Here is a 114,222-nt window from a genome sequence, read left to right on the forward strand (position 1 = left end):
GGCCTGGGCGCGCCGATCCCGCCCCGGCGCGAGGCTTTTCACGGGGGCGTCCCATGCGTGACTTTTTCATCCGAGGCTTTGAGATCATCCTCACCGTTGTTCTGGTCATGGCTGCAGTGGGCGTCGCCGTTCTTGCCATCGGCGTACTGATGGATCCGATTGAGGTTGCGCCGGACCTCCCCCCGCTCGAAGGACCGTTGATGGCGGTGGTGATCCTGCTCGCCGGATGGTTGGGGCTCCTGGCCGTTGGCGGCGCCTTGTTTCTGGGCCTCGGTATTTACCACAACACCCAGCGGACAGCCGACGCGCTTGAATTGCTGATTACCCTTCGGCGATGACCGACAGGTCGTCGATGAACGCCGCAACCTTGGCGGCGGGCATTTCACAGGGCTTCAGCAGCGGCCCCTGCTCCAGTCGGTAGAGGTTCAGGCTCACATAGTCCGACCCATCCAGCGCCCTGGCGACGAGCTTGTCTGATGCTCCGCCCGCATGGACTGTGCGAACCACCAACCAATCCCGCCCCTGGCTGCGACCCCGGAACGCCCCAAGGGGCAGACGCAGCAGCGCCGCCGCCACCCGCTCCGCCCGCGTGGGCTCCGTCATCGGGGCCTCCTGTGGGGCAAGTGTGGCACCACCAGCACTCACATAGACACTCGCGACGAGACGGGACGCTTAGGGCCTCGACCGCGTGACGGGACGAGATCTCTGACGAAAACACCCGCATGGCGGAGCCAACACTTGGCTAGGCTCCACCGTTGGAAGCGCACCAAGAGTGTGACCGACCCAACGACCAGCATCAGTTCAGCCTTTCGAGTCCGCTGGGGCAACACCGAGATCGACTGAATAGCATCACGAGGCAACTGAACGCGAAAACGGCGGCCTTGGTCAAACGACAGAGAGACGTGAACCAAAGCGGCCTACGATTTACAGTCCCGACCCACACCATCGACGCGATCGCCATCACGCCGGACACCAAAGGTCGCCGCTCATTTCGCGCCGATCCGAGGCTCCTCCCCGGCGAGAAGGCGCCGGATGTTTGCGCCGTGGCGGATAAAGATGAGCACCGCAAGAACAGCAGAGACCGCAACGGCCTGGGGCACAAGCCACAGCGCCCAAATCGGGGCGCTCGCCGCCGCCACCAATGCCGACAGGGACGAAATCCGCCCTAACCCAGCGGTGACGAGCCAGGTGAGGCACGCGACAGCCCCGAGGGGCAGCGATATCGCAAGCAGTGTGCCGAGGAACGTGGCCACGCCCTTCCCGCCCTTGAAGCCAAGGTAGATGGGAAAGCAATGCCCCAGAAACGCGGCAAAACCGGCCACCTGCGCAGCATCGTCCCCGACGGTCAAACGGGCCACAACGACCGCAAGCGCGCCCTTCCCCGCATCCCCAAGCAGGGTCAGCGCAGCCGCCGGTTTGGACCCCGTGCGCAGGACGTTCGTGGCGCCGATGTTGCCCGACCCAATCTGTCGCAAATCCCCAAGACCAAAGAGCCTGGCCATGACGATCCCGAACGGCACGGACCCGAGCAGATAGCCGATTACGGCGACAAACCCTAAGATCGCAAGCGACGTCATCAACTCTGGCATGGTGCCCCCAAGCTTGTCAGATGGGCGTGATAGCCCAGCGTCCCGTTCCTGACTAGGCTGCGAGGGGCTCAGGGTGCCAGCGAACTGGGGACCGAGTGTCTCGACTATGTACCGCAGAGCGACAGAGCCGAAATCCGCCACTTTGACGGAGACAAAGTGTCGGGACGTGTCCGAAGACGTCTGAGTTCCTCCGTCCAGCGGACGGTGCTTGCGTCAGAGGCTCAGGGTAAGGGACTCTCCGTCAGCGCGAAACGCAGACTTAGGCGTCGCACTGGGGCGGATCGAACCGGCTTAGCTTGGCGCCAAGGCTTTACCCCCCACGGCAGTCCGCGCGACGAGAGATCCCCGTCTCACGGGTTGAGGGGCAACCGGTGCTCTCGCACCGGTTCGTCGGGGGATCCCCCCGACGCTGTCCGGATCTTGGATCAAGATCGCGCGAAAACCTGGGTCCCGGCGACCCAAGTGCCTTCGACGCGGCCTTGCAGGCGCGCGCCGTCAAAGGGCGTGTTCTTGGACTTCGATGCCAATTGGAAACGGTCCAGCAGGAAGGGCGCATCGGGATCAAAAAGCACAAGGTCTGCGGGCGCGCCGGGGGCCAGACTGCCACCGGGCAACCCAAGACGGTTGGCCGGGTTCGTCGAGAGGGCCTTCCAAAGGGTCGGTAAATCCAAGTGTCCCGCGTGAACCAACCGGAGGGCGGCTGGCAATATCGTCTCTAGGCCAACGGCGCCTGGCGCGGCCTCTTCAAAGGGCAGGCGCTTCGATTCCTCATCCTGCGGCGTATGCATGGAGCTGATGATGTCGATCTCGCCTGAGGCCAGGGCCTCGACGATGGCCAATCTGTCGTCTTCGCTGCGCAAGGGCGGGGTCACCTTGAAGAAGGTGCGGTAGTCTGCAACATCCAGCACGTTCAGCGTGAGATGGTGGATTGAGACCCCTGCCGTGACGTCCAATCCGGCCGCCTTGGCGCGGGCCAACGCGGGCAAGGCGGCAGCCGTGGTGATCTGATCGGCGTGATAGCGCGCCCCCGTTGCCTCGACCAAGGCGAGATCGCGTTCCAACCCCATGCGCTCCGCCATGGGCGCAACGCCGGGCAGCCCCCGCAGCGAGGCAAACTTGCCACTGGTGACACAGGCGCCCGCAGACAGGCCGGGGTCTTGGGGGTGCCCGATGACCAAGGCGCCCAGGCTCCGGGCATATCTCAAACACCGGGACAGAACTTTGGTGTCCGCCGTGACGCGAACTCCATCGCTAAAGGCGACCGCGCCCGCGTCTTGAAGAAAGCCAATCTCGACCATCTCGGACCCGGCGCGCGCACGGGTCAAAGCCGCCATGTGATAAACATGGACGGGTGCAGCCGCAGCCCGTGCCCGCGCCTGTTCCAGCATTTCAGGGCTGTCGATCGGGGGGCGCGTGTCCGGACGGCAGACCATTGTGGTCACGCCCCCAGCCGCTGCGGCGCGGCCTGCGGTCCGAAAGCTTTCCTTGTGGCGCTCCCCAGGCTCGCCAACTTTGACGCCCACATCCACGATCCCCGGCGCAAGGCAGAGACCACGGCAATCAACCACCGTACCCGAAGGCCCCGGCGGCGCGATACGTCCGTTCTCGATCCGAAGATCGCCCGTGCGCACCTCGCCGGCGACGGGGTCCACAAGGCGGGCGTTTGAAAAAAGTGTCGCTGACATGGGTGGCGAGTTATCGGGCCTGACCTGGCATGGCAATCGGCGATGGCCTGCGGAGCGCCTTCGCGTGGTTAGGTTACACTGATCCGGCAGTGCGCCCGACGGCCGGTGTCCTTGAAGAGAGACGGCCCATCTGCATATTTTTGGAACATCGATAGACAGGCTAGTGGGAACGCGCGCGCCGTTAACCTTAACCGGCGTTAGCCTCAATCAGACCTGCACGACGGGATCAAAGACCGCGCTGGTAGCCACTACAGCACGAGCAGCAGAGCCGCGGCTAAGAGGAGGGAAGCCGCCACGATCCACAGGATGATCCGACGTGGGATCCCGTCTCGGCCCGACGATGGACGCGGTTCTACCGCGCTCGGGTCCTTGGCGGCTGGTGGTAAGTCACGGGGAGCATTGTCGGCCTCTGCCAAGGGCAGCCGCGCGATATGGGTCAACTCCGACCGTGGGGTCAAATCGCCGCCAGCCTCCAGCGCGCCCGGGGCCAGGATCACCACATCCCCCGACAAAGCGTCCAGCCGTGCAGCATGGGCCGAGAGAGGCGCGGGGGCGACGTCATGGGCCTGGGCCAGGTAGTCGGTCAACGACATGGGGGCGATGTCGGAGAGGGCGAAGACCTCGACGTAGGTGGCATCGACCGGGGCGCCGAAGGCTTCCGCCAAAGGAGTGGCCTCGGCGGGAAGGCTGGACAGCCTGGAGAGGTACGTCTGATGGGCCAGTGTCAGCGGCCCGTCGCTGACAGAGAACACGTGGATATGGGTGTCTCGGGGGGGCAAGGTCAGGATCACGGGCGGTGCGCTCCGGTATCGTTGTGGTCAGGCGACAGGTAGGGCCTCCGGGGGGAATGATAAGGTGTCAGCGGCACCTAGGCCGCCCGCGGCCTGTTGCGGGCCAACAGGTCCATGGCCGCCATGCGAACCGCGACGCCCATTTCCACCTGTTCTTGGATCACCGATCGGTTGATGTCGTCGGCCAGGGTTCCGTCGATTTCGACGCCACGGTTCATGGGGCCCGGGTGCATGACGATGGCATCGGGCTTGGCATAGGCCAGCTTTTCGGCGTCCAGGCCGAACCGGTGGTAGTATTCCCGCTCCGACGGAATGAAGCCGCCGTCCATGCGCTCCTTCTGGAGGCGCAGCATCATGACCACATCCGCGTCGCGCAGCCCTTCGGCCATGTTGTCGGTGACTTCGACCCCGAGGGCATCAACCTCCGAGGGCATCAAGGTGGGCGGGCCGACCAAACGCACCCGGTTTTCCATCTTGCCGAGCAAGATCAGGTTCGACCGGGCCACGCGGCTGTGGGCGATATCACCGCAGATGGCCACCGTCAGGCGGTGAAGACGCCCCTTGGCCCGCCGAATCGTCAGCGCATCCAGCAGCGCTTGGGTCGGATGTTCGTGGCGCCCGTCTCCCGCGTTCAAGACGGCGCAGTTCACCTTGTCCGCCAAAAGGTTGACGGCCCCCGAATGGGGATGCCGCACAACGATCAGGTCCGGGCGCATGGCGTTCAGCGTCAACGCCGTATCGATAAGCGTCTCGCCCTTCTTTAGGCTGGAGGCCTGCATCGCCATGTTCATCACATCCGCACCAAGACGTTTGCCTGCGATCTCAAAGCTGGCCTGGGTCCGCGTGGAGTTCTCGAAGAACATGTTGATCTGCGTCAGCCCGGCCAAGGCGTCGCCGTGCTTGTCCCCCTTCCGCGTGGCCTCCGCGTAGTGGTCGGCACGGTCCAGAAGGGTCGTGATCTCTAGGGGATGGAGCGGCTCGATCCCGAGCAGGTGGCGTTGGGTGAAGGTCATGGCCGCGTGATGGGGCGCGGCGGCCCGGCGATCAAGCCCCTTCGGGCCACTTGTCCCCGATTGCAGGCGGCTTTCGCCTGGGGTCCGGCGGGGCTAAGGTCGCGCAATGGTCGATCAGATGTCACACGCCGAATTGCGCGCGGCCCTCGAATGGCAGCTGGAGATGGGCTGTGACGAGGCCCTGGCGGCGCACCCCATCGACCGCTTTGCCCTGCCCGACCGGATGCCCGCGCCAGCAGCGCCCGCACAGGCCGGTGCCGCTGGACCGCCTCCCACCCCAACGCCCATGGCGCCCGGCGCTGCGTCCCTCGATCCTGACCCTGTGACAGAGGCGGAGCGTCTGGCCGCCGCCGCCCCAACCCTAGAGGCCCTGCGCGAGGCTTTGGCGGGATATCCCTGGTGCGATCTGAGGCTCGGGGCAAAGTCCCTGGTGTTTTCCGACGGGCGACCGGGGGCACGGGTGATGATCATAGGTGAGGCGCCTGGTCGGGACGAGGACCGCCAGGGCAAGCCCTTCGTCGGTCAGGCAGGTCAGCTTCTGGATAAGATGCTCGGGGCGGTCGACCTGGCGCGCGACCATGTGGATGCGGATCGCGCCGTGTATATCACCAACGTCCTGCCCTGGCGGCCGCCGTCGAACCGTGACCCCGAACCGGCGGAGGTGGCGATGATGCTGCCTTTCCTGCGTCGCCATGTGGACCTGGCCGACCCGGATGTGCTCATCTGTATGGGCAACCACGCCTGTGGCGCTGTCTTGAACAAGCGCGGCATCACCAAACTGCGCGGGCACTGGGCCGAGGGCTTTGGCAAACCGGTCCTGCCGATGTTGCATCCCGCCTATCTGCTGCGGCGGCCCGAGGCAAAGCGGCACGCCTGGACCGACTTGTTGGCATTGGCCAAGCGGCTCAAACCCTAGCCTTTCCGGACCTGCGACATATTTGCTCATGCAAGGCCAGGAGACGCCGGTCACGACACCATCGAAAGGGACATGCCGCCAATGACATACGAGCCGCCCAGAGTCTGGCAGAACACCTCGTCGGGGGGCAAATTCGCCTCCACCAACCGGCCAGTTGCTGGGCCAACCCACGATAAAGACCTGCCGGTTGGCAAACATCCCTACCAGCTCTATTCCTTGGCGACGCCCAATGGCGTCAAGGTCACCGTTCTGTTCGAAGAACTGATCGAAGCCGGGTTCGATGTGGAATACGACGCCTGGCTTATCGACATTGGCGAAGGGGATCAGTTCTCGTCGGGCTTCGTGGACGTGAACCCGAATTCCAAGATCCCTGCCCTGTTCGACCGGACCAATGGCGCCAATGCCCGCGTCTTTGAGAGCGCGGCGATCATGCTGCACTTGGCCGAACGGTACCAAGCTTTCCTGGGCCATGACCGGCCAGAGATGCTGTCCTGGTTGTTCTGGCAGATGGGCAGCGCCCCGTTCCTGGGCGGCGGTTTCGGCCATTTCTACGCCTATGCCCCGGAAAAGTTCGAGTATCCCATCAACCGCTACGCCATGGAGTCCAAGCGGCAATTGGACGTCCTGAACCAGCGCCTGGAAGATGTGGACTGGGTCGCAGGCGACGACTATACCATCGCCGATATGGCGATTTGGTCGTGGTACGGTCAATTGGTCCTGGGGCGTCTCTACGGCGCGGCGGAGTTCTTGGACGTGGACAGCTACGAACACGTGGTCGCCTGGGCCAAAAAGATCGACGCCCGTCCTGCGGTGCGCCGGGGCCGCATGGTCAACCGCACCTTCGGCGATGACGAGAGCCTCAAGCTGCCCGAACGCCATTCCCGCGCGGATTTCGACAGGTGATCGCCTTCCCCGTCGACGCGGCGACCCTTTTGGCCTTTGTACCCGCCACGCTCGCACTGATCCTGACGCCCGGGGCGGACATGATGTTCGCCTTGGCCCAAGGTCTGCGGGGCGGCGGGCGGGCCGGGGTTGCCGCAGCGGCGGGGGTGGCCACCGGTGGTATGATCACCGTGACACTGGCCGGGCTGGGCCTCGGCGCCGTGGTCGCGGCCTTTCCGGGGGCGTTTGGTGCGATCCGATGGATCGGGGCGGCATACCTTTTGTGGCTTGCGTGGAAGACACTGCGGACCCCGCTGACCGGGGTGCCGGGGGGCGGCGCGGCCTCGCGTAAGGCGTTTCGCGACGGAATGATCGTCAACCTCTCGAACCCAGCCGTCATTCTGTTCGTGCTGGCCTATATCCCCCAATTCGTTGACCCAAGCCGCGCAATCCTGCCCCAGTTTCTCGTTCTCGGGGGAATGATTGCCATCGGGGGGTTCCTGGTGAAATCCGCCGTTGGTATCGGCGCGGGGCGGCTGAGCGTCCTACTCACCACCGCGCCCGCGCTGGAACGGGGGCTGCGCTGGGCCTCGGCCTCGATCTTTGGGTTCTTGGCGCTTAGGGTGGCCCGACCATGACAGACCGACAGTTCCTTCCCTGCCGCATCGCGGTGCTGACCGTCTCCGACACCCGAACCCTGGATGAGGACCGCTCCGGCGATACGCTGGTGGAGCGGCTCACGGGTGCGGGCCATACCCTGGCCGACCGCGCCATCACGCCCGACGACCGTGTGGGGATTGGCGAGCATTTGACGGCCTGGATCGCCCAGCCCGACATCGACGTCATCATCAGCACCGGGGGCACCGGACTGACCGGTCGCGACGTGACCGTCGAGGCCCACCGCGACGTCTACGAAAAGGAAATCGACGCCTTCGGCACGATGTTCACCGTCATCTCAATGCAGAAGATCCGCACCTCAGCCGTGCAGTCGCGGGCCTGCGCGGGCGTGGCAGGTGGCACCTATCTGTTTGCGCTGCCAGGCTCTCCCTCGGCCTGTCGGGATGCCTGGGACGAAATCCTCGTGCATCAGCTCGATTATCGGCACATGCCCTGCAACTTCGTCGAAATAATGCCCCGGTTGGATGAACATCTGCGACGGAAGTAGCACACACCTGCGTGTGACCTTTGGATCGGCCGCCAATCGTCTTATCTAACCGGTAGCCACGTCCCCAGGAGTTTGCATGCGTTTCCTTGGTCGCAGCCTTGTTGCCCTGTTCCTGACCGCCCTGACGGCGGGCCTCTTGGTTTGGGCCGGTCAGATCACCTACGCCGCCTTGGAAGACCGCCGCGCCCGCGAAGGCGGTGGCCCCCCGGCACGCGAACGCGTGCTGGCCGCCAATGTCGTGCTGGCCACCCCGGAACGCGTTACCCCGACCCTAACGGCCTTTGGCGAGGTTCAGGCCCGCCGCGTGCTAGAAGTTCGGGCGCCAGTCGCGGGGCGTATCGTGGACCTGGCCGACGGGTTCGAAGAGGGTGGCACGGTCATCGAAGGCCAACTCCTGCTGCGGATCGATCCCGCTGAGGCGGAGGCCGCCTTGGCCGTGGCCCGTGCCGACTTGGCTGGCGCAGAGGCGGAGGCCCGGGACGCGGTGCGCGGCCTCGAACTGGCCCAGGCGGAGCTTTCGGGCGCGCAGGCGCAACGCGATCTCCAGGCCCGCGCCCTCCAACGCCAGCAGGACCTGACCGACCGAGGCGTCGGCGCCGCCATCAACCTAGAGGCGGCAGAGCTTGCGCTGGCCAATGCCGAGCAGACGATCCTAACCCGGCGCGGGGCCCTGGCCCAAGCCGAAACCCGTGTGGACAGCGCAGCCCTCGCCATCGACCGCGCGCGGATCTCCCTGTCAGAGGCCGAGCGGGACGTCAGCGACCGCGCCCTCCTGGCCGAATTCGACGGGCAGCTTTCCGACGTTGGTGTCCTGCGCGGCGGCCTTGTGGCCACCAATGAACAGGTCGCGATCCTCATAGACCCGTCCGAGCTAGAGGTGGCGTTTCGCCTGTCTGCCGCGGAGCATGTCCGCCTGCTGGATGGCAGCGGGGATCTGGTCGGCGCCGAGGTGGTCGCGGTCCTCGACGTCCTGGGCCTCGACCTACAAGCCCCCGGCCGCATCACCCGAGAGGCGCCCGCCGTTGGCGAAGGCCAAACCGGACGACTGGTCTTCGCGCGGCTCGATGGCGCCGAAGGGTTCCGCCCGGGCGATTTCGTCCGCGTGACCGTACAAGAGCCGCCCCTCGATCGCGCGATCCGTCTGCCCGCGACGGCGCTGTCGGCCCAGAACCAAGTGCTCGTGCTCGGGGAAGAGGACCGCCTGGAAGAGCGGCCCGTGACGCTGCTGCGCCGTCAAGGCGACGACGTGCTCGTCCGGGGCGATATCGCTGGGCGAGAGATCGTGGCCGGACGGACCCCGGCCCTTGGCGCGGGTATCAAGGTCCGCCCCCTGCGCCCCGCCGCCGCCGATGAGATCCCCGCCGCGCCCGAAACCGTCGCCCTGGACCCCGACCGGCGCGCCCGGATCGTCGCCTTCATCGAGGGCAACACCCGCATGCCCGCACCGGTTAAGGCCCGCCTGCTCAGCCAATTGGAGCAAGAGGAAGTCCCCGTCTCCGTCGTCGCCCGGATCGAAGGTCGGATGGGCGGCTGATGGGCATCCTCGGCTATTTCACCCGCCACAAAACCGTCGCCAACTTGCTGCTCCTGCTCATGTTGGCCGCTGGCGCCTTGGCCATTCCCAACATGCGGGCGCAGTTTTTTCCCGACGTGGTGGTCGAGAACGTCTCGGTCCGCGTATCCTGGGACGGGGCGGGTGCGGAAGATGTGGACCAAGGCGTGGTGCAACTGCTGGAACCGGCTCTGCTGGCCGTGGACGGCGTGCTGGACAGTGAGGCGGTCGCCCGCGAAGGCAGCGCGGAAATCACCCTGGAGTTTGAGCCGGGCCGCGACATGGCCGCCGCCGCCAACGACGTGCAATCGGCAGTCGACTCAATCACCGGCCTGCCCGAGGGGATCGACGACCCGACCGTGCGCCAAGGCGGCTGGCGGGATCGGGTGACAGATGTGATCGTCACCGGCCCCGTCGGCGTGGACCAATTGGCGCGTATTACAGATGAATTCGTCACCCGCCTGTTCGCCGCTGGCGTGACGCGCACCACCATTCGGGGCGTTGCAGCCCCTGAAACCGTCGTCGAGGTCACCAGCGCAAGCCTGCTGCGCAACTCCGTCACCATGGCGGAAATCGCGTCCGCCATCGCGGCCCAAGCCGAGGCCGATCCGGCGGGAGACGTCACAGGCGCCAACGCCCGCGTGCGCACCGGCAGCGCCCGGCGCGGTGTGGCTGAGATCGAGGGCGTCGTGATACGCCGAGACGCCGCCGGCGCCGCACTGACCGTCGGCGACGTGGGCCGCGTTCTCTCAGCCGGCGTCGACCGGGAACGCGCCTATTTCGTCGGCGCCAACCCCGCGATGTCGATCCGCGTGGACCGCACCGCCGAAGGCGATGCCATCGCGCTCCAATCCCAGGTCGAGGACGTCGCGCAGGCCGTTCTGCAAGACACGCCCGAGGGCGTCACCATCGAGTTGATCCGCACCCGGACCGAGGCGATCACCGGGCGGATTGATGTCCTGGTGGACAATGCACTCATGGGCCTAGGCCTGGTTGTCGTGCTTCTGTTCCTGTTCCTCAACGCCCGCACGGCCTTTTGGGTGGCAGCAGGGATCCCGGTCGCCCTGACGGCGGCCATCGCGCTCATGTGGGCGGCGGGGCTGACGATCAATATGATCTCACTCTTTGCGCTGATCATCACACTGGGCATCGTGGTAGATGACGCCATCGTCGTGGGGGAACACGCCGATTTCCGGGCCCGGCGACTGGGCGAGGCGCCCTACGACGCCGCCGAAAACGCAGCGCGGCGCATGTTTTTGCCGGTCTTCTCGGCCACTCTGACGACGGTCATCGCCTTCTTCGGCCTGGTCGCCATTGGCGGGCGGTTCGGCGAGTTGATCGCCGATATCCCCTTTACCGTGGTTGTCGTCCTTATCGCCTCGCTGGTGGAATGCTTCCTGATCCTGCCCCATCACATGGCGGGCGCGCTGACCCACGTGGGGCGGGAGAAGTGGTACGACTGGCCCTCCCGCCAGATGAACCGGGGTCTCGATTGGGTGCGAGAACGCCTGTTCCGCCCGCTGATCGGCATCGCAATCTGGGCGCGTTACCCCGTCGCGGCGGCGGCGGTTGTCCTACTGTCCACGCAGGCGGCCCTGTTCATCCGGGGCGACGTCCAGTGGCGCTTTTTCAACGCGCCGGAGCGAGGTTCCGTGACGGGCAACTTTGCCATGGTGGACGGCGCGACCCGCGCTGACGCCATCGCTCAAATGCAAGAGTTGCAACGGGCGGCCACCGCGCTCGGCGAAGACTACGCCGAACGCTACGGCGCCAATCCCCTGGCCTATGTGATCGCGGAAATCGGCGGCAACACGGGCCGTCCCTTGCCATCGGCCGATGACAAAGATGCCGATCAGTTGGGCGCCATCTCCATCGAGTTGATCGACGCCGACTTGCGCCCCTACTCGTCGTTCCAATTCGTGGCTGACCTGCAAGACACGGCGCGCCAACTGCCCTTGACCGAAGAGATCAGCTTTCGGGGCTGGCGCTCCGGCCCGGGCGGCGATTCCTTGTCGGTGGAGTTCTATGGGGCCGACAGCGCGACCCTCAAGGCCGCTGCCGAAGCGCTCAAATCAGCAGTGGCCCGCATCCCCGAGGTATCGGGCGTCGAAGACAGCCTGCCTTATGACAAGGACGAATTGATCCTGGAGCTTACGCCCCAAGGCGAAGCGCTGGGCTTCGACATTGACGCCCTGGGCGGTCTGCTCCGAGACCGCCTGAATGGGATCGAGGCGGCCACCTTCCCCGTCGGACCTCGCACTGGCGCGATCCGGGTGGAACTGCCGCCCAATGAGATCCGCGCCGACTTCCTGGAGGGGCTGCGCCTTGCTGCGCCGTCTGGTGGGAACGTGGCCCTGGCTGACATCGTCACCGTGCGCGTGCAGTCTGGCTTCGGCACGATCCGTCGCGAAAACGGCGTCCAAGTGGTCACCGTCTCGGGCGATATCTCCCAGGACGACGCCGCCCGCGCCAACGAGATCCGCACCCAATTGGCCGAAGAGATCCTGCCGGATATCGCCGCCGTCCATCAGGTGGCCTATCAGCAAGGCGGCCTGGCCGAGCAAGAGCGGGCGTTCCTGACCGACGCAACGGTTGGCCTCATCGCCTGTCTGCTGGGCATCTATCTGGTTTTGGCCTGGATCTTCTCCTCCTGGACGCGGCCCGCGGTGATAATGGTTGTGATCCCTTTCGGTCTGATCGGGGCCGTCTGGGGTCATTGGTGGTGGGACGTGCCGCTCAGCATGTTCTCGGTTGTGGGCCTAATCGGGATGACGGGAATTATCATCAACGACTCCATCGTCCTGGTCACCACCGTGGACGAATACTCCAAGGACCGCGCGCTGTTGCCAGCGATCACCGATGCCGTCTCCGACCGCCTGCGGCCGATTTTGCTCACCACGTTGACGACGGTCCTCGGGCTCACCCCGCTTCTCTATGAGACCTCAAGCCAGGCGCAGTTCCTGAGGCCCACGGTCATCACGCTCAGCTACGGGCTCGGGTTCGGCATGATCCTGGTGCTGGTGCTTGTCCCCGCCGTGCTGGCCATGGGGCACGACATCGGGCGCGCGGGGACGGCGCTGCGGCGGCTCGGCGGCCTGGCGGGTCGGGCCCGGGGCCGCCCGGTTGGGATCCTTGGGGTCGCCCTGGGGTGCGCGATCTTGACCTGGGGCGCGGTCACTCTGGGCTTCACCACTGTGACGGGCGCGCCATGGGGGCCGTTGGCCACTCTGCTGCCTGTGGCCGGGATGGCCCAGGCCTTCCTGGCATTTTTGGCAGGAACGGTGGTGCTGCTTCTGGTCACTTGGGTGAGCGCCGGTTTGGCCATGGGCAGAAAGGCACGCGCCTAACGCACCCGCCGCGGGTCCAGCGGGCTAGAGCTTACCGGGCCGGGCCTCGCGCGCCATGTGATCCAGAACGCCATTGACGAAACCGCCTTCTTTGCCCTCGGGAAAGAAGGCCCGCGCCACTTCGACGTATTCCGTGATGATCACCTTCGGCGGCACATCGGACGACATCAACTCCGCCCCTGCCGCACGAAAGACAGCCCGCAGCGTCGGATCAATTCGCCCCAGGGGCCAGCGCGCAACCAAGGCGCGGTCCGTCATTTGATCAACCGCGACCTGATGATCGACCGCCGCGTCGAGGATGGCCCGAAACGTGTCGACATCCGCCTCGGACAGGGCGCCGATCTCGGTCTCCATACCGAAGCGATGGTCCTCGAACTCGGCGCGAACACGGTCCACGCCTTGGTCGGCTGCCTCCATCTGGAAGAGGGCCTGCACAGCATTTAGGCGCGCGGCAGACCGCATCCGCTGCCGCAACAAACGCTTCTCATCTCGGGTCATCTCAGCCATGGCGCGGCCCTAGAGCAGGCGCGCCCAACACGCAATGGCGCGCGTGCCGGGGTGCGGCGAAATTCTTCAACGAAGAATTTTGAAAAAGTCTTGGGACAAGACTTTTTTCGCCAACCGTCACGGGGCGCCAGGCTTAAACCCGATCCCGGTGTCGGCCTTCTTCATCGACCGTTGCAGGGCGATCAGATGGAGCGCCGCCTGGGCTGCCCCCCCAGCGGTGTCCAGACGGTCCACATCGGCGCGCTCTTCGGCCTGTTCCATGTTCTCGACGGTGATAATCCCATTGCCGATGCACGCACCGGCCAAACCCAGCGTCGCGATGGCCCGCGCACTTTCGTTCACCACCACGTCATAGTGGGACGTCCGCCCCCGGATCACACAGCCCAAAGCCACATACCCGTCGTAGTCCGCTTGGCGATGCGCGATACCAATGGCCGTCGGCACCTCCAACGAGCCGGGCACCTCCACCGTCTCATGGGTCGCCCCAGCGGCTTCGATCACCGCCCGGGTCGACGCCAGCTGAGCCGCCGAGATCGCCCCGTAGTAGGGTGCAATGACGATCAAGACCTTTGTCGGTTCATCAAAGGACGGCAGCGGCAAAACGTTATCGGAATGTCCGGCCATGGCTTAGCCCTCGTTCGGAATGGGGCGCGTGCCCGTAATCGTCAGGCCATAGGCCTCCAGCCCCACAACGCGGGGCGCGCCGGAATTCGTCACCAGCTCCATCTCACCAATGCCAAGCGCCGCAAGGATCTGCGCGCCCAGTCCATATTGCCGCAGCTTTTGGGGCGACACCCCGCCCGGATCCATCTTCATTTCTGTGTCGCGGAGCAGAACAACGACGCCGCGCCCTTCGTCCGCGATCACCTGCATCGCCCCAGCCAAATCGCTGTCCCCGATCCCCAACGCGTCCTGCAACGGATTCATGGCATGCATCCGCACCAGAACCGGCCCGTCCGAGATGTCGCCCTTGGTCAATACGATATGCTCAGACCCTTGGGTTTCATCGGTGAACACCCGCATCAGCCACTCACCACCAACCTTTGCGGTCACCGGTTGAGAGGCCGTTTGGTTGACGAGGTTATCGTGCCGCCGACGGTAGGAGATCAGATCGCTGATCGTCCCAATCTTGAGACCATGCAGCTGCGCGAAGGCGATCAGGTCAGGCAGCCGCGCCATGCTGCCATCGTCGTTCATGATCTCACAAATCACGCCCGAGGGGTTCAGCCCCGCGAGGCGAGAAATATCACAGGCCGCCTCCGTATGGCCCGCCCGTACGAGAACGCCGCCATCCCGCGCCCGCAGCGGAAACACATGGCCGGGTGTGGCGATATCCGCCGCCCCCTTGCTCGCGTCGATGGCGACGGACACCGTCCGCGCGCGGTCATGGGCACTAATGCCGGTGGACACGCCCTCGCGCGCCTCGATGGAGACGGTGAAGGCGGTCTCGTGGCGCGACGAATTATGGGACGCCATCAACGGCAGGCCCAGCGCGTCGATCCGCTCCCCCGGCAGTGTCAAACAAATCAACCCGCGCCCGTGGGCCGCCATGAAGTTAATCGCATCGGGCGTCGCCATTTGCGCCGGGATCACCAGATCCCCCTCGTTCTCGCGGTCCTCATGATCGACCAGAATGAACATCCGGCCATTGCGCGCGTCTTCGATGATGTCCTCAATCGAAGAAATCACGTCCGCATTGGCCCGCTCCACTGGACCGGGCGCTTCGAATGGAATTGGGTCGGCCATGGCAGCACCTCCGCTTTGTGTCTGGATGTAGCCGCCACACGCCCAATGTGCCAGTGCGGGGGCGCAGAGGAGGGTCGGTATGACGCAACATCCAAAGTTGGGCGCCTTGGCGGTCGTGGCGCGCGGTGACCGCGTGCTCTTGGTTGCCCGGGGAAAGGCCCCGAACCGGGGCCGCTGGGGGTTTCCCGGCGGACATGTGGAATTGGGCGAGACGGCACTGGCCGCAGCCGCCCGGGAATTGGCGGAGGAGACCGGTGTGATCGCCACGCCCCGCCGCTACCTCGGCAACATCGATTTGATTGAACGGGAGGGCGACCAGATTACCCACCATTACCTCCTGGCGGCGGTCCTCTGCGATGATGCAACTGGTGAGCCGATTGCCGCGGATGATGCCGAAGCCGCGGCCTGGGTGTCTGAGGCGGAGATGGCGGCCCTGCCCCTGTCCCCAAACGTGGGCCGCGTGCTGACATGGCTCCGCGCGGCGCAGGCCCAACCGGCGGAGCAAGAGGATCCCCTGTGAGGGCTTCGCCCCCCCCCCGGGCCGCGTGCCACGCGTTCAAACCACAGTCGGTGCGGGCCGGCCCAAGCGTTACTAAGTCGTTCAAACGCCGCTCGCGAAGCCTCCCCGCAATGGCAAAGCGAGCGCAAAGTACAGGGCGCACTCCCATCGCTGAACGTCGACGGCGTTGAGGCACGGTATCATCACACATCTACCAGGACGCCTGTAGGGTCGTCGCCCTCCGTCGTCGGCCTCACTCACCCCATCACGGGTGACACCCCCAGCGCCTGGAATTCCAGCCGTTGTCGCCTCTACTCACAAGTCCGTCAGTCAGCCGATAATGCCGTCATGTCGACCAGCGCCCCAGCCTCTGTAGACGGGTGCGAGACTTCAGGCTCATCTAACGCTCCTCCCACCTGACAGGCGGCTTCTTAAAACGCCCCAGCCAAATCATCCCTATCTTGAGCGTAGCCCTTCAGATCAATACCCTGAGCGGCACTCACTCCTAGCCGCACCTCCCCCAACCGAAGCGTAGCCCTCTCGGGCACAAGACACTAGACGCCCCTTCACTCGAGGACCCCTTCACATAAGCTCCACTCGCTCACGACTGGCCGATCAATCCAACGTATCACCACCTCCGACCCTCACGATCCCTCGCCAGAACAGCGGCGCGCGGCTTTTCTTTTCAGGAACCGCCCCCCCGACAGCCCGACACCAGACCAAGCGCCCCGGCCGAAGCTCCAAAACCGACGCGCACGCCCCGTCACCAACACCTCCAGGACCGGGCTATCGCCTCATTTCCACGCTCGTGGGACACACGATCTCCCCCGCCTCGACAGACCAAACACACCGCGACGGAGCGCAAGCCCCCGCCGTACAGCGCCCAAATCACCGTTTCGATGTTCCACAAATATGCCGACACCACGTCCAGCCCCGGGGGCCTAACTTCAGAAACAAGGCCCCGACATCAGCCCTTCTCCTGCATCCGTCGCACCATTTTCAGAACGACGCGGCGAGGCAACAGCGGTATAATCCAATCGACCAAGACCGATAGCATCGGCTCATTCACCGCCACCAACTGCCCCGTCATCATCGCATCATAGCCCACCCGCGCCGCCGAGGCCGCGCTCTGGCCCCGCCGGGTCAACAGGGTCCCCTCCAGGTCCGCACGCGCGGCAAAATCCGTCTCCACGTAGCCGGGGGCCAGAACTGTCACCGTCACACCCTGTGGTCGCAACTCCTCATCGAGCGCCTGGCTGAAACTGTTCACATAGGCCTTGCTCGCGAAATAAGTCGCCTGCAACGGCCCCGGCATCATTCCAGCTGTGGACCCCACATTCAGGATCCGGCCCTTGCCGCGCGCGACCATGCCAGGCGCGATCCCATGGCACAGCGCCATCAGCGCGCGCACATTGACGTCCAACATAGCGAAGTCATCGGCCAAGGCGCGATCCAGAAACGCCCCACTTCCCCCGAAGCCCGCATTGTTGATAAGCATCTCGACGGGCGCATCCCGCGCCGCCTCCAGAAGCGTCTCAACACCCTCCGCCGTGCCCAAATCACAGGCCACCGGGGTGACCGAGACACCAAACTCCCCTTCCAACTCCGCCTTCACCGACTGGAGCGCCTCCAACCGACGCGCCGCAACGATCAAATCGCCGCCCTTGCGGGCATGGTGCCGGGCCAAGGCGCGACCGATCCCGCCCGAGGCGCCGGTGACAACCGCCAAACGGCTCATGACTGACCTCCAAAATAGGCGTCCGCAGTCACATACCCGCCCGCTCGCATGGCGGGGCACCAACTCGCCTCAAAGCTCGTGTCACCCACCAACACGACCGCATCCGCGGGCACGCCACCCGCGCGCAAGGCCTCGCTCAGCGAGGCCCGAAGCTCTGGCCAACGATCCGTGAACTGCGGCGCACGCGATGCCCACTCCAGCGGGGGCGGCGCCTCAACGGGCAATGGCGCATGGACAAGCACCCCCCGGGCAGCCGCCACCTCGGCCACCTTGGCGGCACGGCTTTGCTCAATCTCTGCCGTGCGGATCATGCGCAGCGCATTGGACGAAAACAAAAGCGCCGCGATGTCCCGCCCAGTGCCCGCGCGGATACTGGCATAGGTGCCATAGTCCAAACCCAACGCCGCCGCCCGGCGCACGCGCAGACGGACCACTTCCACGGGGACCGCCCCTTTGATCAGGTCCCGCCGCGCCCGACGCCATTGGTGCAGTCGCGCGGTATATCCGGTGTAATCGCGACCAGAGTTATGTCCGATCCCTGGGGTCTCTGCCATGCGCTTGGCCCTCCTGCTGTTCCAGCAGGGGGCCACGGTCCACGGCAAATATCAAGTCAGGGCAGGTCGACACCGAACCCAACCTCACCGGGCATGGCGCGAGGCTCCACAACACGCCATGCCCGCCCTCCCCAGGCTACCGCGCAGCTGCCAAACAGCCCGCGATTTGGTCCTTCAGATGCAGCCGCTCCCGCCGCAATTCTAAGGCATGGGTGTCAGAGCAAGGCTCCACATTGGTTTCCGCTCGGTGGATCTCCCGATTGATGCGATGATACGCATCGGCCAGCTTGGCGACATGGCCGCTTTCGGCCTTCAATTGGGCCAGACGCGCAAGGTCATTGGGGAATTCTTCAGACAGGTCGTGGGGAACATGGCTCATGGCAAGGCCTCCGCAGCTGTTGCCAAACCACCCTACGACAACCCGGGGCGGCCGCCCTTGACCCACATCAACACAACCGGCGCCAATCTTCTTCTCGGCAAAAATACCTCCGGGGGGCGGCCGAAGGCCGTTTGGGGGGCAGCGCCCCCCTCAGCGACGCCAAAGGCGGCGCAAGCCAAAGGCATGCCGACGTCAGTCGGCGCAGTCCGCAAGGCGGGCGACGTACCGGGCGAGGGTGTCGATCTCTAGGTTGACGGCGTCGCCTTCGGCGGCGTCGCCCCAAGCTGTCACATCCTGGGTGTGCGGGATCATATTGACGCCGAAACGCGCGCCCTCTACCTCGTTCACGGTCAAAGATGTCCCGTTGAGCGCGACAGACCCTTTGGGCGCGATAAAGCGCGCCAGGTCTGCGGGCGCCTCAAACAGGAAGCGCTTACTGTCGCCTTCGGGCGTGATCGACACGATCCGGGCAACGCCATCCACGTGACCCGACACGATGTGCCCGCCCAATTCGTCGCCCACGCGTAAGGCGCGCTCCAGATTGATGCGCTGCCCTTCGGCCCACCCGGCGGCGCCGATGTTGGTCTTGCCCAAGCTTTCGGCGCTGACATCCACGTCGAACCAATGGCCCACCGCGTCCGTGCCCCGGTCCACCACCGTCAAACAGCAGCCGTCACAGGCGATCGAGGCCCCGATATCGATTCCCGCCGCCTCATAGGCCGTGCCAATGCGTGCGCGCATGTCGCCGCGCATCTCCACGCTGCGAATTTTTCCGATATCGGTGACAATTCCGGTGAACATTGCACCCCCCTTGGCTGAGATTATGCAGCTAATCCGCCACATCCCCTGCTGCAAGTGCCGCATTCGTGACACAAAGCAGCCTTTCCCACGCCCAGGCGTGTTTCGATAACGGAAACCAATCGTGTCGGAGGATGACATGCGCCCAGCGCGCCGCTTCCTGTTCTTGCAAGGACCCCATGGGCCCTTTTTCCACCACCTTGGGGGGCTTCTCCGGGCGGCGGGGTGTGAGACATGGCGCGTGGCCTTCAACCGGGGTGATGATGCTTTTTGGTTCGACCGGCGCAGCCTGATCCCATTTCAAGCGGACGCGGCCACTTGGCCAGAGGCCTGCGCGTCCTTGATGGCCGAGAAAGGGATCACAGATCTCGTCCTCTATGGGGATACGCGCCCCATTCATGCCGAGGCGATCAAGATCGCCCGCGACCGGGGGCTGACCATCCATGTCTTCGAAGAAGGCTATTTGCGTCCCTGGTGGGTCAGCTATGAACGCGGCGGCTCCAACGCCAATTCCCGCCTCATGACCAAATCCGTGGCCGCAATGCAGGCAGAACTGGCCGAGTTGGACCTGGATCTCCCCGATGCGCCCGCCCACTGGGGGGACATGCGGCACCATGTGTATTACGGGATGCTCTATCACTGGTTCGTGCTGTCGCGGCCCGGCAAGTACCGCGCCTATCGCCCCCATCGCCAGGTCACCGTCCTTAAGGAATTCCGCCTGTACTTGCGACGGCTTGTGACCATGCCCTTCACGGCCCTGGAGCGTCGCTTAGCGACCCGCCGGATCACCCATGGTGGCTTCCCCTACCATTTGTGCCTGATGCAGTTGGAACACGACGCCAGTTTCCAGGCCCATTCGCCCTACGCCTCCATGACCGAGTTCTTGGAAGAGGTCATCGCAGGGTTCGCCCGCGGCGCGCCCGCCCACCACCATCTCGTGCTGAAGGCCCATCCCCTGGAGGACGGGCGGGCGCCAATCCAGGCCACGATCCGACGCCTTGTGGCCGAACACAATCTGGCGGGCCGGGTGCATTATCTGCGCGGCGGCAAGCTGGCGGGCCTCATGAACGAAGCGCGCAGCGCCATCACCGTCAATTCGACCGCCGCGCAACAGGCGCTCTGGCGCGGGCTACCGCTCAAGGCCCTGGGCCGGTCGGTCTATTCCAAGCCCGAGTTCGTGAGCGATCAACCCATCGAGGCCTTCTTCGCCGACCCCGACCGCCCCGACAGCCGCGCCTACCGCGATTACCGCCACTACCTGCTGGAAACCTCCCAGGTGGCGGGCGGCTTTTACTCGGCGCGCGGCCGCAGGCAACTTCTCCGCCAGGTCGTCGACATGATGTTGTCCGATCTGGACCCCTATGACCGCCTCTCCGCTGGCAAACCGGTGCCGAGGCAGAATTTGAAACTGGTGTCCGGTTAGGATACCTTGAACCAAGCAGACAACGCCCAGACGGGGGCTAACCCCCGCAAAGTGGCACCGAGGCAGAGCGAAAGGGCAAAACCGTGAGCAGACAGCTACGCCGGGGGGCGAAGACCATCGCCCTGTTCCTGGCCGTGACGGTGGTCGCATCCTGCGCGACCCTTCCCCGGTCGGGACCAAACAAGCGCGAGATTTTCGCAGGCTCCGTCCTGCGCGAAGGGGACGCTTTCGTCGTCTCCGTCAACGACCGGGTCACGACCGCGACCGCCGTGACCCCGGCACTGGGCTTTTCCCAGTCGTTCCAGAACGCCAACCCCATCGGCGCCGACACCATCCGTCCTGGCGACACCCTGGGCTTGATTATCTATGAGAACGTCGAAGATGGCCTGCTAACCAACACAGGCGCCTCGGCCAGCCTCATTGACGAGGTGCAGGTCGACAGCGCTGGCATGATCTTTATCCCCTACGCCGGACGCATCCGCGCAGCGGGCAACACGCCCGAGGCGCTGCGCCGGGTCATCACCCGCCGCTTGGACGAACAAACCCCCGATCCCCAGGTGCTGGTCCGGCGCCTGGCGGGCGACGGCGCCACGGTCAGCATCGTCGGCGGCGCGGGCGCCCAGGGCGTCTACCCCATCGAACGGCCCACCCGCACGCTCACGGCCATGATCGCCGCCGCCGGGGGCATCTCCATTGAGCCTGACATCGCCTTGGTGTCCGTCAGCCGGGGCAACCGGACCGAAACGGCGTACCTGCGCGACCTCTATCGCAACCCGCACCTAGACATCGCTCTGCGCGACGGCGACCGGATCTTCATCGAAGAGGACACCCGGTCCTTCACCGTCCTCGGCGCCACGGGTGCCCAAACCCGGCTGGAGTTCCAGGCCGAGGTCATCTCCGCCATCGAAGCCCTAGCCCAGGTCGGCGGTCTCAACGCCACCCTGGCCAACCCCACGGGCGTCTTTGTCTTTCGCAATGAACCCGAAGAAATCGCCGAGGCCGTCTTGGGCCGCGACGATCTCGATGGCACCCAACGCCTCGTCTATGTGCTCGACCTCACCCAGCCGACGGGCATGTTCAACGCACGAGATTTCATCATCCGGTCCGGCGATACCGTCTATGTGACCGAGGCCCCCATCGTGGCCTGGAACCGGTCGGTTGCTGCGATCTTCGGCTCGCTTGGCACGATTTCCAGCACCTCGGCCACGCTCGGGATCGAATGAGCCACGGGCGGCCCCAAAGCGGGTCGCCGGTCCGACCATGACCACGCCCATCGTCGCGCGCTTCTTGTCAGCGGGGTTCTTCAACCACCGTATTCGCCGCATTGCCTGGCTGGCGGGCGTTGACCTGCGCCCTGGCTGGCCCCGCGCGGGGGAGCATCTGGCGTCCTGGGGCCTTGAGGGTCCCTCGGCCCGACGCGCCGCCAAGGTCGCCGCCCGCACCGGCGCCCCAATCCTCTATTTCGAAGACGCCTGGCTCCGATCCCTGCACCCCGGTCGCGGCGGAGAGCCGACCCACGGCCTGTTGATCGACCGCCAGGCCCCCCATTTCGACGCCTCCCGCCCGTCGGATCTGGAAACCCTACTGGCCACCCATCCCTTCGACGATGGGGATCTTCTGGCGCGGACCCGCGCCGCCATGGCGGAATGGCGCAGCCCCGGCGTCACCAAATACGCCGCCACCCGCGCCGATCTAACTCCGCCCGACCCTGGCTATGTCCTCGTCATCGACCAAACGCGGGGCGATGCCTCCATCACCCATGGTGGCGCCACGGAAACAACCTTCCGCGAGATGCTGATGCTCGCGCGCGAGGACCACCCGAACACGCCTGTCCTCATCAAAACCCACCCGGAGACCGAGCAGGGCCACCGCGCCGGTCACTACACCGAGGCCGATGCCACCCATGGCGCAACCTTGGAAACACGTCCCCTGTCCCCGGCGGTGCTCTTGGCGGGCGCCTCCGCCGTCTACACCGTCAGCAGCCAGATGGGGCTGGAGGCGATCCTCCACGGCCACCGCCCCCAGACATTCGGTCAACCTGCCTGGTCCGGCTGGGGCCTTGATGATGCGCGCCAGCCCGTCACACGGCGGCAACGGACCCTGACGCGCACGCAACTCTTTGCCGCAACCGCGGTCCTCTACCCGAAGTGGTACGACCCCCATCGCGACCGCCTGTGCGACCCCCTCGACGTGATCCGCATCCTGGAGGCCCGCGCCCGCGCCTGGCGCGAGGATCACTTGGGCTGGACAGCCCAAGGCTTCCGCCTGTGGAAGCGTCGCCCTGTCCAGCGTTTCCTCTCCGGCAAAGTCAGATTCACCGACCGTCCAGGCCCACGACACATGATCTGGGGAGCGGGAAACGACGTCGGACAGGGATCACCCCTAGATCACCCCAGGGTCACCCCTGCGGTGACGCGGGTCGAAGACGGGTTTCTACGCTCCCGCGGCCTGGGCGCAGAACTGGTCCCGCCCCTCTCCCTCGTGCTCGATTCCCAAGGCATCTACTATGACCCGAGCCGCCGGTCCGACCTGGAAGATGCCGTGATCCGCGCCGCCGCTTTGCCGCCCGAGGCCCTGGCCCGCGCCCGTGACCTGCGCGCCCAGATCATCGCCCTCGGCCTGACGAAATACAACCTAGACGGTGCCACCGACGCCCTGCCCGACCGCCCCTTTATCCTGGTTCCGGGACAAGTATCCGACGATGCGTCGATCCGACTTGGGACGGATCAAACCCCTGACAATAAGTCACTTTTGCGCCGGGTCCGGGCGAACAATCCAGGCGCCGTGATCGTCTACAAGCCGCACCCCGACGTCGAGGCCGGTCTTCGCGACGGCGCCATCCAGGCCAACGATGCCGACATCGTCGCGCACCAGTCAGACCCCCTCGCCCTGACGACCAGGGCCTCCGCCGTCTGGACCCTGACCTCCGGTCTCGGGTTCGAAGCCCTCCTTCGCGACGTCCCCGTCACCACCCTGGGCGCGCCCTTCTACGCCGGCTGGGGCCTCACGACCGACCTCGGGCGCATCCCGGCCCGCCGCAAGGCCGCCCGCCCCAGCCTCGATGCGCTCACCCAAGCCGTTCTCATTGATTATCCGCGATATTTCGACCCTGTCACCGGCACCCCCTGCCCGCCCGAAGCGGCCATCCACCGCCTCGCCCATGGCCCCTGGCCCAGTCCCGGCCCCGCGAACAGAGCCCTCTCCAAAGCCCAAGGTGCCCTCGCCAATTACGCCTGGATATGGCGCAAATACATGTAAAACTTACCTAAAATCCCGCTTCTTCTCGGCCAAAATACCTCCGGGGGCCCGAAGGGCGGGGCAGAGCCCCTACGACGGGTCCAACTTGGCCAGAACCTCATCCACAAGCGCCGAAATCTCCCCTGCGGCCACGGCTGCGCCAGCGTATTCGGCGACGCCCTGACCGGCCCCCAGCGCCTCAGCATAGGCGACGCGGTTCGCGATCACAGCGGTGGCCGCATCTGCCGCGAGACCGCTCAAGGCGCCTTGCACCGCTGTCGTCAACTTCGTGCCAGCCCGGGCGCGGTTGAGCACGGCCAAGGGCCGCTTCCCCTCGCGCTCGGCCATCTCCAAGACGCCTTCCGTCGCCCAAAGATCCACTTGACTGGCCGTCACCGGAACAACGATCAGGTCAGACGCCTTGAGCGCAGGTTTCAAATCGCTGTCGATTTTCGGCGGGGTATCGATCAACACAAAATCATGGGAATCCTTATACTTGGAGGCTTCATAGCTGACCCCCCAGGCCGAGGCGGTTGAAAAAGTGATGTCCCCTTTCAGCCCGGCCTCACGCTCGAACCGGGTCATGAACCATCGCCCAAGGGACCCTTGCGGATCGCTGTCCAAAAGCGCCACGCCATAGCCCCGTGACGCCAATTCCACCGCCAGATGGGCACAGAGCGTTGTCTTGCCCGAGCCGCCCTTCTGCTGGGCAAAGGTCAAAATCGTCGCCATGCAAACCCCCCGTGCTGCGCCGCAGCAGGATGCAGCGCAGCTTGTGAAAAGGTCAATGTTATTGTGATCGTACCGTCGATCCGGCCACAAATTCGCATGGCAAGCAGGTGATCCGTGGGCTGCTGACGCCATTGAGACGCGCCAAAAGATGCCGCGCGCCCACCTGGCCGATCTGCCGCCGGGGTGAGGCCATGGTGGTCAACGGCCGGGGCAGAACAGTTGTCAGGTCTAAGCCATTGAACCCCACGATGCCGATGTCTTCGGGAACGCGCAAACCGGCCCGCTGGGCCGCCATCATCCCGCCGAACGCCATATTGTCCGTGAGGAAGAACACGACGTCCGGTGCATCGGCCAGGTCGATTTGGCCAAACCCTTCGGCGCCCACGACAAAACTATTGCCGCCGAGCCCCCCTCGGCGGACCAACTCGCGCGCGCCGACGGCCCGGAACGCATCTGAGACGCCTTCGGCCCGCATGTCGGCGCGGTGATCCATCCCCGGCGGCGCGCCCACGTAGACGGGCGCGCGGTATCCCATCTCCGCGATCCGGCGCCCGAGGGCCAAGCCTTCGCGGTAGTGGTCGATGCCCACACAGAGGTCGATGGGGTCGTCGGTGACGTCCCAGATCTCCAGCGTGGGGATACGTCCGCGGATCAACCGGGCCCGCAACTCTGGATCGTGATCCACGCCCGTCAGGATCACCGCCGCCGGACGCCAGGCCAGGAACCGCTCGGCCCAGGACAACTCCCGCGCAGGGTCGTAGTCGGTGGTATCCATCACCGAAGAATAGCCGGCCTGGTCAAAGATCCGACGCATCCCTTCGAGGATGTCGGGGAACACATCGTTGAACAGGGTCGGAAACGAGATCCCGATCAGATTGGCGTTCGTTGCCGCCAGCGCCCGCGCGCTGGAAGACGGCACGTAGTTCATGTCTTGGGCGAGCGACAGAATCCTCTGACGGGTCATCTCCGAGACGCCTTCGACACCGCGCATGGACCGCGAAACTGTCATGACGGAGACCCCTGCACGTCGTGCAACGTCTTGGATGGTGGTCCGGTCGGGCTCAGGCGTCTTGGGCATTCTCTAATTTTTTCTGTAACTTGCGAGATTTTTCGTTAACGTTAACGTGCAAATCTAACGTTACACCTTCCCAAAGCCCTGTCCAGCCGCAAGGATCAACGGGCACCGAGATTGGGAGGTCCGCGTTGCCACGCATCACATTCGATAAGGTCGAGAAGTCCTATGGCAGCGTCCAGGTTCTGCCCCCTTTGGACCTCACACTGAACGACGGCGAGTTCACGGTTTTGGTTGGTCCGTCGGGCTGCGGCAAGTCCACGACACTGCGCATTCTGGCCGGGCTAGAGACCCTGTCCGGCGGGGAGATTTACTTCGACGACCGCCCCATTGGCAGCCTTGAGCCGAAGGAGCGGGACATCGCCATGGTGTTCCAAGACTACGCGCTCTATCCGCACATGAACATCGCGCGGAACATGTCCTTTGCCCTGCGCCTGGAACGGCGCCCAAAGGCCGAGATCGACAGCGAGGTGACGCGCGTCGCCGAGATGCTCAACATCGCCCACCTGCTGGACCGCAAGCCCGCCGAACTGTCGGGCGGGCAGCGCCAGCGAGTCGCCATGGGCCGGGCGCTCGTGCGGGATGCGGGCACCTTCCTGTTCGACGAACCACTATCCAACCTCGACGCCAAGTTGCGGGCCCGGATGCGGACTGAACTGGCTGAGATGCGCGACACCATCGACAAGAACATGGTCTATGTCACCCACGACCAGGTGGAAGCCATGACGCTTGGCGACCGGATCGTTGTGATGAACGCAGGCGAGATCCAGCAGCAGGGAACAGCGGAGGAGTTGTTCTCGGACCCGGTAAACCGTTTCGTGGCCGGCTTCATCGGATCGCCCACCATGAACTTCCTCGAAGGGGAGATTTCCGGGGATCGGGTCAAGGGCGCCGGGTTCGACCTGCCCCTGGTGCCGGAACTGGGGCAGCGGGCCGCAAAGGCCAGCGCGCGGGCGGTAGACGTTGGTATTCGTCCGTCGTCGATCCAATTGACGGGCGGCGCGCCCATCGACCTGCGCGTTGTGGTGTCCGAATACCTGGGCGCGCAGTCGGTTCTGGTGACCCGTTGCGGCGAGACCGAGGTTCTGGCCGAAATCGCCAGCGCAGACCGCATCCCGACCGGAGACGTCCGCAGCTTTGGCGTCGTGTCAGAGGACATCATGCTGTTTGACCGCGCCTCGGGCGCGCGCATCTAAGACATAATAATCAGCAGCCAGGGAGGGCTTATCATGCTGAACAAATGGACCTTTACAGGCGCGGCCGTTGCCGCAGCCATCGCCGGGGCCGCCGCCGCGAACCCCTATGCGCCCTATGAGGGCACGACGCTTGTCGTGAACTTCCCGGCGCACCCGCACTACGACGCGGCCATCAACGTCCTAGACCAGTTCACCGAAGAGACGGGGATCGAGGTCGAAGTCGATCAGCTCCAGTACCTGCGCATGCGGGAACGTCAGACGCTGGAGTTGACCAAGGACGAGGGCGATTACGATCTGATCGCTTACGTCGTCTTCTCCAAAGCCGACTACGTCTATGCGGACCAGTTGGAGAACCTGGCCAAGTACTTCATGAACCCGGCCCTGGCCGATCCGTCGTATGATCAGTCGGACCTGATTTCCGGCTACGTGCAGAACATCGGCGTGGCCGGTGGCGCCAAGGGCTACCTGCCTGGTCAGTTGGGGTCGGCCTTTGGCATCCCCTTCGGATCCGAGACCTCGGTCCTGGCCTATCGCAAGGACATCTTCGAGAAGCACGGGATCGAGGCCCCCGAGACCTACGACGAGCTGCTGGATATCGCCTGCAAGATCCCAGAGTTGGAGCCGGGCATGGGCGGCATGGCCTCCCGCGCGGCGTCGGGCCACCAGGCCTCCCACGCGTTCCTGCTGCACCTGGCACCCCTGGGCGGTCGGGTGTTCGACGATGAGTGGAACCCGATCATCAACAACGAAGCCGGTGTCGCCGCAGCCAATGCGCTGAAGACCATTGTGGACTGCGGCCCCGAGGGCGGCACGACCTTTGGCCCCGCCGAAGCGGCCTCGGCCTTCCGCCAGGGTCAGGCGGCCATGTTTATGGACTCGATTGCTTTCGCGGCAGGCTTCGAAGACCCGACCCAATCCACGGTTGTGGGCAACGTCGGCTATGCCATGCACCCCATGGGCGTGCGGCGCGGCTCCCAGACGGGTGGCTTTGGTCTGGGCATCCCGTCCAACGCCCCCAACAAGGAAGCGGCCTTCCTGCTGATGCAGTGGCTGACCTCGAAGAAGGGCGACCTGGCCGTGGCCATGGAGGGCGGCAACCCCTCGCGGTTCTCGACCTATCAGGATGCCGGGCTGAACGAGAAGTTCCCCTATTCGGCCACCTTCGGCGAGGCGCTTGAGTTCGCCGACCCCGACTGGCGCCCGATCATCCCGGTCTGGGGCTCCATCAATGCCGACATCGGCACGACCATGAGCCAGGTGCTGACCGAGGGCCTGGACCCGCAGAAAGCGCTGGACGGCGTGGCCGAGCGGACCCGCGCCACCATGGACGACGCGGGCTACTACGCCTGGCAGGAGTGATCCTCCCGCAGGTGTGCCCATCGGGGCGCGCCTGACCCCCGTTTTGCGCGCCGCCTTGCGCGGAACGCCCGGGGCGCGGTCGGACGGGGGCATTGAGCCCCCGCCCGACCGGAGCCTCCGGCGGGAGTATTTTCGCCAAGAAGAAGACCCCGAAGAGAAGACAGGGCGCAACGCCCCCGCCGCTAGGACCCCATTGCCATGCTCGCCAATGCGAACCGGATGACGCCCTATCTGTTCCTCGCCCCTGCGGCGCTGATCATGATTGTCGCGCTGCTCTACCCTATCGGGTACATGATCTATGCCTCCTTCCTGGACTGGAACCCGTCGCAACGGATTGGCGAGGCCGATTGGATCGGGCTGCGCAATTACACCGAACTGCTGGGCGACGCAGCCTTCCGCGAGAGCTTTTGGGTCACTCTGAAGTTCGCAAGCATCGTTGTCAGCATCGAGATGGTTCTGGGCGTCGGCCTCGCGCTGTTGTTGGACCGGGAGTTGCGGGGCATGACCCTGCTGCGGACGGTGTTCATCCTGCCGATGATGATCGCGCCCATCGTGGTCGGTCTGGTCTGGCGCTATATGTATCATCCGACGGTCGGCACGTTTAATCGCTTTCTGGACAGCATCGGCCTGCCCTCTGCGCCCTGGCTGTCGGACGGGGATTGGGCCTTTGCCTCCATCGTGATCGCCGACATTTGGCAGTGGACGCCGTTCATCTTCATCCTGTCGTTGGCCGCCCTGCAGTCCCTGCCCCGCTCCGCCATGGAAGCGGCGCGGATCGACGGGGCCACGGGTTGGCAATTGATCTGGCACATTAAACTGCCGCTGATGCTGCCGGTTTTGATCGTGACGGCCCTACTGCGGATCATCGATGCCTTTAAGGTGCTGGAGGTGATCCTGGTTCTGACCAATGGCGGCCCGGGGTTGTCGACGGAAATCCTGGCCCTGCGCATCAGCCGGACCGCGAGCGAGTTCCGAGAACTGGGATACGCCGCTGCCATGTCGAACCTGCTGCTGATCCTGCTGCTGGTCCTGACCATCGCGATGTTCGCCTACACCAAGCTGCAAGAGGTGCGCGCCGCGCGTCTCCGGCAGGCCGCCGAGGACTGAGACCATGGCCACCCAAACACCCCGCCAGAACCCCGCATTCTACGCCCTATTGGTCGTTCTGATCTTCATGGCGCTGGGACCGATCGTTCTGATGATCGCCAACTCGTTCAAGCTGAACGTGCAGATCACCTCGCCCACGGCGTCGCTGCTGTTCACGCCAACGATCCAGAACTACGAGACGGCTTTGTGCCACTGGCTCCCCTATGAGCCGGAGCATGTGCGCCGCTGCGACCGGACCTTCGGTCGGGCCTTGGGCAACTCGCTGATCATCTCGCTGATCTCGACCGCGATTACCCTGGTTCTGGGATGCATGGCGGCCTACGCGCTGGTGCGGTTCCGGTTCATGGGGCGTGGGGTGACGTCGCTGACCACGCTGATGGTGCGCATGGTGCCGCCCGCGGTCTTGCTGGTCCCCGTCTTCGGGATCTGGACGTTCCAGTTCGGGATCGACGGGACGCGGGCCGGGATCATCCTGATCTATGTGGCGATGAACCTGCCCTTCGTGATTTGGATCTTGCAGAGCTTCATCGTCCAGGTGCCGATCCAGCTTGAGGAAGCGGCGCGCATGGATGGGGCGGGACCGTTTCGGACGTTCTTCCTGGTGGTGCTGCCGCTGATCAAACCGGGCCTCGCTGCGGCGGCGATCTTTACCTTCCGCGTGGGATGGAACGAGTTTCTGCTGGCCAATGCCCTTGCCGACCGGGGTAGCCGAACGGTGCCAGTGACCATCGTGAACTCCCTGACGGAATACGACATCGACTGGGGTGTCATCATGGCGACGGGAACTCTGCTGGCCGTGCCACCGATTCTGTTCACGCTGGTGGCCTCCCGGCAGATCATCACCGGCATGACCGCCGGGGCCGTGAAGGGGTGAGGCTGATGCGGAGCGGTCGGGCTTTGTGGCTGGGTCTGCAAAGCTCTGCCCCCGACACCCGCCGCGTGCTGATCGGGATGCGTCGCGTGGTGTGTGGCGCTGCCCGGCAGCTCGGCTCAAGGCAGACCCTTGGCGGCGCAGAGCGCCTCCGGTAGCGCCAAGCCCCGCCCGCGCGGAGCGCGGGCCCGCCGCGACGCCAAAGGCGGCGCAACCCAACAGCCCCGAAGACCGGGGCACGCGTGCCCGGCGTGTGGTCGGCGGGCATAAATCCAACGCGCCCTTGCGCGCCCATACCCGGAGGATTCCCGTGCTGGACTGGCTGCTGAGCCCCATCGACGCAAGCCGCGCCCATGACCTCGGCTTTCATCTCAGTTGGCACGGGCGCGCCATGGTCCTGGCCTGGGGCGTCTTGGTGCCCACGGGCGTCATTGCTGCGCGCTTCTTCAAAGTGTTGCCGAGACAGAAATTTCCGGAAACCGTCGATAACCGGGTCTGGTGGCGAACGCATCTCGGCGCGCAGATCAGCGCATTGGTCATGATGGCCGTGGGTCTGTATCTCGTGTTAGCGGCGCCCGAGCGGGCCAGCTCGATCACGTCAAGCGCCTGGCTGCATCGGGCCTTGGGCTGGGCCGTGTTGTGGCTGGGCATTCTTCAGGCGGGGTCCGGTGTCTTCCGGGGGTCCAAAGGAGGACCGACGGACAAGCGAAGCCTGCGGGGCGATCACTATGACATGACCCCGCGACGGCTGGCGTTTGAGGCCATGCATAAGGGCAGCGGCTATGCGGCGTTGATCCTTTCGATGCTGGCTGTGTTGTCGGGGATCTGGCAGTCGAATGCGCCCATCTGGATGTGGATCGTTTTGCCGCTCTGGTGGGTCCTGCTGGCGACGCTATTCGTGTTGTTCCAACGCCGGGGCATGGTTGTCTCGACATATGAAGCGATCTGGGGGCCAGACCCCAACCACCCCGGCAACCGTCCGCGTGGTCCGGCGCGGGACTAACGCGTTCGGCGCCAGCGGCAGACTCCCTCAGCCCGGCGAATAGATCGAAACGGTGTGCCGGTCCAAACTGACGCAGTGCCGCGGGCATTGATCTTCGGCCATCGGCCAAGCGTACCGCCGGTCCTTGGACAGGAGCCGCGGCCTCGAACAGGACGGTCGTTCGGTGATCAACCAGGAAATTAGGAGCACCGCAACGACGGCGATCAGCGCTCCTGTCGGCATCCTGCTCGCTTGGCCTACGACGCCCAACCATCGACTACGACCTCCCGGCAATTGACCGATGCTGTGACCCGCGCGCATGCTAGCATCTGGACGCGGCAAGACATGCTCCGTTTGTCAGAGTGTTGGGGGTGAACATGATGACGCCGAACCTGAGCCTGTATAGGGCGCGCACCGATACGCTGCGCGAGACGCTGTCGACCAACCTGGATCGGCTCGACGACGCGAGCCAGGTGATCGACGCCCTGGGTGACTTGGCCGACAAGCTCAAGGAAGCCTCCAAAGATGCAAAGGTGATCGATCGGTTGATCGACGACCTGCGCGATGTCTCAACCCTGTTGAAGCTCTTTCCCCCCACACGCGGCTTTGGGTCTTCGCTGGATCGCGTGCTCGACAAAATCGCCAAGCGCACCCAAGAGATCGCGGATACGCTGGACGCCCATTCGCGGGCCATCCAAGCCTTCGACGCGGGTCTGAAGGCTGCGGATGTCTTGGCCACGGCCCTGACCGTCAAGCTTTCCAACGAGTTGGGCGACATCGACGCGATCTACGCCAGTTTGGCCGATCTCGACACCGCCCTAGAGGATGACCCCGCTGGTCTGGATCCGCGCACCCGCGCGGTGATCGAGGACATGGACGCGACCTTCGCGGATTTGGCAGACCGCTTTCCGCAGGCAGCCCTCGACGCTTTGGATGTGTCCGTTCGCCAATTGGCCACGGCGCTCGATCCGTTCGCGTCGATACCGGACAAGGCGACGCTGTTTCTGGACGGCCTTGATGCCGTCAGCGGGTTGATCCGTGGCATCGGCGATCCGCTGGCCAGTGTCACAGATGCGCTGTCACCGCTGCTTTGGGTACTGGAAAAGGCCGAAGCCGCCATCGACGCGGTTGTCAGTCCGGTCATCGACCCATTGACCGAAGCTCTTGGCATCGACGCCCTGCTGAATGAAATCGACAAGGCCATTGGCGGCCTGCTCCCGGACCTGACGGTGTTGTCCCCTTTGGACGGCGTAACGTCGGAGTTCACGGCCATTTTTGGCAGCGCCCCGGATTTCACGCAGCCGATGCTGGCCGAGATCGATGGGATCCTGGGCGCTCGGGATGATTTGCCCGCCCTGGATGCCGAGCAAGCCTTGATCGCACGCATCTTCGGCGAGGCGGGGTACCTCGCACCCCTTGTCGCGCCGGGCAGCGATCAGTCGGATATTTTGCTGGGTCGAAACGCCTTGCTGGCCCTGACAAGCCAGTTGGAAGGGCTGGACGGGCATGACGTGCTGTCGGCGGGTATCGGGAACGACACTCTGATCGGCGGACCCGGCAACGACGTGTTTATCAACGCGGGCGGCAACGACGCGATCTTCGGCGATGGCAACACTTCGGCGGGGGGCGATATCGAGACCGGAGGCAGCGGGTTCGACACACTCTTTTCGCCCGCCGCCCTGTCCCAGTTCACCTGGGAGACGCGGCGCGCCGGGCAGGACAATATCGTCTCGCTTGCGCATCTGGGGGGATTTGCCTTCGGGCTGGTCGGTAACCTGGGCGAAGACGAGATCACGAACGTCGAAAGCTTTGTGTTCGGCGCGACGGTCGTGACCTACGATCAATTGGCGACAGCCATCCGCGTGGCCTACTCCGGCGATCCGTCCGAGCCGGGCTTCGCAGAAGGCTCGACCAGAGGTGATCTGATCCTCGGGGGGGAGCGACCGGATCTGATCCGTGCCGGTTTGGGCAACGACATCATCATCGCCACCGAGGGCTTCGATTCCATTGACGGCGGTGAAGGAACGGATGTGGTCCATTACTCGGGCCTGAACACGCCCGGTGTCCGGGCCGCGCTCACCCCCGAAGACCAAACCCGCCTGGGTGGCATGACCGATCGGTTGTTGAACATCGAAAACCTGCTTGGCTCCGCAGGGGACGACCTGCTGGTCGGCTCGGGCGGTGCGAACGACCTGAACGGGGGCCGAGGCGATGACACCCTTGCGGGACTGGCGGGGGGCGATAATCTGGTGCTCGGGCCGGGGGTGAACCTGGCCATTGGCGGTGACGGAGACGACACCATCATCAGCCTTGGCTCCGGGCGCATGGTCGCGGGGGCGGGCGACGATCTCTATAGCCTGGGCGGCGGCCAAGCGGTCAGCGACGTCGTCTTCTACGCCGTGACAGACACCGACATCGCGGGCGGCATCGCAGCCAGTGACCTTTCGCCCGCCGATACCCTCGATCCCGACAACAGCCTCCCCTTTCGGATCGAATACGACGGCCAGGCCCCCCATGCCCCCATCCGTGTCATTAAGTATGACGATTTGGGCGAGGTGCTGGGAACAGACGCGCTGAGCCCGACGGGTGCGAACGTGGTTGGAACCGCGCGCGACGATAGCTTTCGGTTAGGGACGGCCTTCGCTTGGCTAGACGGAGGCCTCGGCGACGACACCTTTTACGGGACCGAAGACGCCCCGCGCGACCGCTTGGATGAGACCGAGGAGGGCCCGCCACAACACCGGATCCTTGGCGGCAGCGGCTCGGACGTCTTGGTCAGTCAGACGATGGATGAGCACTTCGTCGGCGGGCGGGGCAATGATCGCTATGTCTTCGTCGAACCGGACCCCGCTTCAGACGCGGTGAGCTTGCCCGTGGTCGACCGGTTCGAGGCGTATTTCTCCGGCGGGGCGGCTCCCGGCGGATTCAACGCGCTGTCCAATGTGGCCGACGGGGACGCGACAGATGCCCCTGTCCCAGCGGCCTTCGACAGGGCGGCAGCCGACAGCGAGACGGACACAGGGACCGACACGATCGATCTGTCGGCCAGCGCGCGCTACTGGCTGATCGATGCGCAAGCCGGGCGGCTCGAGTCGGTCGAGTTCATAGGACAGTCGGTGGAGAACCTGTCCGGCGGCGACAACATCCTGCTGTTTGATGGCGTCGAGGAAATCCTTGGCGGGACCTTGAACGACTGGCTCGTCATGGGGACCACGGCGCTCCTGTTTCGGGGTGGGGACGGCAATGACGTGATCTTGCCCACCGACCGAGGCACGGGCGGCGATGCGACGGTTTTCGGGGGCGCGGGCGACGACCGGTTCACCCTTGGCCTGGGGGTCGATCAAATCCACGGCGATGCGGGCAACGACTGGCTGCGCAACGACGGGAATCTCTCAACGACACCGGGCCTCACGGAGCGTCTGTCGGGCGGCACCGGGAATGATTTCCTCACGGTCGGAAGCTCGGGCCGCACCTACGACGGCGTCCTCACCGATTTCGACGGAGGCGAAGGCCAAGACTTCGGGGAGTTCTACCTATCAGACACCGCCCGATTTGAGCTGGATCTGGTTGACGGGATCTACAGCATCGACGGTGATGCCGCCGTCTTCACCGAGATGGAGGGCGTGATCGTCCACGGGGCATCCTCGGACGTGGAGGGATCCGACCGCGCCGATGCCGTCCAGACCGGAGACGGCGACGATTGGCTCAGAGGCGAGGCTGGGAGCGATATCCTATCCGCTGGCGACGGGGACGACACGATCTGGGGCGGCGCGGGCAACGACATCTTGGCGCCGGGTCAAGGGAACGCCACCGTCGATGGTGGGGACGGCATTGACGAGCTGCGCTTGGATGGCCGCATCGTCTATCGCCTGGGCACTGGCACGTCCCTGAGGGATGGCTTTGACCGCCGCGTCGATTGGCGGATCGACCTAGAAGCGGGGGCGATTACGGCTGGGGATGAACGTGTCCTCTACACCAATATCGAACGCTTCGTTGGTGGGTCTGGCAATGACAGCCTTCTGGGCACGGCAAGCGCCGACAACCTGGATGGCTTCTCCGGCAACGACAGCGTGTCGGGCGCCGGTGGCGACGATAGCCTACGGGGCGGCAAGGGCCAGGACACGGTGACCGGCGGGGCCGGAAACGACGTTCTGAACGGCGGCTTGGGCGACGATATCCTGACGGGTGGCGACGGGACGGACATTCTCCAACTGAACGCGGACCTGAGCGACGTGGTTTTGCGCGGCCTCTCCGGTGTGGCGACCGGCGTGCTGGTGGAGGAGGTCGAGGTTGCGCCCGGCGTGGACATTTTCATCACCCAATACACCCATTCAACGGACCGCTTTTCCGGGATCGAAGAGATCACCCTCGGCCAGGGCAACGACGATGCCGAAGGCAGCGCGGGCGCAGATACTCTCCGGGGTGTGTTGGGCGACGACACCTTGGTCGGCCTTGGGGGTCGTGACAGCCTTTCGGGCGGCGATGGGGACGACAGCCTCGTCGGAGACGGGGTCAGCGCCCTGCCCGGCCTGTTGGAATTGGACCCCAGTTCAGGTGCGGTGGGGCTCCGCCTCGACAGTTTTGACGCGATGCCGACCGAGCGACTGACCGTCGAATTGATGCTGCGGGCCGGACCGCAAACCGCGCCAACCGACCTGATGACCTATGGCGCCGGCGCGGATGAGGCAGCCTTCGCCCTGCGTCTGGATTCAGAGACTGGTGTGCTCCAAGTCGTCTTCGGGGACGAGGTTGTCGACACGGGCGTGACGGCAGAGCAGCTTTTCGACGGTGACACCCACCGCCTCAGCGTGACCTGGCAAGCGCAGTCCGGTTGGGTCGAAATCTATATCGATGGCGCCCTCAGCTGGAGCGAATTTAACATCGACGCCGCGCGTACTCCACTAGACCCGGGGCAGACACTGACCTTTGGGGCGGGGCTGGACGGTGCGCTCGGCGATCTCAGGATCTTCAGCGACCGGCGAGAGGAATGGCAAATCGCGACCAACGCGCTGCGCTCCATCGAGGTCGAGGACGCGCCCTCTTTGGTGGGCGCGTGGCAGTTCGACGGGGACGGCCCCGCGGATCAGTCTTCCCACGGCTCGCCCTTGGAGGTGTTCGGAACGGTGCGCCAAGCCGTCATCGACAGTGGCGTGTGGGGCAATGACACGCTGTTGGGCGGCGCGGGGAACGACACCTTGGATGGCGGGCGCGGCGCCGACCTGATGATTGGCGGACAGGGCGATGATACCTACCGCGTCAATTTCAGCGGTGACCGAATCACGGAATTGGCCGGTGAGGGGACGGATGTCGTCTACTCCACAGCCGATATCACCCTTGGCACGGCGGAGATCGAACGCGTCATTCTGGAGGGGACTGGGAACCTACGGGTCAACGCCAACGGTAGCGCAAACGAGATCGTTGGGAATGCCGGATCAAACATCCTGGTCGGGTTCGGCGGTGCCGACACGCTGAAAGGCGGCGGCGGCCAAGACTTCTTCGCGTTTCAGACCACCGACGCCGCGGGCGCCGCCATCGTCTTGGACTTTGGCGGATCGGACAAACTGGCGTTGGATGACCGCTTCTTTGAGCTTGGGGACGGTCGGATTGAGGTCCGCGATGTTACGGCCCAGCAGGCCGCAAATGCGCTCGGCAGTGGCGCCGTCCGCTATGATCGCCGCACGGGGGACCTGTTCATCGACCGCGACGGACGGGGCGGCCCCCAATCAGAGATGCTTTTGGTCACGCTGGAGGGTGGTCCGTCTCTGACAGCCGACGATGTCCTGTTGTTCTGAGGTGTGTCAGTTTCGCAGATCGCGTCGTCTACGGTCTATGCTGCGGGCGCTGACCGACAGGTTGGTCTGCGTCAACGCAGGCCCCTTACCCACTGGTCGTGAGAAAGGCGTTGCAAGTAGATTACCGGTTCTGTCGCAGTCCAAGCCCGGCCTTGACAGTATCAGTCAGCTGCCTCCCGATTTCGGAGGCCGTCGACCACGCAGGCGACGCGCGTTCTCGATGTATCGAGACGGTCACACAGGCTGTGTCCTACGCCCCCCAACGTTCACTAGAATAGCAAAGGATATGGCCGCCCCGTAGAGCGGACCGAAGCCGTAACTCTGTTGATACCAAGCCGACATCGTCGAGTTCGATAAGCGTACTTGTACTCTGGGGCGCGCCCCTATTGCTTCGGATCGAGACATAGCTGTCCAACAAATCGACGCGCACCGTGAGTCCTTGGTATCCTCTCTCAATTCGAGGCTTCGGTGCCAGTTCTTCTCTGCCGTCGATTTGATCTCCGAGGCTGGAGATGGCGGAGGGAAAGCGTTGGGTAGTCGCGGTTACAGTGGACAGGCTGCGCCGGACTTGATCGAGGCCCGCGCTGGCGGCGCAGCGAGGTGCGCAGGTGGGGGCCGCGGGGGCGGCTCGGTTTGATGTGCATCGATTGCCGATCATTCCGTCGCAAGGCGAATGTCACGTTAGGCAACGTTGTCCCGCCATGGAGCGCGCCTTGTGCACCTTTGTGTTAAGCACATTGGTAACCGCTCTGATTAAAACGGCGTCCGGGGCGTTCGAGACTGGCGCAGAGCGCCTGAGGTGGAGGCACGGATCGTGAAATCGCTGGAGGCGCAGATCAGGGCGTATGCGGTCGCGACCGGTTCGGGGTCTCTCGCGGTCTCACTACGGCCACGTTCCCCGGAGCTTTGTCGCGACAGCCGAGGTCCTTGCGGTGGGACGTTCTGAGGGATCGCGCCGTCAACAGTTCGACGCCGACCCGGAACGGGCATGACCGAGACGGGTCACGCGCGCCTGTCGGTTCCCGCGCAATCTCGACTGCTGTTCTTCCTGCGGTCCACGTTCCATCAGCGCCCGGCGGGCGAGACTCTGACGCTGATGCAGACCATTGACCGGCAGCGCATGGAGACGCTGTTCTTCGGAGGGCGTCAGATGGCCTAGCACCTGTGGAACGAGGGGTATGCGGCGACAACGCAGCGGATGCGCCGCCTGATGCAGCCCATGGGCCTGATGCCCCTCTATGGAAAGTCGTAGACCTGCAGGCCTGCGAAGGGGCGGCAGCCGTCTCCCTATCTCCCTATCCACTCAGGGGCTTGATAGTCGGGCGACCGAACAGGTCCGCCTCCCGGGATCATGCGGCGCTGGGCTCTATGGCGCAACGCGTGTGTCGATATCCCCTCCTTTCGAATGCGACGTGGGTTTTCCCCCATGGCGCTCCACCGTCCGGCAGGGCGTTGCGCAACACTTTTCCGCGGGACTGGACTGGCACATCCACCGCATGTCGGCGTGGTAGTTGTCAAACGCCCGCGAGGCGGAAGTCCGTGTCTAGACTCCGGAGGACGCCATCGTGGGCTTCGGCTTTAGCCATGAACGAGCCCTCTCGGGACGGTGCCTGCCGCGCTACCCTGCCTGGTCATCGACCGAGATCTCCAATCACCGGCTTCGCCTGCGCCAACCCGTTGCGGCAGGCGGGCGTCCGCATCTCCGTGGACGGCCAAGGGCGGTTCCTCTGTCGGGACAGCGCGTGCGGCAATGCCTTGGCGGCCGAAGGACAACATCTTTATTGAACGACCGAACCAACCGCTGATCATCGACGCAAAGCAGGCGCCTGACAGTTGATGTGGCGCCACTTCGCCTGGGGAGGTCCGCGGGACGGCGCTGCGTCAGGCCTTCCTTCGTCACATCGTCGATCATGTCGAAGATCTGCAGGCGCCGCCCCGTCACAAGCTGGTCGTGACCGAACTCAACCAACCAGCGGATGCGCGGACCCGCCTCGAGCAAGATCCGCGCGGGCTTCACAACAGCCTCTTTCCGGCCTTTCCCATGGGTACCTTCGGGCTGTCCTTGCGGCAGATCCTCTGCATGCGAGTGCGCTTGCCCAATCAGGCCGTCCTACCAAGGTGGGACGTTTAGCCGCCAGTCACCGAAGCAACGCCATTCGCTGGCGAGCGCGCGCCTCGTGTCGGAGGCCAATCGCAGGCAGAGGCTCTACCGTCTGACCTGGGTCAACTCCCACAGCCAACGGATAGATGCGAACGCGCGCACAAAACCAGATATTGGAAAAGGCGTCTTCGAGAAGCCGATCGACGACATGGTTTTGTCGGCCATTGCACCCACCGGCGCCAATACGACGGATGACGGACACCTCCTGCAGGCGGCTGATCGCGATGATAAAAGAGCAATCAGCTTACAACAAAGAACGTCTTGCGTTTCATCTCAAAACCCTACGCCCAATCAATCCCTTCAATATCAGTTGAGCGGCCCATTCAATTTGTACACTATTTGTTCTTGAGAAGCACAGACGTCAGCGGTTAGACTGTTTCGCCCGCAAGCGGCAATTGGTGCCATGGTTGCCCAAAATAGGTCATTGCTTTTTGGGACTTCCCTCGGAAAGGTTAAGAGAACTCTGCCGCCCATGCGTGCAGTAGAATCGTTGTTCCGTGGGGGGATTTTTATGGGTCGGATAGCCTCTTTCATTGTGGTCGTTTGGGCAGCTTTGACCGCGACGCTTGCGAACGCGGATCCGCAAACGTCGGCGCGTATGCAGCTTCTCTTTATCGGCGCCGACCCGGCCGATGGGGCGCCGGGGCCGCTGCCTGCTGATATGCCCATTTTGCAGATGGCCGCGCTACCGACCGCGGATGCGGTAACGAATGAGGTGTTCGGCGCCCTTCTGCGGTCCAACCCAGTTTCGACCTTCGTGACAACGCCGGGGGCCGGTGAAGCTCAGTTTGAACAGTTTTTCCTGGTCTCGGACATCACGCTGGATACGGGCGAGGGCGGTCTCCAGATTGGGACATCCGGTGACATGCATGACGCGGCTGAGTTTTCGCGCCGTCTTTCGGCCCTGGTAGATGCTTTCAACCCAGAGCATCGCCGGGTTGCGTTCTTACGGGTGCAGGACCCGAAGCAACTTTTCCCGGTGTCCATGGCAGAGCTTCAGGACGCCGTCGGTGCCTCTGGTTTCGACCTTTTGGCCGTGATGATTTACGATGACGATGGCGCGGGGGCCTGTGCCCAGGATGTCACTCGCGCGATCCACTACCCCATTGTCACGGGCGTCGCGGACCGCGCGCCTTTCGGTAATGACGACGCCATTTCTTCCGTTGCCGAAGTCAATGACTTCCTGGGTGCCGCCCTGCATCGCATGAGCGCGCGCGGGAATGCCTGTGGGCCAAAGTACTCCGTGATTTTGAAGTCAGGGGATGACGATACCGCCGCGCTCATCAACCACACGGACCTGCCCGGCTTTGCCGAACTTGAGACGCAGCTCTATCACGAAACCTTTGAAGCGCTGTTCCTCCTCGAAAGCGATGATCAGGCTGAGCTTCAGGCGTTTCTCGACACCTGTGTCTACTGCCCCAATGAAGGCGCCCTTGCGGATCGGCGCGCCTACATGCGGCAGGTCGAATTGGCCCGCAAGCTTGAGGAAGAGGTCTGGGCGCAGATCTCAGCGGATACCTCGCAACGGCGCCTGCGTATCTATCTTTCAAACTGCACGCTCTGCACCTTTAAGGAAGAAGCTGAGGCACAGATCGCCCATATGGACGCCGTCGAAGCTGCTTTCGAGCAGGAAGCCACCCAGTTTGCAGCAGCGGCGTCCGAGCGGGACTTGGTTGCCTTGCGTGCCTATGTCGATGACTGCGTGGCCTGCGCTGAGGTCGAGAACGCGCGTACTCTGATTAGCGATTTAGAGAATGACGCCGTGTACCAGGCTGAACTCAAAGCGCTTCAAGCCGCCAAGGTGAGCGGCAACGTCGAAGTCATGAAAGCCTACCTGACCGATTGCGTCCTCTGCGATGCGCGCGGTGAGATTGAGGACCTGATCGCGCGAGAGACACGGCGTGTGGCGGCCTCGGCCCCTTGTTTTGCTGCGGCGGGGCTTCCCCAGTCGGGTGGCCCGCGAAAGCTGGAGGCTATCGACCAGAGCGCCGCGCGTCAGGTTTGCAATCGCGCGCTCGCGGACTTCCCCGATGATCCGGCCCTGAAGACGATGATCGGTCGGATCGACCACGCTGCGGGCGACGTTGTCCGGGCGCGGAACGCCTATTCCAAAGGGGTTGAGGCTGCTGTGCCCGCTGCTTACGGCCTCCTGGCCTACACGCACTATGCCCCCGAAGCCGGTGGCGAAGCTGATCTCGAAACCGCTGAAAGGCTTGCGACCGCAGGGGCGGACCTGGGCGATTGGCTGTCGCAGGAACTGCTGACGGTGTTGTATTCAAAGAACCTGATACCCGGCAAAGATGCGGGGGATGCGTTCACGTTGGCCTCTGCCCTCGCAGGTGAAGGCAACGCATTGGCGCAATTCTTTGTGGGGTACTTCTATCTTACCGGGTCTGGCGTCGATGCGGACGAAACCAACGCTGTGACATGGCTCGGGCAAGCCGTCGAGCAGGGGTATCTCCATGCGTTTTCCTTCCTTGCGGAGCTTCATGAGCAAGGCCGTGGGACAGAGCTCTCCCCTGACCGGGCAGCGGATCTTTACTGGGCGGCGTTCCTGCGCAGTGATCCGACTGCCAAGGAACGTCTGACAACGCAGCTCAGCTCTCGGCATCCTGACGTTGTGCGTTCTGTGCAGCAGCGTTTGCGGACGGAGGGCGTTTACAGAGGTCAGATCGACGGTATCGCTGGCCCGTCCACGGTGTCCGCCGTGCAGACGTTTTCCGATACGCTGACTGAAAATGGCTAAGTTTACGGAGTATCGATGAGTCATGCGTAATTTCCCATGGATTGCCGCGTCCGCTTTGGCAGCGTCCATGTTTTTTGGATCAGCAACGACAAGTGTCGCAGGCGCGATTGACAACATCCCGTGCCCTGCCTCGCCAACCCGGCTTGTGGTTTTAGGCGATAGCTTGGCCGATGGGCTTTGGGGGTCGCTCTATCGTGTCTTTGCGCGGTGCGAAGACATGGAGGTTATCCGGCTGACCCAGGTGTCTGATGGCCTGACGAAGTCATCACCAGACATCTGGCTGTCACGCTACGAGCAGGCCACGCCCACTCAATCGAATACGACCTCGACCGACATTGTAATCGTGCAGGTCGGGGCAAACGACATCACCTTCATTCGGGAAGGGTCGCGACGTACTGCATTCGGCACACCGGAATGGACGGATGCCTATGCCACACGCGCGAAGTCCCTCGCCAGCGGCCTGACCGACCGGGCAACTGCGGTGATCTGGTTTGGACTTCCGATTGTGGGCGCAAGCCGCCTTGAACCCTCGTATCGCGAAATTTCGGAGTTGATTGAAACGGCGGTCTCGAAAACAGACGCGCAGTACATGGATATTCACGAACACACGAGCTTTGGCACCGGGCAGTTCACCATGTCCGGGGTGATTGATGGTCGTCGCCAACAGATGCGCGCCACCGATCAGATCCATTTTACGACTGCGGGGTATGACCATGTTCTTCAGACTATTTTCAACGATCTTGGTCGACTTTTGACGCGCCAGGACAGGGGGGTGACGCTTGAGAATGTCGATCTCCAATAGCGTTACCTTTGGCGTTGTGCGCCGTCTCTGTTTTGCTTTGGTCGTGACCGTTGTGTGCCATGCCTGCACGTCATCCCAGGCCCAAGACCTTGCAGATGGGTTCATTGCAGCGTCGCATCAGAGTTCTGGGCCTCAGATCCCCCGCGCGGCAGCCCGCAGCTTCACCGCCGATGATCCGGCCCGCATCCTGGTCATCGGCGACAGCCTGGGCCAAGGCATTGGCATATTTCTGAGAAACCGGGTTGCAGAGCGCGGTCTGAACGCCGTCGTCATTAACCGAGCGCGCTCTTCTACGGGCCTGGCGCGCCGGGATTTTTACGATTGGCCGAACGCTTTCAAGAGGATGGCCACGCAGGACCGGCCCGATATCGTTGTCGCGCATTTCGGCGTGAATGACATGCAATCAGTGATTCGTCCGAACGAGCGGGTTACGTTCGGCACGGAGGCCTGGAGCGCAGCTTACCAAGAAGAGATCCGCAGTATTCTGAACGTAGCCGGTGCTGCAGGCACGCCCCTTTACTGGCTCGGACCGGGGCCGGATCGAAGCCGCAACCTCAACAACCATCTGACTCGCGTAAACCGGCTTTTTGAAACTGAAGCTAAGGCAAGCGGCGCGGTCTACCTGCCCATCAAGGCTTTCACGGCAAACCAAGATGGCGGCTACCAAAGGCGGGCAACGGTCGATGGCCGTGTGGTGTCGATCCGAACGAATGATGGATCGCATTTCACGGGTATTGGCTACACGCTCGTGGTCGACCGTTTGCTGGACCGGATGGAAACCAATGTGCCGTCGATGTTTGGCCGAGGCAACGCCCTGCTTGCAGCGCTGCAGTAACGACCTCACATGCTCTTCCCGACCCTGGAATTCATTCTGTTCTTCGGGACTGTGCTGGCCCTAAACACGTTGGTCTTCGACCGCGCTGGTTGGCGCAAGGCGCTGTTGCTACTGGCCTCCTACGGCTTCTACGCCGCTTGGGACCCTCGATTTCTTGGTTTGATGATCGCGGTCTCGGCAACCGCCTATCTCGGGGGGCTGGCGGTTACGCGTCCAAAGCTTCGGAAGCTGACGATTTGGCTCAGCCTGATTGCGCTTCTGGGGCTTCTAGGGTTCTTCAAATACTTCAACTTCTTCGCGCTTTCGCTTCAGCAACTGCTGGAAAGCGCAGGTCTCGGGCGGGATTTTGTCTGGCTCTCGGTCATCCTTCCGGTTGGCATATCGTTCTACATTTTCCAGGCGATCAGCTACATCATCGACGTCGACCGAGATGTTGTGACCGCCCGCAAGAACCCGGTCGATATCTTCTTGTATATTTCGTTCTTTCCGCAGTTGGTGGCGGGGCCCATCGTCCGGGCCTCCGTCTTTCTGCCTCAGATCGATGCGCCGACCCTACCGACCCCCATCATCCGCGCCGAAGCCGTGGTGTTGATCCTGACGGGGTTGTTCAAGAAAATGATCGTCGCCAACTATTTGGCCGTCGGCATTGTGGACCCGTTTTACGCGCTGCCCGATGGGCAAAATGCCGTCACCGCCGTGGCAGCTTTCTTCGCCTACGGCATTCAGATCTATTGCGATTTCTCCGGCTATTCTGACATCGCCATCGGAATTGCGCTTTTGTTAGGATACCGTTTTCCGACAAATTTTCGGCAGCCCTACAGCGCATCAAGCCTTCGCGCCTTTTGGCAGCGTTGGCATATTTCTCTGTCCACATGGATCCGGGACTACGTGTACATTCCGCTTGGGGGAAATCAGGGCCATCCGCGACGGCAAATGGGCGTGTTGGTTGGCACGATGACATTGGCAGGTCTGTGGCATGGCGCGGGCTGGAACTTCCTCCTCTGGGGGTTCTTTCACGGCGTCGGGCTGGCCTATGAGCGGCGGGTGGGAGCGGCACAGGGGTGGCGCGGCGTGGTCCTGGTCACGTTATTTGTTTTCGCGCTCTGGATACCGTTCCGCGCCGATAGCTTCGGGGATCTCCTTCAAGTGTTCGGTGCCTTTACACGTCTGGAAAGTTTCGCGCCCGTGGACATCAGCGCCTTTGGCCTGAGCCTGATCGCGGTCGGCTTTGCCATGAACTATCTTCCGGAACGGGGCCTGCTCCTGGCTCAGACGTCGCTGGCGCGTTTGCCCACAATCGTCCAGGCCCTTGTCCTGATTGTCGGGGTCTGGACCTGTTTCGCGACCGCGCAAGAGGGCATGGCCCCGTTCATTTACTTCCAGTTCTGAGACCGCATGCAGTGACCCCTGATCAAGATCGTAAAAGAGATACTCGGCAGCACTGGCTCTTTGTCCTGACGCTGACCCTTTCGCTGATAGCAGCGTGGTTTTTCTCGGGCGAACGATTTCTTGACTGGGTCTTTGAAATGCCTGACCTTGGACCGGTTGACGATATGATCATCGAGTTTGCGGTCACGGCGCAAGAGGTGAAGGAGCAGATTGGACCCGAAGACTATTTCGGCCAAACCCGCGACGTGTTGCATCGGTTACTGGGGTTAAACTGAATGACACAAGGAATAAGCCGACGCGTTCTTGTCAAAGCAGCACTTGCTGGATTGTCCTTGGGGGCCTTATCGGGCAACGCCACGGCTCGTGAAGAACAGACTTACGGAATCGATTATCTGGAAGCCCTGGGACAGCCCGGCGCGCTGAACCCTAAGGTCGCCTTCATCGCACCGTCCGCCATCGATGATGCGTATTCCCACGCCATCTACGTCAACGCTGCCACATCGGGCGGTGGGGCACAGAAAATGTGGGTCTTAGAGCGCGAGAATGGCAGCAGGTGGCGCGTGGCGCTTCACGATCCAGACTTCTGGGCCACGAAGGGCCTGCCCGAGGGGACGGATGCACCGTATTCCTGGCCTGTCTCCACCGGTCGCCATTATCCCGGGGAACGGCGGGCAGGACCTACGCCGCTCGGGATTTTCAACGTCGACGAACGCAATTACCGCCACCGCCGGGGGTGGGGATCTCCGGGGATGTATAACTCCATCTATATCGACCTGCATTACAGCTCGGGGCGCATCTCTGGTGTCGCGATGCATGGGACGACAAATCGGATGTATTCCCGTCTCGGGCGTGCGGACAGCCACGGCTGCGTTCGAATGACGAAGGCGAATTCAGAGCGCGTCTGGCAGTTATTTCACCCCGAGGACGCACGTGGCGCACAATCCCCACTGTGGGGTTCGGTTCCCCGTTACTTTTCGTCAGTTCCACGGGGCGGTTACGAAACGCGCCGGGGCTACGTCCGAGACGGCAGTTTCCTGACGAATGCCTCGGGTGAGGACCGCCTGATGAAAGACGGCTACACGGCGCTTTTTGTCTTTTTCAGAGATGATATTTGACCGTCAGCATGACCTTTGGGCGGCGGACATGGGTGGTCGGGTTGTGGTTGGCTGTGGGCCTGGCGATACAAGCCGGCGCAGCGTCCGCGCAGGAGACCTGCCGCGCCGTGACGCGCGTGACCGCCCCGCCGCAGAACGCCTGCCTCGGAGGAGACACGCTTAGCATCGCGGCGGCAGGCGATGTCCTTCTCCATTCCGGTTTGCAGCGACGCGCTTATGCCCACGAAGATGGCTTTCGCGCGCTGTGGTCCGCTGCTGAGCCGTTTTTTCAGGCCGCAGATATTGCCTATGTCAATTTGGAAGGGCCCGTGGCCAAGGGCATGACCCGCGGCTTCTCACAGCGCACGGATCCGGGGCCCGTGTTCGACAACGTCGTCTATACGTCTTACCCGCTCTTCAACTATCACGAGCGGCTCATCGGCGATTTGATGGCCTCTGGCATTGATATCGTTTCAACCGCCAACAACCACTCACTCGACCGAGGGTCTCAGGGGGCGGATCTTACGATCAATGCGCTGGAACAGGCTGGGCTGGCCTTCACGGGCACGCGCCGCGCCGGAAGCCCGCGCGACTTTGTCCACGTGATGCCAACCGCCATTGGCAGGCTTGCTTGGATCGCATGCAGTTATTCCACAAACGGGATTCCAGACACTGCGAACCAGGTCCTTGGTTGCTTCTCCGACCGTGCCGAGTTGCTGGCGCTTGTCACCGACACCGCCCGGCGGTCCGACATCGCGGGCGTCATTGTCACGCCCCACTGGGGCTGGGAGTACCGCAGCGATCCCAATGCACGGCAGCGTGCGCTTGCCGCAGACCTCGCAAAGGCCGGAGCCACGGTCATTGTGGGCACCCATCCGCACGTAGTGCAGCCCTGGGACTATCTTGACGGAGTCGATGCGCAGAAATCGATGGTGGTCTACTCCACGGGCAACTTTGTATCCGGCCAGAGTCAATTGCCACGGCGCACCGGGGCGCTGTTTTGGATCGAACTCTGCCGCGCCCAGCCTTCGGGGGATCTAGGTCAGGCGCTTTTCTCTCGCCTGAGCGTCGCGCGCACGGGCTGGGCTCCGTTTTACATGGCCTCAACGGCGGCTGGGCCAGAGTTGCAATTCGCTGGTGGCACGGTGGGCGGTTGGCCAGCCTCTGCCCGCCGCCACGCGAATACCGTGATGCGACCCGGAGAGCTGGAACTCGACCTGGACTGCGGACAGGACGCATCTTCGGGACAGGGGATTGCCGCACTATCGGTGGCCCTGCAGTGATAAAGCGCTGGTTTCTGGGGGGCCTATGCGCCCTGTGGGCGGGCATGTCCCACGCCCAAAGCTTGGCTGTCGACATTGCGGGCCCTGCGACACCCTTTGTCGATCCGCGCACCGTCGGACGTCCCTTCCCGGGCGCGCAGGCCACAGGGCTCCTCGGGTTTCGGGGCAACCCCACACGGACTTATTACGGTTCTGGGCCACTGCCGCAGCGACCCAAGGTGCTTTGGCGTGTGGGGCCGTTTTGCGGACCCTCCACGGATCAGCAGGGAACCCGAACCTGGTGTGGTACGGGCTGGACGGGCCAGCCCGTTGTCTGGGACCGTGGCCCACGCACGGAGGTGATCTTCGGCGCCTATGATCACCGCGTACATTTTCTGAATGCAGAAAATGGCCAACCGGTCCGACCAGCTTTCAAGACGGGCGACATCATCAAGGGGTCTGTGGCCCTCGATCCCACAGGTGAGCCGATCCTATACATGGGGTCCCGGGACAATTACCTGCGGGCATTGCGCCTCGATCCCACGCGCGCCGTGGAACTCTGGAAGCTTTCGTCGGTGAGCGGAGACGGTGTTTGGAACAATGACTGGGACGCCTCGCCGCTCATTCTGGGGGACTACCTGTTCACCGGAAGTGAGAATTCTTGGTTTTACGTCGTGGACCTCAATCGCGGGCGCGATCTGTCTGGCGCCGCGACCCTCTCGCCGAAGGTCATCAACCGTATTCCTGGCTTCACCAACACGCTTTTTCAGAAGATCGGGGATCGTATGGTGTCGATTGAAAACTCGGCAACGGCGTTGGGGGGGAACGTCTACTTCGCAAACTCAGGGGGTCTCGTGCAGGGGTACGACATGGCCGCGCTCATCTCAGGCAGCTCTCGGTCCGACGCACTGCGCTTTTCCTACTTCGCGGGCGACGACATCGATGCCTCGCTGGTGGCCACATCAAACGGAATGCTTATCGTCGCCATAGAGGACGAGCGCCGCCCGTCAGCGGACAAAGCGCGTTCAGGTGACCTGCTCATGCTCGACCCGTCGAAGCCCGCTGACCCGGTGGTCTGGACACTCGACATACCGGGGCGCACGGGCGGCAAGGGTGGGCTTTGGGCCACACCCGCGCTCCATGGCAATTACCTCTACGTGCCGACCCATGTGGGCGGCCTTTTGACCGTAGAGGCCGACACAGGGCGCGTGACGTCCGAGTTGCCCCTGCCCTGGCATGGCTGGTCATCCCCAGTCGTCATCGAGGGTCAGCTGTTGGTGGCGACATGCGAAGGCGATCTGATTGCCTACGACCTCGTGGATCCCGCCAAACCAACGGAGACATGGCGCTTCCGTCCATCGGGCGCCGGTTGCTGGGAGTCGACGCCCGCCGTCTGGAACGGGGTGATCTATTTCGGGAATCGCAACGGCTTTGTCTACGCCATTGGCGAGTCCGCTCCGGCGGATGCCAGATCTATCCTTATCGCCGAGGCGCCTTTGCAGTGACGATCTCCTTTAGATGTTTCCACCTGATCGCCGCGTTCGTCGTCGGCCTCTCCGGCCCTGCCCCGGCGCAAGAACTGTTGACGGATATTTTGGCCCCGCCCGAGCCGTTCCGCGCCGCCCGACAGGCTGGCAGCATCCCCCTGGGCCGCGAGATCGTCATTGGATTTGGCGGCGACGTGAATTTCGCCCGCTCACGCCAAAACCCAAGCCCGACCACCGTCACAAAATTTGCCCGGCTGCCTATTGCTTCGGTCACCGAAACGCTCGCTGCGGAAATCAGCGGCGATATCAATTTCGTCAATGTCGAAACCGTTGTGTCCACACGCAACGGCACGCCGTCAGGCGCGAAAGCCTTCGTCTTCCGCAGCCATCCAGAGCAGTTTCGGCATCTTATGAAGTTGGGCGTGAACGCCTTCGCGCTGGCCAACAACCACGCCTATGACCACGGTCGCGTGGGCATGCGGGACACGCTTGATTTCTTCCAAACGGAGGATGGGCGCACGGGGCCCCTGCTCTACGCAGGCGTTGGCTACGGCGCGGATGCCCTTGCGCCCGCTGTCATCACCCATGACGGGATCCGTATCGCGCTCAGCGCAGTAAGTTTTGGCTCCGGCAGTTTCGGACCAGCACCGGAGACCATAGGCATGGCCTATTTTTCGGTGGCAGCCCAGTACAATGCTGTTTTGCGTGAGCTGGCGCGCGTGGATGCCGATCTCAAGATCCTCTCGATCCATGCCGGTGCAGAAAACGTCATCGCGCTGAACGCGCGCATTCGTCAGCAGTTTCGACGCGCCGTGGAAGAAGCCGGTGTTCACCTCGTCCTTGGTCACCATCCCCATGTGGTTCGGGCCGTAGAACGCGATGCGCGGACGGGGGCCGCCATCTTTCACTCGCTGGGCAACCTTCTGTTTATCGGTGGCGCTGGCAAGGACGGTGATGCCGTCGGCCGAGACTACGGTCTTTGGGGGCGCGCCTATTTCACGATGACGGCGGACGGGATGCGGGCAACAGCGCTCGAAGCTGTACCGCTCAAGGGAGTGCATAATGTCCCGCGCCACCCCCGTGCGCGGCGTGCCAGTGCCATTCTGAACCATCTGAACAACCTGTCACGCAGAGGCGCCGGAGCCGCCGCCGTCACCTTTGCAACGGTGGGGGAAACCCGGCCTCGTGGGCTTGCCTGCTTCCCGGAGGAACCTTTTGGCCCCCGCGCTCGCGCCCTTTGCTGCGCCGCTGACAGCCAATGCGCCATGCCAGACCCAATGTAGCGCGTACACGGTTCCGTAGCGCCCCTGCGGCTTCGGCGGGCGCGTAACATGTGCGCTTCGTCCAAAGGCCGTGACGCACTGCGCCGAGCCTATATGACCTGCTCCCCTTTGGGTCCGCTAATTTTTGTGTTAGCTCTGTTCAAGTTTTGGCACTCGTTTGACCGGTTAGCATATTCGAACGGCGTCAGAGCAGCGAAACTGGAGTGAGGCCGGTGATAATTGTAGTCGGCCCGCCAAAGTCGCCCGTCGATTGTTGAGGCTTCGCGTCGCCGTCCATCATCCCAACCACAGACTTGTCTTACACTGATTTAGGTCATCGCCAATCGCTCTCGGTAATGTCGAACGACTTGATGCGCGAGTGCAGCGTTGTCGGCTTCATGTCGAGAATCGCTGCCGCGCCGGCTGCCCCGGACACCTTGCCATTGGCCGATCTCAGTGCCGCCACGATGTTCGCCCGGACCATGGCCTGAACTTCCGCCTCTGTCCTAATCGTCTCTGGCAGGCTGGCGCTGGCGCCGGCGGCCCGAGAGATCTCCACCTCAAGCTTTCGCCCCTTACTGACGATCGCCGCGCGTTCGATCACGTTGCGCAGCTCTCGAACGTTGCCGGGCCATGCGTAAGCCTGCAACTCTTGCATCACTCGGGACGAGATGGACGGAACAGGCCGGTTGAGCTTCAAACAGGCAACGCGGAGCAGATGCGTCGCAAGGGACGGGATATCTTCCGGGTGGTCCCGCAAGGGTTCGGTCGTGATCGGAAAAAGGCTGAGATGCATGTAGAGCGCCTCTCGCAGGCGTTGCGCCGCCAAGGCGCCCTTTGGCGTGATGGTCGAGGCACAAATCACGCGAATATCGAGTTCCTTCTCACGCGTGTCGCCAACGCGTCGAACCGTATTTGTCTGGAGCGCATGGAGCAGCTTGCCCTGCACCTCGGGCGGCAGATCCTCCACATCATCGAGAAAGAGCGTCCCTCCATGGGCCAGTTCCAGTTTGCCGGGTTTGTCTTGCTTTGCGGCGTGGGGGCCGCCTTTCACCTGTCCAAAGAGTTCCGCCTCCACGGCCTCGGGCACCACAGAACTGCAGTTGAAGTGAATGAGCGGACGGCGCGACCGCGAACTGGCCCGGTGGATTTCGTTGGCGATCAGGGTCTTTCCGGTGCCGGGTTCCCCTGAAATCATGACCGTGGCGTCCGTCGGCGCGACGAGGTCAATGCGGGCGACGATCTGCCGGATCGTGTTGGACGTGCCGATGATAGTAAGATGCGCCCGTTCGGAGTTGATCTCTTCCTGCAGATAGGCGTTTTCCTGTTCGAGCCGGTCCCGAAGCTGTGCGATTTCCTCCAAGGCATGTCGCAGCTTGTTTTCGTTCTCTTTTCGCTCCGTCACGTCCCGAAAAATCACCACCGCCCCGGCCAGGATTTGGTGATCGTAGATCGGCGTTGAGATGTATTCGACCTGCATCGGGCGGCCGTCTTTGCGCCAGAACACTTCATCTTCGATGCGGTTCACCTGTTCGAACCGGAACGATTTATAAATTGGACAGTCGTGATGATGATACACATCCCCATTCATATGGGTGTGGTGCATGATCGAATGGATGTCCTTGCCCAGCAGGTCCTCGGCCGTCCAGCCGAGCATCTCCTGCGCGGCTCGGTTGACGAAAGTGGTCTTCCCTTCGGAATTCAGGCCGTAGATCCCCTCACCAGCTGCATTCAAGATAAGCTGATTTCGCCGCTCGAGGTCGGCAAAGAAACTCTCTGCCCGTTTCCATTCATTAAGTCCCGCGCGTTGGAGTTCTGCGACTTCGGTGAGTTCGGTCCGGCGATCCATTTCATCAAGATCGGTGAGCGTCAGCACGACATGCCCGCTCTCGCCTGGCAACGTACGGCCCCGCAACTCCGCCCGCAGGTGCGCCTGCCCTCGGCGAAGGATCTGAACCTGCCGCGTCCAGGCGCTGCCGCGACTGTCCAACTCGTCCAGAAAGACGACAAAGCGGCCGATACTCTCCCCCAACAGGGTCGAGAAAGGGGGGACGTGTTCTGGCAACCCGAGCAGCTGTCGCGCGGCGGTGTTCAGGGCAATGATCTGGTCGCTTCGGGCGCAGAACACGAGCGCCGCTTCGGGCAGTGCGGCGACAACGGAATCGGCGAAGGGGTCAGCTTTCTCCATAAGGTGAAATTAGGCGAAAGTGTGACGCCGCAACTAACGAAATTTCGTAGATTACGATATTTCGCGTCAATCACTAGCGGTCGCCACCTCATAAATATCAGTAAACGTGATATTTTTCAGGATGCTCAAATATACGTCACCTGCTTTTTTTGACGGAATCTCTCTCCGATACTGAGTTCAGTCAACGAACCGGCCAGCGGCAATGCTCCTTCCGACCCGATGCCGGAAGGATGCCACGAAGGCCCACAAGACCCGCTGAACGCGCACACAGGAGAGGTAATCGATGACCCACTTTAAGGACCCCTTTAACCCCAACATCGATGTTTGGAACGAGTGCGGCGAGGCGTCGGACGGCCCGGTCGATCCCTATGCGGGACTGACGCCCGACGATGCGGACATCCTCCGCAAACGCGCACAGCAATCACTGAACCCCGAAGTGGGCATGACCCGTGCGCTTGAAAGCTCGGTCATGCAGGGGCTGTTCAAGACGGACATCTCTCGCCGGGCCTTCCTGCGCAGCGCCGGGGTGACAGGTGCGCTGGCGGCTGTGGCTACCGTCTTCCCCTTGTCGTCGCTGCAACTGATGGCCGAAGAGGCCATGAAGAACCTCGAAAAGACAAAGCTCACGCTCGGGTTCGTGCCGATCACCTGCGCCACCCCCATCATCGGCGGCCATGCCCTCGGCTTCTATGAGCGGTATGGTCTGGACGTTGACATCGTGAAGACCGCTGGGTGGGCGGTATCGCGCGACAAGTGTCTGAACGGCGAATATGACGGGTCGCACCTGCTGTATCCGATGCCGATGGCCATGTCGCTTGGCATAGGCTCCACCGCGCAGCCGTGGCGTGTGGTGTCGAACGTGAACACCAACGGTCAGGCCATCGTTCTGGCGAACAAGCACCTGGACAACCAGGACCCGGCCAACTGGAAGGGCTTCACCTTCGCCGTTCCCTTCGAATACTCGATGCACAACCTGCTGCTCCGCAACTACGTGGCGGACGCTGGCCTTGACCCCGATCGCGACATCCAAATCCGTGTGGTTCCACCACCGGAGATGGTGGCAAACCTCCGCTCCGAGAACGTGGACGGCTACCTCGCGCCGGATCCGTTCTGCCAGCGGGCGGTCTATGACCAAGTCGGCTTCATTCACAAACTGACGCTGGATTTGTGGAAGCAGCATCCCTGCTGCGTGTTCGGCTTGTCGCAGAAGTTCATCGACGAAAACCCGAACACGACGATGGCGCTGACCACCTCGATCCTGGAGGCGACGGCCTCCGCCGAGACGGCCGAAGGCCGGGTTGCCTTTGCGGAGTCCATGGCGCCCGCGAACTATCTCAACCAGCCGGTGGAGATCCTGAAACAGATCCTGACGGGCGTGTTCCCGGATGGGCAAGGCAACATCAAGTCGGTGCCAGACCGGATTTCCTTTATGCCGCTGCCGACGCAGACCATGAGCACCTGGGTCCTGTCGCAGTTGCGCCGCTGGAACTACATCGAAGCGGACACCGATTACGCCACCTTGGCCGAGCAACTGGTGCTGACGACCACCACCCGCGAGCGGATGCGCGCGATGATGGCCGCCGATCCGAACCTAACCTTCTCGGACGTCGACCAAGACGTGTTCGCCCCCGTTTCGATCCAAGGCCGCGAGTTTGCGCCAGCCAACGCGCAGGAGTTCATCAACAGCCAGCCGTTCAGCCGCACGATCTAAGCGCGACGGTCCTCTGACACCAGGCGGGGCAGTTTGCTGCCCCGTCCATTTGACTGATGTTTCAGGAGGGTCGGAATGATCCGGAGCCTAGATCTGCGCAGCGCCATGTTGTCCCTGCTCATCCTCGTGGCGGGCCTCTTCATTTGGCACGCCACCACACATGTCCCGGACACCGGGCCCGTCGGGGTGGTGCTCTCAGCGGATCAGGAACAGGCTCTGCTGGCTAAGAATATGGGCGCCGAAGACATCGCCTATTACGCCAGCCAGGGCGTGGAATTCCCGCAGCTGGATCAGATCGCCGGTCTGGGTCTGTCGCGCGAGATGATCGACATGGCCGGTGGCATTCGCGCCCTCGGCATCAGCGTCCCAGACGAGAACTCGGCGCCCGCGCCCGGATCGCTGTTTCCATCGCCCGCGCAAATCGGTGTCGAGCTTTGGGCGACGATCACCGATCCCTTCTATGTCGCTGGCACGAACGACATGGGGTATGGGATTCAGATCGGTTACTCGCTGCTGCGCGTCATCATCGGCTATACCCTCGCGGCCGCGGTCGCGATCCCGCTGGGCTTTCTGATCGGCATGTCGCCCTTGGCCTACAGAGCGCTGGACCCGTACATCCAGGTCCTGAAACCAATCTCGCCGCTCGCCTGGATGCCCATCGCGCTGTTCACGATTGGCGACAGCGAGTTGTCATCGATTTTCGTGATCTTCATCTGTTCGGTCTGGCCGATGCTGACCAACACCGCCTTTGGCGTGGCCTCTGTGCGATCTGATTGGATCAACGTCGCCCGCACCCATGAGCTCGGGTCGCTCAAGACCGCCATCACGGTGATCCTACCCGCTGCGGCCCCGACGATCATCACCGGTATGCGAATTTCCATCGGGATTGCGTGGCTCGTCATTGTCGCGGCTGAGATGCTCGTGGGCGGAACCGGCATTGGCTACGTCGTTTGGAACGAATGGAACGGCCTGCGTCTGGACCGGATGATCGTCGCGATCCTGCTGATCGGCGTGATGGGCATGCTTCTCGACACCCTCTTCGCACGCCTCCAGCGCGCCGTGTCTTACACCGAATAAGGAGAAGAGAGATGGCGAAACCGTTTCTGTCTATCGAGCGTCTGACCCAACAGTTCCCCGATGGCGCCGGAGGCACGCTGACAGTCTTTGAAAACGCGACCTTCGGCGTCGAAAAGGGGGAGTTCGTTTGCATCCTGGGCCATTCCGGCTGCGGCAAATCCACGATCATGAACATCCTTGCTGGATTGGCCGAGCCGACGTCAGGTGTGGTCAAAATGGACGGCTTTGAGGTCTCCGGCCCGTCGCTGGACCGGGGCGTCGTTTTTCAGAACTACTCGCTGCTGCCCTGGCTCTCCGCACTCAAGAACGTCACCTTCGGCGTCGCCGCGCGCCACAAAGACTGGTCTAAGACGCAGGTGGAGGAGCACGCCCGCAAATACCTGGCCCAGGTCGGGCTGGAGGGCGATGTGGTCAACCGCAAGCCTTCGCAACTGTCAGGCGGGATGCGCCAAAGGGTCTCCATCGCCCGGGCCTTCGCCAACCAACCCAAGCTGCTGTTGCTGGATGAACCCTTCGGCGCGCTGGACGCGTTGACCCGCGGCACGATCCAAGAAGAGTTGATCAAGGTTTGGAGCCAGACGGAGCAGACCGTCTTCATGATCACCCATGATATCGACGAGGCGATCCTACTGTCGGACCGGATCCTGTTGATGACCAATGGTCCGATGGCCCGCGTGGCAGAGTCGGTCGAGATCACCATTCCACGGCCACGTAATCGCACGGAAATCGTCGAACACCCGAACTACTACGCGATCCGAAACCATCTGGTGCAGTTCTTGGGCCAACGCTCCAAAGAACTGGCGGGGCAGCCTTCCAGCGGCGACGACCACCGCCCCGAAACCGTCCGCATCGACAACAGCGAGCCCGCCCCAGAAGAGAGCGAGCCTGCGGTCGTTCCAACCCTGCGCGCGGTAGGAGACTAAGTATGACCGTCGAAGACCCAATCCGCCCCCCGGTCCCGCCATTCACCTATGACGAGGCCGTCCAAAAGGTGCGCATGGCCGAGGACGCCTGGAACCGGCGCGATCCAGACAAGGTCGCCATGGCCTACACGGCCGACACAAAGTGGCGGAACCGGTCGGAGTTTTTGAATGGCCGAGAAGAGGTCCGCGCCTTTCTGACCCGCAAGTGGCAGACGGAAAACGGCTACCGCCTGATCAAAGAGATCTGGGCCCATGACGGAAACCGGATCGCTGTACGGTTTTGCTACGAATGGCACGACGAGGACGGCAATTGGTTCCGCGCCCACGGCAACGAGAACTGGCAGTTCGATGAGAAGGGGTACATGGCGCAGCGCCACGCTTCCATCAACGACGTCCCAATTGCCGAGGCCGACCGCAAATTTCACTGGCCGCAGGGGCCCCGCCCTGCCGACCACCCCGGGCTAAGCGAGCTCGGCCTATGACCGCGCTTTGCGCATGCCCTGAGGAGAGGAGAAAGACATGAAAGACACCTTTGAGGTCCCAGCCATGATGACAAAAGAAGACGTGACCATGATGATCCTGTCCGCCAAGAAGACGGCGGGTCTGACATGGGAAGAGATCGCTGAAAAGATCGACATGTCACCGGTCTGGACCCACTCCGCCTGCATGGGCATGAACGGCTGGCCCCAGGACAAGGCAGAAGCCATCGTAGCCGTCATGGGCCTGCCGCAGGAAGCGGTGAGCGTCCTGGAAGAGCCGCCCACCAAAGTCTGGGAGCAATCCGTCCCAACGGACCCCTGCATCTACCGTCTTTATGAGATCGTAGGCGTCTATGGTCCCACGATCAAAGCGCTGATCGAAGAGAAGTTCGGCACCGGCATCATGTCCGCAATCGACTTTGACATGCAGATCACGAAGGTCGAGCACCCGAAGGGCGACCGTGTGAAGCTGGAAATGTCAGGGAAGTTCCTGGCCTACAACTCGTGGTAAGATCTATCCTTTGTCATAAAACGAACGCCCGCAGGAGAAATCCTGCGGCCGGGTCGGACCAACCTTCGGCATAGGAAAACAACGGGCAGTGAAATGGAGTTTTCCTGAAGAACCTCATTATCAGGGTCCGGTGCATTGTTATGGTCATCCTATGAAGGGTGCTTGAATAAGCCAGTAAGCAAACAACACCCCCCCGACCATGGGCTGAAATCGCCGTCATGTCGTGATAACTGGCCATCCTTTTCTCTGAGCCGCGTCAGTACCTTTCACCCGGAATGTGAAGCCTCAGCAATTGCCCGGGATATGCGCGGAGACCTTAAGCGCATCTCTGGAAGCATCGACCAGCTTCTCGACCGGATTGTGGACACGGCATCCCCGACGGTCGCAACAGCCCTCGAAAAGCGCATCGAAGCGCTTGAGGATCAGAAGCGTCTTCTGGCCGAAAAGGTCGCCAACTCGGCCCAGCCCCGGCACACCTTTGAGGGAATGTTCGAACGCGCCTTCGAATTCCTCGCAAACCCTTGGAAACTATGGGCCTCAGAGCAGTACCCGCACCGCCAGACAGTGCTCAAAAATGGCCTTCGCAGAGGGTCTGATCTGCGACCAAGAAAAGGGAGTTCGAACCCTTGAAACGACCTTACCCTTCAAGGCCTTAGCGGCAATTCCATGCAAGAATGCTGATTTGGTGGAGCCGAGGGGAATCGAACCCCTGACCTCGTCATTGCGAACGACGCGCTCTACCAACTGAGCTACGACCCCAACGTGCGTTCGTATGGCGGTGGATGGGCCGGGCGTCAAGCGTGGGAACCAGACCCGCTCCGCTGTGCGTTACACCTTTGTCCAAGGGAAAGTTGGCCGCCATGATCCTGTCTGCTGCCCTGTGGCGCCTCCGTCAGCTAAGCCGTGATATCTGGGTGCGGATCGTTCTGATGCTGGCCCTGGCATGTCTCACGGTCGCCATCGCGCCTGTGATCTCTGGGCTTCTGCCCAGGGCCGTCTCTGATCGCATTCAGGAGGAGGATGTGACAGATCTGCTGTCGATCCTGACCGGTACGATGCTGGCGGTGGCGACGTTCTCCCTGTCGGTCATGGTCTCGGCGCACCATTACGCCAGCAATCAGGTCACACCCCGGTCGCATCGCCTCCTGCGGCAAGACAGCCGAACGCAAAGCGCCTTGGCGACCTTCATCGGGGCCTTTGTGTTTGCTTTGGCCGGGCGCATCATGCTGACGACGGGCCTCTATGATGGGCGCGACTTCGCGGCGGTCTACGGGGCGACAATCCTGGTGATCGGGCTTGTGATCGTGGCGCTTGTACGGTGGGTCCAACACATCTCTGCCCTTGGCTCGATGGAGCAGACAACCGACCGGGTGGAGGCCGCCGCGCGCAGCGCCATGGGCGACCGGATGGATCTGCCGCTGTTGGGCGCCAGGCCGCGCGAGCGGGATGCCGATCTCACGGACGCCATTCCCATCAAGGCAAGCGGGTTCGGTTGGGTCCAACACATCGACATGCCCGCCCTTTCAGCACAGGCGGAAGCGATCGGCGGAGAGATCCATCTGTCCGTGCTGCCAGGCGACCGGGTTGACCCGGAGACCGAGCTTATGCGGGTGGCCGCGCCGCGCATCTCGACCCAGCAGCAAACCGCCCTTGCGGAGGCCATAACGACGGGGACACGGCGGTCGTTTGATCAAGACCCGGCCTTCGGCCTGGAAGTGCTTGCCGAGATCGGACAGCGTGCCTTGTCGCCGGGCCTCAACGACCCGCGAACGGCCACCGATGTGATTTACCGCATCTTGAGCGTGCTGTCGCTCTGGTCACAAACGGCCAAGGAAGAGGCCGCCGCCTTTCCCCGCGTCCGCGCGCCCGCCATGTCGGTGGACGTGCTGTTGGTTGGGTCCTACGACGCCATTGCCCGAGACGGGGCTGCTTTTGTCGAAGTGCAATTGGCCTTGCAGGAGGCACTGACCACGCTCTCACGCCACCGCGACGCTGACCTGGCCCAGGCGGCGCGCAAGCTATCGGCGCGCTGCCTGCTGCGGTCGGATAGGCAACTTGCCCTGGCGGAGGACGCCGCCAGGGTCCGGGACCGCGCGCCGGGGGCGGTGGGCTATTCGGCGGCCTCCAGATAAGTCTCCACAGGCGGACAGGTGCAGATCAGGTTCCGGTCCCCTGCGACGTTGTCCACACGGTTCACCGGCGGCCAGTACTTGTCGACGCGGAACGCACCTGGCGGGAAGCAGCCGTCCTCCCGGCTGTAGGGACGGTCCCAATCGCGGACGAGGTCCTCCATGGTGTGCGGCGCATTCTTGAGCGGATTGTTCACCGGGTCCATACGGCCCTCTGCGATCTCCCTGACCTCACCGGCGATCGACAGCATGGCGTCAATGAACCGATCCAGTTCTGGCTTTGGCTCACTTTCGGTTGGTTCAACCATCAGAGTTCCGGCAACGGGCCAGGACATGGTCGGGGCGTGGAACCCATTGTCGATCAGGCGCTTCGCCACGTCATCCACGGTCACGCCATGGTCCGCAAAGGCCCGCGTATCCAGAATGCACTCATGGGCGATGCGCCCGTTTTGTCCGGTGAACAACACATCATAGGCGCCCTCCAGGCGCTTTGCGATGTAGTTGGCGGACAGAATGGCCACCTTGGTGGCTTGGGTCAGGCCCGCGCCGCCCATCATCATCACATAGGCGTAGCTGATCGGCAGGATCGACGCGCTACCGTAGGGCGCGGCGGAGACGGGCGCCTCCGTCCCGTCCTCCGGGTGGCCGGGCAAATGCGGGGCCAGATGCGCCTTCACACCGATGGGTCCCATGCCGGGCCCGCCGCCCCCATGGGGGATGCAGAATGTCTTATGCAGATTCAGGTGGCTCACGTCCGCCCCGATCTCGCCAGGTTTGGACAGGCCCACCATGGCGTTGAGGTTCGCGCCATCCAGATAGACCTGACCACCAAACCGGTGGGTAATCTCACAGACCTCGCGGACGGTGTCTTCGAACACGCCGTGGGTCGACGGATAGGTGATCATGCAGGCCGCAAGATCGTCGCCAGCGGCCTCGGCCTTGGCCCGGAAATCCTCCAGATCGATATCCCCGTTGTCGGCAGCCTTTACGACCACAACACGCATCCCCGCCATCTGGGCGGAGGCCGGGTTCGTCCCATGGGCGCTTGTGGGGATCAAACAGATCCGCCGATCCTCTCCCCGCGCCCGGTGATAGGCCGCGATGGTCAGCAAACCGGCGTATTCGCCCTGGGCGCCCGAATTGGGCTGCATCGACATGGCGTCATAGCCCGTGATCACACAGAGCCGATCCGACAGCTCTTGGATCATCTCGGCATAGCCTTCCGCATCCTCACGCGGGGCGAAGGGATGCAAACGACCGAACCCCGGGAAGGTCACGGGCATCATCTCCACCGCTGCATTGAGCTTCATGGTGCAGGACCCCAGGGGGATCATCGCGCGGTCCAGCGCCAGATCCCGGTCAGCAAGACGGCGCATATAGCGCATCATCTCCGCCTCGGCACGGTTCATGTGGAAAATCGGATGGGTCAAATACTCGGACGACCGACGCAGCGCTGCGGGTATGTCGAGGCGTAGCGCGGGGACAGGCGCCTCAACCCCGAAGGCACGCAGCAGCCGGGCCAATACCGCGCGGTCCGTCAACTCGTCACAGGCGATGCCGAGGGCCGTCCCGCCAACCTTGCGCAGGGTAATCCCCTCGGCCCGTGCCGCGCGCCAGATGACGCCTTGCATGGCCCCGACCTCGACGGTGAGCGTGTCAAACAGAGCCTCTGGCCCAACGGTGAACCCCGCCGCGACCAGGGCGTCCCGCAAGGCGACCGCGTGGCCATGTACCCGGGAGGCGATATCACGCAGCCCCGCCGGACCATGGAACACCGCATAAAAGCTGGCCATGACCGCCAGAAGGGCCTGGGCCGTGCAGACATTCGACGTCGCCTTTTCGCGCCGAATGTGCTGCTCCCGCGTTTGCAACGATAGGCGGTAGGCTTTGTTTCCGTGGCTGTCGACCGATACGCCCACCAGGCGCCCGGGGATCGAGCGCTTGTAGGCATCTGCACAGGCGAAAAACGCCGCGTGGGGCCCGCCATACCCCAGGGGCACGCCAAATCGTTGTGCGCTGCCCACGGCAATATCCGCGCCCATGGCACCTGGCTCTTTCAAGAGACATAGGGCCAAGAGGTCGGTCGCCATAATAGCCAAGCCCTTCGCCGCGTGCAGGGCCTCGATTTTTCCTGAAAAATCGTGCAGCGCACCGCCGGTTCCGGGGTACTGAAAGATCGCACCGAAGACCGCGTCGGCGTCCAAGTCTTCCGGGGGGCCGACGATCAACTCAATCCCGAGCGGCGCCGCCCGTGTCCGCATCACGGCAATGTTCTGTGGATGGCAATTCTCATCGACGAAGAATGCCGTAGCCTTCGACTTCGCGACCCGCTTCGCCATGACCATGGCTTCGGCGCAGGCGGTTGCTTCGTCCAACAGGGACGCGTTCGCGACGGGTAGACCCGTAAGGTCACTGACCATGGTCTGAAAGTTGAGGAGTGCTTCCAACCGGCCTTGGGCGATCTCTGGCTGATAGGGGGTATAGGCCGTATACCAGGCCGGGTTCTCTAAAATGTTCCGCTGGATCGCAGGCGGTGTGACAGTGTCGCTATAGCCCTGGCCGATCATGCTGATGGTGACGCGATTCTTAGCCTCAAGATCGCGCATACGGGCCAAGATCGCGTGTTCCGTCATTTGCGGCCAATCCAGAGGCTGCGCCTGGCGGATCGACTGCGGGACTGTTTCGTCGATCAGAGCGTCCAGGCTGGGCGCTCCGACGACGCGCAGCATGTCGTCCATTTCAGACGGTGACGGCCCAATATGGCGACGGTTGGCGAAATCGTAGGTGTCGTAGTCGGTCAAAGTCATCGGGATCTCCGGTCCGGTTGGGTCGCGATAGGCCATTGGGGCGTCAAACAACGACCGCACTGCGGGGTCGCGCGCGGCTCAGGCGTCAGGCGGGCATGGGCCCGCCACGGTCAGGCGTCGCCCGAGAAGTCCTTGTAGGCATCCTCATCCATCATCCCGTCCATCTCTTCGGGCGTCGTGGTGGTCATACGAAAAAACCAAGCGGCCTCGGGGTCTTCATTCACAAGCCCCGGTGCATCGGCCAAGGCTTCGTTGACCTCGGTGATCTCGCCATCCAGGGGCGCCAAGATATCCGAGGCGGCCTTGACGCTTTCGATCACGACGATTTCTTCGCCCTTGGTGACTTCGAGGCCCACTTCGGGCAGTTCCACAAAGACCACGTCCCCAAGCTGCGTCGCCGCGTGCCCCGTGATCCCGACGGTGATGACGCCGTCTTTGTTGTCCAACCACTCGTGTTCTTCGGTGTATTTCATCGCAGTCTCCTGGTGCAGGCTCATCGCTTGTAACGCGGGGTGTGGAAGGGAAGGTCCGTCACACGAACGGGCAGCCGCCGTCCGCGCAGGTCGCCGTAGAGGGTGGTCCCCTGGCGACACTCCGCTGGGACATAGCCCATGGAAATCGGTCCACCGACAGATGGTCCGAAGCCGCCGGAGGTCACCGAACCAATCGGCGTGGTGGACGTCTCGCTCTCGTACAAGGCGACACCCGCCCGCATGGGCGCGCGACCATCGGGGACAAGACCCACACGGCGACGGGGCGCGCCAGCCGTCAGTTGTGACAGGATGACCTCCGCCCCGGGGAAGCCACCGGCGCGCGCGCCGCCCCCGCGGCGAACCTTTTGGATTGCCCAGCCGAGGTCGGCCTCAACCGGCGTCGTCTCGGGCGTGAGGTCTTGGCCATAGAGCGGCATGCCCGCCTCCAACCGCAGGCTATCCCGCGCGCCTAGCCCAATGGGCAGGACACGGTCATCGTCCAGCAGCGCGCGGGCAAAGGCCTCGGCGGCATCGGCGGGCAGGCTGATCTCGAAACCGTCTTCGCCGGTATAGCCCGAGCGGCTGATCCAGAGATCCGCCCCGCGCCAAGGGGCCGTCGCCACATCCATGAACCGCATCGTCGCCACCATGGGCACCAAGGCGGCCAGAGCCGCTTCCGCCTCTGGCCCCTGCAGGGCAAGCAAGGCCCTATCCTCAAGCAGGATCACCTCATGGTCCGGCAGACCATGCTTCAGAAGCGCCAGGTCCGCCTGCTTCATGGCGCCGTTCACAACCAAGTACAGTTCATCGCCCCGACGGGCAGCCATCAGATCGTCGGCAACGCCACCCTCCGGCAGGGTGAGCATCCCATATCGCTGGCGCCCCTGGGCCAGGCCCACCAAGTCCACGGGGATCAAACGCTCTGCCGCCGCAGCCGCGTCTGGCCCGCGCAGAAGCACTTGGCCCATGTGGGACACGTCAAACAAGCCAGCCTGTGAACGGGTATGGAGATGTTCCGCCATCACGCCCGCGGGATACTGCACGGGCATGGAGTACCCGGCGAAGGGTACCATCTTTGCCCCTAACGCCCGATGGAGCGCATCAAGCGGCAAGGGCAACAGGTCGATATCGTCACGCATTCCGGCACCTCCAGCAGCGGACCAAAGCCGCTTGGTTGTGCCCCCTCTGTCCCGGTGCCTGAGATCGCTATCCCTTCGGCGGGCGCATGGGGCGCCACTCTCCAGAGTTGTCACACACGACCGGTCCCTTTGCCTGAGAGTTTACCGGGGCGGTTGCTCCTTCGGCCCTGCCATTTCTGGCAGCGTCTCCCGTATCGTGCATGTTTCCGATACGAAACTTGACCCTATCCGCGCAAGGGGGGACATGGAGGATATGGATCATTTTTTCGGATATGGCTCGCTCGTCAACCTCAGCACGCACGCCTACCCCGGCGCGCGGGTGGCAACGGTCACGGGCTGGGGGCGCGCGTGGCGGCACACAATGGGCCATGACATCGCGTTCCTGACGGCGGTGCGAAGGCCGAACGCCGCCATCGATGGAATCGTCGCGGATGTGCCCGGTCGCGACTGGGCGGCATTGGATGCACGCGAAACTGGCTACCTGCGCGAGGCGCTGCCCGAGGGACCTGCGATTTATCATATCCCGGAAGGGCACCACCCCGCCCCCGAACAGCCTCGGCCGATTCTGCTGAGCTATCTGGATGTGGTGGTCCAAGGCTACTTGCAGCAGTTCGGCGAGGCTGGCGTCAGTCGGTTTTTCGAGACGACCGAGGGCTGGGATGCACCGATCCAAGACGATCGGGCCGCCCCCCTCTATCCACGGGCTCAAGTGCTATCCCGGGATGAGACTGCCCTGGTGGACACTTGGCTGGGTCGTTTGGGGGCCAGCTAAGGTCCGGCGGCACGGTCAAGGGCCGCCATGACGGCGGCCTCGGTCAGGATCTCGGGCAGGGGAATGCCGTCCGGGGCGCCAGGCCCATAGACCGCATTGAACGGAATGCCGAACCGACCGTTATCCCGCAGAAAATTGGCAATACCCTCGTTCGGGCGGGTCCAATCGGCGCGCAGCGCGGTCACCTCCGGTGCGTCCAGGGCGCGCGCCACCGGGTCGGTGTCCAAAACCAGACGCTTGTTGACCTTACAGGTCAGGCACCAATCGGCGGTCACATCCACGAAGACCGCGCGCCCTGCGGCCACCTCTGTCGCGATCTGGGTTCGCTCAAAAGGCTGCCACGCGCCGGAGACCTGGGCGGGGGTGGGTGCCGCTGCGGGCAAAACCACGGTCAGTGCGACCATCGCCGCTAAGCCCGCCGCCCCGATAGGCAAGGCGCGGCCCCGTAGCGCGAGCGCCGCGACCATGACCAAAGCGGCGGCTGCGACACCCCCTGCCACGGTCCAACCCGCCGCACCGGCCAGCACAGTCACAAGCCAGAGAGCCGCAAGCACCATCAGCCCGCCCAGAACGCGGCGGATGTGAACCATCCATGCGCCCGGCCGTGGCAAACGCTGCACCAGTCCGGGACGGGCAGCCACCAGCAGATAGGGCAGCGCCAACCCGCCCCCCATTGCCGTGAATATCCCCAGCGTGGTGGCCCACCCGCTCGTCAGGGCAAACGTCACCGCCGTCCCGAGAAAGGGCGCCGAACAGGGCGTGGCCATCACAGCCGCAAAGGCGCCCGTGGCGAAATCGCCCCGCAGCCCGCCCCGTGCCTCGATACCGCCCAGGGCCGTCTGCGTGCGGCTGGACAAGCCAATTTCAAACAAACCCACCAGATTGGCCGCAAACAGGACCATCAGACCGACCATCACCGATAAGAACACCGGGTTCTGGAATTGCACGCCCCAGCCGATCGCCACGCCGCCAGCCCTCAGCGCGATCAGAACGGCTGCCAGAGCCACGAAGAACGTGAGAACACCGGCCACCGACGCCAGAAAGCCCGCCCGGATTTGCGCCGTGCTCTTGCCCTGTGCGCCCATGGCAGAGGCCAGTTTGATCGACAGCACCGGAAGAACGCAGGGCATCACATTCAAGATCAGCCCCCCGACGAAGGCAAACATCGCCATCCAGAGGAGCCCCTGGTGCTGGTCGGGCTGTGGCGGCGGCGTGGCGGAGAGGGGCGGCGTAAAGGTCGCCGCGCGCGCACCGTCCACCAAGGTCAGATCCAACGCCCCCTCGCCCGGGGCAAGAACGGGCAGTCGCGCCCAAACCAGGGATCCACCATCGGCCAGGCGCACCTCAGGCGCGCCGAAGGCGGCATAGGCGCCTTGTTCGGGAAAGATGTCGGGGGTTTGCAAAGGCGGGTCCGCCCGCAGGGCCAGGGTCAGCGCCTCCTGCCCTAAGTGCACCCGCTCCACGGACAGGCCAGCGTCTGTCTCCGCAACTGGCACGCGAGCGATCCAGTCGGACAGGAGAGCCGCGCTCTCCGGGTCTGGGGCACCGCCTTGGGGCAAGTCCAGCGTCAGATCCACAGTCTCGGGGATACAAACTTCCGCACAGACAAGCAGATCTGCCCGAAGGGTCAGCCGGGCTGCCTGCCCAGGGTCGGCCAGGGATAGGGTCAGTGGGAAAACCACCTGGTCGCCATAGCCGAAATTTTCGATGTCAAAGGCGGTGAACCGCTCCGGCGCAGGGTAGGACAGGGCCACATCGGCGATGTTCTCGCTCCCCTCCCAGCTGATCTGCGGCGGCAGGCCGACCTCACCCGGTGAGCGCCAATAGGTCTTCCACCCTTCCGCCAAATCCACCTGCAATCCTGCGGACACCACGGTCGTACCGGTGCCGACACCATCGGTGGCCGAGAGCAGCCGCGCCGAAAGCGTCTGCGTCGCGACCGGATCGGAGGTCGCGGCGACCGATGGCCCAGCCAAAAGCAAGGCGCATAGGAAAAGGAGTCGGGTCATAGGATCGACCTAATCCCCCGCTGCGGGGCAGCGAAAGGGGGTGCGGTGCCGCACTGACGGACATGTGACCACTGGGCGCCCTTGCGCCCCGGCGTCGGACAGGGCCAAGGTGTCACAACCCCGTGATCCGCCCATGCCTTCGGAGCCCTTCGCCATGATCCGCCCCCTCGCCGCTTTCCTTCTGTCGACCAGCCTTCTGGCCCTGCCCGTAACCGCGCAGGATTTCAGCGAGGAAGAAATCAAGCAACTTGCCTTGCAAGCCATCCTCGAAAACCCCGATATCGTGATGGAGGCCGTGGCGATCTTGCAAGCCCGCGACGAGGCCGAAGCCGAAGCAGCGGCGCGCACCACCCTGGACGAGGGGCGTGCGGCGCTGGAACAGGACCCGAACGCCCCCGTCCTGGGCAATCCCGATGGCGATGTGACGGTGGTGGAGTTCTTTGACTACAACTGCCCCTACTGCCGCCGCGCAGGCGAACAGGTCACCGCCATGTTGGAGCGCGACGACAACGTGCGCGTCGTCTATCGCGAATGGCCGATCCTGGGCGAAGGCTCGGTCTTTGCGGCCCAAGCGGCTTTGGCCGCGCGGGAACAGGACAAATACAAGGAGTTGCACGAAGCGCTCATGACGGCCCGGGGTCGGGTCGACGAACATATCGTCATGCAGCTGGCGGCGGGCGTCGGGTTGGACCTGGACAAGCTGCGTACGGATATGGAGGCGCCAGAGGTCCAGGCCCATATCGACACCTCGATGGAACTGGCACGCTCGCTCGGGTTTTCCGGAACCCCGAGCTTTGTGGTCGGTGACGCTTTGGCGCCGGGTCTCATCGACGCCGACCAGCTGATCGAAATGATCGAAGCCGCCCGCGACGACAGCTGACCAGCCGGGCGACCGCTCCGGCGGGCTGGCCTCGCTCCTAGGTGTCGGTCTTTGCAGGTTTGGGAACGGGCACCATTGTGCCCAGCGCCGTCGCGACATGGGTGCCATCTGCTGCCCAAACATCCGCGGCCACGGCGATCAACCGGCGGCCCGGGCGCACGACGCGCCCCTCGGCGGTGATCTCTCCCCGGGCCATGGCCAGCAGGGAGATCCGGAACTCCGCCGTGACCACCTCCATGTCCGGTGCCATCTGGGTCAGCGCAGCATACCCAGCGGCGGAATCGGCGAGCGAAAAGGTCAGGCCAGCGTGCCCCGCCCCGTGCTGCTGGCTGGTCGCTGGACTGACGGTGGCCGCGATCCGCACCAGCCCATCACCAACGTGGGTCAAACGCGCCCCAAGGGTCTTCATCATCCCTTGCTGGGCAAAACTGTCTTCTACGCGCCCCATGTTCACCCCGCCATAATCAAACAGGTGGCGGAGCCGGTGGCATAGGTCTTGCCATCCGCGACGCCCCGAATCCAACCGTTGGCCACGCCCGTCGTCCGCCCGGCGTGCTGCACCAGGCCCTCGACCGCGACCTCTAGGCCCACGGGAATGCTGCGGGTGACGTTCACCTTGTATTCGAGCGTTGTGTAGACCTGTCCCTGGGGCACGGTGGTGTGCACTGCACAAGACATCGCGCTGTCGAGCAGCGTCCCGTACCAGCCGCCGTGCACCGTTCCCAAGGGGTTGCAGTGGTCCGGCAACGGCGTGCCGACGAAGACAACGCGGCCTTCGGACACGTCGGTCACGCGGTAGTTCAGCACGCGCGAGATCGGCGGGGGTGGCAGACGGCCATCACGGATCCCTTCCATGAAGGCGAGGCCCGACTGACCGAGAACCGTGTCGCGGCTGGCAAAAGCAGGTGTGGTCTCGGGCATGTATCCTCCGGGCCGTAGGGTGCCCGCAGGACCGTAGCGAGGGTTCGAGGCTTAGGCCACCTGGCTCAGCGCGGCGCGCGGCTGCAGCCCCAGCGCCGTGCACACGTCACGCGTCAACTCGGGTCGGTTGAGCGTGTAGAAGTGCAGGTGCTCCACCCCTTCGGCCACCAGATCGTCAGCCAGTTCCGCCGCCTGAGCCACAGCCAGTAGGTCGGCACGCCCGTCGCGGACCGCCACATCAAACGCCGCCGCCAACTCGTCGGGAATCACCGCGCCACAGGCCCGGGCAAAACGCGACGCTTTGGTCCAATCCTCGATCGGCAGGATCCCCGGCACGATGGGCGCGTCGATTCCGGCCGCTGCGCAACGATCACGGAATCGCAAGAACGTCTCAGCATCGAAAAAGAACTGGGACACCGCCTCGGTCGCGCCCGCGTCGATCTTGCGCTTGAGCCAAGCGATGTCCGCGTCGGCATCCGCCGCTTCGGGGTGGGTGTCGGGGTAGCACCCGACCCGCACCGTGAAGTCCTCGGCGGCAAGTGCTTCGATCAACTCGACGGAATTCGCGAAGCCCTCGGGATGCGCGGTAAACCCATCCGCACCCTTTGGCGGATCGCCCCGCAGGGCCACGATGTCCGTCACGCCCGCATTGCGGAAGCCGCGCGCAACCTCCAACGTCTCCTCCCGGGAGGCGTCGACACAGGTCAGATGCCCCGCCACGCGCAGGTCGAACCGCTTACCGATCGCCGCCACCGCTTCGCGCGTCAGCTCCCGCGTGGTGCCGCCCGCGCCATAGGTGACCGACACCCACTCGGGCGCCAGCGGCGCCAAGGTCGACACGCAGTCCCATAGGCGAAAAGACGCCTCTAGGGATTTGGGCGGAAAGAACTCGAAGCTGACGGTGGGCGTGGACATTGCGGGTCTCCTTCGACGGGGGTTGTGCCAGACCGCCGCATTGTGAGACAGCCTCATAATCCTCAACTTCAACATGAGCCTTACTTGGGGAGCCTCGGCGATGCGCCTGCATATCGAGTTTCGACACCTGCGCACGATCCGCGCGATCCACGATTGTGGCGGGCTGGCCCGCGCCGCCGAACGGCTAAACATCACCCAGAGCGCCCTGTCCCATCAGGTCAAAAACCTAGAGGAACAGATCGGGGTTGAGCTGTTCGTGCGCCGGTCGAAACCCATGACGCTCTCCCCGGCGGGTCAACGCCTGCTGCGGCTGGCCGATCAGGTTTTGCCACAGGTCGAAGCGGTGGAGCAGGAATTCGCGGGTCTAAAATCGGGCAAGACAGGGCGGCTCCATATCGCCATCGAATGCCACGCCTGCTTTGAATGGCTGTTCCCCGTGCTGGAGCAGTTCCGCCGCGCCTGGCCCGATGTGGATGTGGACATTCGTCCCGGACTACAATTCCAAGCCCTGCCCGCCCTGCAAAAAGAAGAGGTCGACCTCGTCGTCTCCTCGGATCCCGAAGACCTGCCGGGTGTCGAATTCGCGCCGCTGTTTGACTATGAGCCAGTGTTCCTCGCCTCCGCCGCCCATCCCTTGGCGCAAAAGCCGTTTGTCGAGGCGCAGGATTTCGCGGGGGAAACGCTTATCACCTATCCGGTGGACCGGCCCCGATTGGACGTCTTTTCCCAGCTTTTGATGCCCGCAGGGATCGAGCCGGCCAGCGTCCGACAGGTCGAATTGACCGCCGTCATTTTATTGCTGGTCGCCTCGAACCGGGGCGTCTCGGTCCTGCCCGACTGGGTGGTGCGCGAGGTGCGCTACAATTCTGACTACGTGACGCGCCCCTTGACCGAACAGGGCGTGACCCGGCGGCTCTATGCGGCGGTGCGCCAGACCGATGCGGCAAAGCCTTACATGGCCCACGTCCTGCGTCTGATGCGGACCGAGCCGCTGAAGCTGCAACGGACGGATGTGACAGTCGGCTGACGGGCGCCCCATGCGGGCGATGCATATCTGCCCCGCGCCACGCCGCGCGATCTTTGGCTGGCCCCGCGCCCAGACCTCCGGTAAAGGCAGCGCCTGGACCCGGACGGAGCGCGACAGATGCAAGGCAGTGCCAATCTCAACGTGATGATCAAAGCGGCGCGCCGTGCCGGTCGCAGCCTGGTCAAGGACTTTGGCGAAGTGGAGAACCTCCAGGTCTCGGCAAAGGGTCCTGGCGACTTCGTCAGCCGCGCCGACCGTGCCGCCGAAGAGCTCATCCGCGAAGCCCTCATGGAAGCACGTCCCAGCTACGGGTGGCTCGGGGAAGAATCCGCCGAAGTGCCCGGCAAGGATCCGACGCGCCGTTGGATCGTGGATCCGCTGGACGGGACCACGAACTTTCTGCACGGCATGCCCCATTGGGCGGTCTCCATCGCACTGGAACACAAGGGCGAGGTGACCTCCGCTGTCATCTACGATCCCGTCAAGGACGAGTTGTTCTGGGCCGAAAAAGGCTCGGGCGCTTGGCTGGACGGACGGCAGAGACTGCGCGTGTCGGGCCGCATCTCGATGATCGAGACGGTCTATGCCACCGGCCTGCCCTTTGGCGGCAACAAGTACCTGCCCGCCGCGCTCAGCGACCTGGGGCGCTTGTTGCCCGTCTGCGCGGGTGTCCGGCGCTGGGGCGCTGCGGCACTGGACCTGGCCTACGTGGCAGCCGGACGCTACGACGGCTATTGGGAACGCGGCGTGAAGCCATGGGACATCGCCGCCGGGATCCTGCTTGTTCGGGAGGCGGGAGGCATCGTCGAGCCGATCCGCCCCGAAACCCAAAGCCTGATGGAAGATGGCCACATCGTGGCGGGGTCCGCCGCAGTCTTCGAAAAGTTCTCCAAAATCGTCCGTAAGTCAGCCTGATCCTGCCCAAGTCCTGTCACGAATCCCTGTCATCTCGGACTGCGGAATGGGTATCAAAGAACATATTGCTGCCTTCGCAGCGGATGAAGACGGCAGCATCGTCATCGACTGGGTGGTGATCTCGGCCGCGATCATCGGGATCAGCCTGTTTATGTTCGATGGCGTTGCCGGCAGCGTCGAAGACCTGGCGCGCGACGTGGAACAAAAGCTGGCGTCCATCGAGATCCCGACCACATTCGCGGATTACGAGAGCCTGCGCTAACGACCGATTGCGCGACAGAGGTCTAGATTGGCCTCTTAGCGTCGCCGCTCATGCAATTGGGGCTGCTCTGCAACAGCGCTTCATCGCTCCATCCACCCAAGGGTATGCCCCTCAGCCTCCGAATACCTAACAAGCCAGTGGCGACGCGACGCCCGTTTGCACCAACGGACCCTCCGTAACGCGTCCCTAGAGACATCACCTGCGACGTCCGATGGCCTATTCGACCCAGCCAAACGCTGCCATACAGCCGAGCCGAGCCGTGGCCCGTCATCACTGCACCAACTCGCAAACCGCTGGGGTCAGGCGCTCCGCCCAGTCTGAGCACCCCTGCAAGAGCGGATCCCCTTCGCATAGGTCGCGAAGCCTTGCACTTAAACGGGCGACTTGCGCCACGTTCAGCTTTGCGGGCGGCGCAGACGCGGCTCGGGTCGGGTCAACGACCCTGGCAAACTGCGAGACAATCAGCAGGGCCGCCATTCGGGTGACCAGCCGGTGCTCCTCCACTTGCGGCAAAGCATCGGCCAAAACGCGTGCCGTGGCGGCGGCGGTCAACGTCCAATTTGGATCGGCGAGCGGACCGGCCATGTCCTCGCACCCGCCGCGCAGGCCGAACTGCTGCCAATCCCGCCAGACCACCGAGCCGTCCGGTGTGACCGCGGCCTTGGTCAAATCGGCCTGCCAGCGAACGAAGCGATCAGACCGACGCAGAATGGCAGTGGTGAGCGCCTCCGGATCCAAATCGGGCGGCGTCAGGCCCAGATCATAGGACACGAAGATCAAACGGGCCACCTGACGCTCCGCCCAGGCCCGCCGCGTACCCAGACCCGTCAGGCGCGCCTTTGCACGGGGTGCGCGGTCCATGGCCGCCCGACACAGGGTCAAAGCGTGCAGGGACCGCTGCGCCAAGTCTTCCGCCTCGCCCGCATCGGCTTCGGCCATACCCTCCGCTACGGAGGCCATGCCGGTGTCAGCCTGCAAAACCATGGTGTCGCGAAAGCCGACAACCTCCGGCACCGGCGCGCCCTGGGCCTTGAGCGCGGTTAGCAATGCGACCTCCCGCCGAACGTGGTCCGCCGAGGCACGCCGGAACGCAAAGACACGCCGTCCATCGTTCAGCATTAGACGGGTGAGACCCTGCTCCGGCGGGGTCATCTCGGCCACATCCGTCCCGGTCAGGGCGCGCGTCAGGTCACGCAGACACGTGGGCTTCGGCGCGGCTGGCGATGGTCGCGTGAGGTCCACCGTCTCGGCAACATCTGTCAACATTGGCAACGCTCCTGCTGCAAAAAGCACTTCGGCGCCGCCCCTTTCCCTTGGGCAAACGTTGCACTCCGCCAAAACGCGTGCAACGCTTTCGGCGTATCGGCGCTCCGATAGGCTTTAGCCCGCGCATCCTTACCAACTCGCTAACCAGACCGGAAAACCTGCCCTTGACGTCCGACCTGCCCCGCAATGCCGGCATGCCCTTTGACCCGAGCGTGATTGCAGGGTGTCGGGTCAACACGCCCGCCACGCTCCGCCGGGCCGCGACGCTGCCCGCCCAGCGGTCCCTTAAGAAGGACTGGCAGGCGGCCTGGCTCGCCCGCGCGATCAGCATGATCGACCTCACGACCCTATCGGGGGACGACACGCCCGGACGCGTGCGACGACTTTGTGCCAAGGCCCTCTCGCCGGTCCGGGCCGATCTGCTCGATGCCATTGGCCTGCCGCATCTCACGACCGGGGCCGTCTGCGTCTACCACGAGATGGTGCCCGTCGCCGTTGAGGCCCTGGAGGGGCGCCTGCCGGTGGCCGCCGTCTCGACCGGGTTTCCCGCTGGCCTGTCGCCGTTTGACCTGCGCCTTGCGGAAATCGAACGCTCCGTCGCGGCGGGGGCCACCGAGATCGATATCGTCATCTCTCGCCGCCACGTCCTGACCGGGAATTGGGCCGCGCTGTACGATGAGACGGCGCAGATGCGCGCAGCCTGTGGCGCGGCGCATATGAAGGCGATCCTGGCGACCGGAGAGCTTGGCACCCTCAAGAATGTCATGGCGGCCTCCATGGTCTGTATGATGGCGGGGTCGGACTTCATCAAAACATCCACCGGGAAAGAGGCCGTGAACGCCACCCTGCCCGTGAGCTTGGTGATGATGCGCGCGATCCGCGCCTATGAGGCGGCCTCGGGCTACAAGGTCGGCTACAAGCCAGCCGGTGGCGTGTCGAAAGCAAAAGATGCGTTGGTTTACTTGGCCCTCTTGAAAGAAGAATTGGGCGACCGATGGCTGCGGCCCGATCTATTCCGCTTTGGCGCCTCTTCGCTGCTGGGCGACATCGAGCGACAGTTGGAACACCATGTGACCGGGCGATACTCCGTCGGCCATCGGCACGCCTTGGGCTGACGGCAGCGACGCATATTTTTGGAACATCGAAAGGGGCGCAGGACCCCGAAGGCGAGGAACGATGAGCGTGGCCGACATCTTCGAGACCATGGAGTGGGGCCCCGCCCCTGAAAGCCGCGCCGAAGCAGACGCTTGGCTGGACAGCCATGGTCGGAGGTTCGGGCATTACATCGGCGGCAAGCGGTTGGCGGCGGGCGAGACCTTTGCGACGGTCAACCCAGCCACGGGCGAGACCTTGGCGGAGATCACCCAGGGCACCGCAGAGGATGTGGCCCAGGCCGTGAAAGCCGCGCGCAAGGCCCACGGTTCCTGGGCGAAAAGCAGTGACCACGACCGAGCCCGCGTTCTGTACGCGATTGCCCGGGGGCTGCAAAAACATGCACGTTTGTTCGCCGTTCTGGAGGTTTTGGACACGGGCAAACCCATCCGTGAAGCCCGGGACATCGACGTGGCCCAAGCGGCGCGCCACTTCTACCACCACGCGGGTCATGCGGAACTGCGCGGCGAGACCCATCCAGATGCGGAGCCCTGGGGCGTCTGTGGCCAGATCGTGCCTTGGAACTTCCCGCTGCTGATGCTCGCCTGGAAGGTGGCGCCAGCTTTGGCCATGGGCAACACGGTCGTGTTGAAACCGGCAGAGTGGACGCCCCTGACGGCGCTTGCCTTCGCAGAGATCTGCGACGGGGCGGGCGTGCCGCCGGGTGTGGTCAACATCGTGACCGGCGATGGCGCCACGGGCGCCGCCTTGGTGAGCGCAGAGATCGACAAATTGGCCTTCACAGGCTCCACCGAGGTGGGACGTCTGCTGCGGCGTGAGACAGCGGGTCGGGGGATCGGGCTGACCTTGGAGTTGGGCGGCAAGTCGCCTTACCTGGTGTTCGAGGACGCCGACATCGACGGCGCCGTCGAGGGCCTTGTGGACGCGATTTGGTTCAACGGTGGGCAAGTGTGCTGCGCCGGATCCCGCCTGTTGGTGCAGGAGGGGATCGCCGAAGACGTCACCGCCCGCCTGCGCGCCCGCATGGCGCGGATACGGGTGGGCAACCCGCTCGACAAATCCGTGGATATGGGCGCGCTCGTCCACACGGAGCAAAAGGCCCGGATCGAGGCGATCCTGGAACGCACGACAGGCAAGATCCATCGCGGCGCCGCTCCGGACGGATGTTACTTACCGCCTGTCCTAGTCACGGACCTGCATTCGGCTGACCCGCTCATGCAAGAGGAAGTATTCGGCCCGGTTCTGGCCATGACCACGTTCCGCACCCCGGCGGAGGCCGTGCAACTGGCCAATGACACGACCTACGGCCTTGCTGCCTCAATCTGGTCGCAGGACATCGACGTGGCCCTCGACACCGCGCCCAAGATTGACGCGGGCGTGGTCTGGGTGAATGGGACCAATATGCTGGACGCCGCCGCGCCCTTTGGCGGCCTCAAGGAAAGCGGTTTCGGTCGTGAGGGCGGGACCGCCGGGCTTGCCGCATACCTGCGCCCAGGGACCGGGGCGCCGTTGAAGGCGCCGAAGGTTTATGCGGGCGACGCTGCGCCGTCCGCCGAAATCGACCGGACCGCCAAGCTGTATATCGGGGGCAAACAGGCGCGGCCGGATGGCGGCTATACGCGCACTGTTTTCGGGCCGAAGGGCGCCGTTGGGGATGTGGGGATCGCCAACCGCAAGGACCTGCGCAACGCTGTCGAGGCGGCGCGGGGCGCTACGGGATGGAGCCGGTCCACCGGGCACCTGCGGGCGCAGATCCTGTACTACATCGCGGAGAACCTGTGCGCCCGGGCCTCCGAGTTCGAGGCGCGGCTCGCGGCCCAGGGCGCAAAGGACCGGGTCGAGACGGCCACCCGCCACCTCTTCCGCTGGGCGGCCTGGGCGGACAAGCACGACGGACGGACCCTGGGTGTTCCCATGGGCGGTCTGGCCTTGGCCCTGAACCGTCCCATCGGGGTGATTGGCGCCTTCGCTGCGGAGGAGACGCCTCTGACCGCCTTGGCGCAGGTTCTGGGGGCAGCTTTGGCAACGGGCAACCGACTGGTGCTGGTCGCGCCGGAGTCGGCTCCATTGACGGCAACGGACCTTTATCAGGTGCTGGACACCTCGGATGTGCCCTCGGGTGTTGTGAACATCCTGACCGGCGCGCATGGGGATCTGGCCGCAGAAATGGCAGGCCACCTGGGGGTCGATGCGGTCTGGTCGTTCTCTTCAGCCGATATTTCGGCGACGATCGAAGCCGGGGCTGCCGCCGACCTCAAACGCACCTGGGTCAACAACGGAACGGGTCGCGATTGGCTGGCGACGGACGGCACCGTCTGGCTGGCCCAGTCGACCGAGGTTCAAACGATTTGGGTGCCGTTCGGGCTATGAGGGACGCTGCATCACTGACACGGGATTGGGCCCACCGCACCGGTGCAGGCGCGGGGCCCCGCCCTCTCACTGCGTTCTGACCTGCACTTCGGGCGCATCCCGGTCCAAGATAGAACGGATGGCCTCGGCAAGTTCTGTGAACGCGGCACCCTGGGCAGCCGTTTCGCGCCAGACCATCCCGATGTCGCGCCCCGGTTGCGGCTCGGCCAAGGGGCGGGCCACGACCAGATCCTCGCGCGCCACTTCGGACCTGACGTAGAGCGCGGGAAGCACCGAAAGCCCCAGGCCCGTCGCCACCATCTGACGGAGCGTGTCGAGCGACGTCCCCTCGTAGTCCAAGGACAGATGCGCCCCCGTCGCGGTCGCCAGATCGGCCACCGTATCATGGAGCCGATGCCCCGCCTCCAAGGTCATGAGTGTTTCGCCTCGCAAGGCATCTGGGCTGACCACAGCTTGGGACGAGAGCGGGTGATCTACGGGCATCACCAACAGGAGGGGCTCATGGAACAGGGGCGCCACCTGAACACCGCTTTCGGTCAGCGGGACGGGAAAGAACAGCAGGTCCAGAGACCCGTCGCGCAGCCGTCCCAGCAAATCAGCCGCCAGCCCTTCGCGCACGTAGAAGGTCAGGTCGGGATAGGTCGCATGGAGCGTCGGGATCACCAGGGGCAGGAAATAGCCGCCTAGACTGCCGACAATGCCAATTCGGATCGTGCTTGCGAAGGCATCGGCACCGGCCCGCGCAACCGCCGAAATGTCCGCCACATCGCGCAGAACCCTCCGGGCGCGGTCTGTCACCTCCTGCCCCACAGGCGTCAGCGTGACGCCTGCGCGGGACCGCTCGACCAGTTGAACCCCCAGCTTTTCCTCCAACTCGCGGAGCTGCGCGCTGAGCGTGGGTTGCGTGACATGGACGCTTTCGGCGGCACGGCGAAAGTGCAGCGTGTCGGCCACGGCGACCAAGTAGCGGAATTGCTGCAATGTGGGCATCGACGGTGCCTCAATTTTCAACGATAGGGCGTGACTATTGAAAATTACTTATACCGTAGGTTTGAACAATCAACAAAGTCGCCTATGTAGCCCTCCAACGCGATAAGCCAAGGACAGTCGATGGCGAAGACGGATACGAGTGGAGGCCCCCTGGGCGGGCCCGCCGGTTGGATATCGGTTCTGATCCCCCTGATCCTGTTTGGTTGGTTCGCACAACATCTGCCCGCCGTTGCCGCCGGAGAGGTGTTGGCATGGCAATGGGACTGGGTCCCTGGCCTTGGGGTGTCGATTGGGATCTTGCTAGATGGGCTGTCCCTCTCCTTTGCCCTGCTCATCACAGGTATCGGAACGGCGGTGACGCTCTATTCGACGTCCTATCTGGGCGGCAGTCCGCACTACACGCGGTTCGTCTGTTACCTGATGGCCTTCATGACCGGGATGCTGGGCCTGGTTTTGTCGGACAACCTCCTGACGCTCTTCGTGTTTTGGGAGGTGACGACGATCTCCTCCTACCTGCTGATCGGCTATAACGCGGACGAAGCCAAGTCGCGTCGAAACGCGCTCCAGGCCCTTCTGGTGACGGGAACGGGCGGCTTGGCCTTTCTGGCGGGGATCATCCTGATCGGTGCGGCGGCGGGAACGTTTCAGATTTCCGCCATCGAAGCGACGCTCGCGGATCATCCGCTGTATGTGCCGATCTTGATCCTGGTGCTGGCCGGGGCCTTTACCAAATCGGCGCAGGTGCCCTTTCACTTCTGGCTGCCCAACGCCATGGCAGCGCCCACGCCGGTCTCGGCCTACCTGCACTCCGCCACCATGGTGAAGGGCGGCGTTTACTTGTTGGCCCGCATGAACCCGAGCCTTGGCGGGACGGACCCATGGTTTTGGACGCTGGTTTCGTTCGGCGGCGTAACGGCGGTGTTCGCCTCGATTCTGGCGATCAAACAAACCGATATTAAGCAAGTCCTGGCCTACACAACGCTCATGGCCCTCGGCACGTTGGTGATGTTCATCGGCGTTGGAACGCCCGAGGCGATCAAAGCTGCGATGACGTTCCTCCTTGTGCACAGTTTCTACAAAGCGGCGCTGTTCCTGATGATCGGCGTTGTGGACCATGGCACCGGCACGCGGGATGCGACCGTGCTGCGCGGCCTGGCGCGGGCCATGCCATTGACGGCCCTGGTCGCCGCGCTGGCCGCCTTGTCCATGGCCGGTGTGCCGCCACTGTTCGGCTTCATCGGCAAGGAATTCATGTACAAAGCCGCGTTGGAGGCGGATCCAGCCATGGTCTGGGTCGTGTCCTGCACCTTCGCGGCTTCGGCCCTGATGTTCGCGGCTGCCGGGATTGTCGCGTGGCGCCCCTTCACCGGGCGCCTCGCCGACACCCCTGTACGCGCCCATGAGGGCACAGCCCCTATGCTGATCGGGCCGCTGCTGCTGGCGGCCTTGGGGCTCGGCCTCGGGCTGTTCCCGGATTATGCCGAAGCCCTTGTCCGCCCCGCCGCAGCGGCAGTCGCCGGAACAGAGGTGAAGGTGGACCTCTACCTCTGGGGCGGCGTGAACACCGCGCTCATCTTGTCCCTGGTCACCTTCGCCATCGGCTGGGTGCTGTATCTCATCCATGGGCGCCTACGGGGCTGGCTGTTGACGTGGAAGTCGCGGTTCGACCCGGGTTGGGACAGATTGCTGGGCTGGGTCGCCGCTGGCGCCCGCTGGCAGACCGAGGTGATCCAAACGGGCCAACTTCGGCGCTATATCTTCGTCACCTTTGCGACCCTGGCCATTGTCATGGCGTGGACGGTCTGGCGCGCAGAGCTTACGCCCTCCATGACGCTGGGCGACGACATCCGCATCAAGCACTGGTCGGTTCTGCTGTTTATTACGGCGGGCGCCGCGCTCGTGGCCTTTACCAATAGCCGCATGACGGCCGTGGCCTCGCTGGGCGTGGTCGGTGTGGGCGTCGCCCTCGTGTTCATCATGTTTGGCGCCCCCGACGTGGCCATTACGCAACTGCTGGTCGAGGTGTTGCAGGTCGTACTGGTCGCCGTCGCCATGTTGAAACTGCCCCATCTGAACCACGAGTATGTGAAAACCCTGCGCATCTGGGATCTGCTTTTGGCGGTGGTGATCGGCGGGCTGACAACTTTCGTGCTGCTCACGGTTATGGACACGCCCTTTGATCTGCGCCTGACCGAATTTTTCGAGGAAAATTCGGTCCCCGTGGCCTACGGGCGGAACATCGTGAACGTCATCCTGGTGGATTTCCGGGCGATGGACACCTTCGGTGAAATCGCTGTGGTGGTCATTGCGGCCCTGGGCGCCTTTGCCCTGCTACGCGGCACGAAAAGGGGGACCCAATGAGATCGTCTTTGATTGTTCAGGCTGCCACGCGTCTGTTGGTGGGCCTGTTGCTGTTGTTCTCGATCTGGATGCTGCTGCGGGGTCACAACGAACCCGGTGGGGGCTTCATCGGCGGCCTCGTCGGGTCGACGGGTTTCATCCTCTACGCCATTGCCCATGGATGCCGCGCCGCACGGGAAGCGCTGCGGATCGAGCCACAGACCATCGCCGTCTTGGGCCTAGGCATCGCGCTCGCAGCCGGGGCGTTTGCCTATCTTGCCGGTGAGCAGCTGTTCACGGGTCAATGGCTGTTCCTGGGACGGACGGAGGAAAACTATGGCGTGCCCCTATCCAACATCCTGGTGTTCGACATCGGCGTCTACCTCGTCGTCATGGGCTCCGTGCTGACGCTGGTCCTCGCCCTGGAGGAAGAAGTCTGATGGAAGTCTTCGTCGCGATCATGGTCGGTGCGCTTGTGACGGCCTCGGTCTACCTGATGCTGGCCCGCAGCGTTCTCCGCTTTCTCTTCGGGTTGGTCCTGCTGTCGAATGCCGCGAACCTGCTGATTTTTGCCGCCGGAGGCCTGACCCCCGAGGCACCGCCCCTGGTGGCCGAAGGCGCCTATGCCCCGCCCGAGGGCGTGGCCAATGCCTTGCCCCAGGCGCTGGTCCTGACGGCCATCGTGATCGGCTTCGGACTGTTCGCCTTTGCGCTCGTGCTGATTTACCGGGGCTACCAAAACCTTGGCACGCTCGACAGTGAGCAGATGCGGCTGGCGGAGCCGCCGGAAAGCGACCCACAGCCCTCCACGCCGCAAATGTCCCCCATGGCGGAGCTTTCGAAGTGACGACCTGGCTGCTCCCCCTTCCGCTTATTCTTCCCTTTGCCACGGCGGTCCTGGCGTTCCTCTTCCGCCGCAATCGCGAGGGGCGCTGGATATCCGTGTTCGGATCTGGCGCCACCCTGATCGCGGGGCTGATCCTGTTCCGCGAGGTGTGGATGAACGGGCCCATCGCCGCACAGATGGGCGAATGGCCAGCCCCCTTCGGGATCACCCTTGTGGCCGATACCCTCTCGGCCGTCATGGTCGTGATCACCGGCATCACGGGTCTTGCCGTCAGCATCTATGCCGTCACCGATGTGACCGACGAAATGGAGGAGCTTGGCTATCACGCCATCTTTCAGGTGCTGATCGCGGGCGTCACGGGGGCCTTCCTGACGGGCGATCTGTTCAACCTCTACGTCTGGTTCGAAGTCATGCTGATCTCATCCTTCGGGATGCTGATCCTGGGTGGCAAACGGGTGCAGTTGGACGCGGGCATCAAATACGTGACGCTCAACCTGATCTCGACGATCTTGTTTCTGTCCGGCATCGGTCTGCTCTACGGGACCACGGGAACGCTCAACCTTGCGGACCTGAGCCGCGTTGTGCCCACCGTCGACGACGGCCTTATCACGATCATTGCGATGATGTTCATGGTTGGCTTTGGCGTGAAGGCGGCGGTGTTCCCGCTCTTCTTCTGGCTGCCTGCCTCGTATCACACGCCCAGCTTTGCGGTGTCGGCGGTGTTCGCGGGCCTGCTCACCAAGGTCGGCGTCTACGCCATGGTGCGGATGTTCACCCTGGTGTTCACCCAAGACGTGGCCTTTACCCATACGATCCTGCTGTGGGTCGCCTGCGCGACGATGGTCACGGGCGTTCTGGGCGCGGCGGCACAGACCGACTTCCGCCGGATCCTGTCGTTCCACATCGTTAGTCAGATTGGGTACATGATCTTGGGCCTGGCATTGATGACGCCGCTCGCCATCGTGGGCGCGGTCTTTTACCTGGTCCACCATATCATCGTGAAGGCGAACCTGTTCCTGGTTGCCGGCGTGGCCAATCGGATCGCTGGCGGGACGGAGCTGGGCCGGATTGGCAGCCTCTATAAGGGCGCGCCGCTGCTGGCGTTTCTGTTCCTGGTCCCGGCCTTTTCCCTGGCGGGCTTTCCGCCGCTGTCGGGCTTCTGGGCAAAATACGTGCTGGTCAAAGCCTCCATGGACATCGAGATGTGGCTGGTTGCGGGCATCGCGCTGGCGGTGGGTCTGATGACGATCTACTCCATGACGAAGATCTGGGGACAGGCATTCTGGAAGCCTCACCCCAGCGGCATCGTGCCTAAACTCACCGATATGCCCTCCCATGAGCGGGCGCCGCTGATGATCCCGATTATCGCACTGGCGGCCATGACGGTTCTGATCGGCCTGTTCCCACAGCCCTTCGTGGCCATCGCGGAGCGTGCGGCCGCGGAACTGTTGGACCCAACAGTCTACGTGACCACAGTCCTCGGAGAGATCGCAGAGGAGGCGGCGGACCAATGAGCCTATTCCTACTCAATATCATCCTCGCTATTTCCTGGGCAGCGCTGACAGGGACCTTCACCTTGCCTGGGCTCGGCGTCGGCTTCGTCGTGGGGTTTCTCTCGCTCTGGGTGGTGCAGCCGCTCTTTAAGGAACAGGGCGGCGGGTACTTCGTCAAAGTCTGGCGATGGGTGCGGCTGATCGTGCTGTTCCACTACGAACTTGTGGTGTCCTCCCTGTCGGTGGCTTGGGACGTTCTCACCCCGCGCCACCGGGCCCGCCCCGGCATCCTGGCCGTGCCGCTGAAGGCAAAGGGCGAGGCGGAAGTCCTGCTGGTCACGAACCTTATTTCTCTGACGCCCGGCACGCTATCCTTGGACGTCACCGAAGACTGCAACACCCTATTCGTCCATGCCATGTTTGCCGACGATCCCGATAAGATCGCCTCCGACATTGAAAACGGCATGGAACGCTGGGTTCGGGAGGCCTTGGAATGAGCGTCGATCTGATGGAAACGATGCCGATCTTCGCCGTATCGGTCCAGATCTCCTTCGCCCTGGTGATGTCTGGGATCGTCCTTGCCTTTATCCGTCTGATCAAAGGACCTAGCCTGCCCGACCGCGTGGTGGCGCTGGATACCATGACGGTTCTAATCGTCGCCTTCTGCGGCCTGTTCGTATTTGAAAGCGGCTCGACAGCCTTTCTAGATGTGGCCGTTGTGCTGGCCCTGATCGGGTTCCTGGCGACGGTCGCCCTGGCGCGCTTTATCGAGCGCCGGGCCGAGCGCCAGCCGAACGGCACCGCGTCACAACCGGAGGATGAGGCATGATCCTGGAACTCTTCCTGTCGCTCTGCGTCCTATCGGGCGGGTTCTTTGCCTTCATCGCGGGTCTCGGCATCCTGCGCCTGCCGGACGTTTTGATCCGCATGCACGCGACGACCAAGGCAGGCACGCTGGCGAGTGGTCTCATCATCCTGGGCGTGGCGGTGGGGATCGGTGACGCCCCGACAATCGCCCGGGCCCTGGCGATTGTCGTCTTCCTGCTGCTGACGGCACCTGTTGCGGCTCATATGATCGGACGCGCGGCGTTCCGAACGGGCATCACGCTCTGGGGTCCCACCACCGTTGACCCGTCGGCCCCTGTTAAGCTGAACGCCCGGCACGACGACTGAAGCCGCCGCGCCACAGCCAAACCCCTACCGAGATGATTTACCTCCGAGCGAGGCAAACCAGGCGCGGATCCCTTTCTTCCGCTCAACCACAGCGTCGGTGGCGTCGTCCCAGGCTTCGCCCGCGTCTTCGATCAGCGGGTCAATCCGGTCGCGGCGAAACCGCAGGACACGAACCGTGGTCGCCCATATCAGAGCCGCCAGCAGGACGAAAAAGGCGATGTTGAACCAAGGGATCAGGGTCTCGTCTGGCCCGGAGACAGGCCGTAGCGACACGGCGTTGGGATAGATCGACAGCCATTCCAAGCGCCAGCCATAGTGACGCACGGCGACCCATTCCTGCGCTACGTCCGAATCGTAATCATTGGCCTCGGCTTGCAGGTTGCCGCTGTCGAACTTCAGGTATGGCGGCCAGAACCCAGTGTCCTGATTGCGGAAAACCTTAGCGTTGCGGTTCTCGTCTACTGCATTGATGAAGCGCACATCCCGGCTTGTGCTCGCCGCGTTTCCACCATCGGGCCCCGCATAGAACATGTTGTTCCAGCCTGAGGTATCGACACGGATCACCTCTGTCCCTGTGATCCGGACAATGTCACGGTCCGGCAGGTTGTAGTGCAGATAGCCACCGATGACCGCAACGACGATGAACAGCGCCACATATTGAACAATGCGCATGGAACCGCCCCCTTAGGCGTAGTTGAGATAGAGCACGACACCGCAGACCACCGTGATGGGTACGATGTAAACGCCCAAGATCAGTTTAGGATGCAAACGCTGTAGATAGGTTCGCAGACCATTTGCAACGAATGTATGCTCGGGCAGCGGTGGTTGGCTCTGGGCCCATTCCGCCTTCAGCCGCTCTGCCTCGCCAGCCCGGAACCAAAAAACGAGGCTGACATAGACCACGGACAGGCCAATCGTCAGGAATAGGACCAACCTGAGTAATCCAAGCATGTTGCGCCCCTCCGTAGGCCATTCGCCACCTTGGATCTCTACGTAGTGTGCGCCGCCCCCTCCTGCGACCCATCACATGGGGGTTTTTGAGGGCCGTCCGCACGTTTCAAAACAGAGACGACCGGTCCATCACACCCCGTCAAAATACCCCGTGTCGACATCCACCACGTCGACCGTCCGGGTAGAGACGCCGAGGCCGAATTCCTTCAGCAGGTCGCACAACCGGGACCCGTCGATCAAATCAATAGCAACCGCTCCGTCCCGCGTCGCCTCGTCGCGAGCCTGGGCAGTGAAGGTGCTTGTTGTGATGAACAGGCCTTTCTCAGCCCGTCCCTTCATGGCGCCGCGAAAGTCCCGGATCTCACCCGCCCCGACACTGCTCTTCCAGCGCTTGCATTGAAAGAACACCCGGAAAGACACCAGGTTCACGCGCAGCATACCGATACCGTCGATGCCACCATCACCCGTCTTGCCCCGCACCTCGACCTTTCCGAAGCCTGCCTATCGCATCATGCGTTGCGCCAGGCGTTCAAACGCACTTGGGTCCATGGCGCCCAGAACCGACCGAAGCGTTTGCCGCCAAGCGTCCCCATCGGGCTCAGACGATTGCAAGGCGGAGGGCCGCCCCCTGTCCCGCTCAGCATCGGCCACGGCCCGTCGCGGCGGACGTTTCTAGCGCGACCGAACGCGCTCCTCTTCGAGGACTTGGGCCTAGTTGGCCGTCGTACCGACCAAATCATCCATCAATGCGCCCTAAGGCGTCAGCGCTCAGACCCCCCGCGCAGAATTCGCAAGCGCCCCACCACACCGCAGGTAAGTCCGGGACCAACTCAAGTCGTAGGCCACCCGCGACCGCCCATCCGTCTCAGACATCACACGGGCCTGCTCGGCCTCTGTGACGCCCTCCAACGCAACCACACGTTCGTCCAACTCTTGGATGGTGGCCGACCCGCCCATGTCCCGCAGCGCGCGCAGCGTTACCAGCATCATCCCCGGCAAGGACGGCAACAGGCCTTCTTCCACAGTGAACAACCTGCCGGTCACCACTCCACCTCCGTCCAACCCCGCGGAAGGTTCGCCAGGGATAGCACCATCACCGGCGCCCAGATGATCGCCGACCGACCGGACAAGATGACGAAGTGCCAGGGCGTCTCGCGCCACACCACATCGCCCGCCGCGCCGTACATCACCCAAAACCCGAGGCCGGACAGACAGATCAACAGGAGCGTCGAGACACAGCCGTTCACCACAAGCCAGCCAACCCCTTCGGGCAGCAATCGCCCCAACAGCCATGGCACGCCCCAGGCGATTGCGCCGAGTCCTAAGACTGGCAGGATCAATCCACTCATCGCGCGCCCATCCTCCGCCCGCCGGTAACCGCTCACCCTCACTTTGACCCAGGGGCTGCGCCAGTACCACCCGGCATCAAACCAGCACGGTCGCGCGCTTTCAGGTGGCGACCCACGAGAATTCTAGCCAGGATGATCCCGTGACCCCAATCGCCGAGGCCCCATGGACCGCTTGCTGACAGAGATCGAGACCCGGCGCGACGACCTGGTGGCCCTGACCCAGGACCTGATCCGCATCCCAACATTGAACCCGCCAGGCCTGCACTACCGGGATATCTGTGCCCTTGTGGGCGACCGGTTGGGCGCCCGTGGTTGGCAGGTCGAGATGGTCCGCGCGACCGGCGCCTTGGGCGACAGCGAAAAATATCCTCGCTGGAATGTCGTCTGTCGCCTGGAGGGCAAACGCCCCGGAGACTGCTTGCATTTCAACAGCCACCACGACGTCGTCGCCGTGGGCGACGGCTGGACCCGCGACCCCTTTGGCGGCGAGGTGGCAGAGGGGAAGGTCTACGGGCGCGGTGCCTGCGACATGAAAGGCGGCCTCGCCACCTCCATCATCGCGGCCGAGGCCTTTGCCGACCTTCACCCCGATTTCGCGGGTGCCATCGAAATAAGCGCCACAGCGGACGAGGAATCCGGCGGCTTCGGCGGTGTCGCCTATCTGGCGCAACAGGGCTTCTTCGACCCTGCCCGCGTCCAGCACGTCATCATACCCGAGCCGCTGAACAAGGACCGCATCTGCTTGGGCCACCGCGGCGTCTGGTGGGCAGAGATCGAAACCAAGGGCCGTATCGCCCATGGCTCCATGCCGTTCCTGGGCGATTGCGCCGTGCGCCACATGGGCGCCGTCATGGACGAGATGGAGCGCACGCTGTTCCCGCTGCTCGCGGGCAAGCAGACCGAGATGCCCGTCGTTCCCGAGGGCGCCAAGCACTCCACGCTCAACATCAACGCGATCCACGGGGGAGAGCCTGTGCAGGACGAGGACTACACGGGCCTACCATCGGCCTGCGTGCCCGACCGCTGCGTGCTGACCATAGACCGCCGCTTCCTGATCGAAGAGGACATCGCGGAGGTGAAGGCCGAGGTCACCCAGATGATGGAGCGCGTCCGCGCGGCCCGGCCCGACTTCCGCTATGAGATCCGCGACCTCTGGGAAGTCCAACCCACCATGACGCCAGAGGACGCGCCCATCGTCCAAACCGTGCAAGATGCCGTGACCCAGATCCTAGGCAAATCCGCCGAATTCGTCGTCTCCCCCGGGACCTATGACCAAAAGCACATCGACCGCATCGGGCGGCTCAAGAATTGCATCGCCTATGGCCCGGGCGTCTTGGACCTGGCCCATCAACCGGACGAATGGATTGGCGTGCAGGACATGGTGGACAGCGGTCAAGTGATGGCGCTGGCACTGCGGCGCTTACTGTACCCGTAGGGCCAGGCGCATGACCCTTGCGACCGATGACAGACCGGCCAGAAAGGTCTTCTGCCATGGCATTCCCGGCAGTCCGCAGGATGTCCGCTTGCTGCCCCGTGCCGACATACAGTCGATCTATGCCCCGAACCTGCTTGCCCACTCCGGTTCTGATCCACTTCAGGGTTTCGCGCATGACTGCAACGTTGGAGGCGATGGGCGGACCCCGCTCCACCTTATCGGCTTCTCTCTTGGGGCGATGGTGGCCTTGCGATACTCCGCACGGTATCCGCAGAACGTGGCTAGGATCACCCTGATCTCAGCGGCGGCCCCCCTGCCGCTCGCCGACGTTCTGTCCCGCATGGCCGGGGCCCCAGTGTTCAGACTTGCGACACATGCCCCCGGTCTCTTTCGGGCACTGACATACGCCCAGGGCGCCCTTGCGAAGCATAGGCCAAGGCTGCTCTTGCGGCAGCTCTTCGCCTCTGCCCACCCTTCCGAGCAGGCATTGCTAGACGATCAAACCGCGTCGCAGGTCCTGATCGCCGCCCTCAACAACAGCTATTGCGCCAATCGCAGGGGCTACCGCACCTGGGTCGGGCACTACGTCCAGGACTGGAGCGCCGACCTTGCGCGGGTCACCTGCCCCGTCACGCTCTGGCACGGAGAGCACGACACTTGGGCGCCGCCCGAGATGTCGGACGCCCTGTCGCGGGCCATTGCCGGACCGACCCAAGTCATCCGACTGCCGCAAGCGGGACATTATGGGACCCTGCGTGCGGCAGATATTCCGTGACGCAGGCAGACATGTTGCGCCGGCGGGCAACGCCTTGCCAAAACCAAGAACCACCCCCAGGACGGCCCGATGCGCACCCTTACACTGGACATCAACGACCGGGGCAGCCGATATGCGGTCACCGGCGCGCCCGCCCGCACCGCGGCCGAGGCAAAGGCTGTGGTCAAGGCGCTGTGTCGGGACAAGAAATTCGCCAAGGCAACCCATAACACCTGGGGACTTTGGGCAGGACAGACGCCCATCAAGAACGACGACGGGGAATCCGGCGCGGGCATGGTCATCTTGCGCATGTTGGACCGCGCGGATCTGCGCGACCATGTGGTCATCGTCACACGGTGGTACGGGGGCAAGCACCTGGGTGGCGACCGGTTTCGCCATGTGCAGAGCGCAGTGCAGACGTACCTTGATGGCCTCGACCAGAGGTAGCGGCAGGTTCCTTTCACTCTCCTTGGGGTCGATTGTGATTTGCCAGGGCGGCACTAGACGGCAATAATTGACATATTATCAGTAAGGGAGACGTGACAAAGATGCGCCATATCCTCTTCATCGCAGCCCTGGCGTTGCCGCAGGCGGGCCTCGCCGCCTCGGGCGAGCGTATCCAAGTCACGGGCGAAGTGATCGACACCTGGTGCTACTTTTCCGGTGTGATGGGACCGACCGACGCGGTGGTAGGCTCGGCCCACCATACCTGTGCCCTGTGGTGCAGCGCGGGCGGGATCCCCGTGGGCCTGCTGACCGAAGAGGGCACGGTTTACATGGTGCTTAAGATGGAAGCTGATCCGGCCAGCGCCGGGGGCGATACGAACCTCCATATCGCCTCGCACACCATCACGGCCGATGGCATGGCCTATGAGCGCGATGGGCTGAATTACCTGATCGTTGAGACAATCACGGCGGACCAGGACATCGTGGAGCAGACCCATGACGACTTTGGCGTGATCCCCGGCTTCGCCATCCCAGAGGAGGCCGCCCAATGAAACATCTGCTCTTCGCAGCGCTCTGCTCGCTCATCGCGGCCCCGCTGGCAGCACAGGATTTCTCCGAAGGGTCCGAGGCCCGCAGTTGGAACCTCTATGCCGAGGTCCCGGCGCGCTTCACGGCCACGGTCACCGACCCGCTGTGCGAGTTGGCGGGCCAATGCACCCCCGATTGTGGCGGCGGACGCCAGCAATTGGTCCTTTTGCGCGAGGCCGATGGCGCCATGGTCTTTCCGCTCAAGAATGGCCAACCCGCGTTTACCGGCGCCGCCGTCGAACTCGCGCCCTTTTGCGGCCAAACGGTCGAGGTCGACGGCCTGATGATCGACGATCCTGAGATTGGCGCCGTCAACGTCTATCTGGTGCAGCGCATCCGCCCCGAGGGCGGCGAGTGGCGCCGCGCCAACCAATGGACCAAGGATTGGGCCACCCGGCACCCGGAGGCCGCAGGCGATGGCCCTTGGTTCCGCCGGGATCCGCGCGTGCTGTCTGAGATCGAGCGTGAAGGCTACCTGGGTCTGGGCGCCGAGGCGGATGCCGCCTTCATTGCCGATTGGTTCTGACGTGCTGCGCGCTCTGGCTTTGACCCTGGCTGTCGCCACGCCGTTGGCGGCCGCTGACCTCCCCGACAGCCTGTTCCCCACAAACTTCGGCGGCGCCTATGCGCTGACGGATCACCATGGCGCCATTCGGACCGAGGCCGATCCGGACGGACACCTGCAACTGATTTTCTTTGGCTATGCCAATTGTGAGGCCATTTGCACGGTCGCCCTGCCGATCATGTCAGAAGTGTCTGCGAGCCTGTCTGACCAGGGTATCCAAACGACCCCCTTGGTCATCACCGTCGACCCAACCCGTGACACGGTCGAAACCATGGGCCCGGCCTTGGCGAGCTACGCGCCGGGCCTGACCGGCCTCACCGGCTCCGAGGCGGACTTGGCCGAGGTCCGCGCGCTGTTCCACGTTGAGCGCACGGCCCTCTTTGAGGAACCTTTGGGGGGCACCGTCTACACCCATGGGTCCCATATCTACGTGATGGATGGGGCCGGCGGCTTCCTGACACTGCTCCCCCCGATCCTCTCCACCGAGCGTATGGTGGAGATCGTGGCAGGCTACGCCCAGTCCTTGCCATAGACCGGCGGTCCTCGCCCCAGGTCACCTCTCTGAGGCCGCGCGTCCGTTGATCGGGTTGCCCCTGCGCCCTTCGCCCGGATACGCTGGCCCAAACTCTGGGAGGGACCCCCATGCTCACACGATCCGTCGCCGTCCTGGCCTTGACCGCCACCACAGCCCTGGCCCAACAAACCGACATCACCATCGGCATGCAGTTGGAGCCGCCAAACCTCGACCCGACCGGGGGGGCCGCGGCAGCCATTGATGAGGTCGTCTATGCCAATGTCTTCGAGGGTTTGACCCGCTTTGGCCCCGACGGCTCCGTGCAGCCTGCCCTGGCCCGCAGTTGGCAAACCGGCGGCGATGGGCGCGTCTGGACCTTCACCCTGGCCCAGGGTGTGACGTTCCACGATGGCACACCGTTTGATGCCGCCGACGTGGCCTTCAGCCTGAACCGCGCCCGCGCCGAAGACAGCACCAATGCCCAAAAGGCCCTGTTCGACGGCATCGAAAGCGTCGAAGCCGTCGATCCCCACACCGTCCGCATCACCCTGGCGGAGCCGAACGGCAACTTCGGCTTCAACCTCGCCTGGGGCGATGCGGTGATCGTGGCCCCTGAAAGCGCGGACACCAATGCCACCCAACCCGTCGGCACCGGCCCGTTCAAATTGGCCCAATGGGTTCAGGGAGACCGGGTCGAACTGGTGGCCAACCCAGACTATTGGGGTGAGGCCCCGGCCCTGACCGCCGCGACGTTCAAATTCATCTCGGACCCGAATGCCGCCTTCGCCGCCATGATGGCCGGCGATATCGACGCCTTCCCTGTGTTTCCGGCCCCAGAGACGCTGGCAAGCTTCGCCGCTGATCCCCGGTTTGAGGTCATCGTCGGCTCGACCGAGGGCGAGACGATCCTCGCCATGAACAACAAAGCCCTCTCGGACGTTCGCATCCGCCAAGCGATCACCCATGCCATCGACCGACAGGCCATCATCGATGGCGCGATGTTTGGCTATGGCACACCCATCGGCACCCATTTCGCCCCCCACAACCCCGATTACGTGGATCTGACCGCCGGGTCGGCCCATGACCCCGAAAAGGCCCGCGCCCTGCTGGCCGAGGCGGGTGCCGAGGATCTGACCCTGCGTCTGATGCTGCCGCCGCCGTCCTATGCGCGGCGCGGGGGTGAGATCATCGCAAGCCAGTTGCGCGAGGTCGGGATCCAGACCGAAGTGACGAACCTGGAATGGGCCCAGTGGTTGGAGCAGGTCTTCCGCGGCAAAGACTTCGACATGACCATCGTCAGCCACACGGAACCGGCCGACATCAACATCTACGCCCGGCCGGAGTATTACTTCCAATATGACAATGCCGCGTTCCAGGCGCTCATGGACAAGATCGGCGTGACCTCCGACGCGGCTATGCGGTCGGAACTGCTGGCCCAGGCGCAGCGGATCATCGCGGACGACTACGTCAATGGCTACCTGTTCCAACTGGCCAAGACAGGTGTCGCCGATGCCCGCATCCAAGGGCTGTGGGAGAATGCGCCGACCCAGGCCAACGACCTCACCGGGGTCAGCTGGTCCGAATGAGCGACGCTGCCCCAGAGGTGGGCCCCTTCGATGAGGCCCGCCTCCGCGCCGCATTGCCCAGCGCGTGGTCCCTGGCGACGGCGGTTCAATGGACAGCGGACAACCCCGCGTCGGGCCAATGCAATGTCACGGCAGCCGTCGTCCATGACCTCTTCGGTGGAGAGATCCGCAGGACCCTGCTGGGGGATGTCTGGCACTACTACAATTGGATCGACGGGCGGCGGGTTGATTTGACGGATAGTCAATTCACCGCACCAGGCGCGCGCTTCGCCGCGCCAGAGGGCTACCAAGACGTGCCAAGTCACCGTGCGGAGGCCCTCACCGGCATCCCGCAACGGGAATATGACAGCCTCCGCGCGGCTTTGGTGAAGGCCCTCGGGACCTGACACGCGGGTCCGCACCGGGGCCTAAACCACGGGTTTGACGATCCAAGCACAGGGGCCTGCGTCGCGCCCCCCGCTGCGACGAAGCCCGTTGAGACCAAGGGGCGGCGGCTGGTCCAAATCGGAGCGACCGCTATCTGTTGGGAACATCACAGAAAGCCCCGACCATGCGTCTTCGCGCCCTCCTCGTCCTCCTGGCCACCGTCGCCTTCGCTGCCTCACCCCTACTGGTGCCTGGCTTTGGCGGGTATGAGCCCGACCAATTTCCCGTCCCGTTAGACAATCCCCCTGTTCAACCTGCTGGCTATGCCTTCTCCATCTGGGGCATCATCTACCTCTGGCTGCTCGTCTCGGCGGCCTACGGCCTTTGGAAGCGGGCCGAGTCCCCCCAGTGGGACGCACCCCGTTTCCCGCTTCTGCTCAGCCTCGGGGTGGGCGCCATCTGGTTGCCGGTGGCGGTCCTGTCACCGCTTTGGGCGACGGCCCTGATCTGGGTGATGCTGGTTGGGGCCTTGGGCGCTTTGCTCCGCAGCCCGGCGGCGGATCGCTACCTCCTGCGGGGCGCCATTGGTCTCTATGCCGGGTGGCTGACGGCGGCCTCGGCGGTCTCGGTCGGCCTGATCACAGCGGGCTGGGGCGTGCCCCCGTTCGGCCCCGAAGGATGGGCCATCGCCGCGCTCACCCTGGGCCTCGCCATCGCGGCCTGGATCCTCAGCCGCGTGCCTTCCCCGGCCTATGGCGCGGCCATCGTCTGGGCTTTGATCGCCGTGACCGTTCAAAACGGCGCCACGACGACCGGCCTCTTCGCCGCCGCCGCAGCAGCCCTGGTCACGGGTTTGACCCTCTACCGCCTGCGTGCGGCGCGGGTCTGAACCGCGCTGCGCAGAGGATAGTGGTCAAATCGTGGCGTTCGTCGCGCCCCCATCCAGCAGGATGTTTTGCCCAACCATGAACCCTGCGTGGACCGAGCACATGAACGCGCAGGTCGCCCCGAATTCGGCAGCGGTGCCGTAGCGACGGGCGGGGATCGTCCCCTCCCGCTGGGTCCGTGCCGCGTCCATGGTGATCCCCTGGGCCGTGCTCACCCCGGTATCGAGCGCGGTGGCCCGATCTGTGTCATGGATCCCCGGCAAAAGGTTGTTGATGGTCACACCGTCGGGTGCGACCTGACGTGCGGTACCGGCCACATAGCCCGTCAGCCCGGTCCGCGCCGCATTCGACAGGCCAAGCTGCGGGATCGGCGCCTTCACGGACTGGGACGTGATATTGACCACGCGGCCCCATCCTCGGGCCTGCATCGGGGGCAGACACGCCGTCATCAACGCGATGGGGGTCAGCATATTGGCGTCGAGCGCCGCGATAAAATCGTCCCGCGCCCAATCGGACCACAGCCCAGGGGGCGGCCCGCCCGCATTGGTGACGAGGATGTCCGGGCCATCCGCCGCGGCCAGAACCTCTGCCTGTCCGTCGGGCGTGGTCACATCGCAGGCCACGGTCGTCACGGCAACGCCGAAGCGCGCGCGCAGATCAGCGGCCGCCGCCTCCAGCGTCTCAGCCCCGCGAGCGTTCATCACCAGATCGACACCCGCCGCCGCCAGGGCCTCCGCACAGCCAAACCCCAGCCCCTTGGATGAGGCGCAGACCAACGCGCGCTTCCCCTTGATCCCAAGATCCATGTTCCGCCTCCTCAGCTTCTTCATCTTTCGGTAACATCCCCCGTGGCAAAGACCATCGGGAAATGCAGATCGCGGCGCAGACAGGCCGCGAAGGCGCCGCCCTGGGGTCTCGATTTCGCCGCGACGATCGGAAAAACTGTACAGATGACCAGTGCCCCGTTACCCCTCGCCAGCCTCAGCCGCTGCACCGTATTCCCAGCCGAGGCCCTGTCGGTCGAGACCGGCGCGCTGATGGGCGATCCCATCGGCGATCTCACCGAGGTGGTCGCGGGCGATTGCTACACGCTCGATCCGTCGGCATCACCGCGGGAGTTGATCCTGACCGGGGCGCCTGGCACCCCGTCCGTGGCAGCGGGCAGTTCCGTGGGCACGGCGGGCCAGCCCGTCACGGCCCTTGCGCGCCATCAGTTGATGGGCAGCCGTGGCGCCGGGGTGGAGGTTTTGGTGCTGGAGCTTGACGGGTCGCGGGTGGCGGCCCCGCTCGGGCCACTGTCACCGTCCGACGACTACGTCTTACTGGCATCGGAGCCCGTCGCCGGAGAGTTGGCCTCCGTCGCCTCTGTCAGCTTCGCCCGGGGCACGCGCATTACCCTGGCGGGCGGCCGTCAGGCACCAGTGGAAAGCCTGGCGCCCGGGGATCGCGTTCTCACCCGAGACCACGGCCCGCAGCCCATTAGATGGACTGGGCAGCAGACGCTCCGCGCCGAAGGGTCTAATGCACCGGTTGTTATCGCGGCAGGCGCGCTGAACGCCGCCGACGATCTGATGCTCTCCCCGGACCACCGTTTGTTCATCTACCAGCGCCGGGATGCCATCGGCACCGGGCAGGCCGAGGTGCTGATCCGGGCGCGTCATCTTGTCGATGGCGAGACGATCTGGCGCGCGCCTGGGGGCCATGTGGACTATGTCCATCTGCTCTTCGATGCCCATGAAATCATCTATGCCGAGGGGATCCCGACAGAGAGCCTCCTTGTGGCGCCCGATGTCCTGGCCGGGCTGGACGAAGACCTGACGGCAGACATCATGCGCTGCATGGGCAACCGGACCCATGTGCCCCACCACGGCGTCGAGGCCTCTGCCGCCGATTTGCAAGGCATTGATGCGGCGACGCTGTTGCGCCGCGCGGCCCATCGGTGACGTTGGCCATGGCGGGGTAACCTCCGCACGTCTCCTTCGACCGTACGAAGCAGCAGAGTTGCTCCATGGGCTGTGCGAGACTGCTCTCAAAGGTCTCAGCGGGGGAACAGTCCCGTGGCAAAGGGCAGGCCGACGGAGGTTTTCAACCTTCTGCCACCCCGCTAGCCTGATGCCCGGAACGCCGCCCGACCAAAGAAGCCCTCCGCTAATCGAGACCTTCGCCACGGCGGCAGACCATCAGATCCGGCTGTCGAAACCTCCCCCCCAGCCAAAACGCTACAATTGAAGGATCAAAGCCTTGCGACGGCAGGTCCGCCTGAAACACCCCAACGCCGGCCCAATCTGCACCTCGTTCCGTAGGTCGCGACACCTTCGGACAATAATTCCGGGCCACACATCCGAGAGACAGAATGGCCCACCAGCCTCAAGCCTGTGTCCCAAAGACCCATGTCGTCAACAGCAGATACCGCGCGGATTAGGTCCCGGTGTCAGACCACCGCGCCAGCGCATCCTCATCGGAGTCTTTGGCATCCACCCAATCAGCCCCGGCGCCAGTCACTTCTTTCTTCCAGAACGGCGCACGGGATTTGAGGTAATCCATCAGGAACGACGCCGCCTCAAAGGCCGCGTCCCGGTGCCGGGACGCCGTCGCAACCATCATGATCCGCGCGCCGGGCCGCAACGCGCCATAGCGGTGAATGACCGTGATCCCCGACAGGGGCCAGCGCGCCGCCGCCTGCTCTGCAATCTCGGTCAGCGCGCGTTCCGTCATCCCGGGATAATGCTCGATTTCCATATGGTGCAGCCCGTCGGCCACGTTGCGCACCCGACCCGTAAACGTGACGACGGCACCCGTATCCGGCCCCGCCTCCAGTGCCTCGGCCTCGGCACCCAGATCGAAGTCGTCTTGGGTCACGACAATGCGTGGGGCGAAATCCGTCATCCCGAAATCATACCGTCATCATACCTGGATCATACGTGCAGCGGAGCCGGGTCAGCCGCCGGTCATGGGCGGGAAGAAAGCCACCTCTCGGGCGCTGCCCAATGGCGTCTCCAGCGGCACAAGCTCCTGATCGAGGGCGGCGCGAACGGTCGTCATATCGGCAAAGGCGGCGGCGTACCGGTCCTCGCGGGCGCGGAGTTCTTCGACCAGATCGGCAATGGTTGTGGCGTTCGTCTCGACCAACTCGCGCCCGAGTCCGATGCGTTCCCGCAGCCAAGCAAAGTACAACACTTGCAACGTCATGAGGGTCTGTCCTTCAGATGGGGGCGTGCTTTGGTAAAGTAATCCCATCCGGTGATCCCCGTCAGTGCGGCAGCCAGCCACAGGAGGACGGTCCCCGCCAGGAAGGTGATTTGTTCGCCCCAAATCAACTGCGTCAAACCCACTTCATCGGCGACCTCGCCCATGAGGATCGCATCCACCATGGCCATGTCCATGCCATGCACCCGCTCCGCAAAGTGATGCTCAAAGATGCCCGTAGAAAACAGCACCGCGATGGCCACCATCTGGGCCGTTGTCTTCCATTTGGCGAGCGCCGTGACGGCCAGCGTGGAGGAGGTCGCGCCCAAGAATTCCCGCAATCCGCTGACGAAAACCTCCCGGAACAGGATCACCGTCGCCGGCAGCAGGATCCAGGGATTCATGCCCGAGAATCCCGTGATGACCAAAAGCGCAATCACCACCATGGCCTTATCGGCAATCGGATCGAGCATGGCGCCAAAGCGGCTTTCCTGGTTCCACTCCCGCGCCAGATAGCCGTCGAACCAATCGGTGACAGCGGCCACGACAAACAGAACCAGCGCGAACCAATCCGCCCAAGGCCGGGCAAAGAATAGGAACATCACGGCCACGCCCGGCGCTGCAAATAAGCGCAAGACCGTCAGGATATTGGGCACCGTCCATCTCATCCCCGCCGGTGTAGCGGGTGTGCGCGGGGCATTCCATACCCCGCGCACACGACCTTGATCGCAAGGCGCAGCGCTGCAACGTGATGCCACCGCAGTGTTGTCGACGATCTAGTAGGATGCCTGACATCGCTGTCGCACCCTAACCCCAAGGCGGGACGCCTCCCCCCAACAGGATAGGCGCGCGTTTCAGGATGACTTCGTCGATCCATCTGGCAGCAAGCAAGGCGCCTGCCAGGTCACCTCCACCGCAAAGGTAGATCGGTTGCCCGCCCGCTGAAGCAGGGTGGGTGTACCGCCCAAGTCGGAGAGGTCGCCAACCTCTTCAAGCGGTTGCAGGGACCGTGAGACGACGTAGCAGGCCAGTCCTGGGTAGGGTGACGCTCCCGGTAGCAGGCCATGGGCCAGCCCAACGTCGTAGGTCGCGCGGCCCATGAGGACGGCGCCATAGGCGGTGAGCCGTTTGGCATAGTCGTCCACGATTGGGCCGTCATGGGAAAGGCCGAGGCATCACCGTCGGGGCCGCGATAAAGCCGTCGGCCGATACGGCGACGTCATGGATGATGGATTTCCTGGGGACATTCAGCTGGAAGACACAGGGCACCTGCGGTCCGGCAGGCGCGGGTTAGGTCTTCAAGCGTTATGATCATCGGTAGGGTCCGCCTCTCTGCGCTTTTGAAAAGTGCAGAGGCAGCGAACGCCGGCAAAACACCGCAGGGCGAGGTTCACCCCGCGCCTAATCCTTTTCGTGAAAATGGCGGTGGATCGTCTCAGCCAAGGCGTCAGAGATCCCCTCCACGGCTTTCAAATCGGCCAGGGCCGCGCGGCTGACGGCCTTCGCCGATCCGAAGTGTGCCAGCAAGGCGCGCTTGCGGGTCGCGCCGACACCCGCGACCTCATCCAGCGGATTGGCCACCAAGGCCTTCGCCCGCTTGGCCCGGTGGGTGCCGATGGCAAAGCGGTGCGCCTCATCCCGGAGACGCTGGATGAAGTAAAGCACCGGATCCTGGCGCGGCAGGGCCATGGGGCGTTGCCCCGTGCGGTGGAACTCCTCCTTGCCGTGGTCGCGGTCGACGCCTTTAGCGACACCGACCATGGGCACGTCCTCGACACCCAGATCGCGCATGATCTCTCGCACGGCACTCACTTGCCCGGCCCCGCCGTCAATCAGCAGCAGATCGGGCCAGAGATCCCCCTTCCGATCGGGGTCTTCCTTCAGCAGTCGTTTGAACCGCCGGGTGAGAACCTCTTTCATCATGCCGAAATCATCGCCAGGCGTCAGATCCGTGTCCTTGATATTGAACTTCCGGTATTGGCTCTTCTCGAAGCCCTCGGGCCCCGAAACGACCATCGCGCCCACCGCATAACTGCCCTGGATGTGGGAGTTATCGTAGACCTCAATCCGCGCGGGCGGCTTAGATAAATCAAACGCCTCGGCCACACCGCGGAGCAGCTTGGCCTGGGTCGCGCTCTCGGACATTTTGCGCCCAAGGCTTTCGCGGGCGTTGCGGGTCGCCCCCTGGACCAGTTCAACCTTTTCGCCGCGCTGGGGAAACAGAAGCTGCACCCGCCGTCCGGCCTTGTCGGACAGAGCTTGGGCCATCAACTCCATATCCTCGATCCCATGGGATAGGAGCACCATGCGCGGCGGCTCTTTGGTGTCGTAGAACTGACCGAGGAACGCTTCCATCACCTCAGCCGGGCTATTGTCAGCGGATATGCGGGGGTAAAAGTCGCTGTTGCCCCAGTTCTGGTTGGCCCGGATGAAGAACACCTGAATGCAGGCCTGCCCGCCCTCCATGTGCAGCCCGATGACATCGGCCTCTGGCACGCCCTGGGGGTTCACGCCCTGGACCGATTGCACATTGGTCAGCGCCTTGATCCGGTCGCGCAGGGCAGCGGCGCGCTCAAACTCCATCTCGGCGGAGGCGCTGGCCATCTCATCGGCCAGCTTCTCTTGGATCTCGGTGGTCTGCCCGCGCAGGAACTTCTCGGCGTCAGCGACCGAAGCCGCGTAATCCTTTGGGGTGATGAACCCAACGCAGGGCGCGCTGCATCGCTTGATCTGATAGTTCAGGCAGGGCCGCGTCCGCGTCTCAAAATCACTGTCGGAGCAGTTGCGCAGCAAGAACACCCGCTGCAATTGATTGAGCACCCGGTTCACCGCACCCGCACTGGCGAAGGGGCCGAAATAGTCGCCCTTCTCCGCTTTGCGGCCTCGGTGCTTTTTGATCTGCGGATAATCGTGCGCCCGACCAATCATGATGTTCGGAAACGACTTATCGTCGCGCAGCAACACGTTGTAGCGCGGCTTAAGCTGCTTGATGAGGTTCTGTTCCAGGAGCAGCGCCTCAAGCTCCGTGTTGGTGGTCAGCACCATCATCGAGGCTGTCTCGGAAATCATCCGCGCAATCCGCCCGGAATGCCCCTGAAGACGAGTATAATTGGCGACCCGGTTTTTCAGGTTCCGTGCCTTGCCGACGTACAGAACACGGCTTTCGGCGTCCAACATACGGTACACACCGGGCGAGCCGTCGAGCCCGCGCAGGAACCGTTTGATAACCTCCGGTCCTGTTTCAATGTCATCGGCGGAGCGGTCCATGGGATTCCCTATCGGCTGCCGCAAAGCGGGGCTGAGCGCAAGACGTTGGACGTCTGTCTTAGCCCATTCCAAATTGTGGATAAACCTGGGTACGAATTGAGCAGGTCCTTTGAAACACTCAGAATTTTCACGGAACCGTTACAATGTACGCTCAGACCGCCCCGCCGCAACCGCATGTTTTTTCAAAACCTTTTCTTTTCTTTACGTCGCGTCGGACTATTTGCGGCAGCTTTTGTTGGGACCAGCGTTTGCAACGGCCTCTGGTGGACAAAACTTCTGGAAATGCCTCGCTAGGGCCTTAAAACGCTACTCCACGCCTAGGACATCCGGTGTCTGCCACGCCAGATGTTGTCCCCCATCGACGCAGATCAATTGGCCAGTAATTGCCGGCGCACTGATCAGGTAGCGCATGGCCTCCAGAATGTCCGAGGGGTCAGCCCCCCGTTGCAAAACTGTGGCGGCTTGCTGTGCGGCGAAGTGATCCGCGCTTTGGCGAACACCCTGCATGGTTGGGCCCGGCCCGATGGCATTCACGCGGATCGCCGGGGCCAGCGCCTGGGCCGTCGTTTGCGTCATCGTCCACAGGGCGGACTTCGCCAGGGTGTAGGTCATGAATTCGGGTGTCAGCTTTCGCACCCGCTGGTCGATCATATTGATGATCGCCGCACTGGCCCGAGGGCGCCCGTCGGTCTCCGCCTCTGGCGCCTGGGCGGCGAAGGCTTGGGTCAGGATAAACGGTGCCCTGAGGTTAGAGCCGATGTGGCGATCCCAGCTTTCGTGGGTCGCCGTGCGCATGTCGTCATGCTCAAAGATCGACGCGTTGTTGATCAACAGCGTCAGAGGACCGCCCAGCGCCTCGGCCGCCCGTGGCACCAAGGCATCGCACGCCGCCAGATCCAGCAGATCCGCCTGGAGGCACACAGCCTTCTGCCCGTGGCCCGTGATGGCCTTCGCAACCGCCTCCGCCCCAGCGGCGGACGTGGAATAGTGAAGCGCCACATCATAGCCCAAGCGCCCCAATTCTTCCGCCATGACGGCCCCGAGACGGCCGCCTGCACCGGTTACCAAAGCCTTCATATGAGCACCTTCGTAAGATAGCCGAGATACAGCGCCATCAGCGCCACGCCCCAAATCCGCGTGATATTTTGCCCTAGGAAGACAAATGGGATCAGGAGCAGCGAAGCCCCCAGCATGACCCACAGATCGAACCTCAGGAACGATGGATCGACGGGGATCGGCCCCACCAACAAGGCCACGCCAATGATGCCAAGCAGATTGAACATGTTCGATCCGATGACATTGCCCAGGGCCACGTCCGCGTGGCGACGGATCGCAGCCATCACGGTCGTCGCCAACTCCGGCAGGGACGTGCCGATGGCGACCAAGGTGAGGCCGATAACCGTCTCGCTCACCCCATAGGCGCGCGCAATGCTCGTGGCGCCGTCCACTAGAAGGTTCGCTCCAAGGGGCAGCCCCACAAGCCCGAGGACCAGAAACACGGCCACCCGCCACCCGGGCAGGCCAGGCTCCGCACCCTCCACGTCCACATCATCGCTGCGCGAGGACCGAAAGCTGGCGACCAAAATCGCAGTCAGCGCGGCCAGCAAGATGACGCCATGCCACCAAACCAACCGACCCGTGAAACACAGCGCGATGAACAACAGGGTCGCGCCAAGCATGTAGAGATAATCGCGCCTGGTCTCGCAATGGGCCGTGTGCAGCGTCGCCAGGATCGCGGGCACGCCGAGAACCAACAAGATGTTCGCGGTGTTGGAGCCGACGACATTGCCAAGCGCCAACCCTGGCACACCATCTAAGATGGCCTCGACACTGACCAGCAGTTCCGGCGCGGAGGTTCCGAATGCGACAACCGTCAGACTGACCAGCAAAGCCGGCAAGCCCAGCCGCAAGGCCAGGTTCACGGCCCCCTTCACCAAAGCATCCCCGGCAAAGATCAGGATGACCAACCCGAGAACAACACTGAGACTGTCTAGGATCATCCGGACCCTCGCCGTTCGCAGGGACACGGGCCACGACCGGCACGCGGTGCCCCACAGCGCGGGCACTTACGCGCGCCCGACCCGATCTTAGGCAAGCGAAGACGACCAAACATGGCCAGCACGGCCATGCCGATCAGGAAGAATGTGACAATTTTCAGAAGCACAGCGCGTCAGAGTCCGTATCGCGACCACAGCGCGCGCGCTTCGACGGCATCGACGGCCTGATCCAAGACGCCGGGCACCAACCGCTGCATCAGCGGGCGGCGCTGGCTCAGCATGGAGAATTGGGCCTTTTCCCCGTATCGGTCCCGCATCACCGGGAAAAGGTGGCCGATGCCGTCGGCCAAGCCCAGGTCAACGGCTTCCTGTCCGATGAAGACATCGCCGGTAAACAAGTCTCGGTCAGTCGACAGTTTGGCCCCGCGACGCGCTTTCACGTGGTCAATGAAGCTGCCGTGGATTCTGGTCTGGATCTCTTTCAAACGGACGATGTCGGCGTCACGCTCCGGGCGGAACGGATCCAACAGCGACTTGTCGGCGCCTGCGGTATGAACACGGCGTTCGATCCCCCAGCGGCTCAAGAGTTCGGGAAACCCAAAGCCAGCCGAAATGACACCAATGCTGCCGGTGACCGAACTGGGATCGAGGTGGATATCATCCGCCGCCGCGGCGAGCCAATAGCCACCCGAAGCCGCCACATCCTCGATGAAGGCATGGACCGGGACAGAGGTTTCCTCTGACAACGCGCGAATGTGACTGCCGATCAAAGACGACTGCACAGGCGAGCCCCCTGGCGAGTTGATCGCCAGGGCGACCGCCGCCGGTTTTCCCTTGCGGAAGGCACGCTCCAGAAGTGGGCGCAGACCAGCGAGTGAGAGCGCCCCGCGCCCTCCACTGGCCGCGATAACCCCTTGCAAGCGCACTACGGAGATCCGTGGCCCTCGGCGGCGAAATCGGAAAGCGGACATCGAAACCATCCTCGGCATGTAGAGCCGCGAGAGACCGGGAACAAGGCGACCCCACCGGAATGCCCGCGTCCGGTTTTGCCAGCACGCAAACTGTCGCCCGGTCGCCACAAGGTGCCCGTCCGGTTCACATACGCTGATGCGGTGTGGAGTGGCGGTTGGCCCTGCGTTGTGCGGCATGTCCGAATGGAAGGCGACGCTTTGGGAGTAACGCAAGGAACGAGGCGCGCCCATGACGGAGAGGCGCTCTTCAGAAGAGCGAAGCGCGGTTGCAGTGACACAGGCGAGAGACATCCCTTTTTGAGCGGCAGACGCCTTGCGAAATATTTCTGGGAGTAGGTTTCAGATCCAGTGCAGCACTTGCGTTGGCTCAGCATCTAAGCGCTAGCGTAAATTGCGGAGCAGCAATCCTAGATTCTGGTCGCGGCCAGCCGTCCCTGGATGAGCATCAATGTACTGTGCGTTCGCGTCGTATCATCGTCGAAAGCGGGGCGAAGGTTCGGCCAGGCGGCATGAGTTCAAGGGCGTAAAGATAGCACGCAAAAAGGCCAAAGACGCTCAGCCCAACAGGCTCTCGGCGCATCGCTCACATGGGCTTAGCCAACGACATGTTCGACGCAGTTGGAAAGTCAGAGGCCACACGGGTTAGGGCGCTCGATTTCGAAACGACCGGACCGAACAACCGTAGTGAGGCGGGTGCACGGTAGGTCTTGAGCGCACTATTTGCCGGGCATTTGAGTGTCGCGCTCCATAAAGTCGCATAAAGGGTAAAGAATAATAATAAACCAATTTAGCTACTTACAAGAAAAATGACCATTCCCGTGAAAAAACTTTGCCACATGTGTCGATCCTCGCCCCCGTGGCTCGTCTAGTGGGTGAAGGCGCTCGGGCCTTCGACCAACCAAAAGGGACAGACCCATGACCATCGCCACCATCGCAGCCTCCGCCACCGCCATCATCGCAGCCCTGGCCGCAGCCCCCTTCGCACTACCCGCGCAGGTCCATGTGGAGCGCTCCGCCGTGATCGACGCCGCGCCAGAGACGCTGTTCGCGCTCATCGCCTCCAACCAAGGCTACCAGAGCTTCAACCCCTATGCCGCCAAGGACCCGGACCTGAAGATCGCCCTGCATGGGCCCGCATCCGGCGTGGGCTCGGGCTTTGATTTCGACGGGAAGGACGGCAAGGGCAGCCAGGTCGTCGCCGCCGTGGAGGAGAACCGCTCGGTCACCATGGCCATCGACCTCGGCGCCATGGGCCAGCCCACCCAGACTTTTCATCTGACCCCCGAGGCGGGCGGCACCCGCGTCACCTGGGGCATGAACATGGCCTTCGGGGCGAACCCCATCGGCCGCGTCATGGGCCTGTTCATGGACAAAATGGTGGGCGGAACATTTGACGCAGGCCTCGCCAACCTCGCACGGGTTACGCAAGCCGACGCGTAACCCGACCATTGAACCCCAGACCATAGACCACAGACCCAAACGTACCCAAAGGAACGACTCCATGCGCTATACGCTCTTTCTCTACAACGACGAATCCGCTTTTGAACACATGACCGAAGCCGACATGGGCGACGCCCTGCAAGCCTATGGCGCCTACATCGGCGCCCTGCGCGAAGCCGGTGTGTTCGTGGACACCGACTATCTTGCCCCCTCGGCCACGGCCACGGTGCTGAGCCTGGCCACCGGCGAACGCCAGGTGCAGGACGGCCCCTATGCCGATACCCGCGAACAGCTGGGCGGCTATTTCGTGATCGATGTGCCGGACCTGGATGCGGCCCTCGACTGGGCAGCAAAATGCCCCTCGGCCCAATACGGCAAGATCGAGGTCCGCCCCTCGGCCATGCCACCCGAAGCATCCGACCGCCACGGCAAGGGCGCATGACCGACAGCCCCCGCAGCGCGCTGAACCGCGCGGTGCGGGACCACCACGGGCGGCTGGTGGCAAGCCTGGCCAGCCGCTCCGGCGACATCGCCGCCGCCGAGGACGCCCTGTCGGAGGCCTGCCTGCGAGCCCTGCCCGCCTGGGAGGCGCGGGGCGTCCCATCATCGCCGGAGGCCTGGCTGCTGACCACCGCGCGCAACGTCCTGCGCGACCGCTGGAAGAGCGCGGCCTACCGGATGGAGACGGCCGAAGACGATGCCCCCGAGCAGGGAGAGGAGCCGATGGAGCTGCAAGACATACCCGATGACCGGCTCAAGCTGATGTTCGTCTGCGCCCATCCGGCCATCGCGCGCGAGGTGCGCACACCGCTGATGCTCCAGACCGTCATCGGGTTGGAGCCCGCCCGCATGGCGCCCGCCTTTGCCATGGCTGCCCCCGCGCTGGCACAGCGCCTCGTGCGGGCCAAGCGCAAGATCAAAGAGGCGCGCATCGCGTTCACGGTGCCGGATGCCGACGATCTCGCCCCCCGTTTGGGCGCCGTGTTGGAGGCGATCTATGGCGCCTACGCCATTACCTTCCAGGACCGGGCGGTCGAGTTGGTCGATGACCTGGCGACCGAGGCGCTGTACCTGGCCGATTTCGTCGTCGAAACCCTGCCGGAAGAGCCAGAGGCGCTAGGCCTCGCCGCGTTGTTGAACTTTTCCCATGCCCGTCGCGAGGGCGCAGACCCCCACCGTTTCGTGCCCCTGGCCGACCAGGATCCAAGCCGCTGGAACCCGCGCCGCACGGCCCGTGCCGTTAACCTGCTGCGCCGCGCAGGCGGGTTGGGACGCATGGGACCCTTCCAACTCGAAGCCGCAATCCAAGCCGTCCATGCCGACCGCGCGCGCAGCGGCAGAACCGATTGGGCCGCCATCGCCCAGCTCTATGCCGGGCTGGTCCACCTTGCCCCGACGCTTGGCGCCCGCGTGGCCCAAGCGGCAGCAATCGGTGAATGGCAAGGGCCCGACGCGGGGTTGACCACGCTTGCCAAGATAGAGGCCCCCACCCTGGATGCCTTCCAACCCTATCACGCGACCCGCGCCCACCTGCTCGCGCGTGCAGGGCGCACGGAGGATGCGCGCGAGGCCTATGACCGCGCGATAGAGCTGACGACGGACCAAACGGTCCGGGAGTGGCTGTTGGCGCAGAGATAGACGCGGAGCCGCTCGGGTCAGAGTTTCACGTGGTTCTCAGGTCGCTATGGACGGGTTTCGGCCCCGTTGAAAGCTTTGGTGACGCTGCCTCAGGCGGGCCGGTCGAGGTTCGTCTGATTGGTGACGTCGTCCGCCCAAACCGCGATCCGACCAAGGTCGTGGCGCAGCCTTGCGGACGGAACGCTTGTGTCGACGCGCGTCACGCGCCCCCCCCACTGGCCCTCACGAAGCAAACGGAACGCCCCTCTCACCTCTCACGACATGACGTAATTCAGACCGAGACGCCCGCCGTCGACATAGATCGTCTCGCCGGTGACGTAGCTGGCCTTCTTCGAGCAGAGGAAAGACACCACATCACCGATTTCCCGAGCAGTCCCGGCACGGCCAAGAGGGGTCCGCGACATGGCCATCTTGAACGCCTCCGGGTTGGCGTTCACGCCTGCCATCATCTCGGTGTCGATGGAACCTGGTCCCACGGCGTTGACCCGGATGTTGTTCTTGGCGAGGGCCAAAGCGGCCACTTTGGTGATCTGCATGACACCCCCCTTGGAGGCGCAGTAGGCCGGGATCGCGGGAATGGCGACCTGGGCGTTGATCGACGACATGTTCACGATGGAGCCTTCGATGCCGTTCTCAACCATGGCCCGCGCGGCCCGCTGGGTGGCGACGAAAACGCCACGCAGATTGACGGCCAGAACCTTGTCGAAGGTCTCCAGATCATAGCTCAGAAAGTCACCCGGTAGGGCGATACCCGCGTTGTTCACAAGCGCGCTGACAGGACCGTGCTCAGCTTCGATCCTGTCAAACAGGGCTAGGATCGCATCAGAGTCGCCGAAATCGCAGACGTAGCCTGCACCGCCTAGGTCTGCGGCGGCGGCGATGACACTTTCGCGAACATCGGCAAGGATGACCTTATAGCCGTCTTCGGCCAATGCCGCAGCACAGGCGTGTCCGATGCCCTGCGCACCCCCGGAAATCAGGGCAATGGGTGTATCGCTCATGTCAGTCATTCCTCTTCATAGCCATAATCGGCCTTGGCCTGCTCTGGTGTGATAAAGCCTGCGGCCAGGTCCTCTGCAATCCGTTCGCGGGTTCGTCCGGCAGGGGGGCCGTATCCACCCCCGCCCGGCAGGCTGAGGCGCAAGCGCTGCCCGGATTTGACGAACTGACGGCCCTTGGCGCGAAGCTCCGTCCCATCGGTCAGCGTCACCCGACCTGCACCGCCCGGCATTCCCCCGTTGCGCCCTTGGGCCGGGTTCTGGACCCGATCGAACATCGCGTTGAAATAGAAATCGTAGCCCGCGCGCGGCGCGATCTCGATGGTTTGCCCAAGACCGCCACGGGTGGTCCCTGCCCCACCGGATCCGGCGCGCAAGTCCTTGCGCCAGACGATGATCGGCCCGACCTGCTCGGTCGCCTCGACGCTCATGGTTGAGACGCCAGACGGGAAGGCCGTGGCGGACAGCCCGTCGACCCCGGCCCGCGCGCCCGTGCCGCCCGAGTTGAACATCAGCACCTCTCGGTTGGGCAAACCGCTGTTGGGATCAGACGCGCGGGACGAAATCTGGATATTCCACAGGGCCGACGCCCCTTCTGCCGGGACCGTGTCTGGAAGCGCCTGGTGCAGCGCCCCAAGGACCACGTCCGGCACCAGATGCCCCATCACGTGGCGGACGGACACCGGCGCCGGGCGTTTCGCCGCCAGGATACAGCCCTCGGGCGCGGTAACGTGAAACGGCTCCAATGAGCCCGTATTGTTGGGCACTTGGGGGGCAATCGCGCATTTCAGGCCGTAACAGGCATAGGCGCGGGTGTAGACCTCGGGGCAATTGACGCCAAACCGGCTCATGCCGCTTGTACCGGCGAAATCGGCCCGCACTTTGTCCCCAGAAATGTCGAGGCGAACCGCCAAATGCACGGGGGCCTCGTACCCGTCGACCTGCATTGTATGGGTGAATGTCCCGTCCGGCACGGCGGCGATTGCGGCCCGCGTGGCCGCCCGACTGGTTTCGATGATGAAATCGGACAAACCATCCAGGTCATCTATGCCGAACTCATCCAGCATGGCCTGCAAGCGGCGGTCGCCCGCTTCGTTGCACGCAGCCAAGGAATAGATGTCGCCCACGGTTTGGTCTGGCGTGCGCACATTGGCTCGGATCAGACGCAGCAGGTCTTTCGAGACCTGCCCGCGGTCGGCGAATTTCATGATCGGGATCAGCAGACCCTCTTCAAAGACTTCGGTGCCATCGGGTCCAAAACCGCGCCCGCCGATGTCCACCACATGGGCCGTGCAGGCAAAGTACCCGATGTGCGCGCCTCTGCGGAACACAGGGGTCACGATGGTGATGTCGTGGAGATGGCCGGTGCCCAGCCAGGGGTCATTGGTGATGAGGACATCGCCCTCGAACATGTCCTCGGCGCCGATCTCTGTCACGAAATGCGTCACGCTCTCGGCCATGGCATTCACATGGCCCGGCGTCCCGGTAACGGCCTGGGCGATCATCCGGGCTTGCCGGTCAAAGAGCCCCGCAGACAGATCCCCCGCCTCCCGCACGGAGGTCGAAAATGCCGTGCGGATCAGGGTCGTCGCCTGTTCCTCGACCACCGCGATCAGGCGGTTCCACATGATCTGAAAGTCTATGGTGCTGGGCGTCGTCATGGCGCGTCCTCTTTGCGGGTCAGACGCAGACTGCCGTCCCCTTGCCCTGTGGCGCGGTAGGCCGAGGTCACGATGGTCGTCGTCTCCGACTCGATGATGACCGCAGGCCCGTCAAAGGTGATGCCAGGGGTAAGCGTTTCGCGCGCGACCTCTTGGGCCGCCACCATTTGCCGACGGGCCGCATCGAAGACCTGGCGCCTGCGCAACGGCTCTGCGGTCGGGCCGGGATTGTATCGCGCGGCCTGGGGCACCTCTGGCAAGACGGTCGCCACGACGAGGGACCAATTGGTGATCTCGCACGCCAGGCCCTCGATGGTGCGACCGAACAGGGTACGATAGGCCCCTTCGAACGCCTCCAAAATCAGGGCCGCGTCCTCTGGGGCGAACCTCCGATGCGGCAGCCGCACCGGGATTTCCCATCCTTGTCCGCTATAGCGCATGAAAGCCGTCAGCTGCGTCCGGGTTTCGGCGTCCCCCGCGCCGGAGCGCACGAACGCCGATGCCTCCGCCTGCAAGTCGGCCAGCATCGCGTTGACGGCGGTCGCGTCAAAGTCGGACATGCGCTGGAACAGCCCTTGGGTCGCCTCATAGCTGAACGGTGCCTTGAGAAAGCCAATGGCCGAACCGACCCCTGCGCCGGGTGGGATTAGCAAGTCGCGGATCCCCAGCTTTTCGCAAAGACGGCAGGCATGGAGCGGCGCGCCACCCCCGAAGCCAACCATCGTAAAGTGCTCAATGTCGCGCCCGTTTTCCACCGTGTGGACACGGGCTGCGTTGGCCATGTTTTCGTCCACAAGTTCGGTCACCCCAAACGCAGCCTCGCGCGTGCTGATGCCCATGGGCATGCCCAGTGTCCCTTGAACCGCTTGGTCGGACAGGTCCGTCGACAAGGGGATCGCGCCACCGGCAAAGGCATCGGGGTCAAGCCTGCCAAGCAACAGGTTGCTGTCGGTCACGGTCGGCTCCGCCCCCCCGCGCTGGTAGCAGGCGGGACCCGGTTCCGACCCGGCCGATCTTGGTCCCACTTGGATCCGCCCCATGGCGTCAATGGAGGCGATGGACCCGCCGCCCGCGCCAATCTCGACCATCTCGACCACCGGGGTCGACACTACCATGCCGGAGCCTTTCTTGAAGCGGTAGGTTCGGGCCACCTCAAAGGTGTTTGCGGTTTTCGGGGCACCCTCCTCGATCAAACAGATCTTGGCCGTCGTCCCCCCCATGTCAAAGCTGAGGACCTTGTCCAAACCATGGGCCCGGGCAAAATTCGCGGCGTAGATCGCACCGCCCGCTGGACCGGATTCAAGCAGGCGAACGGGCTGCTCCACCGCGTCTTCGACCGACATCAACCCACCGCCCGAATGGAGCATGAATACCGGGGCCGACACATCCTCCGCCCGCAACCTCGAGACGAGACGCCCCAAATAGGCCGCCACCCGAGGTTGGACATAGGCGTTCGCGATCACCGTGTTGAAGCGCGGCAGTTCCCGCATCTGGGGCGACACCACCGAAGAAATCGAGACAAACACATCCGGCAACGCCTTGCGGAGCGCCGCAGCCATGGCGACCTCGTGGGCATCATTAGCGTAGGAATGCATCAAGCCGATGGCCACGGCCTCGTAGCCGCCCGCTCTGATTGTCTCGACCATCGCCGCGACCTCAGCGGGGTCCAGCGCCAGCAACACCTCCCCCGCTGGTCCCATCCGCTCATTGAGGGTGAGGCGGCCCTTGCGCGGCACCAAGGGCGTCGGCAGCGTCAGGTTGAGGTCATATTGCTCGAACCGGTTCTCCGACCGCATCTCGATCACATCCCGGAACCCCTCCGTGGTGATGAACGCCATCTTGGCGCCGCGCCGCTCGATCAGGGCATTGGTGACCAGCGTGGTCCCGTGGATCACTTGGCCAATGGCTTGCAAGGGCACACCGGCCTGCTGCGCGGCCAAAGACATCCCATCCAAGATGGCCTGTTCCGGGTGCGCATAATCCGTCAGGACCTTGCAGGTCGTCAGGTCCTCGCCGTTGGAGAGGGCGACATCCGTGAACGTACCGCCGATATCAACGCCGACGCGAATGGGCTGTTGGGACATGGATCAGAGACTTCTTAGAATTTGGTTGGCGGTAAACGCCGTTTGATACAGACGCGACATGATGGGCGCGGATGGAACGGTTTGCACGTCCGTTAGGGGCAAGGGCAGATCGGAAGGATCTCGGCCCATCAGCAACCCGGCAATGGCCTCTCCGAAGACCGTCCCGGTCGTGATGCCCCGTCCGTTGTAGCCAATCGCCGTATAGAGACCCCGGTCCAAGTTATAGACCCTGGGCAGGTAATCGGGCGTCATCGCAATCTGACCGTGCCAGGCCCGCTCAAAGGTCACAGCCCCCAGGTCGGAAAACAGCCGACGCAATTGCTTGCGCGCCCAGCGTTGGGACAGGCCCTGTCCGACACTTCCAACGATTGTGCCCATGGAGCCAATAATCAACCGATCCGACATATCCCGGCGGAGCGAGAACATGATGCGACCCGTATCCCAAAGGCCCTGACGCTCCGGCAGGATACGGGCCACGCGATCCCCCAGCGGCGCGGTCGCCAACTGGAAATACGGGATCATCGTGAATACGCGTTTGAGATCAGGCCAGAGGTCGTCCGTATAGGCATTGGTGCCAAGCACGACGAACTTGGCGTTGACCAAACCCTGGTCGGTCTCGACCGTCCAGCCGCCGCCCTGTTTTCGCAGTTGCTTGGCCCTCACGCCGGTGCTGATCCTGGCCCCCGCACCCCGCGCCGCACGGGCCAGGCCACGGCAGTACCCCATCGGGTTTATGGTGCCCGCGCGGTGATCCAACAGGCCGCCAAAGAACACATCCGTCCCGACTTTGTCCGCCATCTCTTGGCGGGTCAAAAGCTGGACAGGCGCACCAAGCCGATCCCAATCCTCGAACCGCGCCTTAAGGCCCGCGTAGCCCGAAGGCGCATGGGCCGCGTGGAGCGTACCGGTCTTGGTGACCTCGCACCGAATTTGGTGCCGCTCGATCAGGTCGAAGACCTTTTGCGGGGCCTCTCCGAAGCGCCGGACAAATCGCGGCCCGTAGGTCTCACCCAACCGGGCGTAGACCTGCGCCGGAGGACGCCAGACGCCTGCGTTGACCAAACCCACGTTCCGGCCGGACCCGCCGTGCCCAATGCGCTCCGCCTCAAGCACATGCGCCGAAAACCCCTGTTCCGCACAGTGAAGCGCCGTGGACAGACCTGTGATGCCCCCACCGACAATGGCCACGTCCACATCGGACCCGTCCATCAAAGGGTTGACGTAGTCTTCTTCCGCCGACGACCGGTCCCAGAGCGACACGGCATCCGTTCGATCCATTGGAGAACCCCGTGATATGTTCTGCGACGCAGCCCGCACACCGGCACGAGGGTTGCACGCGGCCAAAGACGGTGTCAATTTTCGGCGCTTCTGTTCAACGTCGCAGCCCCCCAGGAGGAGACATGCTCCGAACCTCAGCCGCTGAAATGGTCAAAAACGCCCGCGCCCGCATCAAGGAGATCGAAACAGAGGACCTCATCCAGATGGTCGATGACCCGAGCGTCGTCATTGTCGATATTCGAGACATCCGGGAGCGGCAGCGCACCGGCGCGATCCCTGGGTCGGTCCATGCGCCACGCGGCATGATCGAGTTCTGGGTCGATCCCGCCAGCCCCTACCACAAAGAGGTCTTTGCCCAGGACGGCAAAACCTACGTGTTCCACTGCGCCTCCGGCTGGCGCTCGGCACTGACCGTGGCCACGCTTCAAGACATGGGGTTTGAGGCCGCGCACCTGAAAGACGGCTTTACGTCATGGGCGGACAAAGGGGGTCCGATTACGCCGGTGGAAAAGGCATAAGTCGGCGGGGTGGAGCCTGGGCAGAGCGCGTGCCGCTGTCCGGGTCAAAACCTGTAAAGGCAGTCAGATGTTGTGCCAGGGATGTTCCCGGCGGGATTGGGACGACCGGGAGGCTTACAGGTCCCCCTGCGGCCGTGCCAAGCGGAGTACCTGTCGCGTCAGCGGCGGCTGGCCCAAAGACCACCGTGCTCTCCGCCCCCCCGCACCGACCAATCCGCCCTGGCTAGGTGGGCATGCCCACCGCCTGCCTGCCAGCGGCGGTCTTGAGCGAAAAGTCCTGGCCAAGCCACGGATCCGCCTGCGGGGTCGTCAGAAACGCAATGGCCTTTGCGACCCACGCCGGGCTGATGTGATCCTCCCAAGGGATCTGAGACACGGGGTTCACACCGCTCGACCAGATGCTGTGCTGCATTTGGGTGGCAACCGTTCCCGGCGACAGCCCGACAACCCGAATGCCTTTATCCTTAGCCTCCGTATGGGCAACGCCCGTGAGACGCAGAACCGCTGCCTTTGAAGCGCAATAGTGGGACCAGCCCTCCAAGGTGCTGTTGGCCGCGCCGGACGAGATGTTGACGATCGTGCCGCCACCCTCCTGGGCGGCCATGACCGGCATGGCATGGCGCAACCCGTGGTAGACCCCCTTCACGTTGACGTCGATCACATCGCTCCAAGCCATTGGGTCGCTGTCCATGATCCGGGCAATGGGATCGATCAACCCGGCATTGTTGACGAACAGATCAAGGCGGCCCGTCCACGCCAAAGCGGCCTGAACCAAGTCAGCCACGGCCTGGCTGTTTGCCACGTCGGTCGGGATGGCCTGGGTATGGCCTCCGGCGTCTTCGATCTCGGCGGCGATGCGTGCGATGTCTTGGTCCGATCGCGCCGCGAGCACGACCTGCGCGCCTAGGGCCGCCAGATGCCGCGCGGTTGCTTCACCAATGCCCCGCGAGGCGCCGGTGACGATGGCCGTGGTCCCCGTCAGGTCGGGATGGGTTGGGTCAGCCATGGGACGTCTCCTCTGAAAGGTTGGAGGTTGGGCGATCAGCCCTCGTTCGGGCCTGCGAACCCCTCAACGTATCCCCAATTGCAGGGGACGTTCGTGTCCGCCGAGGCGGCAGGGATCGCGCTGCAATCGACCAGATCCACATGGACATCGAGATCAATCTCAAGGCCCGTCGGTGACCCTGGAAAGGCGATGAAATCCATGCCGAAATCTGTCCGCGTGATGGTGCCCGTCGCCTCAAACGAGGCCGTCCGGATCTCGTCGTAGTTCGGGATATACTCGGGGTAGGCGCGGTCGGCTTTCAGGGTGAAGTCCAGAACAATCGGAGCGGTGACCCCCAGCATCGTCAGGGTGCCCCCCATCTGGCCCGTTGTGTCAGAGGTCATGGTGATCTGGTCCGACACGAAGGTGACTTCGGGGAAGAGACCCACATTCAGGTAATCTGCGTTTCGGATATGGGTGTCGCGACCCTCATGGTTCGAATTCACCGACGCCGCATCCACCGTGACAGTGATGCGAGAGTTCTCCGGCGCCTGTTCGTCGATCAGGAAGGTTCCACCGAACCTGTCAAAGCGTCCGACCGTACGGGCGAGATCCAGGTGATCGACCTCCCATCCGATATGCGCATGGCCCAAATCAAGGGTCCACTCCCTCGGTTCGGCGGCAAGGGGGGTGGCAAGCACCATCAGCGTGGGCGTCAGAAGTCGGTACAGCATGGCAGCGTCCTATTGGTTGGGGTGGTGTTGGGTGCTGAGATGCCACGGGCCACTATTGCGCGATATGCCTTGCCGAACACTACCCCTTTGCGCATCTTGCACAGATGGATATCAACGCCCTTACCCTCGCCCTTCGTGTGGCGGACCTCGGCAGTTTCTCAGCCGTCGCGCGCGAGACGGAGATGAACCCCTCGTCGATCTCCCGCGCTGTGGCTGCGGTGGAGGATCGGCTGGGTATCCGGCTGTTCCAACGGACATCGCGCACCCTGTCGCTGACCGCCGAGGGGGAGGCGTACTTGCTGCGCGTCGCCCCATTAGTAGATCAGTTGGAGGACGCGAGGCGGTCGGCCCAATCCACGCGCGCGCGCCCCGTGGGACACCTGCGCATCACGGCCTCCGTCGCCTATGGAACGGTCCGCCTCATTCCGCTGCTGTCGAGCCTGCGGGCTGCCGCGCCCGATCTGGAGGTGGAGCTGATCCTATCGGACGCCACGTTGGACATGGTCGCGGAGCGGATCGACCTGGCGGTCCGACTTGCCCCCGCCCCCGAGGGGGAGCTGATATCGTCCCGTCTCCATGGGACGCGATATCGCGTCGTGGCGACTCCGGACTGGATTGCGCAAAACGGGATGCCGTCTGGCCCCAGCGATCTGGGTGCCATGGCCTGCCTGCGAGGAACGCTGCCCGGTCATCGGGACGCTTGGACCTTTCGGCGCGACCCGGACGGCCACACCCGGACGGTCCCGATCCGCGGGCCGGTTCTGATCTCTAACCCTTTGGCCTTGCGCGATGCAGCGAAGGAGGGGCTCGGCCCCGCTCTCCTGGCGGATTGGCTTATCGCGCAGGATCTCCGGGACGGGACGTTGGTTGATGTCCTGCCGGGCCATGACGCGACCGCGACGACGTTCGATACGGCGGCCTGGCTGCTCTACCCGAGCCGGACCTACCTGCCCGCAAAGGTGCGGGTCGCAATTGACATCTTAAGGACAGCTTCGCGAGGGGAGAGGGCCGCGCGGCGCTAGGACAGCAGGCTATGGCTTTGGCACACGGGGTGTCAGTTCAAGCGGCGCGACGTGACCGCACACCGGATGGACGATGACGTCAGATCCAAGGCCGGCCTGCTAGCCGTTCCCAAACTGACTGACGGCGCATGCGATCACGCGCCCCAGCACGGACCGCTTATGCCGATAGGATCCGGAGGCCAGACGCTTTGTCGAACAGAGCGCGCCGCTCGGGGTCTGCGCCGAGCGGGACCGGTTTGCCCTTCTCAAAGCCGACCATATCCGTCGTCTTGGCGATGAACGCGACCCCGGACGCCGTCCG

At 63.7% G+C, this 114,222-nt stretch carries 107 protein-coding genes, 1 tRNA gene, 1 pseudogene and 2 riboswitches (1 of these 111 cut by a window edge); of the genes and pseudogenes, 62 read left to right on the plus strand and 47 right to left on the minus strand.

All coding sequences use genetic code 11. The features are described from left to right. The first annotated feature begins 53 nt into the window (after positions 1-53). On the plus strand, positions 54-338 hold the full coding sequence (locus K5R33_RS03870; RefSeq protein WP_220747646.1) for a hypothetical protein: 285 nt from the start codon (positions 54-56) through the stop codon (positions 336-338). On the opposite strand, the gene K5R33_RS03875 is transcribed toward K5R33_RS03870, so the two are convergent. The 5 genes from K5R33_RS03875 to K5R33_RS03895 all read right to left on the minus strand — a co-directional run bounded on the left by K5R33_RS03875 (position 322) and on the right by K5R33_RS03895 (position 5,078). Further along, positions 322-603 carry a hypothetical protein gene (locus tag K5R33_RS03875; protein WP_220747647.1) on the minus strand — a complete coding sequence of 94 codons (282 nt, stop codon included), beginning with the start codon at positions 601-603 and terminating at the stop codon, positions 322-324. The genes K5R33_RS03870 and K5R33_RS03875 overlap by 17 nt on opposite strands. Before the next feature lie 383 nt (positions 604-986). Continuing rightward, positions 987-1,589, minus strand: a complete 603-nt coding sequence (plsY, locus tag K5R33_RS03880; RefSeq protein ID WP_220747648.1) for a glycerol-3-phosphate 1-O-acyltransferase PlsY — start codon at positions 1,587-1,589, stop codon at positions 987-989. A gap of 425 nt (positions 1,590-2,014) precedes the next feature. Beyond that, complete coding sequence (pyrC, locus tag K5R33_RS03885) at positions 2,015-3,274, minus strand: dihydroorotase (RefSeq protein WP_220747649.1); 1,260 nt, start codon at positions 3,272-3,274, stop codon at positions 2,015-2,017. Between the two features lie 248 nt (positions 3,275-3,522). Next, a complete protein-coding gene (locus K5R33_RS03890; protein WP_220747650.1) occupies positions 3,523-4,065 on the minus strand; it encodes a hypothetical protein in 543 nt (180 codons plus the stop codon). Between the two features lie 77 nt (positions 4,066-4,142). Further along, positions 4,143-5,078: an aspartate carbamoyltransferase catalytic subunit gene (locus tag K5R33_RS03895; protein WP_220747651.1), complete on the minus strand. Its 936-nt coding sequence runs from the start codon at positions 5,076-5,078 to the stop codon at positions 4,143-4,145. Positions 5,079-5,196: 118 nt separating this feature from the next. On the opposite strand from K5R33_RS03895, the gene K5R33_RS03900 reads away from it, so the two are divergent. From K5R33_RS03900 to K5R33_RS03925, 6 genes are all read left to right on the plus strand, one after another. Next, positions 5,197-5,994, plus strand: a complete 798-nt coding sequence (locus tag K5R33_RS03900) for a uracil-DNA glycosylase (protein WP_255576039.1) — start codon at positions 5,197-5,199, stop codon at positions 5,992-5,994. Positions 5,995-6,066: 72 nt separating this feature from the next. Then, positions 6,067-6,897 carry a glutathione-dependent disulfide-bond oxidoreductase gene (gene yghU / locus K5R33_RS03905; protein WP_220747653.1) on the plus strand — a complete coding sequence of 277 codons (831 nt, stop codon included), beginning with the start codon at positions 6,067-6,069 and terminating at the stop codon, positions 6,895-6,897. After that, positions 6,897-7,514, plus strand: a complete 618-nt coding sequence (locus K5R33_RS03910) for a LysE family translocator (RefSeq protein WP_373314133.1) — start codon at positions 6,897-6,899, stop codon at positions 7,512-7,514. Before yghU ends, K5R33_RS03910 begins: the two co-directional genes overlap by 1 nt. Then, the gene (moaB, locus tag K5R33_RS03915) at positions 7,511-8,041 is read left to right on the plus strand and encodes a molybdenum cofactor biosynthesis protein B (RefSeq protein ID WP_220747655.1); all 531 of its coding nucleotides are present in this window, start codon (positions 7,511-7,513) and stop codon (positions 8,039-8,041) included. The genes K5R33_RS03910 and moaB overlap by 4 nt, the downstream gene beginning before the upstream one ends. A gap of 76 nt (positions 8,042-8,117) precedes the next feature. Further along, positions 8,118-9,575, plus strand: coding sequence for an efflux RND transporter periplasmic adaptor subunit (locus K5R33_RS03920; RefSeq protein WP_220747656.1), 1,458 nt, complete (start codon positions 8,118-8,120; stop codon positions 9,573-9,575). Further along, complete coding sequence (locus K5R33_RS03925) at positions 9,575-12,940, plus strand: efflux RND transporter permease subunit (RefSeq protein WP_220747657.1); 3,366 nt, start codon at positions 9,575-9,577, stop codon at positions 12,938-12,940. Before K5R33_RS03920 ends, K5R33_RS03925 begins: the two co-directional genes overlap by 1 nt. A 24-nt stretch (positions 12,941-12,964) precedes the next feature. On the opposite strand, the gene nusB is transcribed toward K5R33_RS03925, so the two are convergent. The 3 genes from nusB to ribB all read right to left on the minus strand — a co-directional run bounded on the left by nusB (position 12,965) and on the right by ribB (position 15,193). Further along, positions 12,965-13,447, minus strand: coding sequence for a transcription antitermination factor NusB (nusB, locus tag K5R33_RS03930; RefSeq protein WP_220747658.1), 483 nt, complete (start codon positions 13,445-13,447; stop codon positions 12,965-12,967). Between the two features lie 117 nt (positions 13,448-13,564). Then, complete coding sequence (locus K5R33_RS03935) at positions 13,565-14,071, minus strand: 6,7-dimethyl-8-ribityllumazine synthase (protein ID WP_220747659.1); 507 nt, start codon at positions 14,069-14,071, stop codon at positions 13,565-13,567. 3 nt (positions 14,072-14,074) lie between these two features. Beyond that, complete coding sequence (gene ribB / locus K5R33_RS03940; protein WP_220747660.1) at positions 14,075-15,193, minus strand: 3,4-dihydroxy-2-butanone-4-phosphate synthase; 1,119 nt, start codon at positions 15,191-15,193, stop codon at positions 14,075-14,077. Positions 15,194-15,272: 79 nt separating this feature from the next. On the opposite strand from ribB, the gene K5R33_RS03945 reads away from it, so the two are divergent. Further along, positions 15,273-15,713, plus strand: coding sequence for an NUDIX domain-containing protein (locus K5R33_RS03945; protein ID WP_220747661.1), 441 nt, complete (start codon positions 15,273-15,275; stop codon positions 15,711-15,713). Between the two features lie 946 nt (positions 15,714-16,659). Here the strand turns inward: K5R33_RS03945 and K5R33_RS03950 are convergent. The 4 genes from K5R33_RS03950 to K5R33_RS03965 all read right to left on the minus strand — a co-directional run bounded on the left by K5R33_RS03950 (position 16,660) and on the right by K5R33_RS03965 (position 19,164). Beyond that, positions 16,660-17,430, minus strand: coding sequence for an SDR family NAD(P)-dependent oxidoreductase (locus K5R33_RS03950; RefSeq protein ID WP_220747662.1), 771 nt, complete (start codon positions 17,428-17,430; stop codon positions 16,660-16,662). Further along, positions 17,427-17,984: a hypothetical protein gene (locus K5R33_RS03955; RefSeq protein ID WP_220747663.1), complete on the minus strand. Its 558-nt coding sequence runs from the start codon at positions 17,982-17,984 to the stop codon at positions 17,427-17,429. Before K5R33_RS03955 ends, K5R33_RS03950 begins: the two co-directional genes overlap by 4 nt. A gap of 136 nt (positions 17,985-18,120) precedes the next feature. Further along, positions 18,121-18,363, minus strand: coding sequence for an HP1242/YdcH family protein (locus tag K5R33_RS03960; protein WP_220747664.1), 243 nt, complete (start codon positions 18,361-18,363; stop codon positions 18,121-18,123). 192 nt (positions 18,364-18,555) lie between these two features. Further along, the gene (locus tag K5R33_RS03965) at positions 18,556-19,164 is read right to left on the minus strand and encodes a riboflavin synthase (protein ID WP_220747665.1); all 609 of its coding nucleotides are present in this window, start codon (positions 19,162-19,164) and stop codon (positions 18,556-18,558) included. Positions 19,165-19,300: 136 nt separating this feature from the next. On the opposite strand from K5R33_RS03965, the gene K5R33_RS03970 reads away from it, so the two are divergent. From K5R33_RS03970 to K5R33_RS03980, 3 genes are all read left to right on the plus strand, one after another. Further along, positions 19,301-20,584 (plus strand): capsule polysaccharide biogenesis protein, encoded by a 1,284-nt coding sequence (locus tag K5R33_RS03970; protein WP_220747666.1) that lies wholly within the window; start codon positions 19,301-19,303, stop codon positions 20,582-20,584. A gap of 83 nt (positions 20,585-20,667) precedes the next feature. Further along, on the plus strand, positions 20,668-21,807 hold the full coding sequence (locus tag K5R33_RS03975) for a polysaccharide biosynthesis/export family protein (RefSeq protein WP_255576037.1): 1,140 nt from the start codon (positions 20,668-20,670) through the stop codon (positions 21,805-21,807). 37 nt (positions 21,808-21,844) lie between these two features. Further along, positions 21,845-23,842, plus strand: coding sequence for a capsule polysaccharide biogenesis protein (locus K5R33_RS03980; protein ID WP_220747667.1), 1,998 nt, complete (start codon positions 21,845-21,847; stop codon positions 23,840-23,842). A 69-nt stretch (positions 23,843-23,911) separates the two neighbouring features. On the opposite strand, the gene parA is transcribed toward K5R33_RS03980, so the two are convergent. Next, on the minus strand, positions 23,912-24,553 hold the full coding sequence (gene parA, locus K5R33_RS03985; RefSeq protein ID WP_220747668.1) for a ParA family partition ATPase: 642 nt from the start codon (positions 24,551-24,553) through the stop codon (positions 23,912-23,914). A gap of 58 nt (positions 24,554-24,611) precedes the next feature. Further along, positions 24,612-25,631 (minus strand): LacI family DNA-binding transcriptional regulator, encoded by a 1,020-nt coding sequence (locus K5R33_RS03990; protein ID WP_255576036.1) that lies wholly within the window; start codon positions 25,629-25,631, stop codon positions 24,612-24,614. Positions 25,632-25,756: 125 nt separating this feature from the next. Here K5R33_RS03990 and K5R33_RS03995 point away from each other — a divergent pair, with 125 nt between their 5' ends. From K5R33_RS03995 to K5R33_RS04070, 16 genes are all read left to right on the plus strand, one after another. Beyond that, entirely contained in the window at positions 25,757-26,821 is a 1,065-nt protein-coding gene (locus tag K5R33_RS03995; RefSeq protein WP_220747669.1) for an ABC transporter ATP-binding protein, read from the plus strand. Between the two features lie 33 nt (positions 26,822-26,854). Beyond that, complete coding sequence (locus K5R33_RS04000; protein WP_220747670.1) at positions 26,855-28,180, plus strand: extracellular solute-binding protein; 1,326 nt, start codon at positions 26,855-26,857, stop codon at positions 28,178-28,180. A 198-nt stretch (positions 28,181-28,378) separates the two neighbouring features. Continuing rightward, on the plus strand, positions 28,379-29,287 hold the full coding sequence (locus K5R33_RS04005; RefSeq protein ID WP_255576035.1) for a carbohydrate ABC transporter permease: 909 nt from the start codon (positions 28,379-28,381) through the stop codon (positions 29,285-29,287). A gap of 4 nt (positions 29,288-29,291) precedes the next feature. After that, positions 29,292-30,161 carry a carbohydrate ABC transporter permease gene (locus K5R33_RS04010; protein ID WP_220747671.1) on the plus strand — a complete coding sequence of 290 codons (870 nt, stop codon included), beginning with the start codon at positions 29,292-29,294 and terminating at the stop codon, positions 30,159-30,161. Positions 30,162-30,468: 307 nt separating this feature from the next. Beyond that, entirely contained in the window at positions 30,469-31,161 is a 693-nt protein-coding gene (locus K5R33_RS04015) for a cytochrome b561 domain-containing protein (protein WP_220747672.1), read from the plus strand. Positions 31,162-31,517: 356 nt separating this feature from the next. Next, a complete protein-coding gene (locus K5R33_RS04020) occupies positions 31,518-36,932 on the plus strand; it encodes a hypothetical protein (RefSeq protein ID WP_220747673.1) in 5,415 nt (1,804 codons plus the stop codon). Between the two features lie 988 nt (positions 36,933-37,920). After that, positions 37,921-38,091, plus strand: coding sequence for a hypothetical protein (locus tag K5R33_RS04025; protein ID WP_220747674.1), 171 nt, complete (start codon positions 37,921-37,923; stop codon positions 38,089-38,091). 1,513 nt (positions 38,092-39,604) lie between these two features. Then, positions 39,605-41,839, plus strand: coding sequence for an SEL1-like repeat protein (locus K5R33_RS04030; RefSeq protein ID WP_220747675.1), 2,235 nt, complete (start codon positions 39,605-39,607; stop codon positions 41,837-41,839). 67 nt (positions 41,840-41,906) lie between these two features. Next, the gene (locus K5R33_RS04035) at positions 41,907-42,641 is read left to right on the plus strand and encodes a DUF459 domain-containing protein (protein ID WP_220750659.1); all 735 of its coding nucleotides are present in this window, start codon (positions 41,907-41,909) and stop codon (positions 42,639-42,641) included. Between the two features lie 43 nt (positions 42,642-42,684). Beyond that, the gene (locus K5R33_RS04040) at positions 42,685-43,476 is read left to right on the plus strand and encodes an SGNH/GDSL hydrolase family protein (RefSeq protein ID WP_255576123.1); all 792 of its coding nucleotides are present in this window, start codon (positions 42,685-42,687) and stop codon (positions 43,474-43,476) included. Positions 43,477-43,485: 9 nt separating this feature from the next. After that, positions 43,486-44,865, plus strand: coding sequence for an MBOAT family O-acyltransferase (locus K5R33_RS04045; RefSeq protein WP_220747678.1), 1,380 nt, complete (start codon positions 43,486-43,488; stop codon positions 44,863-44,865). An 11-nt stretch (positions 44,866-44,876) separates the two neighbouring features. Beyond that, complete coding sequence (locus K5R33_RS04050; RefSeq protein ID WP_220747679.1) at positions 44,877-45,140, plus strand: hypothetical protein; 264 nt, start codon at positions 44,877-44,879, stop codon at positions 45,138-45,140. Next, positions 45,141-45,980 (plus strand): L,D-transpeptidase, encoded by an 840-nt coding sequence (locus K5R33_RS04055; RefSeq protein WP_220747680.1) that lies wholly within the window; start codon positions 45,141-45,143, stop codon positions 45,978-45,980. A gap of 107 nt (positions 45,981-46,087) precedes the next feature. Next, positions 46,088-47,242, plus strand: coding sequence for a CapA family protein (locus tag K5R33_RS04060; RefSeq protein ID WP_220747681.1), 1,155 nt, complete (start codon positions 46,088-46,090; stop codon positions 47,240-47,242). Between the two features lie 44 nt (positions 47,243-47,286). Then, entirely contained in the window at positions 47,287-48,726 is a 1,440-nt protein-coding gene (locus K5R33_RS04065) for an outer membrane protein assembly factor BamB family protein (protein ID WP_220747682.1), read from the plus strand. Then, positions 48,723-49,991 carry a CapA family protein gene (locus K5R33_RS04070; protein ID WP_220747683.1) on the plus strand — a complete coding sequence of 423 codons (1,269 nt, stop codon included), beginning with the start codon at positions 48,723-48,725 and terminating at the stop codon, positions 49,989-49,991. The genes K5R33_RS04065 and K5R33_RS04070 overlap by 4 nt, the downstream gene beginning before the upstream one ends. 313 nt (positions 49,992-50,304) lie before the next feature. On the opposite strand, the gene K5R33_RS04075 is transcribed toward K5R33_RS04070, so the two are convergent. Continuing rightward, positions 50,305-52,158 carry a sigma 54-interacting transcriptional regulator gene (locus K5R33_RS04075; RefSeq protein WP_220747684.1) on the minus strand — a complete coding sequence of 618 codons (1,854 nt, stop codon included), beginning with the start codon at positions 52,156-52,158 and terminating at the stop codon, positions 50,305-50,307. 283 nt (positions 52,159-52,441) lie between these two features. Between K5R33_RS04075 and K5R33_RS04080 the strand changes: the two genes are divergently transcribed. From K5R33_RS04080 to cynS, 5 genes are all read left to right on the plus strand, one after another. Beyond that, positions 52,442-53,869: an ABC transporter substrate-binding protein gene (locus K5R33_RS04080; RefSeq protein WP_220747685.1), complete on the plus strand. Its 1,428-nt coding sequence runs from the start codon at positions 52,442-52,444 to the stop codon at positions 53,867-53,869. Positions 53,870-53,944: 75 nt separating this feature from the next. Next, entirely contained in the window at positions 53,945-54,946 is a 1,002-nt protein-coding gene (locus tag K5R33_RS04085) for an ABC transporter permease (RefSeq protein WP_255576032.1), read from the plus strand. A gap of 11 nt (positions 54,947-54,957) precedes the next feature. After that, entirely contained in the window at positions 54,958-55,869 is a 912-nt protein-coding gene (locus K5R33_RS04090; protein WP_220747686.1) for an ABC transporter ATP-binding protein, read from the plus strand. 2 nt (positions 55,870-55,871) lie between these two features. Then, positions 55,872-56,351, plus strand: coding sequence for a nuclear transport factor 2 family protein (locus K5R33_RS04095; RefSeq protein WP_220747687.1), 480 nt, complete (start codon positions 55,872-55,874; stop codon positions 56,349-56,351). A 37-nt stretch (positions 56,352-56,388) separates the two neighbouring features. Further along, positions 56,389-56,859 (plus strand): cyanase, encoded by a 471-nt coding sequence (gene cynS / locus K5R33_RS04100; protein ID WP_255576031.1) that lies wholly within the window; start codon positions 56,389-56,391, stop codon positions 56,857-56,859. A 683-nt stretch (positions 56,860-57,542) separates the two neighbouring features. Here cynS and K5R33_RS04105 read toward each other — a convergent pair. After that, a tRNA-Ala gene (locus K5R33_RS04105) sits at positions 57,543-57,618 on the minus strand. 101 nt (positions 57,619-57,719) lie between these two features. Here K5R33_RS04105 and K5R33_RS04110 point away from each other — a divergent pair. Next, a complete protein-coding gene (locus K5R33_RS04110; protein ID WP_220747688.1) occupies positions 57,720-58,991 on the plus strand; it encodes a DUF2254 domain-containing protein in 1,272 nt (423 codons plus the stop codon). Here K5R33_RS04110 and gcvP read toward each other — a convergent pair. The 3 genes from gcvP to gcvT all read right to left on the minus strand — a co-directional run bounded on the left by gcvP (position 58,970) and on the right by gcvT (position 63,407). After that, entirely contained in the window at positions 58,970-61,801 is a 2,832-nt protein-coding gene (gene gcvP / locus K5R33_RS04115; protein ID WP_220747879.1) for an aminomethyl-transferring glycine dehydrogenase, read from the minus strand. The two genes, K5R33_RS04110 and gcvP, sit on opposite strands and share 22 nt — an antisense overlap. Before the next feature lie 104 nt (positions 61,802-61,905). Then, a complete protein-coding gene (gene gcvH / locus K5R33_RS04120) occupies positions 61,906-62,268 on the minus strand; it encodes a glycine cleavage system protein GcvH (protein ID WP_220747689.1) in 363 nt (120 codons plus the stop codon). Positions 62,269-62,288: 20 nt separating this feature from the next. Further along, positions 62,289-63,407: a glycine cleavage system aminomethyltransferase GcvT gene (gene gcvT, locus K5R33_RS04125; protein WP_220747690.1), complete on the minus strand. Its 1,119-nt coding sequence runs from the start codon at positions 63,405-63,407 to the stop codon at positions 62,289-62,291. Positions 63,408-63,443: 36 nt separating this feature from the next. Next, positions 63,444-63,518: riboswitch (glycine riboswitch) on the minus strand. A gap of 1 nt (position 63,519) precedes the next feature. Continuing rightward, positions 63,520-63,609, minus strand: a riboswitch (glycine riboswitch). Between the two features lie 51 nt (positions 63,610-63,660). Between gcvT and K5R33_RS04130 the strand changes: the two genes are divergently transcribed. Further along, entirely contained in the window at positions 63,661-64,179 is a 519-nt protein-coding gene (locus K5R33_RS04130; protein WP_308442970.1) for a gamma-glutamylcyclotransferase family protein, read from the plus strand. Here K5R33_RS04130 and K5R33_RS04135 read toward each other — a convergent pair. Then, positions 64,176-66,188, minus strand: coding sequence for a protein-disulfide reductase DsbD family protein (locus K5R33_RS04135; RefSeq protein ID WP_220747692.1), 2,013 nt, complete (start codon positions 66,186-66,188; stop codon positions 64,176-64,178). The genes K5R33_RS04130 and K5R33_RS04135 overlap by 4 nt on opposite strands. 154 nt (positions 66,189-66,342) lie before the next feature. Between K5R33_RS04135 and K5R33_RS04140 the strand changes: the two genes are divergently transcribed. After that, positions 66,343-67,068, plus strand: coding sequence for a DsbA family protein (locus tag K5R33_RS04140; RefSeq protein ID WP_220747693.1), 726 nt, complete (start codon positions 66,343-66,345; stop codon positions 67,066-67,068). A gap of 37 nt (positions 67,069-67,105) precedes the next feature. Here the strand turns inward: K5R33_RS04140 and K5R33_RS04145 are convergent, their stop codons facing one another. The 3 genes from K5R33_RS04145 to metF are packed head-to-tail and all read right to left on the minus strand — an operon-like array spanning position 67,106 to position 68,904. Next, positions 67,106-67,516, minus strand: coding sequence for a PaaI family thioesterase (locus K5R33_RS04145; RefSeq protein WP_220747694.1), 411 nt, complete (start codon positions 67,514-67,516; stop codon positions 67,106-67,108). Positions 67,517-67,518: 2 nt separating this feature from the next. Next, positions 67,519-67,989, minus strand: a complete 471-nt coding sequence (locus K5R33_RS04150) for a PaaI family thioesterase (protein WP_220747695.1) — start codon at positions 67,987-67,989, stop codon at positions 67,519-67,521. Positions 67,990-68,040: 51 nt separating this feature from the next. Next, positions 68,041-68,904, minus strand: coding sequence for a methylenetetrahydrofolate reductase [NAD(P)H] (gene metF, locus K5R33_RS04155; protein WP_220747696.1), 864 nt, complete (start codon positions 68,902-68,904; stop codon positions 68,041-68,043). 106 nt (positions 68,905-69,010) lie between these two features. Between metF and K5R33_RS04160 the strand changes: the two genes are divergently transcribed. The 3 genes from K5R33_RS04160 (at position 69,011) to K5R33_RS04170 (ending at position 71,108) form a co-directional block, all read left to right on the plus strand. After that, entirely contained in the window at positions 69,011-69,931 is a 921-nt protein-coding gene (locus K5R33_RS04160; protein ID WP_220747880.1) for a LysR family transcriptional regulator, read from the plus strand. 117 nt (positions 69,932-70,048) lie between these two features. Next, positions 70,049-70,846 carry an inositol monophosphatase family protein gene (locus K5R33_RS04165; RefSeq protein WP_220747697.1) on the plus strand — a complete coding sequence of 266 codons (798 nt, stop codon included), beginning with the start codon at positions 70,049-70,051 and terminating at the stop codon, positions 70,844-70,846. A 46-nt stretch (positions 70,847-70,892) separates the two neighbouring features. Beyond that, entirely contained in the window at positions 70,893-71,108 is a 216-nt protein-coding gene (locus K5R33_RS04170; protein WP_220747698.1) for a hypothetical protein, read from the plus strand. 270 nt (positions 71,109-71,378) lie between these two features. Here the strand turns inward: K5R33_RS04170 and K5R33_RS04175 are convergent, their stop codons facing one another. Beyond that, positions 71,379-72,374, minus strand: coding sequence for a hypothetical protein (locus tag K5R33_RS04175; protein ID WP_220747699.1), 996 nt, complete (start codon positions 72,372-72,374; stop codon positions 71,379-71,381). A gap of 194 nt (positions 72,375-72,568) precedes the next feature. Here K5R33_RS04175 and deoC point away from each other — a divergent pair, with 194 nt between their 5' ends. Both deoC and K5R33_RS04185 read left to right on the plus strand, forming a co-directional pair. Next, positions 72,569-73,489 (plus strand): deoxyribose-phosphate aldolase, encoded by a 921-nt coding sequence (gene deoC / locus K5R33_RS04180; RefSeq protein ID WP_220747881.1) that lies wholly within the window; start codon positions 72,569-72,571, stop codon positions 73,487-73,489. 61 nt (positions 73,490-73,550) lie between these two features. Further along, positions 73,551-75,857, plus strand: a complete 2,307-nt coding sequence (locus tag K5R33_RS04185) for an aldehyde dehydrogenase family protein (protein ID WP_220747700.1) — start codon at positions 73,551-73,553, stop codon at positions 75,855-75,857. Positions 75,858-75,923: 66 nt separating this feature from the next. On the opposite strand, the gene K5R33_RS04190 is transcribed toward K5R33_RS04185, so the two are convergent. Beyond that, positions 75,924-76,847, minus strand: a complete 924-nt coding sequence (locus tag K5R33_RS04190; RefSeq protein ID WP_220747701.1) for a LysR substrate-binding domain-containing protein — start codon at positions 76,845-76,847, stop codon at positions 75,924-75,926. Positions 76,848-76,967: 120 nt separating this feature from the next. On the opposite strand from K5R33_RS04190, the gene K5R33_RS04195 reads away from it, so the two are divergent. Genes K5R33_RS04195 through mnhG form a run of 7 tightly spaced genes read left to right on the plus strand, consistent with a single transcriptional unit; the run spans position 76,968 to position 82,700 of the window. Then, positions 76,968-79,208, plus strand: a complete 2,241-nt coding sequence (locus K5R33_RS04195) for a putative monovalent cation/H+ antiporter subunit A (protein WP_220747702.1) — start codon at positions 76,968-76,970, stop codon at positions 79,206-79,208. Continuing rightward, positions 79,205-79,627, plus strand: a complete 423-nt coding sequence (locus K5R33_RS04200; protein ID WP_220747703.1) for a Na+/H+ antiporter subunit B — start codon at positions 79,205-79,207, stop codon at positions 79,625-79,627. The genes K5R33_RS04195 and K5R33_RS04200 overlap by 4 nt, the downstream gene beginning before the upstream one ends. Further along, positions 79,627-80,034 carry a Na+/H+ antiporter subunit C gene (locus K5R33_RS04205; protein ID WP_220747704.1) on the plus strand — a complete coding sequence of 136 codons (408 nt, stop codon included), beginning with the start codon at positions 79,627-79,629 and terminating at the stop codon, positions 80,032-80,034. The genes K5R33_RS04200 and K5R33_RS04205 overlap by 1 nt, the downstream gene beginning before the upstream one ends. Further along, positions 80,031-81,548 (plus strand): Na+/H+ antiporter subunit D, encoded by a 1,518-nt coding sequence (locus tag K5R33_RS04210; protein WP_220747705.1) that lies wholly within the window; start codon positions 80,031-80,033, stop codon positions 81,546-81,548. Before K5R33_RS04205 ends, K5R33_RS04210 begins: the two co-directional genes overlap by 4 nt. Then, the gene (locus K5R33_RS04215) at positions 81,545-82,024 is read left to right on the plus strand and encodes a Na+/H+ antiporter subunit E (RefSeq protein WP_220747706.1); all 480 of its coding nucleotides are present in this window, start codon (positions 81,545-81,547) and stop codon (positions 82,022-82,024) included. The genes K5R33_RS04210 and K5R33_RS04215 overlap by 4 nt, the downstream gene beginning before the upstream one ends. Next, a complete protein-coding gene (locus tag K5R33_RS04220) occupies positions 82,021-82,356 on the plus strand; it encodes an MrpF/PhaF family protein (protein ID WP_255576030.1) in 336 nt (111 codons plus the stop codon). The genes K5R33_RS04215 and K5R33_RS04220 overlap by 4 nt, the downstream gene beginning before the upstream one ends. Beyond that, complete coding sequence (gene mnhG / locus K5R33_RS04225; RefSeq protein WP_220747707.1) at positions 82,353-82,700, plus strand: monovalent cation/H(+) antiporter subunit G; 348 nt, start codon at positions 82,353-82,355, stop codon at positions 82,698-82,700. Before K5R33_RS04220 ends, mnhG begins: the two co-directional genes overlap by 4 nt. Before the next feature lie 24 nt (positions 82,701-82,724). Here mnhG and K5R33_RS04230 read toward each other — a convergent pair whose 3' ends face one another. The 5 genes and pseudogenes from K5R33_RS04230 to K5R33_RS04250 all read right to left on the minus strand — a co-directional run bounded on the left by K5R33_RS04230 (position 82,725) and on the right by K5R33_RS04250 (position 85,000). Then, complete coding sequence (locus K5R33_RS04230) at positions 82,725-83,372, minus strand: DUF1523 family protein (RefSeq protein WP_220747708.1); 648 nt, start codon at positions 83,370-83,372, stop codon at positions 82,725-82,727. A gap of 12 nt (positions 83,373-83,384) precedes the next feature. Further along, entirely contained in the window at positions 83,385-83,651 is a 267-nt protein-coding gene (locus K5R33_RS04235) for a hypothetical protein (RefSeq protein ID WP_220747709.1), read from the minus strand. A 129-nt stretch (positions 83,652-83,780) separates the two neighbouring features. After that, positions 83,781-84,137: pseudogene (locus K5R33_RS04240) on the minus strand (restriction endonuclease); the annotation flags it as partial. Positions 84,138-84,419: 282 nt separating this feature from the next. Then, positions 84,420-84,695, minus strand: a complete 276-nt coding sequence (locus tag K5R33_RS04245; protein WP_220747711.1) for a winged helix-turn-helix domain-containing protein — start codon at positions 84,693-84,695, stop codon at positions 84,420-84,422. Then, positions 84,692-85,000 carry a hypothetical protein gene (locus K5R33_RS04250; RefSeq protein ID WP_220747712.1) on the minus strand — a complete coding sequence of 103 codons (309 nt, stop codon included), beginning with the start codon at positions 84,998-85,000 and terminating at the stop codon, positions 84,692-84,694. The genes K5R33_RS04245 and K5R33_RS04250 overlap by 4 nt, the downstream gene beginning before the upstream one ends. Positions 85,001-85,163: 163 nt before the next feature. Between K5R33_RS04250 and K5R33_RS04255 the strand changes: the two genes are divergently transcribed. The 9 genes from K5R33_RS04255 to K5R33_RS04295 all read left to right on the plus strand — a co-directional run bounded on the left by K5R33_RS04255 (position 85,164) and on the right by K5R33_RS04295 (position 92,144). Further along, the gene (locus tag K5R33_RS04255; RefSeq protein ID WP_220747713.1) at positions 85,164-86,435 is read left to right on the plus strand and encodes an acetylornithine deacetylase/succinyl-diaminopimelate desuccinylase family protein; all 1,272 of its coding nucleotides are present in this window, start codon (positions 85,164-85,166) and stop codon (positions 86,433-86,435) included. A 10-nt stretch (positions 86,436-86,445) separates the two neighbouring features. Continuing rightward, entirely contained in the window at positions 86,446-87,210 is a 765-nt protein-coding gene (locus K5R33_RS04260; protein WP_220747714.1) for an alpha/beta fold hydrolase, read from the plus strand. Positions 87,211-87,279: 69 nt separating this feature from the next. Next, complete coding sequence (locus K5R33_RS04265) at positions 87,280-87,636, plus strand: YigZ family protein (RefSeq protein ID WP_220747715.1); 357 nt, start codon at positions 87,280-87,282, stop codon at positions 87,634-87,636. Positions 87,637-87,737: 101 nt separating this feature from the next. Beyond that, the gene (locus K5R33_RS04270) at positions 87,738-88,187 is read left to right on the plus strand and encodes a hypothetical protein (RefSeq protein WP_220747716.1); all 450 of its coding nucleotides are present in this window, start codon (positions 87,738-87,740) and stop codon (positions 88,185-88,187) included. Further along, a complete protein-coding gene (locus tag K5R33_RS04275) occupies positions 88,184-88,750 on the plus strand; it encodes a hypothetical protein (protein WP_220747717.1) in 567 nt (188 codons plus the stop codon). The genes K5R33_RS04270 and K5R33_RS04275 overlap by 4 nt, the downstream gene beginning before the upstream one ends. Further along, a complete protein-coding gene (locus K5R33_RS04280; RefSeq protein ID WP_255576029.1) occupies positions 88,734-89,321 on the plus strand; it encodes an SCO family protein in 588 nt (195 codons plus the stop codon). Before K5R33_RS04275 ends, K5R33_RS04280 begins: the two co-directional genes overlap by 17 nt. 110 nt (positions 89,322-89,431) lie before the next feature. Then, positions 89,432-90,889 (plus strand): ABC transporter substrate-binding protein, encoded by a 1,458-nt coding sequence (locus K5R33_RS04285; RefSeq protein ID WP_220747719.1) that lies wholly within the window; start codon positions 89,432-89,434, stop codon positions 90,887-90,889. Further along, positions 90,886-91,275 (plus strand): YunG family protein, encoded by a 390-nt coding sequence (locus tag K5R33_RS04290; protein ID WP_220747720.1) that lies wholly within the window; start codon positions 90,886-90,888, stop codon positions 91,273-91,275. Before K5R33_RS04285 ends, K5R33_RS04290 begins: the two co-directional genes overlap by 4 nt. A gap of 164 nt (positions 91,276-91,439) precedes the next feature. Further along, positions 91,440-92,144: a TspO-related membrane protein gene (locus K5R33_RS04295; protein ID WP_220747721.1), complete on the plus strand. Its 705-nt coding sequence runs from the start codon at positions 91,440-91,442 to the stop codon at positions 92,142-92,144. 24 nt (positions 92,145-92,168) lie between these two features. Here K5R33_RS04295 and K5R33_RS04300 read toward each other — a convergent pair whose 3' ends face one another. Continuing rightward, on the minus strand, positions 92,169-92,948 hold the full coding sequence (locus K5R33_RS04300) for an SDR family oxidoreductase (RefSeq protein WP_220747722.1): 780 nt from the start codon (positions 92,946-92,948) through the stop codon (positions 92,169-92,171). A gap of 144 nt (positions 92,949-93,092) precedes the next feature. Between K5R33_RS04300 and K5R33_RS04305 the strand changes: the two genes are divergently transcribed. Continuing rightward, positions 93,093-94,085: a Hint domain-containing protein gene (locus K5R33_RS04305; RefSeq protein ID WP_220747723.1), complete on the plus strand. Its 993-nt coding sequence runs from the start codon at positions 93,093-93,095 to the stop codon at positions 94,083-94,085. A 475-nt stretch (positions 94,086-94,560) separates the two neighbouring features. On the opposite strand, the gene moaE is transcribed toward K5R33_RS04305, so the two are convergent. The 9 genes from moaE to K5R33_RS04345 all read right to left on the minus strand — a co-directional run bounded on the left by moaE (position 94,561) and on the right by K5R33_RS04345 (position 101,563). Further along, positions 94,561-95,028, minus strand: coding sequence for a molybdopterin synthase catalytic subunit MoaE (gene moaE, locus K5R33_RS04310; protein WP_220747724.1), 468 nt, complete (start codon positions 95,026-95,028; stop codon positions 94,561-94,563). A gap of 51 nt (positions 95,029-95,079) precedes the next feature. Next, complete coding sequence (moaD, locus tag K5R33_RS04315; protein WP_220747883.1) at positions 95,080-95,325, minus strand: molybdopterin converting factor subunit 1; 246 nt, start codon at positions 95,323-95,325, stop codon at positions 95,080-95,082. Between the two features lie 2 nt (positions 95,326-95,327). Further along, positions 95,328-95,996: a CDP-diacylglycerol--glycerol-3-phosphate 3-phosphatidyltransferase gene (pgsA, locus tag K5R33_RS04320; RefSeq protein ID WP_220747725.1), complete on the minus strand. Its 669-nt coding sequence runs from the start codon at positions 95,994-95,996 to the stop codon at positions 95,328-95,330. 139 nt (positions 95,997-96,135) lie between these two features. Beyond that, positions 96,136-96,219 (minus strand): hypothetical protein, encoded by an 84-nt coding sequence (locus K5R33_RS19220; RefSeq protein ID WP_373314134.1) that lies wholly within the window; start codon positions 96,217-96,219, stop codon positions 96,136-96,138. Continuing rightward, positions 96,183-96,473 (minus strand): dihydrofolate reductase family protein, encoded by a 291-nt coding sequence (locus K5R33_RS19000; RefSeq protein WP_255576028.1) that lies wholly within the window; start codon positions 96,471-96,473, stop codon positions 96,183-96,185. Before K5R33_RS19000 ends, K5R33_RS19220 begins: the two co-directional genes overlap by 37 nt. A 256-nt stretch (positions 96,474-96,729) precedes the next feature. After that, positions 96,730-98,595: an excinuclease ABC subunit UvrC gene (gene uvrC / locus K5R33_RS04330; protein WP_220747726.1), complete on the minus strand. Its 1,866-nt coding sequence runs from the start codon at positions 98,593-98,595 to the stop codon at positions 96,730-96,732. Positions 98,596-98,901: 306 nt separating this feature from the next. Further along, positions 98,902-99,672: an SDR family oxidoreductase gene (locus K5R33_RS04335; protein WP_220747727.1), complete on the minus strand. Its 771-nt coding sequence runs from the start codon at positions 99,670-99,672 to the stop codon at positions 98,902-98,904. Next, the gene (locus K5R33_RS04340) at positions 99,669-100,595 is read right to left on the minus strand and encodes a calcium/sodium antiporter (RefSeq protein ID WP_220747728.1); all 927 of its coding nucleotides are present in this window, start codon (positions 100,593-100,595) and stop codon (positions 99,669-99,671) included. Before K5R33_RS04340 ends, K5R33_RS04335 begins: the two co-directional genes overlap by 4 nt. 170 nt (positions 100,596-100,765) lie before the next feature. Then, positions 100,766-101,563 (minus strand): S49 family peptidase, encoded by a 798-nt coding sequence (locus K5R33_RS04345; RefSeq protein WP_220747729.1) that lies wholly within the window; start codon positions 101,561-101,563, stop codon positions 100,766-100,768. 915 nt (positions 101,564-102,478) lie between these two features. Here K5R33_RS04345 and K5R33_RS04350 point away from each other — a divergent pair. The 3 genes from K5R33_RS04350 to K5R33_RS04360 all read left to right on the plus strand — a co-directional run bounded on the left by K5R33_RS04350 (position 102,479) and on the right by K5R33_RS04360 (position 104,641). Next, on the plus strand, positions 102,479-103,003 hold the full coding sequence (locus K5R33_RS04350; protein ID WP_220747730.1) for an SRPBCC family protein: 525 nt from the start codon (positions 102,479-102,481) through the stop codon (positions 103,001-103,003). Between the two features lie 61 nt (positions 103,004-103,064). Further along, complete coding sequence (locus K5R33_RS04355) at positions 103,065-103,445, plus strand: YciI family protein (protein ID WP_220747731.1); 381 nt, start codon at positions 103,065-103,067, stop codon at positions 103,443-103,445. Next, the gene (locus K5R33_RS04360) at positions 103,442-104,641 is read left to right on the plus strand and encodes an RNA polymerase sigma factor (protein ID WP_220747732.1); all 1,200 of its coding nucleotides are present in this window, start codon (positions 103,442-103,444) and stop codon (positions 104,639-104,641) included. Before K5R33_RS04355 ends, K5R33_RS04360 begins: the two co-directional genes overlap by 4 nt. A gap of 254 nt (positions 104,642-104,895) precedes the next feature. On the opposite strand, the gene K5R33_RS04365 is transcribed toward K5R33_RS04360, so the two are convergent. Genes K5R33_RS04365 through K5R33_RS04380 form a run of 4 tightly spaced genes read right to left on the minus strand, consistent with a single transcriptional unit; the run spans position 104,896 to position 110,662 of the window. Next, positions 104,896-105,642, minus strand: a complete 747-nt coding sequence (locus K5R33_RS04365; RefSeq protein ID WP_220747733.1) for an SDR family NAD(P)-dependent oxidoreductase — start codon at positions 105,640-105,642, stop codon at positions 104,896-104,898. A 5-nt stretch (positions 105,643-105,647) separates the two neighbouring features. Then, positions 105,648-107,300, minus strand: coding sequence for a hydantoinase B/oxoprolinase family protein (locus tag K5R33_RS04370; protein WP_220747734.1), 1,653 nt, complete (start codon positions 107,298-107,300; stop codon positions 105,648-105,650). Beyond that, positions 107,297-109,384: a hydantoinase/oxoprolinase family protein gene (locus K5R33_RS04375; protein ID WP_220747735.1), complete on the minus strand. Its 2,088-nt coding sequence runs from the start codon at positions 109,382-109,384 to the stop codon at positions 107,297-107,299. The genes K5R33_RS04370 and K5R33_RS04375 overlap by 4 nt, the downstream gene beginning before the upstream one ends. Positions 109,385-109,387: 3 nt before the next feature. Next, positions 109,388-110,662 (minus strand): NAD(P)/FAD-dependent oxidoreductase, encoded by a 1,275-nt coding sequence (locus K5R33_RS04380; protein WP_220747736.1) that lies wholly within the window; start codon positions 110,660-110,662, stop codon positions 109,388-109,390. Between the two features lie 122 nt (positions 110,663-110,784). Between K5R33_RS04380 and K5R33_RS04385 the strand changes: the two genes are divergently transcribed. Then, on the plus strand, positions 110,785-111,180 hold the full coding sequence (locus tag K5R33_RS04385; protein WP_220747737.1) for a rhodanese-like domain-containing protein: 396 nt from the start codon (positions 110,785-110,787) through the stop codon (positions 111,178-111,180). Positions 111,181-111,403: 223 nt separating this feature from the next. Here K5R33_RS04385 and K5R33_RS04390 read toward each other — a convergent pair whose 3' ends face one another. Both K5R33_RS04390 and K5R33_RS04395 read right to left on the minus strand, forming a co-directional pair. Next, a complete protein-coding gene (locus K5R33_RS04390) occupies positions 111,404-112,186 on the minus strand; it encodes an SDR family oxidoreductase (protein WP_220747738.1) in 783 nt (260 codons plus the stop codon). Positions 112,187-112,221: 35 nt separating this feature from the next. After that, positions 112,222-112,899 carry a YceI family protein gene (locus K5R33_RS04395; protein WP_220747739.1) on the minus strand — a complete coding sequence of 226 codons (678 nt, stop codon included), beginning with the start codon at positions 112,897-112,899 and terminating at the stop codon, positions 112,222-112,224. 104 nt (positions 112,900-113,003) lie between these two features. On the opposite strand from K5R33_RS04395, the gene K5R33_RS04400 reads away from it, so the two are divergent. Then, positions 113,004-113,921: a LysR family transcriptional regulator gene (locus K5R33_RS04400; protein ID WP_220747740.1), complete on the plus strand. Its 918-nt coding sequence runs from the start codon at positions 113,004-113,006 to the stop codon at positions 113,919-113,921. A 157-nt stretch (positions 113,922-114,078) separates the two neighbouring features. Here the strand turns inward: K5R33_RS04400 and K5R33_RS04405 are convergent, their stop codons facing one another. Beyond that, positions 114,079-114,222, minus strand: the final stretch of a protein-coding gene (locus K5R33_RS04405; protein WP_220747741.1) for an ABC transporter ATP-binding protein. 891 nt of this gene lie beyond the right edge of the window; only the last 144 of its 1,035 coding nucleotides appear in the window; the start codon falls outside the window, past its right edge — the gene reads right to left on this strand; its stop codon occupies positions 114,079-114,081.

The sequence above is a fragment of the Jannaschia pagri genome (genome assembly GCF_019655435.1).
GTDB lineage: Bacteria > Pseudomonadota > Alphaproteobacteria > Rhodobacterales > Rhodobacteraceae > Jannaschia > Jannaschia pagri.

Excerpts from the sequence above, each read along its gene's own strand:
- K5R33_RS03870 (WP_220747646.1), top strand. The coding sequence starts at position 54 with ATGCGTGACTTTTTCATCCGAGGCTTTGAGATCATCCTCACCGTTGTT.
- K5R33_RS03875 (WP_220747647.1), bottom strand. The coding sequence starts at position 603 with ATGACGGAGCCCACGCGGGCGGAGCGGGTGGCGGCGGCGCTGCTGCGT.
- plsY (WP_220747648.1), bottom strand. The coding sequence starts at position 1,589 with ATGCCAGAGTTGATGACGTCGCTTGCGATCTTAGGGTTTGTCGCCGTA.
- pyrC (WP_220747649.1), bottom strand. The coding sequence starts at position 3,274 with ATGTCAGCGACACTTTTTTCAAACGCCCGCCTTGTGGACCCCGTCGCC.
- K5R33_RS03895 (WP_220747651.1), bottom strand. The coding sequence starts at position 5,078 with ATGACCTTCACCCAACGCCACCTGCTCGGGATCGAGCCGCTCCATCCC.
- K5R33_RS03900 (WP_255576039.1), top strand. The coding sequence starts at position 5,197 with ATGTCACACGCCGAATTGCGCGCGGCCCTCGAATGGCAGCTGGAGATG.
- yghU (WP_220747653.1), top strand. The coding sequence starts at position 6,067 with ATGCCGCCAATGACATACGAGCCGCCCAGAGTCTGGCAGAACACCTCG.
- moaB (WP_220747655.1), top strand. The coding sequence starts at position 7,511 with ATGACAGACCGACAGTTCCTTCCCTGCCGCATCGCGGTGCTGACCGTC.
- K5R33_RS03920 (WP_220747656.1), top strand. The coding sequence starts at position 8,118 with ATGCGTTTCCTTGGTCGCAGCCTTGTTGCCCTGTTCCTGACCGCCCTG.
- K5R33_RS03925 (WP_220747657.1), top strand. The coding sequence starts at position 9,575 with ATGGGCATCCTCGGCTATTTCACCCGCCACAAAACCGTCGCCAACTTG.
- nusB (WP_220747658.1), bottom strand. The coding sequence starts at position 13,447 with ATGGCTGAGATGACCCGAGATGAGAAGCGTTTGTTGCGGCAGCGGATG.
- K5R33_RS03935 (WP_220747659.1), bottom strand. The coding sequence starts at position 14,071 with ATGGCCGGACATTCCGATAACGTTTTGCCGCTGCCGTCCTTTGATGAA.
- ribB (WP_220747660.1), bottom strand. The coding sequence starts at position 15,193 with ATGGCCGACCCAATTCCATTCGAAGCGCCCGGTCCAGTGGAGCGGGCC.
- K5R33_RS03945 (WP_220747661.1), top strand. The coding sequence starts at position 15,273 with ATGACGCAACATCCAAAGTTGGGCGCCTTGGCGGTCGTGGCGCGCGGT.
- K5R33_RS03950 (WP_220747662.1), bottom strand. The coding sequence starts at position 17,430 with ATGAGCCGTTTGGCGGTTGTCACCGGCGCCTCGGGCGGGATCGGTCGC.
- K5R33_RS03955 (WP_220747663.1), bottom strand. The coding sequence starts at position 17,984 with ATGGCAGAGACCCCAGGGATCGGACATAACTCTGGTCGCGATTACACC.
- K5R33_RS03960 (WP_220747664.1), bottom strand. The coding sequence starts at position 18,363 with ATGAGCCATGTTCCCCACGACCTGTCTGAAGAATTCCCCAATGACCTT.
- K5R33_RS03965 (WP_220747665.1), bottom strand. The coding sequence starts at position 19,164 with ATGTTCACCGGAATTGTCACCGATATCGGAAAAATTCGCAGCGTGGAG.
- K5R33_RS03970 (WP_220747666.1), top strand. The coding sequence starts at position 19,301 with ATGCGCCCAGCGCGCCGCTTCCTGTTCTTGCAAGGACCCCATGGGCCC.
- K5R33_RS03980 (WP_220747667.1), top strand. The coding sequence starts at position 21,845 with ATGACCACGCCCATCGTCGCGCGCTTCTTGTCAGCGGGGTTCTTCAAC.
- parA (WP_220747668.1), bottom strand. The coding sequence starts at position 24,553 with ATGGCGACGATTTTGACCTTTGCCCAGCAGAAGGGCGGCTCGGGCAAG.
- K5R33_RS03990 (WP_255576036.1), bottom strand. The coding sequence starts at position 25,631 with ATGCCCAAGACGCCTGAGCCCGACCGGACCACCATCCAAGACGTTGCA.
- K5R33_RS04000 (WP_220747670.1), top strand. The coding sequence starts at position 26,855 with ATGCTGAACAAATGGACCTTTACAGGCGCGGCCGTTGCCGCAGCCATC.
- K5R33_RS04005 (WP_255576035.1), top strand. The coding sequence starts at position 28,379 with ATGCTCGCCAATGCGAACCGGATGACGCCCTATCTGTTCCTCGCCCCT.
- K5R33_RS04010 (WP_220747671.1), top strand. The coding sequence starts at position 29,292 with ATGGCCACCCAAACACCCCGCCAGAACCCCGCATTCTACGCCCTATTG.
- K5R33_RS04020 (WP_220747673.1), top strand. The coding sequence starts at position 31,518 with ATGATGACGCCGAACCTGAGCCTGTATAGGGCGCGCACCGATACGCTG.
- K5R33_RS04025 (WP_220747674.1), top strand. The coding sequence starts at position 37,921 with ATGACCGAGACGGGTCACGCGCGCCTGTCGGTTCCCGCGCAATCTCGA.
- K5R33_RS04030 (WP_220747675.1), top strand. The coding sequence starts at position 39,605 with ATGGGTCGGATAGCCTCTTTCATTGTGGTCGTTTGGGCAGCTTTGACC.
- K5R33_RS04035 (WP_220750659.1), top strand. The coding sequence starts at position 41,907 with ATGTTTTTTGGATCAGCAACGACAAGTGTCGCAGGCGCGATTGACAAC.
- K5R33_RS04045 (WP_220747678.1), top strand. The coding sequence starts at position 43,486 with ATGCTCTTCCCGACCCTGGAATTCATTCTGTTCTTCGGGACTGTGCTG.
- K5R33_RS04055 (WP_220747680.1), top strand. The coding sequence starts at position 45,141 with ATGACACAAGGAATAAGCCGACGCGTTCTTGTCAAAGCAGCACTTGCT.
- K5R33_RS04065 (WP_220747682.1), top strand. The coding sequence starts at position 47,287 with ATGTCCCACGCCCAAAGCTTGGCTGTCGACATTGCGGGCCCTGCGACA.
- K5R33_RS04075 (WP_220747684.1), bottom strand. The coding sequence starts at position 52,158 with ATGGAGAAAGCTGACCCCTTCGCCGATTCCGTTGTCGCCGCACTGCCC.
- K5R33_RS04080 (WP_220747685.1), top strand. The coding sequence starts at position 52,442 with ATGACCCACTTTAAGGACCCCTTTAACCCCAACATCGATGTTTGGAAC.
- K5R33_RS04085 (WP_255576032.1), top strand. The coding sequence starts at position 53,945 with ATGATCCGGAGCCTAGATCTGCGCAGCGCCATGTTGTCCCTGCTCATC.
- K5R33_RS04090 (WP_220747686.1), top strand. The coding sequence starts at position 54,958 with ATGGCGAAACCGTTTCTGTCTATCGAGCGTCTGACCCAACAGTTCCCC.
- K5R33_RS04095 (WP_220747687.1), top strand. The coding sequence starts at position 55,872 with ATGACCGTCGAAGACCCAATCCGCCCCCCGGTCCCGCCATTCACCTAT.
- cynS (WP_255576031.1), top strand. The coding sequence starts at position 56,389 with ATGAAAGACACCTTTGAGGTCCCAGCCATGATGACAAAAGAAGACGTG.
- K5R33_RS04110 (WP_220747688.1), top strand. The coding sequence starts at position 57,720 with ATGATCCTGTCTGCTGCCCTGTGGCGCCTCCGTCAGCTAAGCCGTGAT.
- gcvH (WP_220747689.1), bottom strand. The coding sequence starts at position 62,268 with ATGAAATACACCGAAGAACACGAGTGGTTGGACAACAAAGACGGCGTC.
- gcvT (WP_220747690.1), bottom strand. The coding sequence starts at position 63,407 with ATGCGTGACGATATCGACCTGTTGCCCTTGCCGCTTGATGCGCTCCAT.
- K5R33_RS04130 (WP_308442970.1), top strand. The coding sequence starts at position 63,661 with ATGGATCATTTTTTCGGATATGGCTCGCTCGTCAACCTCAGCACGCAC.
- K5R33_RS04135 (WP_220747692.1), bottom strand. The coding sequence starts at position 66,188 with ATGACCCGACTCCTTTTCCTATGCGCCTTGCTTTTGGCTGGGCCATCG.
- K5R33_RS04140 (WP_220747693.1), top strand. The coding sequence starts at position 66,343 with ATGATCCGCCCCCTCGCCGCTTTCCTTCTGTCGACCAGCCTTCTGGCC.
- K5R33_RS04145 (WP_220747694.1), bottom strand. The coding sequence starts at position 67,516 with ATGGGGCGCGTAGAAGACAGTTTTGCCCAGCAAGGGATGATGAAGACC.
- K5R33_RS04150 (WP_220747695.1), bottom strand. The coding sequence starts at position 67,989 with ATGCCCGAGACCACACCTGCTTTTGCCAGCCGCGACACGGTTCTCGGT.
- metF (WP_220747696.1), bottom strand. The coding sequence starts at position 68,904 with ATGTCCACGCCCACCGTCAGCTTCGAGTTCTTTCCGCCCAAATCCCTA.
- K5R33_RS04165 (WP_220747697.1), top strand. The coding sequence starts at position 70,049 with ATGCAAGGCAGTGCCAATCTCAACGTGATGATCAAAGCGGCGCGCCGT.
- K5R33_RS04170 (WP_220747698.1), top strand. The coding sequence starts at position 70,893 with ATGGGTATCAAAGAACATATTGCTGCCTTCGCAGCGGATGAAGACGGC.
- K5R33_RS04175 (WP_220747699.1), bottom strand. The coding sequence starts at position 72,374 with ATGTTGACAGATGTTGCCGAGACGGTGGACCTCACGCGACCATCGCCA.
- deoC (WP_220747881.1), top strand. The coding sequence starts at position 72,569 with ATGCCCTTTGACCCGAGCGTGATTGCAGGGTGTCGGGTCAACACGCCC.
- K5R33_RS04185 (WP_220747700.1), top strand. The coding sequence starts at position 73,551 with ATGAGCGTGGCCGACATCTTCGAGACCATGGAGTGGGGCCCCGCCCCT.
- K5R33_RS04190 (WP_220747701.1), bottom strand. The coding sequence starts at position 76,847 with ATGCCCACATTGCAGCAATTCCGCTACTTGGTCGCCGTGGCCGACACG.
- K5R33_RS04195 (WP_220747702.1), top strand. The coding sequence starts at position 76,968 with ATGGCGAAGACGGATACGAGTGGAGGCCCCCTGGGCGGGCCCGCCGGT.
- K5R33_RS04200 (WP_220747703.1), top strand. The coding sequence starts at position 79,205 with ATGAGATCGTCTTTGATTGTTCAGGCTGCCACGCGTCTGTTGGTGGGC.
- K5R33_RS04205 (WP_220747704.1), top strand. The coding sequence starts at position 79,627 with ATGGAAGTCTTCGTCGCGATCATGGTCGGTGCGCTTGTGACGGCCTCG.
- K5R33_RS04215 (WP_220747706.1), top strand. The coding sequence starts at position 81,545 with ATGAGCCTATTCCTACTCAATATCATCCTCGCTATTTCCTGGGCAGCG.
- K5R33_RS04220 (WP_255576030.1), top strand. The coding sequence starts at position 82,021 with ATGAGCGTCGATCTGATGGAAACGATGCCGATCTTCGCCGTATCGGTC.
- mnhG (WP_220747707.1), top strand. The coding sequence starts at position 82,353 with ATGATCCTGGAACTCTTCCTGTCGCTCTGCGTCCTATCGGGCGGGTTC.
- K5R33_RS04230 (WP_220747708.1), bottom strand. The coding sequence starts at position 83,372 with ATGCGCATTGTTCAATATGTGGCGCTGTTCATCGTCGTTGCGGTCATC.
- K5R33_RS04235 (WP_220747709.1), bottom strand. The coding sequence starts at position 83,651 with ATGCTTGGATTACTCAGGTTGGTCCTATTCCTGACGATTGGCCTGTCC.
- K5R33_RS04250 (WP_220747712.1), bottom strand. The coding sequence starts at position 85,000 with ATGAGTGGATTGATCCTGCCAGTCTTAGGACTCGGCGCAATCGCCTGG.
- K5R33_RS04255 (WP_220747713.1), top strand. The coding sequence starts at position 85,164 with ATGGACCGCTTGCTGACAGAGATCGAGACCCGGCGCGACGACCTGGTG.
- K5R33_RS04260 (WP_220747714.1), top strand. The coding sequence starts at position 86,446 with ATGACCCTTGCGACCGATGACAGACCGGCCAGAAAGGTCTTCTGCCAT.
- K5R33_RS04265 (WP_220747715.1), top strand. The coding sequence starts at position 87,280 with ATGCGCACCCTTACACTGGACATCAACGACCGGGGCAGCCGATATGCG.
- K5R33_RS04270 (WP_220747716.1), top strand. The coding sequence starts at position 87,738 with ATGCGCCATATCCTCTTCATCGCAGCCCTGGCGTTGCCGCAGGCGGGC.
- K5R33_RS04275 (WP_220747717.1), top strand. The coding sequence starts at position 88,184 with ATGAAACATCTGCTCTTCGCAGCGCTCTGCTCGCTCATCGCGGCCCCG.
- K5R33_RS04285 (WP_220747719.1), top strand. The coding sequence starts at position 89,432 with ATGCTCACACGATCCGTCGCCGTCCTGGCCTTGACCGCCACCACAGCC.
- K5R33_RS04290 (WP_220747720.1), top strand. The coding sequence starts at position 90,886 with ATGAGCGACGCTGCCCCAGAGGTGGGCCCCTTCGATGAGGCCCGCCTC.
- K5R33_RS04295 (WP_220747721.1), top strand. The coding sequence starts at position 91,440 with ATGCGTCTTCGCGCCCTCCTCGTCCTCCTGGCCACCGTCGCCTTCGCT.
- K5R33_RS04300 (WP_220747722.1), bottom strand. The coding sequence starts at position 92,948 with ATGGATCTTGGGATCAAGGGGAAGCGCGCGTTGGTCTGCGCCTCATCC.
- K5R33_RS04305 (WP_220747723.1), top strand. The coding sequence starts at position 93,093 with ATGACCAGTGCCCCGTTACCCCTCGCCAGCCTCAGCCGCTGCACCGTA.
- moaE (WP_220747724.1), bottom strand. The coding sequence starts at position 95,028 with ATGACGGATTTCGCCCCACGCATTGTCGTGACCCAAGACGACTTCGAT.
- pgsA (WP_220747725.1), bottom strand. The coding sequence starts at position 95,996 with ATGAGATGGACGGTGCCCAATATCCTGACGGTCTTGCGCTTATTTGCA.
- uvrC (WP_220747726.1), bottom strand. The coding sequence starts at position 98,595 with ATGGACCGCTCCGCCGATGACATTGAAACAGGACCGGAGGTTATCAAA.
- K5R33_RS04335 (WP_220747727.1), bottom strand. The coding sequence starts at position 99,672 with ATGAAGGCTTTGGTAACCGGTGCAGGCGGCCGTCTCGGGGCCGTCATG.
- K5R33_RS04340 (WP_220747728.1), bottom strand. The coding sequence starts at position 100,595 with ATGATCCTAGACAGTCTCAGTGTTGTTCTCGGGTTGGTCATCCTGATC.
- K5R33_RS04345 (WP_220747729.1), bottom strand. The coding sequence starts at position 101,563 with ATGTCCGCTTTCCGATTTCGCCGCCGAGGGCCACGGATCTCCGTAGTG.
- K5R33_RS04350 (WP_220747730.1), top strand. The coding sequence starts at position 102,479 with ATGACCATCGCCACCATCGCAGCCTCCGCCACCGCCATCATCGCAGCC.
- K5R33_RS04355 (WP_220747731.1), top strand. The coding sequence starts at position 103,065 with ATGCGCTATACGCTCTTTCTCTACAACGACGAATCCGCTTTTGAACAC.
- K5R33_RS04360 (WP_220747732.1), top strand. The coding sequence starts at position 103,442 with ATGACCGACAGCCCCCGCAGCGCGCTGAACCGCGCGGTGCGGGACCAC.
- K5R33_RS04365 (WP_220747733.1), bottom strand. The coding sequence starts at position 105,642 with ATGAGCGATACACCCATTGCCCTGATTTCCGGGGGTGCGCAGGGCATC.
- K5R33_RS04370 (WP_220747734.1), bottom strand. The coding sequence starts at position 107,300 with ATGACGACGCCCAGCACCATAGACTTTCAGATCATGTGGAACCGCCTG.
- K5R33_RS04375 (WP_220747735.1), bottom strand. The coding sequence starts at position 109,384 with ATGTCCCAACAGCCCATTCGCGTCGGCGTTGATATCGGCGGTACGTTC.
- K5R33_RS04380 (WP_220747736.1), bottom strand. The coding sequence starts at position 110,662 with ATGGATCGAACGGATGCCGTGTCGCTCTGGGACCGGTCGTCGGCGGAA.
- K5R33_RS04385 (WP_220747737.1), top strand. The coding sequence starts at position 110,785 with ATGCTCCGAACCTCAGCCGCTGAAATGGTCAAAAACGCCCGCGCCCGC.
- K5R33_RS04390 (WP_220747738.1), bottom strand. The coding sequence starts at position 112,186 with ATGGCTGACCCAACCCATCCCGACCTGACGGGGACCACGGCCATCGTC.
- K5R33_RS04395 (WP_220747739.1), bottom strand. The coding sequence starts at position 112,899 with ATGCTGTACCGACTTCTGACGCCCACGCTGATGGTGCTTGCCACCCCC.
- K5R33_RS04400 (WP_220747740.1), top strand. The coding sequence starts at position 113,004 with ATGGATATCAACGCCCTTACCCTCGCCCTTCGTGTGGCGGACCTCGGC.